This window comes from Rhizobium sp. TRM96647 (assembly GCF_025780115.1).
Lineage (GTDB): Bacteria > Pseudomonadota > Alphaproteobacteria > Rhizobiales > Rhizobiaceae > Mycoplana.
Genome location: NZ_JAOXHF010000016.1, coordinates 1 through 109,485 on the forward strand (window position 1 = coordinate 1; position 109,485 = coordinate 109,485).

Consider the following 109,485-nt stretch of genomic DNA (forward strand, 5'->3'; position numbering starts at 1 on the left):
GATCGGGGGCTGATCATCCGTGCCAGTGTCGCGTTTCTAACTGGCCGACAGCGTCGCAGCCCTATTCAGCTTTGACATTACATGTAGCCCGGGTACATTCTATTTCCAAGTTTGAAGCGCGGCGGCTTCCGAACTTCGGCCTCCAGAAGGTCGAGCTCGATCCGCGAGGTCCCCTCGCGGATCGAGGCATCCTCCGTCAGGCCGCTTTGACGTTGACGGTGACCGGGATCTCGATGTCGACTTCGAGGGTGGTCACGTGTTCGCCGCGTTCCATCTTCACGCTCACGCGTTCGTCGTCGATCTCGACGTGCTTCGCGATGACGGCGAGGATTTCCTCGCGGAGGATCGCAACGAGGTCCGACTGGCCGACGGACGCCCGTTCGTGAGCCAGAAGCACCTGCAAGCGTTCCCGTGCCGTCGGCGCCGAGGTCTGCTTGCGGAAGAGGTTGAAAATGCTCATGCTGCCCTCCGTCCGAAAATCTTGCCGAGGAAACCGCGCTTCTCGCCCGGAATGGTCATCGGCACGGTCTCGCCGGCCAGGCGGCGGGCCGCGTCGAGATAGGCGAGCGCAGGCGCGCTGCGGTTATCGGCCAGCGTCACCGGCGCACCGATGTTGGAGGCCTTCAGCACGTCCATGCTTTCGGGAACGATGCCGAGCAGCGGGATCGACAGGATTTCCAGGACGTCGTCGACCTTCAGCATGTCGCCGCGTTCGGCCCGCAGGGCGTCGTAGCGGGTGAGCAGCAGGTGTTTCTCCATCCGCTCGCCGCGCTCGGCCTTTTCCGTCTTGGCGTCGAGCAGGCCGATGATACGGTCGGAATCGCGAACCGACGAGACCTCCGGATTGGTGACGACCACGGCGACGTCGGCGTGCCGCATGGCCAGCGTCGCGCCGCGTTCGATGCCGGCGGGGCTGTCGCAGATGATCCAGTCGAACTGTTCTTTCAGCTCGTTCATGACCTTCTCGACGCCCTCGGGCGTCAGGCTGTCCTTGTCGCGGGTCTGCGAGGCCGGCAGCAGAAAGAGCGTGTCGAGCCGCTTGTCGCGGATCACCGCCTGCGTCAGCTTCGCATCGCCTTGGATGACGTTGACCAGATCGTAGACGACCCGGCGCTCGGCGCCCATGACGAGATCCAGGTTGCGCAGACCGACGTCGAAATCCACGACGACGGTCTTCTCGTTGCGCTGGGCAAGAGCTGCCCCGAGCGCGGCGCTCGAAGTCGTCTTGCCGACGCCGCCCTTGCCCGATGTTACCACGACTACTTTCGCCATCTTCCCGCTCCTGTTGCTGGCCGGCAGCCGGCTCAGTTGAGTCTTTCCGCCTTGATCGAATCGCCCTCGAGCCAAAGCTGCACCGCCTGGCCGCGCAGATCCGGCGCCATGTCCTCGGCGGTCTTGTAGACGCCGTCGATCGCCAGCAGTTCCGCTTCCAGTCTTCGGCAGAAGATCCGCGCCCCGGTGTTGCCGACCGAGCCGGCGAGCGCCCTGCCCCGCAGCGTGCCGTAGATATGCACCGACCCGCCGGCGATGATTTCGGCGCCCGAGGCGACGGATCCGATCACCGTGACGTCGCCTTCCGGAAAGATCACCGACTGGCCGGAACGCACCGGATCCCTGACGATCATCGATGCGGGCGCCCTGGCGATCTGCACCTCCTGGCGGACGTCTGCCGGCTTTGCAGCCTCGACTGTTGCCGGCTCGACCGCCGGCACCTCGATGTCCGGGGCGGGTCGCCCGCCCCGCATCGCCGGGGGCATGCCGGGCTCGAACAGCGACGGCCGCCCGCCCTCGATGCCCATGACGCGCACGTTGCGTCCGGCAAGTTCGTCCAGCAAGGCCTTCAACTGGTGCCGGTCGATGTCGAGATCGGCGACGTCCAGAATGATCGGCCGCTCCAGGAAGAAGCCCGCCGAACGACTTGCGAGGTCGTCGAGGCGCGCCAGCCATTCGTTGAGCGGCAGCTCCGGCGAAAGCATGAGCGCCAGGAAGGAGCGGCCCTTGATACGGATCGAGCGAGCGTCTGTTAACACGTTGGAAATCTTCGTTAATTTTTCGTTCTCGATACCTACGCGATTCACGGTTAACAAAAGGTTAACATGGCCTCGTTCGCCACCGGTCGCGTTAGGAAAATTTGGCCGTCGGGGACCATCCGGCCAGCGACGGTTGCGCGGTCGCCGGGCATGCGCGCGCAGCGTCAGGCGCTGCACCGTCAACCCTCTCCGAACCGCGAGCCAGGCCACTGCGTGGTACCGCGACGTTGTCGCAACCACAGGCATCGCCGGCTGAACAGAGCGTTCTGTTTTCCAAGGCTGTCGCCCTGTCGCGTCTTGTGTCATCAAGGGCCTGACACAAGGCAACACCGGACGAAAAGATCATGAAGAAAATCGGCTTCCTTTCCTTCGGCCACTGGGCCCCCTCTCCCCAGTCGCAGACCCGCTCGGCGGGCGATGCGCTCCTGCAGTCCATCGATCTCGCGGTTGCGGCGGAAGAGCTCGGCGCCGACGGCGCCTATTTCCGCGTCCATCATTTTGCCCGGCAGCTCGCCTCCCCCTTCCCGCTTCTGGCTGCCGTCGGCGCGAAGACGAAGACGATCGAGATCGGCACCGCGGTCATCGACATGCGCTACGAGAACCCGCTCTACATGGCCGAGGATGCCGGTGCTGCCGACCTGATCGCCGGCGGCCGGCTGCAGCTCGGCATCAGCCGCGGCTCGCCCGAGCAGGTGATCGACGGCTGGAAATACTTCGGCTACCAGCCGCAGGAGGGCGCGACCGACGCCGATATGGGCCGCAATCACGCCGAGGTGCTGCTCGAAGCGCTGAAGGGCAACGGCTTCGCAAAGCCCAACCCGCGCCCGATGTTCCCCAACCCGCCGGGCCTTCTGCGCCTGGAACCCTATTCGGAGGGCCTGCGCGAGCGGATCTGGTGGGGTGCGGGCTCGAACGCCACGGCCGTGTGGGCGGCAAAGCTCGGCATGAACCTGCAGAGCTCGACCCTGAAGGACGACGAGACGGGCGAACCGTTCCATGTGCAGCAGGCGGCCCAGATCCGCGCCTATCGCGAGGCGTGGAAGGAAGCCGGCCATGCCCGCACGCCGCGTGTCTCCGTCAGCCGCAGCATCTTCGCGCTCGTCGACGATCGTGACCGCGCCTATTTCGGGCAGAGCGGCAAGGAGCAGGATTCGATCGGTTTCATCGACGAGAACACGCGGGCGATCTTCGGCCGCTCCTACGCGGCGGAGCCGGGCCGGCTGGTGGAGCAGCTTGCCGCGGACGAGGCCGTCGCCGAAGCCGATACGCTGCTCCTGACCGTCCCCAACCAGCTGGGCGTCGACTACAACGCCCATGTCATCGAGGCGATCCTGAAGCACGTCGCCCCGGCCCTCGGCTGGCGATAGCGGCCGGCATCAGTCGGGCGGACCGCAGCGGACGATCGTTCAGACGGCGCCGGCGCGGCCGATGATCGCCGTGAGCTTCGGGAAGTCGCCGTCGTAGCCGGCCGTCCGGGCAAGCTCGATGAAGGCGACGATCCGGCGCTGGACCTTCTGGGCATGGCTCTGGGCGATGTCCGAAAGCTTGTGGTCGAGGAAGGGATTGGCAAACCGCTCCAGCGTGGTCGCAAGATAGGCCGCCGCCTCGTCGCGGCGACCAAGGGCGCCGAACGCCGGCAGGACCTCGCTGCGGTAGATCTCCCCAAGCTCGGTCTCGACCTCGGGCACGGTGATGAACTCACGAACGATCGCCTGCGCCGGCGCGCCGCGCCGGGCCCACAGGTCCACCAGAGCGGTATGGCCGAGATTGAGGATGTGCAGTTTCAGCGTCTCGATCTCCCGGAGATCGTCGACGAGCCGGATCGCAGGGTGCGCGCACGGCACGACCAGGCCCGGCGTCCGCTCGATCGCCCATAGCGCATAAGGCTCGGCCACCGCACCCGCCGGCTCGATCGGCGCTGATACGATGCGGTCGACGAGGCTCGAGGCCCAGATCGTCTCCTCCCCGATATAGCGCAACAGGTCGGCGGAGGCGTTGTTGGCCGCGGCGATCGCCAGGACCAACCCCTGAAGCACCTTGCCATTGTCGGCAATCAGTTCCATCGGCAGGATGGTCAGGGGACGTCCGCCCTCGGCGTGGCGAGCGGCCAGGAGATGGTAAAGCTTGGCGGGAAAGCTCATCGCCGGCGAGAAGGCGGAGAGTGCGTCCTCCGCCTTGCTTTCGTATCCGGAATCGCCGGTGTTGGAGAGGACGTAGCCCGCCTCTTCCACGAACACGCGCCGGACATCCTCATAGTCCTCCGTCATCGACAGGCAGCGTCTGACCGAGGTGACGCGATGCTCCTCATCGACCACCTGGCCGTCCTGCCGGCCGCGGATCCGGACCGGATAGCCTTCCGGCGCGGCGAGCGCGGCAAGCCGCCCTGCCCTTGCCGGATCGCCCGAGGTCTGCACGACCGTGATCGTCCGTGCCGGCGTTCCCTCCGACAGGAACAGGTCGGCATGGGCCTGCAGGAACCGGCTGGTGCCGAACTGGATGACGGGGGTCTTCATGGTCTGCCTTTCGTTGCGCTCAGAGCGCCAGTTCGCGGCGAAGTGTCTCCAGCCGTTCCATCGCCACGACGCCGTCATGGATGGTGGGGGCAGCGGTCTCCGCACCGCCGAGTGCGGGAATGACGTCGGCCAGCAGCGAGAAATAGCCCTTCGGGTCCTCGTTGGCGGCCGCGGTGAAGTTCGGTTTCCATGTCAGGCTATCGACCGTATCGGAAAGCGTCGCCAGCGGATCGTCCACCTTGAACGGCGGATTGCGGTTCCAGCGAACCTCGATGACGTTATCGACCTCGATGCGCTGGTGATCGCCCATGATCTCGATGCGCTCGACAGGTGCACCGCGTGACTGGATCGTGCCCATGGCGACGGTGCCGATCGCGCCGCATTCGAAATCGAAGTTGATATGGAACAGCACCTTGCCGGGATCCTTCTCCACCTTGCGGGCCGAAAGCTTCTTCACCGGGGAGACGAGGAAGGAGACGAGGTCCATGTAGTGGACGCAATGGTGCAGGAAGAAGCCGGTATAGTCCACGTTCCCCGCGAAGTAACCGGGCGCGGTCATGTAGTAGCCGGTGAGGCCCAGCACGTCGCCGAAGCGGCCCGAGCGCAGGATGTTGGCGGCGATCTTGTTGCCGGCCGAATAGCGCTTCATGAAGCCGACGAGAAGCGGCTTGCCGGATCTCTCCGATGCCGCAAGCAACTCGCGGGCGCCGGCGGCGCTGCCTGACGGCGGCTTTTCCATGAACACCGGCAGCCCGCGCTCCAGCGCCATCTTGCCGAAGGCGAGATGCTGGTCGGGGCCGACCGCCATGCCGACCGCGTCGATGCCGCGGGTGCCGATCAGTTCCTCCGCATCGCTCGTCAGCCTCGAGACGCCGAACTGCCGGCCGGCGGAGGCAAGGCGCTTGCCGTCGATGTCGCAGAGTGCGACCAGCTCGACGTCGTGGCGGACGAGCTGGGGCAAAAGCATCTGGGTGGCATGGATGCCGCACCCGATCCAACCAATCTTCAGTGTCATCGGCGATATTCCGTCAGTGTGATGTGGGACTTGATGAATTCGGCAGAGGCCGCAAGCCGCGCGCTCTCGTCCTCGTGCGGCGGGCGCCACTGCGCAAAGGGAACGCCGAAGCGGTCGTCGTTGCGGCGGAAGGGCTCGAGCGAGACCGGCCCTTCATAGCCGATCTCGTGCAGCGCCCGGAACACCTCGACCCAGTCGGTCGCGCCCGTGCCGGGAAAGCCGCGATGGTTCTCGTTGGCCTGGAAATGGACGACACGCTTGCCGCCGAGCCGGATCGCCTCGGCGATCGAAGCTTCCTCCATGTGCATGTGGAAGGTGTCGAGCATCAGCTGGACGGCAGGATGATCGACGGCATCCAGAAGCTCGATCGCCTGCTGCGTCGTGCAGAGCACGTCGCTCTCGAAGCGGTTCAGCGGCTCGACCGCAAGGATCACGCCGAGCTTTTTGGCATGATCGCCTGCTTCCTTCAGGCCGGCGACGCAGCGCGCCTTGCGGGCAAGCCGTTCCTCCTCGGAAACCGGCTGCGGCGGACGGCCGGCGAAGACCAGCGGATTGCCGGTGAGCGGACCGCCGACGATGGAGCAGCCAAGTGCGGCCGCGCAGTCAGCCGCATATTTCAGGTAGTCGATGCCGGCGCGATGGGCGACGGGGTCGTCGGAAGAGAGGTTGCGCTGCAGGTTGACGCGAGCGGCCAGTACGACGGAGAGGCCGGCATCGGCCAGCGCCCTCTTCGTGTCCTCGAGGTTCAGCTCGCCCGGCTCGGGCACCAGCAGTTCCACGAAGTCGTAGCCGAGTTCGCGCATCTGCGAAAACAGCGGGAAATGCTCGGCCGTGAAAGGCCGCGCATATTGCATGGAGATCAACCCGACGGGGTTCATGGTCAGTCCTCTTCTTTGAAGTTCAGCCCTTCACCGCACCCTGCGTGAGCCCGCCGATCAGGCGGCGCTGGACGAGAAGGAAAAGGATGGTTGCGGGCATGGCGCCGACGACCGCGCCGGCGGCGAGCAGTCCCCACTCGATCTGGTACTCGCCGATCAGCGTCTGGATCGCGACGGTGACCGGGCGGACGTTGCGGCCGCCGAGCGTCAGCGCGTAGAGATATTCGTTCCAGGCGGTGATGAAGATGTAGATCCCGGTGGAGATGATGCCGGGCATCGTCAGCGGCAGCACCACCCGGCGCAGCGCCGTCAGCCGCGAGCAGCCGTCGATCATCGCCGCCTCGTCCAGGCTCCTGGGGATCGCCCCGACATAGCTCGTCAGCATCCATACGGCGAAGGGAATCGCGACCGTGGCATTGGCGAGGACCAGCCCGAAATGCGTATCCAGGATGCCGACGTTCTTCATCAGCACGAACAGCGGCAGGATCAGGAGCACTACCGGGAACATGTTGATCAGCAGGAACTGCAGCATCAGGAGCTTGCGGCCGGCGAAGCGGAAGCGCGAGAAGGCGTAGGCTGCGGTGACCGCCACCGCGAGCCCGAGGATCACAGTGCCGCCGGCGATGATGAGGCTGTCCATCATGTTGCCGAGGAAGGACGTCTGGCGCAGCAGCCGGACGTAGTTGTCGAGGCTCCAGCCGGCGGGCGAAAGCGACACGCCGGTCGCGTTCAGCGCCGCCGTCGGCGTCAGCGAGGTCAGGACCATCCAGGCGAACGGCGCCATGGCGAAGAGCACGATGACCAGAACCGGAAGGTCCGTCGTCAGGATGCGGCGTGCGGTGCCCGGCTTGTTCATCGCTCAACCTCGCGCATGGTGCGGACCAGATAGACGGCGACGATCGCGCCGAGAAGGATGGTGAAGGTGACGGCGATCGCGGTGCCATAGCCGAAGTCCAGGTTCTGCCGTGCCCGCACAAACGCATAGAGCGGCAGCGTATGGGTCGAATAGCCGGGGCCGCCGCCCGTCATGACGAAGATCACGTCCATGGAATTGGCGACCCAGATCACCCTGAGCAGCCCGGCCGTCGCCAGCACCGGCGCGATGCCGGGAAGCGTGATGTGCAGGAACTGCCGCCAGGCGCTCGCGCCGTCGATCGAAGCTGCCTCGTACTGGCTCTTCGGAATGCCCTGCAGTCCGGCCAGGATCATCACGGCGAAGAAGGGAAAGCCCTGCCAGGTCAAGGTGGCGATGATCGCGTAGAGCGCGAGGTTGGGATCGGCGAGCCAGGGAACGGCACTCTGCACGATCGAGAGATAGAGGAGGATGTCGTTCAGCACGCCCGTGTTCGGATCGTAGATCCAGCGCCACATCAGCGCGATTACGACGCTCGGCAGCGCCCAGGGAATGATGATCAGCGCGCGTGCGAGACCGCGCCAGGGAAACTCGCGGTTCAGAAGCAGCGCGGTGACCAGGCCGAGGCCCATCTGCAACGGCACCGTCAGTCCGATCCAGATCGCGGTGTTCCAGAGCGCCGTCCAGAAGACCGGATCGGCGAACAGCTTGACGTAGTTGCCGAAGCCGACGAAGCGGCTGGCGTTGGGCTTCCACAGGACGAGGTCGTAGAAGCTGGTTACGACCGCCTGCACCATCGGCATGAAGACGATGAATACCGTCACCAGCACCGCCGGCGCCAGGAGCATGTAGGGCATCAGCCGCGTGCTCCAGGGGGACGGGATCGCTTTGTCGGCAACGGTGGTGGTGATCGCGGTCATCGGATTTCGGTTCCTTGCCCTTCGAGGCTGGGATCGATCCCCCACCCGCCCTGACGCTGCAGGTGGGGGATGTGCTGGAGGCTGCGGCGTTTTACTGCGCGAAGAGCCCTTCCAACTGCTCCATCATCTGCTGGGACGTGATCTGTCCTGTCAGCGCCTGCTGCATGGCGACCTGCCATGCGGTGTTGACGAACTCCGACGTCGCCGGCGTCTGCGGCAGCACATGCGCAAACGGCAGCGACCGCACGGTGGCATCGACGAAGCGGCGCTCATGCAGGTTCCAGTTTTCCGAGCCGCTCTTGGTCACGGTCATCTGGCCGGTCGCCTTGTTGAAGGCGACGTTGTTCTCGCCCTCGGCGAGGAACGAGATCCACTTCCAGGCCGCATCCTTCACCTCCGACGAGGAGAAGATCGCCAGCGACTCGTCGCCGTAGGACGTCCAGCGGTTGCCGCTGCACTCCGGCACCGGCACGGCCGAGACCTTGTCGCCCAGCGCCTTCACCATGTCGTTGGACGAGCCGATATGATGGATGGTCATCGCCGTGGTGCCAGCCTTGAAGGCGCCGGTGATTTCCTGGAAGCCGTCGTTCGGGGCCGATGGCGGAATGACCTTGTCCTTCTGGAAGAGGTCGATCAGCCACTGGTTGGCTGCCACCGCCTTCTCGTTGGTCAGGCCGCCGGGCTTCAGCTCGCCGCCCTGCGAAAGCACGAAGGCGCCCCACTGGTCCCAGCCGCCCTTGCCGCCGCGCAGGCCGAAGCCATAGGTCGTCGGCGCCTTGGTCAGCTTGATCGCCGCGTCGCGGAACTCTTCGCAGGTCTTCGGCGGCTGCAGGCCGGCCTGCTCGAAGAGGTCGGCGCGGTAGTAGAGATAGAGGACGACGTACTGGATCGGCAGGTAGTATTGCTGGCCGTCCGGCCCCTTGTTGAGCTCCAGCAGGTTGTCGAGCAGGTCGGCCTTGCCGGCCCACGCATCGATCTTGTCGCCGAGCGGCTCCAGCGCGCCCATCTCCGCCAGCCGCGGCTGGGCGAACAGCTTCACCATGGCCGCGTCCGGCGCGTTACCGCCGACGAGCGAGGTGTAGAGCGTGTCGTAGTAGCTGTTCCACGGCACGTTCTCGGCCTCGATCGTGATGCCGGGATTGGCCGCCTCGAACTTGGCGACGAGATCGGCCATCGGGTTTTCCGGATTGTCGAAGTGGTACCAGAAGCGCACCGTCTCGGCGGATGCCGTGGACGCCAACAGCGTTGCCGCGAGTGCAACGCCCATGCTGATTTTCCTGAAGTTCATTGTCGTCTCCTCCGTTGAATTCTTGGCCGGCTAGACCGTTGCGGCAGCCATCTTCCGTGCTGCGATCCCGGCAGCGGCAAGTGCCTCCCGTGCCGCTGCGAGATCGATCGTGTTCTGCAGGAACCCGTGCACCACGCCCGGAACGACCGTGACGGTCTCCTTCCTCCCGAGCGCCTGCAGACGTTGGTGTAGCCTCAGCGTGTCGGACAGGAGCGGGTCGACCCCTCCCGCCATCAGGTGCAGTGGCGGCAGCGCGGCAAGCGCCTCGTCGCCGGCTGTGAGTGGACAGGCGAGCGGATCGCCGGATATGTCGGCACCGGCCGGCGCATACCAGGCCCAGTAGCGCTGCATCCTGGCGCGCGTCAGGCCCGGGCCGTTCTCGAACGCCTCGTAGGAAGGCGTGGCAAAGTCCATCGCGTAGTTGCCGTAGAAGAGCAGTGCGCCGGCAACCGGGGTTGGCGCGGCCTCGCGTTGCTCATGAAGCAAGGCTGCCAGAGCAAGATTGGCGCCGGCGGAATCGCCGGCGACGATCAGCGGGCCCGGGAGGACGCCGGCATCCTCCGTTGCCGCAAAGGCCGCCCGCAGGCAGGCCACCACGTCCCGCAAGCCGGACGGATAGGGATTTTCCGGCGCGAGCCTGTAGTCGGGCAGAAGCACCGGCATGCCTGCTGCGACGGCGAGCACACGGGCACAGCGCTCGTGCGTCTCGGGGCTGCAGAACGCGAAACCGCCGCCATGGACATAGAGGATCGCACCGGCAGACCTCCCCTCTGGCACGAGCACGCGCATCCGGCAGCCGGGCGAGCCCAGCGCGGCATTGGCCTCGACCCGGCAGTCCGTCGCCGAGGCCATCGCCGGCAGGTCGATGTTCCAGCGGCGATTGCCCTCCTCCGACAGCGCGCGCCCTTCCGCCGGCGGCAACAGCGTCGGGTCCTGCTGGGGGCCGGCCGCCGCCAGCCGCTCCAACAGGGCGGCCGTTTCCGACGAGAGCGTCGCGTCGAAAGTGCCCGCGCCGGTCATTGGACGAGATCCGGGAAGACGCTGGGACCGAGATCGACGATGGTGGCGATATGGTGACGCAATGCCTCGTCGGCGCGCGCCGGATCGCGGCTCTCGATCGCCTCGATGATGACGGCGTGGCGCTGGGCGGTCGCAAACAGGTCGCGCGGCAACGTGCTGCGGGAAATCTTGAAACGGTGATTGTGGACGAGGCAGCGGTGGAGGATCGGATCGAGCGCCGGCAGGCGCGCATCCTGGAAGATGCGGCGGTGGAAATCGCGGTCCGCGGAGGCAAGCTCCAGTTCGTCGTCGCGCCGGGCCGCGTCCAGCATCTCCGAAAACAGCGCCTTGAGGTCGGCGATCAGCGTGCGGCTCGGCGCCTGGACCACGCGCAGGATGCCGTTGCACTCGATCTGGCGGCGCACGCGGAACATCTCCACGGCCTCGTCCTCCGTGCATTCGGAGACCTGCGTGCCCCTATGCCCCTGGCGCAGTACGAGCCCCTCCTCCTGCAACTGCAGCAGCGCCTCGCGAACGGTTCCCTGGCTGCAGCCGAAATGGGCGGCCAGCTCGAGTTCGGTCAGCGCAGCTCCCGCCGGCAGCACGCCGAGCATGATGTCGCGCTTCAGCGCATTGAAGGCCGCCGCCGATTTGGCGGGCTTTGCAGCGCTTATCCGGACACTCGGCCTTGTCGAAAAATAGGACATCGCAGCTTCCACGGAGTTGCCAATCGACGTTTGTATCATTATTGATATTGATATCGATAGTGTTGGTCAAGAGCCAACATGGACTGCCGGAGGAGAAAACCGTGACCGCCATCGCCTTGAGAAAGATCCGCAAGACATACGGTTCGCTCGCCGTCATCCATAACATCGACATCGACATAGAGAGCGGCGAATTCCTTGTTCTTGTCGGCCCTTCCGGCTGCGGAAAATCGACGTTGCTGCGCATGGTCGCCGGGCTGGAGGAGATTTCCGGCGGCATGCTCGACATCGGCGGCAAGGTGGTGAACGCGCTGCCGCCTTCCGAGCGCGACATCGCCATGGTCTTCCAGGACTACGCGCTCTATCCGCACATGAGCGTGCGCGAGAACATGGCCTTCGGCCTGAAGATGCGCGGAACCGGCGAGAAGGCGATCGACGAACGGGTCTCGACGGCAGCCGACATCCTCAAGATCACCCCCCTCCTCGACCGCAGGCCAGCCCAGCTTTCCGGCGGGCAGCGCCAGCGCGTGGCGATGGGACGCGCGATCGTGCGCGAGCCCTCCGCCTTCCTCTTCGACGAGCCGCTTTCCAACCTCGATGCCGCCCTGCGCGTCGAGATGCGCCTCGAGATCGCCAAGCTGCACAACCGGATGAAGGCGACGACCGTCTACGTCACCCACGACCAGGTCGAGGCGATGACCCTTGCCGACCGGATCGTCGTCCTCAATGCGGGCCGGATCGAGCAGATCGGCAAGCCGCTGGAGCTCTATCACAGGCCGGAAAGCCTCTTCGTTGCCCGCTTCATCGGCAGCCCGACGATGAACACGCTGTCCGCGCAGGTCACGGGCACCGACGGCGTCGAGACAAGACTGACCGTCGCCGGCAGGCAGATCGCCTTGCCGGCAACGACCCGGCCCCAGGCGGCCTCGTCTGGCATGACGCTCGGCATCCGGCCGGAAGACCTCGTTCGCTGTTCGCCGGAGGACGCCTGGTTCACCGGCGATCTCGCCGTCGTCGAACGGCTGGGGAGCCAGACCTACGGCTATGTCGAGATTGGCGAGAGCCGGATGCTGACCGTGGAATTTCCGCGCGAAGCCGAGATCAGGGTCGGCGAGCGGATCCACGTCCGCGGCAATGCGACTGGCACGCATCTCTTTGACGGCGCCAGCGGGTTGCGCCTCAACTGAGGACCGAGCCCGCTGCCAGACGGCGCAACACATTGCATATTTTTCGACCTTCCTGCCCAAATTGGATCAATTTTGCATGCTCACGCGAAAGGCAAATGCTATCTGATCGACCAAATTCCAGCCGCATATGCATTTCCTGCGAGTCTTCATGTCCAAGGCCAGTGCTTTTCTGAAGCGCCTGATCCCCGATATTGCCCCGACCAGCCGGCACGAACGCTTTCGATCGTCCGTGGGCGCGTTCGTGGGCGTTCTCCTGACCGGCCTCGTCAGCACGATGGCCGTGGGGTCCGGCGATGTGAGCCTGCCGCTGCTGATCGCACCCATGGGGGCGTCCGCGGTCCTGCTCTTCGCCGCGCCCACGAGCCCGCTCGCCCAGCCCTGGTCGATCCTCGGCGGAAACACGATCGCCGCCTTCATCGGCGTGAGCTGCGCGCTCGTGATCGGTGACCCGGTCGCCGCCGCAGCGGTCGCCGTGGCACTTGCCATTGCAACCATGATGATGATGGGCTGCCTGCACCCGCCGAGCGGCGCGGTCGCCTTGACGGCCGTTCTCGGCGGCCCGGCGGTTCACGAGGCGGGGTACTGGTTCGTCCTGACGCCCGTCGGCATCAACTCCGCTCTCATCCTGCTCGTGGCCTTCGCCTTCAACAACGCGACCGGGCGGCGCTATCCGCATCTTGCGCCATCAGCCGCCGCCAATCCGCACAACACCGCCGATCCGGTCCCCACGCAGCGGCTGGGCGTCGTGCCGGAGGACCTCCAGGCCGTGCTCGCGCAGTATGACGAGGTGGTCAACATCAGTTCCGACGTGCTTGACGAGCTTCTGCACCAGGCGCAGATCAGGGCCTATCATCGCCGGTCCGGCGAGATCACCTGCAGCGAGGTCATGTCCCGCGACGTGGCGACGGTTTCGCCGCAGACCTCGTTGCGGGAGGCTTGGCGCCTGTTGCTCGAGCACCGGATCAAGGCGCTGCCGGTGGTGACGGAAGCGGACGGGCTGGTCGGCATCGTCACCCAGACCGATTTCATGCACAATTCTGCGCTTGGACGAAACGGACAGTTGCGGTTCGGATTCGGCGACAAGGTCCGCCTCGTCCTCGGAGGCCGTTCGAAGACGCCGCGCACTGTCGCCGACATCATGACGCGGCGCGTCCAGTCGGCGCTTCCCGGGACGATGATCGCCAAGCTGGTGCCGCCCATGGCCGACATGGGCCTCCATCACATGCCGGTCGTGAACGAGCACAACCGCGTCGTCGGCATCGTCACCCAGTCCGATCTGATCGCCGCCCTGTTCCAGCGCCGCACCGAGCAGGCGTCTGCCGACGAGGAAGAAGGCCCCCGGGCCAACGTCGCCTGACCTGCCGCGGCAGGACCGTGGCAGGCCTGTTCGTCAAAGCGGCGATGCCGACGCGCAAGCGCGGCATCGCCGGCGCCACGATCAGCGGGCGTTGTACTTCGCGTCGACGGCGTTGATCGCCTCGACGTTGCCGGCCGAGCGTCCCTTCTCGTCGAAGGTCTGGGCGAGGTAGGCATCGGCGATGGCCTTGGCCAGTTCGGGGCCGATTACCCGGGAACCCATGGTGATGATCTGGGCATTGTTGGAGAGCGCCGCCCGTTCCGCCGAATAGGTGTCGTGGGTCAGCGCCGCACGAATGCCCGGCACCTTGTTGGCGGAGATGCAGACGCCGATTCCGGTGCCGCAGACGAGGATGGCCCTGTCATAGGTGCCATCGATCACGCCCGAGGCCACGCGGTCGGAAAGGTTGGCATAGAAGGCATCGGGACCGGCATCCGTGCGCGAGACCTCGTGCACGTCGAAGCGTTCCTTCAGGTGATCGGCAAGGACCTTGGCGAGGCCTTCGCCCGCGCTGTCTCCGGCTACTGCAAGTTTCATGGCATATCCTCCTTAGAGTTTGGCGGCGCACTTGCCGAGGATGTCGAGGTAGCCTTCGACATTCCAGGCGGAGCGCCCGATGAAGAGCCCGTCGATATGGGGGCAGGTGATCAGTTCCTCGCAGTTACCCGGATTGACCGAGCCGCCGTAGAGGCAGGGGATCCTGCGGCCCAGCACTTCTTCGGCAACGGCGATGATTTCGGCATGGCGCGCGTCGGCATAGTCGGACGTCGCCGGAATGCCCTTTTCGCCAATGGCCCAGACGGGCTCGTAGGCGAGAAGAATCTCGGCCTTCTTCTGCTCCGGCGACAGTTTCGAAAGCGCGCCTCGCACCTGCTGTGCGAGAACCTCGGCGGCGCGGCCGCCTTCGCGCTCCTCCAGCGTCTCGCCGATGCAGATCAGCGGGATGAGACCGTGGCGGACGGCGGCCTCGGTCTTGAGCCCTACCGTCTCGTCGGTCTCGCCGAAATGCTCGCGGCGCTCGGAATGGCCGAGTTCGACGATGTCGAGATTGCAGTCCCTGAGCATCACCGGCGAGACCTCGCCGGTCCACGCACCCTGGTCCGCCCAATGCATGTTCTGCGCACCGACCTTGACCGAAGTATCGGCCAGCATAGCCTTGACTTCGCGCACCGCGGTGAACGGGGGAATGACGAAACGCTGGATCCGCTGGTCACGCGCCCCGTCGGCGGCGCGCAGGCCCTCGGCGAAGACGCGGGCTTCGGCGAGCGTCTTGTTCATTTTCCAGCTGGTGCCGATCCAGAATTGCGGTGCAGTCGTCATGTTTCACGTCCCATGTTGAGGCAGCGCCCGGCGCCGCCCGATGTGTGGTTCATTCCGTTTCGAGAAGCGCGCGGGCCGTGCGCTCGTCCGTGATCAGGCCATGCAGGCGGCGGCTGTTGAGCACAGCCCTGATCGCATTGACCTTGACCAGTCCGCCGGCGAGCGCCACCAGCCGGTCCGTCTTCGATTGCGGGAAAGAGGCGGCGAGCGTGCGGGCGGTCAGCGTCGTGTCGAGGATACGCCCGCGCCCGTCGAAGAAGTAGCCGAGGATTTCGCCGACGCCGCCGGCAGCGGCGATCTCCTCGATCTCCCGCGCCTCGATCATGCCCGACTGGACGAGCTGGGCCTCGGCATCGACCGTTCCCATGCCGACGAACTTCAGGTCGGTATTGTTGGCCATCTCGAACACCTCGCGCACGCCGCGCTGCGCCAGCAGCACCTCGCGGTCGTCAGCGGTGTTGGCGAAGAACGGCACCGGCATGACATAGGCCTGCGTTCCGGTCTTCTCGGCGATGCGGTGCATCACGTCATAGGGGTTGGCGGTGTAGTTCCGCGTCAGGCCGCCCAGCAGCGAGACGAAATGCAGGTCCTTGGCATGAAGGCGTTGCATGTGGTGCACCGCGGCCGAGAGCGTGCGCCCGTGGCCGAGCCCGATCACCCTGTGCTCGCCCCGTTCGATCTCGCGCTTGAGGAAACCGGCGCCGGCCTGGCCGAGCGCCCGAAACGGAACGCCCTCCTCGCCGAGATCGGGCGCCACTTCGCAATAGGCCAGCCCGAACCGTTCGGCGAGCTTCATCTCCAGGTCGACGCACTCGACGATGTCGCCGTCGATCGTCACCTTCACGACGCCGTCCGCCACCGCGCGGGCGATCATGCGGTGTGTCTTCACCGACGGCAGCCCGAGCCGGCGGGCGACCTCGGCCTGGGTCATCCCGGCCACGTAGTGGAGCCAGGCCGCGCGCACGGCAAGTGATTCGTCTGCTTCCGTCATCGGTCGCTACCGGCTTCCTTCTCCATGGCGCTCTTCGCCCGGCATGCCTGCCTCCCGCTTCGTCGAAGCGGTTGATAGAACTGTTCGGTCCCGGACGTCGACCGAAAATGACGATGCACCCGAAAAATCGAGGCCCCGCCAGCGCGTTGCGTGTCGGCTAGACCTTCAGGTCGGCAGCGCCGGTGTCGATATGCGGCGCCCAGAACGCCACGCTCTCGGCGATCTGCCCGATGACCTGCCGGTCGTTCGGCTCCCGCTCCTTGAAGGACAGCTCCAGGCAGATCTCGTTGTCGACGGCACCGCCCTCGGCAAAGGCGGCCAGCAACGGTTCCGGCTGGATGCGGCCCCTGGCATTGAAGTCCGCCGTGAACGGACGATGTCCGCCCTTGTCCATCAGGCTCTGCTTGATGTGGATGATCGGCGACACCTTCGGTACGGCGCGCGCCCAGGCATAGGGGTCGTAGTCGTCGGGGTTGTCCGAGGTGACGTCGCCATGGTCGATGTCGGCCATCATCCACATCGGGATCGCCATGTCCGCCGCCGTCAGCCGTTCCTGCAGGCCGAGGCAGGCGGCAATGGTCTCGCCGAACTCCCGACCGATGCTCATCGGCTCCCAGAAGACATAGTCGAGCCCGGCGGCCTTGCCGTGCTCGGCCACTTCCGCCCAGCAGTCGATCGCGATCTCGATCAGTTCCTCGCGGCGGGCCGGATCGTCGTAGTCCTTGTAGGTGAAGATCGCGAACTGGGTGCCGACCGACGTGCCGCCGAGATCGGCGGTGATGTCGGCGAAGGTCTTGAACCAGTCGACATAATAGCGCCGCACGTCGCGGTCCGGATGGCCGAAATGGTTCAGCCGGCCATAGGGGCCGGTCATGCCCGAGGTCACGCGCACGCCGGTGCGCTGCAGGGCCGCATCCATCTGTCGCGTCAGGCGGCGGATCACCGGCGCCGGCCAGCTCGGATTGATGAACTCATGCGTCAGTTGCAGGTCGCGGATCTTCAGGTCGCGCGCCACCGTGTCGATCAGGCCGTCGGGATCGGCGAACCGGTTCACCAGCGGGTTGGTGTTGAGGGATAGCGTCAAGGCCATGTCGTTCTCCTGTCGGTCCGGCTTCACGCGGCCTGCGCGATCTCGGTTTCGAACCAGGCCCTGAAATCGGCCTTCTGCTGTTCGTTCATGTGCAGGCCCTGCTTGGTGCGACGGACCAGGATGTCGTCCGCACGGCGGGCCCACTCGTTCTCGACCAGGTAGCGGACCTCGGCCTCGTAGAGGGAAGCGCCGAAATGACGGCCGAGACCCGCGACCGACGTCGCGCCGCCGACCACCTTTCCGGTGCGCGCGCCGTAGAGGCGGCCATAGTGGTTGACGAGATCGCGCGGCATCCAGGGATAGCGCTGGCGCAACGTCTCGGAGAAGGCGATGTAGTCCGCATTCGGGATCTCGCCGCCGGGAAGGCTCGCGGCCGCCGTCCAGTCTCCGCCCATCTGCGGGAAGAACTTCGCCAGTCGCTGCAGGGCATGCTCGGAAAGCTTGCGGAAGGTGGTGATCTTGCCGCCGAACACGTTGAGCAGCGGCGCGCCGCCGGTCTCGTCGAGGTCGAAGACATAGTCGCGGGTGACGGCGGACGGGTTGCCCTTGCCGTCGTCGAAGAGCGGGCGAACGCCGGAGAAGCTCTCGATGACGTCGGCGCGGCGCAGCTTTTCCTTGAAGTAGCGGTTGACGGCGGCGAGCAGGTATTCGATCTCGCTCTCGTCCGCCGTCACCTCTTCCGGCTGGCCGTCATAGGGGATGTCGGTCGTGCCGATCAGCGCCTTGTCGCCCTCGTAGGGATTGATGAAGATCACCCGCTTGTCGTGGTTCTGGACGAGATAGGCCTGCTGGCCGCTCCAGAATTTCGGCACGATGATGTGGCTGCCCTTGACGAGGCGGACGTTGCGCCGGCTGTTGGAGCCGGCCACGCGCCCGACGATGTCGTTGACCCAAGGGCCGGCGGCGTTGACGACCGCCTTCGCCCGGACGGTGCGGACCTCGCCGGTCGTCTGGTCGCGCATTTGCACGATCCAGGCGCCCTGGTCGCGCTTGGCGCTGAAACAGGCCGTGCGGGTGAGTACCGTGGCACCCTTTTCGGCGGCGTCGACCGCATTCAGGACGACGAGGCGCGCGTCGTCCACCCAGCAGTCCGAATATTCGAAGCCCCTAGTATATTCGTCGAGGATCGGCGCACCTTCCGGATCGCGCCTCAGGTCGAGTGTGCGCGTGCCCGGCAGGCGCTTGCGGCCGCCGAGATGATCGTAGAGGAACAGGCCGAGGCGAACCAGCCAGGCCGGCCGGTCGTTCGGGCTGTGCGGCAGGACGAAACGCATCGGCCAGATGATGTGGCTGGCGGAATTCAGCAGCACCTCGCGCTCGATGAGGGCTTCGCGGACGAGACGGAACTCGTAGTATTCGAGATAGCGCAAGCCCCCGTGGACCAGCTTGCCGGAACGCGAAGACGTGCCCTCCGCCAGATCGTCCTTCTCGCAGAGGATGACCGACAGACCGCGACCAGCCGCGTCGCGGGCGATCCCGGCACCGTTGATGCCGCCGCCGATGACAACCAGGTCGTAGATGGTGTTCTCTGTCATTTCCTGCTCCTTCGGATGCGCGTCCGGCATCCCGTGTCGTTCCGTTCCGCCGGTCGCGACGGTTCGCCGATGCTGCTAGCGTCCGGCGAGCGCGTCCCATACGGGCACAAGCCCCAGCCGCGCCTGCCGATAGGCGCCGTAGAGGCGGTCCATGCGGTCTGCCTGCTCGGCATCAGGCGGCTCTGGGCGGCCGAGAAGCGGCGTCACCCATTCGGCAATGCAATCGTCCATCGTGGGGTAGGCGCCGATCGCGACGGCCGCCATCATCGCAACGCCCGCAGCCCCCGCCTCCTCGCGCCCGGAGACGCGCAGCGGCGCCCTGACCGCGGCCGACAGCACGCCGCGCAGGGCCGACGAGCGCGAAGCCCCTCCGGTCAGGCGCAGCTCGGCCGGTGTGTCGCCCATCGCCGCGTAGCAATCGCGCGTCGCAAGGCCGAGCCCTTCGACCACGGCGCGCACCAGGTCCGGGAACCGGTGCCGCGAGGACAGGCCGATGAAGCCGGCCCGGGCATCGGCATTGACGAAGGGACCGCGTTCGCCGGCCTCGGAGATATAGGGGTGATAGAGCACGGCCCCCGGCGCGCTGGCCGCAAACCAGCCGTCGATGCGGGGAATGAGATCGGACAGGTTCGTCTCGCGGCCGCCCTCCGCCATCAGGTCGGCGGCAAGCTGCAGCACCCAGTCGATATTGATGGTGGCGCTCATGTTGGTCTGGACTTGCGTGACGATCCCCGGCAGCGGCAGGGCGATGACATAGCCGGTGCCTTCCGCATTGAGCTGCACGTCGGGAACCGCCTTTGCGCGCATGTGCACGCCGGTCGAACCGACCGTCGAACAGGCGGCGTTCTCGCCGCCGGAGCGCACGCCGGCGCCGAGCGCCGTCATCACCATGTCGACATAGCCGAGACACACCGGCGTTCCGGCCAGCAGGCCCGATGCCGCTGCCGCGGCGGGCGTCAGCGGATGCGTCGTCTCGGTCCCCTCGATGATCTCGGGCAGGAGCGCACGCCGGTGGGACAGGCCGAGCGCCTCGATGACGGTGTCGTCATAGCGGCGGCTGCGGAAGTTGCCGAAGGTGAAGCTCGCCTCGGAGGGATCGGTGGCACGCACGCCGGTGAGGTTGAGATAGAGCCAGTCCTTGCAGTGCAGGGCGACCTCCGCCCGGCCCAGAAGATCGGGCACATGGCGATCCATGTGCGCCATCTGCGTTCCCTGCTGGCAGGTATTGAGGCCGGTTCCCGTCGCCTCGAAGCGCGCCCGGTTCATGGCGCCGGCGGCAAGCTGCCGGACCGTTGGCGCCGCGCGGGCATCCAGCCACAGCCAGGCATCGCCCACCGGCTCGTTGCCGGCGCCGACGAGCCAGGTGCCGTCGCCCTGGCCGGTCACCGCGATCGCCGCCGTGCGCCGGGCAAGGCCAGGCAGCTTCTCCGAAAGTCCGCGAAGCGCCGTCAGGCAATCCTGCCAGGTCTGCGCCAGCGACTGCGTCGCCGCGCCGTCCTCCGCCATGGAATAATTGTTGCGCGCCGATGCCACGGCGAGCTGCCTGCCGCCGATCTCGAAGGCAACGGCCTTGATGACCGACGTCCCCGCATCGATGCCGATGATCACCCGGCTGTCGTCAGCCATGAACAGCCCTCCCGCCGAGCGGGACGGACGAGGGCATGAAGGCGCCCGCCAGAAACATGTCAAATCCTCCCTGCCCGCTCAGGCCCGCCGGAGGCAGGCACCAGGCACGATCAGCTTCGATGCGCCCTTCCCGCGCACCCTCCCCGGCAAGAGCGGGGAGCCATACGAACAGACATTCGCCGTCCCGACTGTCTTATATCACAAACATATCACCATCAACGTAATATTTTTCTGGCGTCGTAATTTTTTTCATATAAGATAGCCGACACCAAATGAGAAACCCATGCAGCACAGCTTGACGGGATCTCGGCACGTCCGCCGGCAAGGCGGCATCAAAGGGAGAGGGACAACAGACAGTCGGGCGGATCATAATCCCTGTATTTCAATGCTTTATATCATCGTCCGACATTTCGATTTCTTGCGGGATCAGTAGTTGCCGGACGGCGTTGCAGCAAAAATCTTCGGTTGCGCAGCCGCGTCATCGGGCGCCGGGGCAGCAGGAAGCGCAGGCGGAAGCGAGACGCAGGAATGATCGCCCGGTTGAAACGGGTCCGGTAATTATAACATCATTGGCGACATTGGTACCATTTTGATATCATATGTCGCCGACGTGGCGGGCAGAAATGCCCTTCGACAAACGGGCGAGTGGAGGAAACGGCGCGCCCGAACCACAGGAGGAGGCAATCCCAATGATCATCGCCGACGCACGGGCCCTCGCCCGCCGGGACACCCTGCGCACAGCGTCCGGACGCACATCCTGACAGGCTGAGCGGCCTGGCGCCGATGGCGGCCGGTTCCCGCACTGCCATGTCGGGCGTCGCCGGCCGCATCGCCGCATCGTCAGCATTTCCAGTGAAGGTCGATTGAAATGAGCACACCAACCGAAGTCACCATCCGCAAGCCGACCCGGTTTTCGCCTGCGTTGCTCACCAGCCTCGCCGCGGCCGTCGTCGTCCTCGGCGCCATCGCCATCGACACGACCGTGGTCCGGATCGGCTCGGAGAACGACGTCCGCCAGCAGGGCTTCTCGGCCGAGACCTACGGCGCGGAGGAATTTCCGAAGGTGAAGGTGAGCATCGAGGAGCGCGCCGCCCCGGCCGTGGAGGTCGCGACCGCGATCGCCGCCGACAAGGTCGCCGCCGGCGAGAAATACGGCGTAGCGACGAGCATCGGCCCCGTCATTCCCGTGACCTTCACCGCGACCGTGGGCGAGCGCAAGTCCAACTACCACACGATGACGATCGACGGCCTTCCGGGCGAACTGACGGTCCGCGTCCAGACGGGCCCGGCGGTCAACGGAACGGATCTGCGCGATGCGACCGGTACAATCGAATTCGGCCAGTTCAAGAACCAGATCGAGTATCAGGACGCCGGCTCGGCCCTGAACAACGAAATGAAGAAGGCCGTGCTGGCCGGCGTCGACGTCGAGAACCTCACCGGCAAGACCGTGGATATCACGGGCGTCTTCAAGCTCGTCAACCCGAAGAGCTGGCTGGTCACGCCGGTGAAGCTGGAAGTGAAGTGAGCATGAGCCAGGTTCCCTCCTCCCTCGACGATCCGCGCGAGGTCGTTCTCGCCGCCCGCAACATCGCCAAGTCCTACGGCAACGTCCATGCGCTGAAGGGCGTCAACTTCGACGTCCATCGCGGCCAGGTCACCACGCTGTTCGGCGAGAACGGCGCCGGCAAGTCGACGCTGATGAAGATCCTCTCCGGCGTCGTGCAACCGTCTTCCGGCGAGATCCTCCTCGACGGCCAGCCGGTCAGCTTCTCCTCGTCCTCGGATGCGCGCGACCGCGGCATCTCGATCATCCACCAGGAGCTCAGCCTCGCGCCGAACATGAACGTGCGCGACAACATCTTCATGGGCCGCGAGATCACCACCTCCACCGGCGTCGACTTTGCCGAGGAGGAGCGCCAGACCCGCGCGCTGATGGAAGAACTCGAGGAAGACATCGATCCGCTGACGCTGGTGGAAGACCTCCGCCTCGGCCAGCAGCAGATCGTCGAGATCGCTCGCGCGTTGTCGGTCAACTCCCGTATCCTGATCATGGACGAGCCGACCTCGGCGCTGAGCGCCACGGAAGTCGAGGTGCTGTTCAAGGTCATCCGCGACCTCAACAGCAAGGGCGTGTCGATCGTCTACATCTCCCACCATCTGGAAGAAGCGCTGCAGATCACCAACCATGCGGTGGTGCTGCGCGACGGCAACATGACGGCCTTTGCCAAGCGAAAGGACATCGACCTCGAATGGATCGTCCGCAACATGGTGGGCGAAAACTTCGATCTCGGCTCCCCGCCGGAGGGCCACGAGATGGGCAAGGTGGCGCTGGCGGTCGAGGGGCTGACGGTTCCCGATCCCGCAGGCGCGGACTATTCGGTCGTCGACAGGCTGTCGCTGAACGTCAAGGCTGGCGAGATCGTCTGCATCTACGGGCTGATGGGTGCCGGTCGCACGGAACTTCTCGAATGCGTCGCCGGTCGCCTCAAGGCTTCGAGCGGCCGGGTGCTGCTCGAGGGCGAGGATGTCTCCCACCTCAGCATCGCCGACCGTATCGAGCTCGGCCTGGTGCTGGTCCCCGAAGACCGCCAGCGCGACGGCCTGGTCCAGACGATGACGGTCGGTCGCAACCTCTCGCTCGCCAGCATCGGCGCCTTCACCAAGGGCCTGTTCACCTCGCGCAGCAGCGAAGGCGCCCTCATCGACGAGTCGATCCGCAAGGTGCACATCAAGACCGATGGCGGCGGGGCGGCGATCGGATCCCTGTCCGGCGGCAACCAGCAGAAGGTGGTCATCGGCAAGATGCTCGCCACCAATCCGAAGGTGATCCTTCTCGACGAGCCCAGCCGCGGCATCGACATCGGCGCAAAGGGCGAGGTGTTCAAGCTTCTGGCGGAGCGGGCCAGGCAGGGCCTCGCCGTCCTCTATTCCACCTCCGAGGTCGGCGAATGCCTCAGCATCGCCCACCGCATCATCGTCATGCACCGCGGAAAGATTTCCGCCGAGTTCGGATCGAATGTCACGAAAGAGAAGATCATGGCCGCTTCGGGCGAGGCCGTGGTCGCTCACTAGACGGAAATCATGGAGCACTGACATGTCAGTCACAAGCACAACCGACAAGAAATCCGTCGCGAACGGCACCAAGCGCAAGACCAGCCTCGTCCAGCTGCTTCTGGAAGGCCGCGCCTTCTTCGCGCTGATTGCCATCATCGTCGTCTTCTCGATCCTTTCGCCCTACTACCTGACGGTCGAGAACTTCCTCATCATGTCCTCGCACGTGGCGATCTTCGGGCTGCTGGCGATCGGCATGCTGCTGGTCATCCTCAACGGCGGCATCGACCTGTCGGTCGGCTCGACGCTCGGGCTCTCGGGCGTCATCGCCGGCTTCCTGATGCAGGGTGTGCAGCTTGAGCAGCTCGGCGTCATCCTCTATCCGCCGGTCTGGGCCGTCGTCGTGCTGACTTGCGCGCTCGGCGCCTTCGTCGGCGCCGTCAACGGCGTGCTGATCGCCTACCTCCGGGTGCCGGCCTTCGTCGCGACGCTCGGCGTGCTCTACTGCGCCCGCGGCGTGGCGCTGCTGATGACCAATGGCCTGACCTACAACAACCTCAGCGGCCGCCCCGAACTCGGCAACACCGGCTTCGACTGGCTGGGCTTCAACCGCCTGTTCGGCATCCCGATCGGCGTGCTGGTGCTTGCAGCACTCGCGATCATCTGCGCGGTGGTGCTGAACCGCACCTCCTTCGGACGCTGGCTCTATGCCTCGGGCGGCAACGAACGCGCCGCCGAGCTTTCCGGCGTTCCCGTCAAGCGCGTCAAGATCACCGTCTACGTGCTGTCCGGCATCTGCGCCGCCATCGCCGGCCTGGTGCTGTCCTCGCAGCTGACCTCGGCGGGACCGACCGCGGGCACGACCTACGAGCTGACGGCGATCGCCGCCGTCGTGATCGGCGGCGCAGCACTCACCGGCGGCCGCGGCACGATCCAGGGCACCATGCTCGGCGCCTTCGTCATCGGCTTCCTCTCGGACGGCCTCGTCATCATCGGCGTATCCTCCTACTGGCAGACCGTCTTCACCGGCGCCGTCATCGTGCTCGCCGTCCTGCTCAACAGCATCCAGTACAGCCGCCGTTAGCCGCGGCCGGAGGGATCAAGAGACCTTGTCCGCAACGGCCAGTGAGGGTCCAGAGGGCCAGCCGATTGCGGAAAGCAACGCCGGGCGACCGGCACCACCATCCTGATTGAAAGGGAGAGAGACATGTTCAAGAAGGGAATGCGCATCCTGTTCGCCGCCGTCGCAGCGGCTCCGCTGCTGGTCAGCACCGCCTGGGCGGAAGGGCTGATGACGATCATCGTCAACGACCCGTCCAACCCCTACTGGTACACCGAGGGCGAAGTCGCCAAGGCGACGGCCGAGAAGCTGGGCTACACGGCCACCGTCGGCGCCCACAAGGGTGACACCAACACCGAGAGCAACCTGATCGACACCGCGATCACCAACAAGTCGGTCGCGATCATCCTCGATCCGGCAAACGCCGACGGCTCCGTCGGTGCGGTGAAGAAGGCCGTCGCCGCCGGCATCCCGGTCTTCCTCGTCAATGCCGAGATCAACCAGGAAGGCCTCGCCAAGGCGCAGCTCGTCTCCAACAACGCCCAGGGTGCCGCCCTCGGCGCCACCCAGTGGGTCGAGAGCGTCGGCCAGGAAGGCAACTATGTCGAGCTGTTCGGCGCGCCTTCGGACAACAACGCCGCCACCCGCTCCAACGGCTACGAGACCGTGCTGACGCAGTATCCGGACCTCGTCAAGGCCGCCCGCGAAGTGGCCGACTGGGACCGCACCAAGGGCCATGCCAAGATGCAGTCCATGCTGCAGGCCAACCCGGATATCATCGGCGTCATCAGCGGCAACGACGAAATGGCGCTGGGCGCCATCGCAGCCCTGAAGGAAGCCGGCAAGCTTTCCGGCATCAAGGTCGGCGGCTTCGACGGTTCGCCGGATGCGGTCGCAGCGATCAAGGCCGGTGACCTCCAGTACACGGTCCTGCAGCCGGTCGCCATCTTCTCGGAGGAAGCGGTCAAGCAGGCCGACAACTTCATCAAGACGGGCGAAACCGGCGCCAAGAGCGAGAAGCAGCTGTTCGATTGCCTCCTGATCACCAAGGACAACGTCGACAAGTACACCGCTCCCTTCGTCCTGTCGGAGTGACATCCATGAGGAGGGGCGCCGCCCGGCGCCCCTCTTCCGCTACCTGCGAGATGGCCATGCCTGTCGAAAGGCCGGCATGGGTCGCCGGCAAGCAGAATTTCCCATCGGACAACGTCTGGCTGACAGCGTGCACGCCCAGGCGAATGGCGGAGCGATCGTGACCAGGAAAGCGAATGTCGAGCAGCTTCTTTCGGAACCGATGCCGAGCGACAGTCGGCACGCCCGCCAGCTGGTGCGCCGGCAACTGATCGCCGAAACGGTCATGGCCGAGGGATCGCTGCGCATCGAGGACCTCACCGGACGCTTCGGCATCAGCCTGATGACGGCGCACCGGGATGTCGACGACCTCGTCAGCCGCGGCATCTTCCGCAAGTCCCGCGGCATCGTCTCGGCCGCCCCCACCAGCCTGATCGAAGCCAGCGACGTCTATCGCGCCAACCGTCAGGCGGCGCAGAAGAAGAACCTCGCCGAGGCGGCCATGCGCTACGTGGAACCCGGTCAATCGATCTTCCTCGACGATTCGACGACGGTCCTCCAGATGACCGCCCACCTGCCGGCCAAGGTGCCGCTGACGGCGATCACCAATTCGCTCAATGTCATGAACGCGCTGAGGGGCGTGCGCGACCTGACGCTTCTCGGCCTCGGCGGGCAGTTCTACACCTGGTGCAACGCCTTCATGGGCCACATGACGGTCCGCGAGATCCGCCGGTTGCGGGCCGACATCGCGTTCATGTCGATGTCGGCCATCACCGACGACTTCGTGTTCCACCAGTCGGCGGAAATGGTGGAGACCAAGCGGGCCATGTTCGATTGCGCCGCCCGGCGGATCCTGGTGGCAGACCACACCAAGTTCGAGCGGCGCGCCTTGCACAGTTTCGCCGCCCTTTCGGAATTCGACGTCGTCATCGTCGACGAGGATACGCCGGTCGAGCACCTCGACCGGCTGCAATCGAAGGGCATCAACGTGGTGGTTGCCGGATCCGGCGCCGCCCGCCCCTGACGGAAGCCCGACTCCACAGGGCGCCGCCGCACGTCAAGAATGGTCCTCGCGTTTCGCCGCAGGACGGGAAAAGAGCGGTCCCCCGCGTCCGCCTGGAGTTTACCATGCCAAGCATCCTCGGCATCGACAGCGGCCTGACCGTCACCAAGGCCGCCATCTTCGACATCGACGGCACGCCCGTCGCCGTCGCCCGTCGCCGGGTCTCGCAATCAATTCTCCAGCCCCGCCATGTCGAGCGCGATATGGATGAACTGTGGACCGCAACCGCCGAGGCCATCGCAGAGGCGATCCGTGCGAGCGGCCGGCCGGCATCGGATATCCAGGCCATCGCCGCCACCGCGCATGGCGACGGCGTCTACCTCCTCGACGCCGATGCAAGGCCGCTCGGTCCGGCGATGCTGTCGCTCGACAGCCGGGCGGGCGCGATCGTCGAGCGCTGGCAGGAGGACGGCACCGCCCGGCAGGCGATCGAGCTGACGGGACAGGGTCCGCACGTCTCCGCGCCGGCAGCCCTGCTCGCCTGGGTTCGCGACAACGAGCCTGAGCGATTTGCCAGGATCGCCCACGTCCTGAGTTGCAAGGACTGGCTGCGCTACTGCCTGACAGGCACGATCGGCGCGGACCGGACGGAGGCCAGCACGTCCTTCACCGATGTCCGGACCCAGGACTATTCGCAGGATGCGCTTCGGCTCTTCGGGCTGGAGGCGCTGCGCAATGCGCTGCCGCCCGCCGCCCGTTCCGACGAGGTGGTCGGCCGGGTGACGGCGGAAGTCGCCCGCCGCACCGGGCTTGCCGAGGGCACCCCTGTTGTCGCCGGATTGCACGACGTCACCGCGTCTGCGCTCGGGATCGGCGGACACAAGCCCGGCATCGTCGCGGTGATCGCCGGAACCTATTCGATCAACGAGACGGTGTCCTTCGAGCCCCGCGTCGACGACCGGTGGTTCTGCCGCAACGCGATCGTTCCGGGCCAGTGGCACAACATGTCGATCTCGCCGGCCTCGACCGCCAACTACGACTGGTTCCTCGACAGGCTCTGCGCGGCCGAAGTCGCGCAGGCCGAGGCGACCGGCCGCTCGGTCCACGCCCTGCTCGCGCCCGAGATCGAGGCGGCCTTCGCGCGGCCCTCGACGGCCTTGTTCCATCCCTATCTGTTCGGCTCGCCCTACGGCGCGGCCGCCAGTGCCGGCTTTGCCGGCCTCGGCGGCTGGCATGGCCGGGGCGACATGCTGCGCGCGGTGCTCGAAGGCATCGCCATGAATCACCGCATCCATGTCGATGCCCTGCGCGCCGGCTTCTCCTTCGAGGAGGCGCGCCTCACCGGCGGCATCTCCCGCAACCCGGCCATTGCCCAGATGTTCGCTGACGTGCTCGACATGCCCGTCACCGTCACCGATACGGACGAAGCCGCGGCCTGGGGTGCGGCCCTTTGCGCGGGCGCCGGCGTCGGCATCTTCCCCGACCATCAGAGCGATCCGCGCGATCTCGCAGGCCTGTCCCGAACCTGCCGGCCCGATCCCGTCCGCAGCCGTCACTACGAGGAGCGCTACCGACTGTTCTGCGATATCGCGCAGGCAATGACGCCGCTCTGGCCGCGCATCTCGCAACTCACCGCCTCCGACGGCCCGCCGCGCGGCTGATCGCCCGACGACACCTGCTTCTCCCCCTCCCCCGTCCCATGCCTGAAGACCTGGAATATCCGAAATGACCGAGACCGCCGCCGACATGGACCTGCGCCTTTCGAAACTGGCCGAGGACGGCGTCGACGTCGTCATCCTGGGCGCCGGCGTCAACGGCGCGGGGCTCTTCCGCGACCTCAGCCTGCAGGGCGTCAGCTGCCTGATCGTCGACAAGGCCGACTTCGGCTCCGGCACGAGCGCGGCACCATCGCGCCTCATCCATGGCGGCCTGAAGTATCTGGAGACCGGCGAGTTCGGGCTGGTGGCTCAGTCGACGCTGGAGCGCAACCTGCTCCTGAAGAACGCGCCGCACTGCGTCACACCGCTGCCGACCTTCATCCCGGTGTTCTCCTGGACGCGCGGGATCTGGGCCGCCCTTCGCACGCTTTTCGGCTCGACCACCGCGCCGCGCAGCCGCGGCGCCGTGCTCGTCAAGATCGGGCTGGCGCTCTACGATTTCTATGGCTCGCGCAACCAGGTGATGCCGCGCCACCGGCTGCTCCTGCGCCGGCGCGCGCTGGCCGAAATGCCGAAGGTCACACCCGACATCGTCGCCGGCGGCATCTACTACGATGCGAAGATCAGTCGGCCGGAGCGGCTTGTCTACGAACTGGTCGCCGACGGAATTGGCGCGAACCCGAACGCGGCGGCGCTGAATTTCACGACGCTCCTGTCGTCGAAGGACGGCAGCCTGGATTTCCGGCGCCCCGATGGCAGCACGCTATCCGTCCGTCCCAGGCTCGTCGTGAACGCCGCCGGTCCCTGGATCGACCGGGTAAACGAGGCGCTCGGCGCGCCCTCTCACCTGATCGGCGGAACCAAGGGATCCCACATCCTGCTCGACCATCCGGAACTGGTGAAAAGCCTCAACGGCCACATGATCTATTTCGAGGCCGACGACGGACGCATCTGCCTCGTCTACGACTATCTCGGCCTGGCGCTGGTGGGCTCGACCGACATTCCCAGCGACGATCCCGACGATGTCCGTTGCGAGGAAACCGAGACGGCCTATTTCCTGGAAAGCCTCGCTTCGCTGCTGCCCGCCCTTTCCTTCAGCCGTGACCAGGTCGTCTACAGCTACAGCGGCATAAGACCCCTGCCCGCCTCCGACGCCTCCGCGCCCGGACTCATCAGCCGGGACCATTCGGCGCCGATGCTGGAGCCGGAGGCGGACCGGCCCTTCGCCATCGTCTCGCTCGTCGGCGGCAAGTGGACGACGTTCCGCGGCTTTGCGGAGGAGGTGGCCGACACGATCCTCAAGCGACTGCAGCGCCCGCGCGGCAGGTCGACCCGCGACCTCGCGATCGGCGGGGGCAAGGACTTTCCCCCCGGTCCGGCGGAACGGGCCGAATGGGCAAGAGAGGTCGCGTCCAAGACGGGTCGCCCGCAGGAAAGGGTGGAAGAACTGCTGTCGCGCTACGGAACCACGGCGCGCTCCATCCTGTCGCATCGATCGCCGTATTCCGATCTGGAACGGTTGCCGGACGCGACGGGCTACAGCCTTGCCGAGATCGACTGGATCGCACGCAACGAGTTCGTCGAGCATCTGGGCGATATCGTGCTGCGGAGGACGACGCTGGCGATCCAGGGGGCCCTGACCGCGGCCGACCTAGCAGCGATCGCCACGGTCGCCGGTGCTGCGCTCGGGTGGGACACGGAACGCAAGGCCGAAGAACGCGCAGACGTCGTCCGGACGCTCGAACGCTATCACGGCCTGAAGCTGCAACTGGAACCGGCGACTTGATCGCCTACACCTTCGCCGCCCGCCGCCGACCTACCGGATATCAACGCCCCGCATCACGTCTTCCGCGGCAAGCGCTGCGGAAAGCAGACGCAGGTCTTCATGGGCCAGCGCCGCGACCTGGAACCCGACCGGCATGCCGGCATCGCCGACACCGCACGGGATCGAGACGGCACACCAGTCGAGGAAATTGCCGATCGACGGATTGCGCAGGGTCTGCCCGTTCGTCCTGAAGAACAGCGCATCGTCCTCGATCAGCGGCGCGATCGGCGGGGCGACGTGCGGCACCGTCGGCGACACGATCAGTTCGCCGGGGCCGAGGCCGGCTGCGAACTCGGCCATCAGCCGTTCCCGCGTCCGCAGGATCTCGATGTAGCCGGCCACGGTGATCTTCTCGCCCAGCCGCGTGCGAACGACGACGCGCGGATCCATGCCTGCAGCCTCGGGTCCGGCAAGGCGCGCCGCATGGACGGCAAAGGCTTCGGCCGTGACAAGGGCGCCGTTTTTTGCGGTCAGTTGGAAGATCTCCGGAAAGACGGGAAAGGCCTGACGGCGGATCTTCGCCCCCGCCCGGGACAGCCGTTCCAGCGCCTGCTCGAACGCGGACGCGACCCCGTCCTCGATATCGTCGAACACCACGGTTTCCGGCACCACCAGTGACAGTCCGCGAACGCTCCCCCGCGCCACCTCGGAAGCGGTCCGTCCCCGCATCGCCGCATCGATCCAGATCGCGTCCTGCACGGTCCGGCAGAGCGGCCCCAGCGAATCGAGGCTGCCGGCCAGCGGAAACACGCCCCGCATGTCGTAGCGCCCGCGCGTCGCCTTGTAGCCGACGATGCCGTTGAAGGCGGCCGGGATGCGCACGGAGCCGCCGGTGTCCGTGCCGATCGAGACCGGGACGAGGCCGGCTGCGACGGCGACGCCCGACCCGGACGACGAGCCCCCGGGCAGGCGGGCCGTATCCTTCGAGACCGGATTGCGCGGCGTGCCGTAGTGCGGATTGATGCCGAGGCCCGAAAAGGCGAACTCGCTCATGTTGACCCGACCGACCGCCACCATGCCCGCAGCCTTCAGTGCGCCGACGATGGCCGCGTCGCCGGTGGCGGGTTCGGCGGAAGCCAGCACCTTCGAGCCTGCCGTCGTCGCAAGACCTGCAAGGTCGAACAGGTCCTTCCAGGCAACGGGGATGCCGTCGAGAAGGCCGAGCGACCGGCCGTCGCGAACACGCCGCGAGGCCGCCCTGGCCTCCTCCAGCGCCCGCTCCCGCGTCAGCGCAACGAAGACCGATCCGTCCCCGTAGCCGGCGATGGCGTCGAGCGTCTCCTCGGCCAGGGCGACGGGATCCAGCGCCCCCGACTGGATGCGGGCCGAAAGCGTCGCAATCGACTGGCCGATGTTCCTGGTCATCTCCGCGTCCTTTCCTGACCGCCACCGGGCAGCCGGCGGCGCAGATGGCAATTCCTGTTCGCCGGCGCGGCGCTCCGCATGCCCTATCCGGCCGCGGCACCGCGTTGCGAACACAAGCAGCGTTCAACAGTCTGAGGCCGGATTCGTCAACCGCAAACACGGAGGACAAGCATTGCAGCGGCGTGTCGTTGCCGGACGAGGCATAGCATCAGTCCTCTTCCTGGAAGACCTCCTCGCGCTTTGCCTTCACCGAAGGCAGGAACACCACCACGAGCACGGCCAGCGCGATCAGGAGCAGGATGGCGCTGATCGGGCGGGTGACGAAGGTGGTCGGGTCGCCGCGCGACAGGATCATGGCGCGGCGCAGGTTCTCCTCGAGCAGCGGCCCGAGCACGAAGCCCAGGAGCAACGGCGCCGGCTCGCAGCGCAGCTTGACCAGCACGTAGCCGACGAAACCGAAGAACGCGACCGCGTAGAGGTCGTAGACGTTGGAATTGACGCTGTAGACCCCGATCGAGCAGAAGGCCATGATGATCGGAAACAGCACGTAGTAGGGGATGGTGAGCAGCTTCACCCAGAGGCCGATCAGCGGCAGGTTGAGAACCACGAGCATCAGGTTGCCGATCCACATCGAGGCGATGATGCCCCAGAAGAGGGCGGGCTGCTCGGCGGCGACGTTCGGACCCGGCACGATCCCCTGGATGATCATCGCGCCGACCATCAGCGCCATGACCGGGTTGGCCGGGATGCCCAGCGTCAGAAGCGGAATGAACGAGGTCTGGGCGCCGGCATTGTTGGCCGATTCCGGCCCTGCCACGCCTGCGATCGCGCCCTGCCCGAACTCCTGCGGCGTGTCCGAAATGCGCTTCTCCACCGTGTAGGAGGCAAACGCCGCGAGGATGGCGCCGCCGCCCGGAAGGATGCCGAGCGCCGAGCCGATCGCCGTGCCGCGCAAAACGGGGCCGAACATGCGCCTGAAGTCGTCGCGCGTCGGCCACAGGCCGCTGACCTTCGCCATCAGCACCGTGCGGGTCTTCTCGCCTTCCAGGTTGCGCAGGATCTCCGCCACGCCGAAGACGCCGACGGCGACGGCGACGAAATTCAGCCCGTCGGCATATTCGCGGATGCCGAGGGTGAAGCGGGGCGTGCCGGTATAGATGTCGGTGCCGACGAGGCCGAGCAGCAGCCCGAGGGTGACCATCGCCAGCGCCTTGACGATCGAGCCGTGCGCGAGTGCCACGGAGGACACGAGGCCGACGACCATCAGCGAGAAGTACTCGGCCGCACCGAATTTCAGCGCGATCACCGTCAGCGGGATGGCGAAGATCGCCACCAGGAAGGTGGAGACCGTGCCGGCGAAGAATGAGCCGAGCGCCGCGATCGAAAGGGCGGCACCCGCCCTGCCCTTCCGGGCCATCTGGTAGCCGTCGATGGCGGTGACGGCGGAGGACGATTCGCCCGGCATGTTGATGAGGATCGCCGTGGTCGAGCCGCCGTATTGCGCGCCGTAGTAGATGCCGGCCAGCATGATCAGCGAGGAGACGGGCTCGAGCTGGAAGGTGATCGGCAGGAGCATGGCGATCGTCGCCGTCGCGCCGATCCCCGGCAGCACGCCGATCAGCGTTCCGAGCAGCACGCCAATCAGGCAGAAGAGAAGGTTTTCAGGTGAGGCGGCCGTGTAGAAGCCCAGCGCGAGATTGCTGAAGAGATCCATGTGCGTCTCCTAGAACCGGACCCAGGGGCCGAAGCGCTGGAAGGGCAGGCCGAGCGCATAGCTGAAGACGACCACGGAAAAGAGGGTGATCGAGATCGCGAGAACGACCGCCATCGGCGCTTTCATTCTCGCCGAGGCGAAGGCGGCGATCAGGGCGATGAGGAACAGAGAGGGAACAAAGCCCAAGCCCCGCACTGTCAGCCCGAAAAAGATCGGCGCGGGCAGGATGAAGGCTATGCCGCGCAGCGCGATCGGCCCGAAGGGCTCGCCCTCGACCCGCGTCGACTGCACGAGAATGACCGCGCCGAGAAGGGTGAGGATGACGGCCAGCACCAGCGGGAAATAGCCGGGACCCATCCGCAGCGCGGTGCCGATCTCGAGGTCCAGGCTCTGATAGATGAAGAAGCCGCCCAGCCCGATGAAGAGCGCGCCGCAGAGCGCGTTGGCGCTGTCGAATGTCAATGATCTCATGTTTCCCCCTGGGCGCGGCCGCGACCGCCATGTGCCGCCGGTTTCGGACAGTCCGACGCGGCGGCCTGCAGAATTCTCCATCGCGCCCGCAGCCTCACTAAGGTGATCGGTTCATGCCGGCGCCGGATGCGGCATGGCCGCCCGCAGGTCTCGCGGGCGGCCATGTACGTTCAACGTCAGTCGGCGTACTGGCCGGCGGCCTCGATCACCGGCTTCCAGCGGGCGATCTCGCTCTCTAGCTTGGCCTTGAGGGCTGCCGGCGTCGCATCGGCTTCCGGCGAGGGAACCGTGCCGAGTTCGCCGAAACGGGCGACGACGTTCGGATCCTTCAGTGCCACCTGCAGCGACTTCGACAGGCGTTCGCCGATCTCCGCAGGCGTGCCCTTCGGGACGTAGACGCCATGCCAGATGCCGACCTGGAAATCGGCCAGCCCGCCTTCGGCTGCGGTCGGGATCTCCGGCAGGACTTCCAGGCGCTCCGGCGAGGTCACTGCATAGGCCTTGATCGTTCCGCCCTGGATCTGCTTCGTCGTATTGGTGGTCTGGTCGCACATGATGTCGACCTGGCCGCCGAGCAGGTCGGTCATGGCCGGACCCGTGCCCTTGTAGGGAACCGTGGTGAGCGGCGTGTCGATCGCGCTCATCAGCAACATCCCGCACAGGTGCGAGGCGGCGCCGATGCCGGCATTGGCAACGGTGACGGTGTCCTTGTTGGCCTTGACGTATTCGACGAGGCCCTTGAGGTCGGTCGGTTCGAAGTCCTTGCGGGCGACGATCGTCATCGGCACGTCGGTAACGAGGCCGACATATTCGAAGGCGTTCAGCGTATCGTAGGCGAGCTTGCGGTAGAGCGTGGCGCTCGTTGCCATGCCGATATGGTGCAGCAGCATGGTATAGCCGTCCGGATCGGCCTGTGCGACGCGGCCGGCACCGAGCGTGCCGCCGGCGCCGCCGACATTCTCGACGACGATCTGCTGGCCGAGGTCCTTGGACATGGATTCGGCGACGAGGCGCGCCACGGTGTCGGTCGGACCGCCGGCGGAGAAGGGAACGACCATGGTGATCGTCCGGTCCGGATAGGTCTGCGCGGATGCCGACGTGGAAATGAGGGCGATGGCGGCGGCTGCCGTCATGCCGAATACGGTGTTCAATACCTTCATTGCGATCCTCCCCGATATTGGCCTGCCGGCGCGGCTCCCTCCGCCCCGGTCATGGATGCGGAAACTGTGGGACAGCCGCCCCATGGAACAACCGACCAGCCCGTTCCGGCATGCGAAAATCTTACGGCATGTATCGCTTCATGTGTGGGACCGGGGACAAACGGGCCCTGCAATGGGTGGATTTCCACCCATTGCAGGGCGCTCAGGCGTGGACGCCATCAGGCATAGTCGCCTCCATCGGAGCGAATGTTCTTGTCGAGGCCGTGCTTCTGCATCTTCTCGTAGAGCGTCTTGCGCGAGATCCCCAGCATTTCATAGACCGGGCGCAGGCTGCCGCCATGGGCAGAAAGCGCGCTGGCGATGAGGCTCCGTTCATAGGCGGCGACCTTGTCCGACAGCCTCTGGCTCTGTTCGACGCCGTCCTCTCGCTGCGGCTCGAGGCCGAGCACCAGCCGGTCGGCAGCGTTGCGCAACTCGCGCACGTTGCCGGGCCAGCTGCGCCCGGCGATCTCCGTCACCGTCTCCGGCGGCACCTCGATGTCGCTGCGGCCGTAGCGGGCGGCCGCCTCGCGGACAAGCTGGAGGAAGAGAAGGGGGACGTCGGCCCGGCGCTGGGCGAGCGACGGCACGTGCAGGGTCGCGACATTGAGCCGGTAGAGGAGATCGGCGCGGAAGCGGCCTGCCGCCACCTCGCCTTCCAGGTTCACCTTGCTCGTCGCGATGAAGCGCACGTCGAGCGGCACCGGCTCGTTCGAGCCGAGCCGCGTGATCACCCGCTCCTGCAGCACCCGCAGGAATTTCGCCTGCAGTTCGATCGGCATCGAGCCGATCTCGTCGAGCAGGATGGTTCCGCCGCGCCCGTGCTCGAACTTGCCGTAGCGCGGACGCAACGCCCCCGGGAAGGCGCCGGCCTCGTGGCCGAACAGCTCGCTCTCGATCAGGTTTTCAGGCAAGGCCGCGCAATTGATGGCGATCAGCGGCCTGTCGGCGCGAGCGCTGATGTCGTGCAAAGCCCGCGCCACGACTTCCTTGCCGACGCCGGTATCGCCGATGATCAGCGTATCGGCGTCGGTCGCGCCGATCGCGCGCAGGCGATAGCGCAGGTCCACCATCACCTGGGTGCGTCCCGGCAGCCGTGCCTCGACGTCGTCGCGCTTGCCGGCGACCGCGCGCAGCCGGCGGTTTTCCAGAACGAGGCTGCGCCTGTCCAGCGCGCGCCGGATGATGGCCGCGAGTTGCTGGGCGGTGAACGGCTTTTCGACGAAGTCGTAGACGCCGGCGCGCATGGCGGTGACGGCGAGCTGCACGTCCGCATGCCCGCTGACGAGGATCACCGGGAGTTCGGCATCCATTTCGCGGATCCGCTGCAGCAGCGTCATGCCGTCCATTCCCGGCATGCGGATATCGCTGACCACTACGCCGTCAAACCCGTAGCCCACGCGCTCGAGCACCGGCTCAGCATTGGCGAAGGTCACCACCTCCAGCCCGAACAGGCCCAGCGCCTGCGCCGAGGAACGGCGCATTTCCTCTTCGTCGTCGATGAGGAGGATGCGGCTTGCGCTCATTCGGCGGCCTCGCTGAGGGCCGGAGCGGCGTCGAGCACGATGCAGAATTCGGCGCCCCCGTCAGGCGGATTGGACACCGAGAGGCTGCCGCCGAAATCCTTGACGATGTTGTAGGAGATCGAAAGGCCGAGCCCAAGGCCACGGCCGACACCCTTGGTGGTGAAGAAGGGATCGAAGATGCGTTCCACGATCGCCGCGGGCACGCCCGGCCCGTGATCGCGGATGGTGATCGCCACCCTGCTGCCACTGCGCACGGCATCGATGTGGATGCGGCGGTCCGCCAATCCTTCGACCGCGTCGGCGGCATTCGTGATGATGTTGACGAGCACCTGCTGCAGCCGCACCGAGCCGGCATGGACCACGGCGGGCGTCTCTCCGAGATCGATCAGAAGGGTCGCATCGGCGGACTTCAGGCGGGCGGCGACGATCTCCAGCGTATCCGTCATCACGGCCGAGAGCGCGACCGGGCCGAGCTTTTCGTTGGGCTTGCGGGCAAAGTTCCGCAGGTGCCGGCTGATCGAGGCCATGCGGTCGATCAGCCCGGAGATGCGCCGGACATTGTCGCGGGCTTCGTCGACACGGTCGCGGTCAATCAGCATCGCCGCGCTGTCGGCATAGGTCTTGGCCGCCGCCAGCGGCTGGTTCAGTTCGTGCGACAGCGCCGCCGACATTTGGCCGAGACCGGCGAGCTTGCCTGCCTGGATGAGGTCGGCCTGGGTCTCGCGCAGCTTCTGCTCGGTCATTCGGCGCTCGGCGATTTCCAGTTCGATGCGCCGGTTGACGCGCGCCAGATCGGCGGTGCGCTGCTCCACCCGATGCTCCAGCTCGTTGCGCGCCTCGATCTGCATGCGCATGCGCTCCTGCGCCCGGGCGCGCCGCTGGATCACGATCGCGACCGCAAGCCCCGCCAGGCCCAGAAACAGGAGCACCGCGATCAGCATCGTGCGCGTCTGGGTGCGCACCGAACTCGTGTCCATCAGGACGCTGACGGTCCAGTCGGCCTCGGGCATGTACTGGGACAGCGCCAGGTATTCGCGCGCAGCACCGCCGTCGGCAAGCGTGATCAGCCGGTGCCCCGTCGTCTCGTTTGCGTGAAAGGGCAGCGGCTTCAGCACCGCCTCGGCATAGCGGCGCGAGGCCTGGGTCCGTTCGAGCCGCTCCGGCGTCAGCGGCAGGATGGCCGAATAGAGCCATTCAGGGCTGCCGGTCATGAAGATGATGCCTTCCGGGTCGGAGACGAAGATCTTGTACTCGCCGCCCTGCCAGCTGGCCTCGATGGTATCGATGTCGACCTTGAAGACGATGACGCCGCGGATCTCTCCGTCCACGCGGATCGGCGAGGCAAAATAGTAGCCGCGCTTCAGCGACGTCGTGCCGAGCGCGTAGAAGCGCGACTGCCCGCCCCTGGCCGCGTCCTGGAAATAGGGCCGGTAGCTGAAGTTTTGCCCGACGAAGCTCTTCGGCCCGTCGAAATTGCTGGCGGCGATCGTGTCCCCGTCCATCTTCATCACATAGATGTCCGAGGATTCCAGCAGGCCGTTGATATCCTTGAGATAGGCGTTCGCCGCCTGGCGCAGCGTCCTGTCGTCGGGGTCGCTGATCAGGTGCTTGATATCCTCGTGATCGGCGATCAGCGCCGGCAGCGGCTCGTAACGGCTCAGGTGCCCCCGCAGCGCCGAAGCGGCAAGGCGAAGCGCCGAACCCGCCTGCAGCGATGCTTCGTCCATGTAACTGCGGGTCGCGAGCGCTCCGCCCGGCACGATCACCGCAGAGAGGACGGCCGGCAGGAGCACGAGCCAGACAAGGATACGAAAACGCTGCTTCACGAAACGCGGGCTCCTCCCTCCCTCGCCGCGGCCTCCCGCCGCGGGCGAAGTCTAGAGAGCAATGCCGCATTTTCCAAGAGACGAGTAGGCCCGTCGTTGTGGGCGAAAGACCGAAGGGCGGCGAGGCGACAGCCTACCCTTAGTTGCCGAGAGTGGGACAATTAGTGTCGCGAGTTAAGCAAGCACTAACCTCCGCTGGAAATACTGTATGCAGAATGCAACACGGGAAGGGGTTTGTGCAGTGAAGACGGAAACGAAGGTCGCCCGACCGCTCTGGATGGTCGTCACGGGATGCGGTTTCGCCGCGGTCCTGTTTGCGAGCAGCGTGATCGGGGGCATCGGCTGGCATCGGCAGGTCAGCCTCATCGAGCAGGCGGTGAAGGACGAGTCGAAAAACGACCTCGGTGTCCTTCTTTCCAGTATCGACGCCCAGCAACGCGCCAATCTCGGCCTTGCGGTCGCCGTGGCCGGGCAGCCGACCATCATCGAGATGATGAAGACGCGCGACCGCGAAGGCATCGTCAGGACGCTCGAGACCGGCTTCGCGCAACTGAAGGCCCGCGGCGACGTCCAGTCCATCGGCTTCGCAGATGCCGGCAGCACGGTGATCGCGCGCGTCCACGATCCGGAAAAGGCCGGCGACAACAACAAGGGCCGGCGCAAGGGCATCGAGACGGCGGTCGCCGAGGCCAAGCCGACCTCCGGCATCGAGCCCGGCAAGGCCGGCATCGCCATCTTCGGAACGGCACCCGTCATGGACGGCACGACCGCCATCGGTTCGGCCGACGTCGGCACGCAGCTAACCGTCGACTATTTCAGCCGCCTCGCCGAGAGGATCAACGGCGCGTTCTCCGTCTACGTCGCCAAGGACGGTGCGCTCCAGCGGCAGGCTGCGACCTATGAGGGCGAGCCGCTCGTGGCGATCGAGGAACTGCAGGCCATGGCGCAGGGAACCGCGCCGGGCCGGTACGCCTATGCGGACGATCGCACCCTGTTCGTGACGGCGACGCCGCTGGTCAATTTCTCCGGCGAGACGATCGGCCTGATCGAGGCCGCATCGGACGTCACGGCAACGGTCGCCAGCGGCCGCTCCGCACTCACCATGTCGCTGCTCGCGGCAGCCGTGACCGCGCTCCTGGCGCTGGCCGCCTTCTTCCTCTTCGCCCGCAGGCTGGGGAATGTCATCCGCCGCCTGAACGGGACGATGACGGAACTCGCAGAAGGCAATCTCGACGCCGTCGTCGAAGGTCGCGACCGCCGCGACGAACTGGGCGCGATGGCGAACACCGTCCAGGTCTTCAAGGACAACGCCGTCCGGACGCGCGAGCTGGAGCGGGATGCGCAGGAGCAGCGCGAACGCACCGACGACGAGCGCCGGATGACGGCAGCGAAGGAGCAGGACCGCTCCGCCGCGATGTCCCAGGCGACGAACGGCCTCGCCACGGGGCTGAAGCACCTGGCGTCGGGCGACCTGAGCTTCCAGCTCGACGAGCCCTTCGCCGCCGATTTCGAAAGCCTGCGCGCCGACTACAATCGGGCCGTCGAACAGCTGCGGCAGACCTTGACGGCGGTGGCGAACGCCACGAACTCGATCGACAGCGGCTCGCGCGAGATCAGCCACAGCGCCGACGATCTCTCCCGGCGCACCGAGCAGCAGGCGGCCTCCCTCGAACAGACTGCGGCCGCGCTGGACGAGATCACCGCGAACGTCACCAGCTCCACCAAGCGCGCCGAGGAAGCCCGTGCCGTCGCGATCCACGCAAACGAAAGCGCGCGGCAATCGGGCACGGTCGTTGCCAATGCCGTCGATGCGATGAGCCGCATCGAGCAATCGTCGAACCAGATCTCCAACATCATCGGGGTCATCGACGAGATCGCCTTCCAGACCAACCTGCTGGCACTCAATGCCGGCGTCGAGGCGGCACGCGCGGGCGAGGCCGGCAAGGGCTTCGCGGTCGTCGCGCAGGAGGTCCGCGAACTCGCCCAGCGTTCCGCCCAGGCGGCCAAAGAGATCAAGGACCTCATCCGGCACTCCTCCGGCGAGGTGGAGAACGGCGTGCAGCTCGTCAGCGAGACCGGCGAGGCGTTGAAGACGATCGAAGGTTATATCGTCACGATCAACCAGCACATGGACGCCATCGCCACCTCGGCGCGCGAACAGTCCGTAGGGCTCAGCGAGGTGAACACCGCCGTCAACCAGATGGACCAGGTCACCCAGCAGAACGCGGCGATGGTGGAGGAAAGCAACGCCGCCGGCGCGACGCTTGCCATGGAAGCGGCGCGCCTGAAGGAACACGTCGAGCAGTTCCGCCTCAGCGGGAATGCCGCCTCCCCGTCCGGACAGCGCGAAGCATCCGGGCGCCGGGCGGCATAGGCGGTCGGCGGGGCCGATCGGCTCCACCGACCATCACAAGGCTCTTTGTGCCAAGGCTCGCCGCGCTGCGGTGAGCCCTTCGTCGTTCCGGTGCCGTCGCCCTTCCCGGATCGCCGCCCGTCAGAGACGGTCGCGCATATGGCTTTCGACGCTGCGCAGATGCCGGCGCATGGCGTCGGCGGCGCCCGCGCCGTCGCGGTCGGCGATCGCAGCCACGATGCGGGCGTGTTCCTCGAAGCTGTGGTGGTCGGCCGGCGGGCGCAGCGGTGTGTCGCGCAACCGCCCCCAGGTCACGGCCCGGCGGACGGCGTTCAGCGTATCGAGCAGGCCGAGCAGCAGCGAATTCTGCGACGCCTCGCCTATCGTCCGGTGCAGCTTGTTGTCCCATTGCTCGTACTGGCGCCAGGTCGGCGCCTGCTGCGCTTTCAGCATGCAGTTGCGCATCTCCGCGACCTGGCCCGCCGTCGCATAGAGGGCGGCGCAGCGGGCCACCTCCGGCTCGAAGGCGATGCGCGCGCCCATGACCTCGAGCGGATTGGTCCGCTGGACCATGGCGTTGACGTCGGCGACCGTGTCGATCGGCCGTTCGCCGGTGAAGGTACCCTTGCCGACATGCCGCCAGACGACGCCCTCCGACTGGAGGGTCGCCAGCGCCTTTCGCAAGGCGCCCCGCCCAACCTCGAGCGACTGCGCCAGCTCCCGCTCGGGCGGAAGCCGCCCGTCGTCGGGCAGGTCCGTCGTGGCCAGGAAATCGCGCAATCTCGTCAGAACTGCCGCATCGGTGATTTCGATCATGTTTTCGCCAAACCAATCTTGAATTGGTTTTGGTTATAAGAAACTTCGCCGTACCTGTCAACGCAATCGGCAGCGCTGAAATTGAATTTTATTTCAATTATTAAATTCATATACTTACGAGACATTCAGGCCGCCCAGGACACCATGATGCTGCCGTGCAGCAACACTTCCCCGTTGACACAATTCGATATTAATGAAGAATTGGTTCCAGATTGGGTCGAGGAGCCCGATTTCTGGGAGGAACGAATATGAACATGTTTGCCAGACGAATGAGGGCGTCGGCGGCTGCCGCCGCTTTCTGCCTTGCCACCGCAATCCCGGGATGGGCGCTTGCCGATCCCATGCGCGTCGCCTTCGGCGATATCGCCACCGTCGAATCCCTGCACCTTCTCGCCGCGCTCGAGCGGGCGAAGGAAAAGGGCGTCGACGTCCAGGTCACCTTCCTGAAGAGCGAGGACATCGCCGCCCAGGCCGTCGTCAGCGGCCAGGCCGACATCGGCGTCGGCGGCCCCTATGCGCTGCTGCAGAAGGTCAAGGCGCCGATCCGTATCTTCATGCAGCTCTCCAAGCTGCAGTTCTACCCGGTCGTCAATTCCGAGGCCTACAAGGAGTGGAAGGACCTGGACGGCCAGGAGGTCGCCGTTCACTCCCGCGGCTCCGGCACGGAGGCGATCATGAGGCTGATGGCCGACAAGAACGGCATCACCTATTCCAACATCTCCTACGTGCCGGGCGCCGAAGTGCGGACCGGTGCGCTGCTGCAGGGCAACGTCAAGGCGACGATCGTGGACTCGTCCGGCAAGCGCATTCTGGAAAAGGAGGCCCCCGGCAAGTTCATCTTCCTGCCGCTGGGAGAGGTCAGCGCGACGGACGAGGCGCTCTTTGCCAACACCGACTATCTGGAAAAGAACAAAAAGGACGTCGAGATCCTCGTCGAGAGCATCCTCACCACCTGGCGCGAGGTCGCGGCGGACCCCAAGGCGGCCATCGCGCTCCGTGACAAGTACAAGCTCCTGCCCGACGCCACGCCGGAAATGGTTGCCGACATCGAGCCCTATTTCACGGAGGTCGCCACGACGCTTCCGCTCAACGGCGGCGGCACCGACGCAGCCCGCGACGACTTCGACTTCTACACCATCTCGGGCGCGCTGGAAGGCAAGGCCGAGGACCTGAAGGTCGAGGACTTCTGGGATCTCACCGCGCTGGACGCGGTGCTCGCCAAGACTGGAACCAAGTAGATGCACATGGCCGCTTCACCGCAAAAGGTGAGCGCGACGGGAGGAGCCGGCAGCGGCTCCTCCAGCATCGTCGAAGCGCTCGCCGACTTCGCCCGGCGCCGGAAATCCTTCTGGGTCGCCGTGTCGCTCGCAATCCTGTTCACCGCATGGGAAATCGCCGGCCGGGTGCCGATCAGCTTCGCCTTTCCGACGTTCTTCGAGACGCTGTCGGCCCTGATCGAGATGGCGCTCGACGGCACGCTGCTGCCCGCCTATTTCATCACCTTCCAGCCGCTTCTTCTCGGCGTCGCCATCTCGGCTGTCCTCGGGATCGGCCTCGGCATCATCATGGGGCTTTCCGACAAGGCAGAATGGCTGCTGGCCCCCGTCTTCATCGTGCTCCAGGCGGCCCCCATGGCCGCGCTCGTGCCGCTCGTCACCTTCGTCTACGGCATCGGCCTCGTCGCCAAGACGCTGGCGGTGATCATGCTGGCACTGCCCGTGATCGTGCTCAATTCGTACAAGGCCGTCCGCCACGTCAATCCGTCGCTGGTCGACATGTGCCGCTCGTTCCAGGGCACGCGCATGCAGCAGATCTTCAAGATCGTCATTCCGGATGCGACGCCGGTGCTTTTTGCCGGCCTTCGGCTCGGCATCGCCGCCGGCTTCATCGGCGTCATGCTCGCCGAACTGCTGATCACCCCCACCGGCATCGGCGACCTCATCACCTATCACCGCTCGGTCGCCAACTACGCCCACATGTATGCGGCCGTGGCATCCATTATCGCCGTGTCGACGCTGACGCTCGCAGCCCTGCAATATGTCGAACTGCGCTTCCTGCGTCCCGAAAAGAGGAGAAAGTGACATGGCCAACCCCATCCCCCTGCGGACGGCCGACAACGCCACGCCGGACGCCATCGTCGAAGTGCGCGACATCTGCAAGCGCTACGGCGACATCGAGGCCCTTCGCGGCATCAACCTCGATTTCGAGCGCGGTAAGCTGACGACCCTGCTCGGCCCGTCGGGCTGCGGCAAGACCACGCTTCTGAAGATCATCGCGGGCCTCGTGCCGGCGACCTCCGGCCAGATCCGCATCAACGGCAGGGTCGTCACCGGACCCGGGCCGGAGCGCGCCTTCGTCTTCCAGGATTTCGCGCTGATGCCCTGGGCGACCGTGCTGCGCAACGTCGCCTTCGGCCTCGAGTTGAAGGGCATGCCGCAGGCCGAGCGGCACAGGATCGCAAGGCACTATATCAACGAGGTCGGCCTGTCCGGCTTCGAGGAGAAGTATCCGCACGAACTGTCCGGCGGCATGCGCCAGCGCGTCGGCATCGCCCGGGCATTCTCGGTGAACGCCGACGTGCTGCTGCTGGACGAGCCGTTCTCGGCTGTCGACGAGCAGAACCGGCGCAAGTTCCAGGAAGACCTGCTCCGCCTGGTCGACAAGGAGCGCAAGACCTTCCTGTTCGTCACCCATTCCATCGAGGAAGCCGTCTACGTCTCCGACCGGATCGTGCTTCTGTCGCCGCGCCCAGGCCGCGTCTCCCAGATCATCGAGCCCGCCATCGACCGCTCCGCCGCACCGGACGTGATCCGGCGTGACAAGGGCTATCTCGATGTGGTCGAGGAGATCTGGCAGGGCCTCAGGCAATATGCGGAGTGAGGCGCCATGAAACTCTTCGGCATCAAAATTCCGATGATGACCTCGCTGATCTTCTGGGCGCTGGTCTGGGAAATCGTTGGCAGGATGGACGTCATCTTCCTGATCCCGCCGATGACCTCGGTGATCGCCGCCGGCTTCGGGCTGGTGCAGACGGGCTCGTGGCAGAACGCCACACAGATCACGCTCCGCTCGTTTGCCCTCGGCATGACGCTGGCGATCGCCGTCGGCGTGCCGCTCGGGGTGGCCATGGGACGGTTCAAGGTCGTCGACAACATCTTCGGCCTGTGGGTGAACATGTTCGTCAGCGCGCCGCTGTCGGCCCTGGTTCCGATCCTGATGATCCTGTTCGGGCTCGGCGAGACGACGGTGTTCGTCACCGTCTTCCTGTTCGCCGTCTGGATCATCGTGCTCGACGCCCGCGCCGGCGTCATGCAGGTGCCGCCCTCGCTGATCGAGATGGGACGCTGCTACGGCGCCTCGCGCTTCACGATCTTCACCAAGATCATCCTGCTCTCCGCCCTTCCCGAGATCCTCGCGGGCATCCGCATCGGGCTGATCCGCGGGGTCAAGGGCGTGGTCATCGGCCAGATCCTCGTCTCCATCATAGGTTACGGCGAACTCTTCGAGCTCTATTCCCGCAGCTTCGACATGGAGCGGTTCTGGGCTCTGACAATCATCCTCTTCGCGGCAGCCATGCTTCTGTCCGCGGCCGTGGAACACTTTGAAAAACGCATCGAATATTACGCAGGAGCGCGATAATGAACGACATGACCTCCATCAACGCCGCATACGTCTTCAAGCCGGCGCCCGTTCCCACCCTGCCGGTCGCAGGCAGCCAGGCGCTCTTCCCGGTGCACCGCATCTACTGCGTCGGCCGGAACTTCGCCGACCACGCGATCGAGATGGGCCACGACCCGAACAAGGAGCCGCCGTTCTTCTTCCAGAAGAACCCCGACACCCTGGTCCGGCCCGGCAACGATTTCCCCTACCCCTCGGAGAGCAACGACGTCCATCACGAGGCCGAACTCGTCGTAGCGCTGAAGAGCGGCGGCGACAACATCCCCCTCGATAAGGCGCTCGATTGCGTCTATGGCTATGCCGTCGGCCTCGACATGACCCGGCGCGACCTGCAGGGCGAGGCCAAGAAGCTCGGCCGCCCCTGGGAAACCGGCAAGGCCTTCGAAGGCTCCGCCCCTTGCGGCCCGCTGCACCCTGTCGAGAAGATCGGCCATCCGACAGAGGGCGCGCTCTGGTGCAAGGTCAACGGCGAGCTTCGCCAGAGCGGCGACCTCAACCAGATGATCTGGAAGGTGCCGGAGATGATTTCCTACCTGTCGAGGCTGTTCACCCTTCAGGCCGGCGACCTGATCTTCGCCGGCACGCCCGCCGGCGTCGGCGGCATCGTCCGCGGCGACGTGATGGTCGCCCATGTGGACGGCGTCGACGAGATCACCTTCAAGGTTGCCTGAATGCTTCGGGCGCGCTCCGGCGCGCCCGTCCCCCTTCTGCCGTGGCCCAACGGCCCGCCGCATCTTGCCGAAATTCCCCTGAGGCCGCCCGCATGCGCGGAAATCGCAGCGGCCCCAGCTTGCCGGCTCCGCTTCGCGAACTATCTGCTTGCGGACGGGAGGACAGGATGGCCGAGCGAAGCGACGAGTTCCGAGACCTTGACGTGCCGTCGCTGCAGGGCGCACGGCCGAACATGCCCACCCTCCTGACCTTCGTCGGCGCGGTCGCGATGCTCTATCTGGCGCGCGACGTGTTCCTGCCGATCGCGATCGCGCTCCTGCTCACCTTCGCGCTCGCACCGGTCGTGACCATGCTGCGCAGGGTCGGCTTTTCGCGGGTGCTGGCGGTCATCTCGACGGCCCTGTTCGCCTTTTCGCTGATCGCCGTCGTCAGCCTCGTCATCGCGCTGCAGGTGACCCATCTGGCCCGCAGCATCCCGACCTACCAGGCAAACGTCGTCAGCAAGATCGAGGCCATGCGCGAGGCCGGCTCCGGAACCGGCGTGTTCAGCCAGATCTCGTCCGTGCTGGAGCGCATCAGCAAGGAGATCAGCGAGACGAACAGCGAAGCACCGAACGAGGACGACACCCCCACAAGGCCCGTGCTCGTCGAGATCTACGCGCCGGATCATCCGATCCAGGTGCTGACCAACCTGATCGTGCCGATGCTGGCGCCGGTGGCGATGGCGGGCCTCGTGATCGTCGTCGTCATCTTCATGCTGCTGGAACGGGAAGACCTGCGCGACCGCTTCATCCGCCTCGTCGGCTATGGCGACCTGCATCGAACCACCGAGGCGCTGGAGGACGCCGGAACCCGCGTCGGGCACTACCTCCTGATGCAGCTCGTGGTGAACATCCTCTATGGCGTGCCGGTGGCGATCGGGCTTTGGCTGATCGGCATTCCCAACGCGATCCTGTGGGGGCTGCTCGCGATCGTCTTCCGCTTCGTGCCCTATATCGGCCCGATCATCGCGATGATCCTGCCGCTGTTCCTCGCCGTGGCCGTCGCCCCGGGCTGGACGATGCTGATCTGGACGGCGGCGCTCTTCATCGTCATGGAACTCGTGATCAACAACGTGGTGGAGCCGACGCTCTATGGCTCCAAGACCGGCCTGTCGCCGCTTGCGATCATCGTATCGGCGATCTTCTGGGCCTGGATCTGGGGACCGGTCGGGCTGGTTCTGTCGACGCCGCTGACAGTGTGCCTGGTGGTGCTGGGCAAGCACGTTCCGCAGTTCGGCTTCCTCCAGGTCCTCTTCGGCAGCGACCCGGTGCTCGCCCCGCATGCAAGGCTCTATCAGCGCCTCCTCGCCGGAGACCCGGACGAGGCCACGGACCAGGCCGAGGAACGGCTGGAGGAGGACTACCTGATCGACTACTACGCGACCGTGGCGATCCCGGCACTGGCCCTGGCCGAGCACGATCGCGCCCGGGGCGTGATGAGCGAGACGCAGCGGCTGCGGGTGGCCGAAAGCGGGATGACGCTCGTCGCCAACATGGACGACATCGCCCTCGAAGAGGCGCAGGAGGACGACGGCGACGACGCGCTCGTCGATCCGGACGAAACGAAGGAGGCGGCAACGGAGGCCGGCGACCGCCTGCGCATCCTCTGTATCGGCGGTCGCGGCGAGCTGGACGACGTGACCGCGGCGATGCTGGCCCAGGTCCTTCGCGTGGAGGGCGCACAGGCGGTCGCAGAGAACCATCGCCTGATGGAGCCGGCGCGCATCCGCCAGATCCCGGTAGCCGATCTCGATACGATCGTCATCTGCTATCTCAACCAGGATTCTCTGAAGCATGCCCGCTTCGCCGTCCGTCGCCTGAAGCGGATCAACGCGGCGCTGCGGGTAGGCGTGGCGCTGTGGAAGCCGGAGGTGAACGAAGACGAGGAACCCGATCTCGAGGCCGCGGTCGAGGCCGGTGCGTCACTGAACGCCGACTTCCTGTGCGCCGACATGACCACCGCTGCCGTCGCAACACTGACGGTAGCGCCCGTGGTACCGCTCGCCGTGCCGGACAAGGTCAGGCCCAGGCGACGCCTCGTCCCCGAACGGGCGAAGGTCGTCAACCTGAGTTGACGGCGACCGGAGCGTTCCGTGCGGGCCGCGGCGAAACAACGGCTTGACCTTGACATGATGGGAAGGTGCATGATGCTTCCAACATAAGGAATCCGCATCATGCTCACAGTCAAGGAACCCCAGGCCGCAGCCCCCCTTCCCGCCCAGACGGTCAAGCTCGCCATCGAGGACATGACCTGCGCCTCCTGCGTGCGCCGCGTCGAGAAGGCGATCTCTGCCGTTCCCGGTGTCGCAAGCGCCCGGGTCAATCTCGCCACCGCAAGGGCGGACATCGGCTTCGACGGCAAGGCCGATATCGCCGGCGTCGCGCAGGCTGTCCGGGCGGCCGGCTACGGCGTCGGCGAGGAGACGCTCGAATTCCCCGTCGAGGGCATGACCTGCGCCTCCTGCATCGCGCGGGTGGAAAAGGCGCTGAAGGCCGTGCCGGGCGTTCTGGACGCCACCGCCAACCTCGCCAGCGAACACGCTCGCGTCCGCTTCCTGCGCGGCACCGTCGATTTCGACGATCTCGCCGCCGCCATCGAACGGACCGGCTATCACGCCCTGCGCGCCGCCGCCGCCGAGACGCCGTCGGATGAGGACCGGCGCGCGGCCGAGGTCGCGAGCCTCCGCCGCTCGCTCATCCTCGCCGCCCTGCTGACCGCTCCCCTCTTCGTCATGGAGATGGGCTCGCATGCCGTGCCGGCGTTCGGGCACTACATTCACGAGACGATCGGCATGCAGGCGAGCCGTGTCATTCAGTTCGTGCTGGCGACGATCGTGCTCGCTGGACCCGGCGCGCGCTTCTTCCGCAAGGGCGTGCCGAGCCTCCTGCGCGGGGCGCCGGACATGAACGCGCTGGTCGTGATCGGCACGGCCGCCGCATGGGGCTTCTCGACCGTCGCGACGTTTGCGCCGGGCTGGCTGCCGGGCGGCACCGCCAACGTCTACTTCGAGGCGGCTGCCGTCATCGTCACCTTGATCCTCGCCGGCCGCTTCCTCGAAGCCCGCGCCAAGGGCCGGACGGGCGAAGCGATCCGCCACCTGGCCGGGCTGCGGGCGACGTCGGCCCGCATCCTGAAGGATGGCCAGCCGGTCGATGTCACGCTCGAAGCGGTCATGCCGGGCGACATCGTGCTGGTGCGGCCCGGTGAAAAGGTCCCGGTGGACGGCGACGTCACCGAGGGGCGCTCCTTCGTCGACGAATCCATGATCACCGGCGAACCGATGCCGGTCGAGCGCAAGACCGGCGATCCCGTCACCGGCGGCACCCTGAACACGACCGGCTCGTTTTCCTTTCGTGCCACGCATGTCGGCACCGATACGGTGCTGTCGCAGATCATCCGCATGGTCGAGGACGCGCAGTCCGCCAAGCTGCCGATCCAGGCGCTGGTCGACCGCGTGACCCAGTGGTTCGTGCCGGCGATCATCGCCACGGCGCTCGTCACCTTCGGCCTCTGGTACGCACTCGGCCCCGACCCGGCGCTGGCGCACGCGCTGGTGGCGTCCGTCGCCGTCCTCATCATCGCCTGCCCCTGCGCCATGGGCCTTGCAACGCCCACCTCGATCATCACCGGCACCGGGCGGGCGGCGGAACTCGGCGTGCTGTTCAGGCAGGGCACCGCCCTGCAGACGCTCGAGACGACCGACATCGTCGCCGTCGACAAGACCGGCACGCTGACGCTCGGCCGGCCGACCCTGACGGAGATCGTCCCGGCCGAAGGCTTCGACCGGCAGGAGGTCCTGGCACTCGCGGCTGCGGCCGAGGTCCGCTCGGAGCACCCGATCGCGCTCGCCATCCACGAGGCGGCGAAGGCGGAAGGACTGGATCTTCCGCTCGCCGATGCCTTCGAGGCGACATCCGGCCGCGGCATTTCGGCAAGCGTCGCCGGGCGCCGGATCGAGATCGGCTCGACCGGCCACATGGCCGCACTCGGCCTTGATACATCACCCTTCGCCGGGGATGCGCAACGGCTGTCAGGCCAGGGCGCCTCGCCCCTCTATGCCGCGATCGACGGCCGGCTCGCCGCCCTCTTCGCGGTGACCGATCCGGTGAAGCCCACCACCCGGGAAGCGATCGCGCAGTTGAAGGCGCTCGGCATCGAGGTCGCGATGATTACCGGCGACAATCGCGGTACTGCAGACGCCGTGGCGGCCGACCTCGGCATCGACCAGGTGATGGCCGAGGTCCTGCCGGACGGCAAGGTCGCAGCTGTCAAGGCGCTGTCGCAAGGCGGCAGCCGGAAGGTGGCCTTCGTCGGCGACGGCATCAACGATGCCCCTGCCCTTGCCGCCGCGGATACCGGCATCGCCATCGGCACGGGAACCGATGTCGCCATCGAGAGCGCCGATATCGTACTGATGGCCGGAGACCTGCGCGGCGTCGCGACCGGGATCGCCCTCTCCCGGGCGACCATGCGCAACATCCGCCAGAACCTGTTCTGGGCCTTCGGCTACAACGTGGCGCTGATCCCGGTTGCCGCAGGCGTGCTCTACCCGGCCTTCGCCATCCTGCTGTCGCCTGCGATCGCGGCGGGCGCGATGGCGCTCTCCAGCGTCTTCGTCGTCAGCAACGCCCTCAGGCTGAAGCGGTTCCGGCCCGCCGGCACGCACCACGCAAGCAGGGAGGACAGGACATGAATATCGGCGAGGCTGCGGCCGCCAGCGGCGTCACCGCCAAGATGATCCGCCACTACGAAGCGATCGGCCTGATCCAGCAGGCCGATCGCACCGGGGCCGGCTATCGCACCTACGGGCCGAAGGACCTCGCCACCCTCTCCTTCATCCGCCGCTCGCGCGATCTCGGCTTTTCCATCGCCCAGATCCGCGATCTCCTGGCGCTCTGGCAGGACCGCAGCCGCGCCTCCGCGGACGTCAAGCGCATCGCCGGCGAGCACATCGAGGAACTGACGGCGAAGATGCACCAGTTGCAGGAGATGGTGATGACCCTGCAGCACCTTTCCTCCCATTGCCACGGCGACGACCGCCCGGACTGCCCCATCCTCGAACGGCTGGCGACGGGGCTGGACGACGACTGCTGTGCACCCGGCACGGTGGCGAACGGCCGGTCGTAGCGCGCCCGGCGTCCGGCCGCGGCGATCGATCGCGATCAAATTCTGTTGAGTTCCTGTCGCTCCCGCCTGCCCCTAAAGTGCAGGCAGCGCCATGGAACGGGAGGGAAACGTTGCGTCTGCACCTGCTTTTGATCGTCCTTGCGGCCGCGTTTTCGACCTCGCCGGCGCAGGCGTTCGCGCAAGCGGCGCCGCCGGTAGCAGAAAGCCAGAGTTCGGGGCTGCTGGATCTTTTGCCGGCGGACGCCGTCACCCGGCATGTCCTCAAGCGCCCCGACGGCGATCTCCCCTACACTGCCACAGCCGGAACGATCGACCTGCGCGGGCAGGACGGAAAGATCAATGCCGGGCTGTTCTACACCGCCTACGTCGCCGACGACGGCGGTCCCGACCGGCCCGTCACCTTTGCCTTCAACGGCGGGCCGGGGGCGGCCTCCGCCTACCTGCACCTCGGGCTCGTCGGCCCGCGGATCCTCGAGTTTCAAGGCGCCAACGGGGATGGAACGCAGCCGGCCCTTTCCGACAATCCGGACAGCTGGCTCGACTTCACCGACCTCGTCCTGATCGATCCGGCCGGGACCGGCTGGAGCCGGGTCGCCGACAAGGCGGCGGAACCAGCGTTCTACGGCGTGCAGAGCGATGCGGAAAGCATCGCGAAATTCATCGCCCTCTATGCCCAGAAACAGGGCCGCCTCGCCTCGCCGAAATTTCTCCTGGGCGAGAGCTATGGCGGCCTGCGCGCCGCAAAGGTCGCAAGCGCGCTGAAGGACAGCCAGGGCATCCTCGTCTCCGGGATTGTCATGATATCGCCCCTGATCGAGGGCAGCTTCATCTTCCGCCCCGGCAACGATCCCCTCGCCGCCGCGCTGCAACTGCCCTCGCTCGCCGCAGCCGAGCTGGAGCGCAAGGGCAGCTTCACCGAGGAACAGGTGGCCACGGCCGAGCGATGGGCCATGCGCGACTATCTGGTCTCGCTGGCCGGCCCCGCACCTGCCGGCGAGGAGGCCGAACAGCTCTACGGCCGCATTGCCGACATGACCGGCATCGCCAGGGAGGATGTCGCCCGCGCCCGCGGCTTCGTCGGCGATCTCTACCGGAAGAGCCCCGGCGGCGCGACCGGCAAGGTCGCCAGCCCCTATGACGCGGCGTTCCTGTCGGACGACCCCTACCCCGAAAGCCGTTCCGGCCGCGGCGACGACGCCATCCTGGACGGCTATACGCGGGCCTATGGCGCGGCCTTTGCCGCCTATGCCCGCGACGAGTTGCGATACGTCACAGAGATGACCTATCGCCTGCTCGATACCGGCGTGAACCGCCAATGGGACTGGGACGGATCGCGATCCACCACCGGCGCGACAGACGAGTTGCGCACGCTCTTCTCGGTGATCCCCTCCTTCCGCCTCCTCGTCGCCCACGGCTACAGCGATGCGCTCACCCCCTATGGCGTGAGCCGCTACATCATCGAGCACATGCCCGCCTCCCTCGTCGAGGACCGCGCGGAGCTGAAAGTCTATCGGGGCGGCCACATGTTCTATACCGATGCCGAGGAGCGGCGGCGGTTCAGCGCCGCTGCCCGCGATTTCTACCAAAGACCGCCCGGCGGATAATGCCGTCGTTCTTGCAAATCGGCCCGGCACCCGGCTATTGTCCGGCAGGGCTGAGGCGGCCCGCTGTCCGCGCCCATCGATCCGGGCATGGCGAACGCCTCCCTGATCTCTCCTGACCGTTTCACCGTCGGGCGAAGACGTCGGCAACGCGGACACTGACGAAGGCTTTGCCCTGACAGGGGAACGTTCATGCGCGACTATCGCGACGCGAAGGCAATGGCGAAAGCCTTGCGAGAAGCACTTGCCCGCCGCAGCCTCGAAATCACCCACAGCGAAGCGCTGGAAATTGTCGCCCGCCAGTTCGGTCTGGCGAACTGGAATCTGATGTCCTCCCGCATCGAGGCTGCTGCGGACGAGGCGATCGCCTTCGAGCGGGCGGTGCCGATCATCCGGATCTTCGACGTTGCCAAGGCGCACGAGTTCTATCTCGGCTTCCTCGGCTTCACGGTCGACTGGGAACATCGCTACGGTCAGAACTTCCCGCTCTACACCCAGATCTCGCGGGCCGGCCTTCATCTTCATCTGTCCGAACATGCAGGCGATGCGACGCCAGGCGGAAACATGGTCGTCTACATGAAGGGCGTGCGCGACCTGCAGCAGGAACTGGCCGCAAAGGACTATCGCTACATGAAGCCCGGCCTGCAGGATACGGACGGAAGGCTGGAAGTCGAGGTGACCGACCCCTTCGGCAACCGTATCCGCTTCATGCAGATCAAGGCCGGCTGACGCGGCCTGTGCCGTCGCAGCCACTTGCGCTTTTGCCGGCAGGGGACCATCCTCCGCCAGGCCTGTCAGTCGACAATGGCAGGGGACAGCGAAAAGAAGTTGGAATGGGAGAGTAGCATGCTCGACAAGCGCAAATTCTACATCGACGGCAAGTGGGTCGACCCGATCCGGCCGAACGACCTCGAGGTCATCAATCCGGCCACCGAGAAGCCAGTCGCCTGGATCTCCATGGGCACCGCCGCCGACATCGACCGCGCCGTCGCTGCCGCGAAGAAGGCGTTTTCCAGCTACAGCCAGACGAGCGTCGACGAGCGCATCGCGCTTCTGGAAAAGCTGCTGTCGATCTACAAGCGCCGCTACGACGAGATGGCCCGCACGATCACGCTCGAACTCGGCGCTCCGATCACCATGAGCACGGAGCAGCAGGCCGACGTCGGCGTCGGCCACCTGCAAGGCTTCATCGACGCGCTGAAGCGGCTGAAAGGCCGCGAGGTGCTGCCGAACGGCGACGTCGTCCGCCGCGAGCCGATCGGCGTCTGCGGCCTGATCACGCCCTGGAACTGGCCGATCAACCAGATCGCGCTGAAGGTCGTACCGGCGCTCGCGACCGGCTGCACCTGTGTGCTGAAGCCGTCCGAGTTCACCCCGCTCAACGCGCTGCTCTATGCCGAGATGGTCGACGAGGCCGGCTTCCCCGCCGGCACGTTCAACCTCGTCAACGGCGACGGCATCGAATGCGGCGCGGCCCTTTCCAAGCACAAGGACATCGACATGATGTCGTTTACGGGCTCGACCCGCGCCGGCATCGCCGTCAGCAAGGACGCGGCCGATACGGTCAAGCGCGTCACGCTCGAACTCGGCGGCAAGTCACCGAACATCGTCTTCGAGGATGCCGACCTCGAGGACAGGGTCGCCGCAAGCGTCGCCGAATGCTTCAACAATTCCGGCCAGTCCTGCGATGCGCCCACCCGCATGCTGGTGCAGCGCTCGGTCTACGACAAGGCGGTCGAGATCGCCCGCAAGGCCGGCGAAGAGGCCCGCGTCGGCAATCCGGAAGACGAAGGCGGCCATATCGGTCCGCTGGTCTCGCACATCCAGTTCGGCCGGGTCCAGGCGCTGATCGAGGCCGGCGTCGCCGAGGGCGCGCGCGTGCTCATCGGTGGCCCCGGCAAGCCGCAGGGCTTCGAACAGGGCTATTTCGTCAAACCGACGATCTTTGCCGACGTCAGCAACGACATGCGCATCGCCCGCGAGGAGGTGTTCGGCCCGGTGCTCGCGATCATTCCCTTCGACACCGAGGAAGAAGCGATCGCGATCGCCAACGACACCAATTACGGCCTTGCCGCCTATGTCCAGACCGGCAATGCCGAGCGCGCCGAACGCGTCGCCGCCAGGCTCCGGGCCGGCATGGTCCACATCAATGGCGGCCCGCACCGCTACGGCAGCCCCTTCGGCGGCTTCAAGCAGTCCGGCAACGGCCGCGAAGGCGGCATCTTCGGGCTGGAGGATTTCCTCGAGGTCAAGACGGTCCACCGCCCGGACGCCGCCTGAGGCGAAAAATCGCTCCCAGGCCACATCTGGTACACACTTCGGGCGCATCGCAGGATGCGCCCGAATTTGCATAGGAGCGCGTTCACGCGTCGCCGCACGATGAAAACCCGCCCATTCAGCCTAAAAATTATGCATGTCAAAAAAATGCTTGATTTTTAGTCCTTCATCGCGCATTCAAGGACGACGGCTCTGGAGCGGACTGCGCCGGGGGTAACAGGACGACACTGCGGGCATGTCACCTTTCCAAATCCCCCCTGCGGTGCGAGCATGGTCCGGCGCTCTCGACACGAATGACCGGCAGTAGTTCCGTGACCAGCCGAACTCCGAAGCCCGCGAGCCTCAGCGTCCTCGTCATCGATGAGAACAGCATCCGTGCCTCGATCATCGAGGTGGGCCTGCGCGAGGCCGGCTACGACAACGTCACCATCATCGACGACATGAACGGGCTTGCGCGCCGGATCATGGAGATCAATCCCGACGTCATCGTCATCGATATCGAGAATCCGAACCGCGACATGCTGGAAAGCATCTTCCAGATTTCCCGGGCGGTGAAGCGCCCGATCGCGATGTTCGTCGACAAGTCGGACGAGGATTCGATCGTGGCCGCGGTCGATGCCGGGGTTTCGGCCTATGTCGTCGACGGCCTGAAGAAGGAGCGCGTGAAGCCCATCCTCGAGATGGCGGTCAGCCGCTTCAACGCCTTCAGCCGCCTGCAGCGCGAACTGGCCGAAGCCCGGTCCGCCCTGGAAGAGCGCAAGATCATCGATCGCGCCAAGGGCATCCTGATGAAGATGCGTGGCCTGTCCGAGGAAGAGGCCTTTGCCCTCCTGCGCCAGACCGCGATGAACGAGAAGAAGAAGATCGCCGAGATTGCCCAGAGCGTGGTGACGGCAGCGGGACTGCTGATGTGACGGCGGACGGCGTGCCGCCCGGCAGCGGGCGCCCCGGGCGGAGGAAAGCGAAATGGTGATGACGATGAACGACAGCAACACGGACGACCTGGCTGCACCGCCCCGCGCCGCGACCGAGGGATCCCGGATCGTGCGGGCAGGCTTCATCCCGCTGGTCGATGCCTCGGTCCTGATCGCCACGGCGGAATTCGGCTTTGCCGAGAAGGAGGGCATCAAGCTCGACCTCGTCAAGGACGTGTCCTGGGCGAACGTGCGCGACCGCCTGGCCTTTCGCCAGTTCGACGTCGCCCACATGCTCTCCCCGATGCCCGTGGCCTCCATGCTCGGCCTCGGCTCCAATCCCTCTCCGACGATCACCCCCTTTTCGCTCGGGCGCGGCGGCAACGCGATAACCCTCTCGACACGATTGTTCGATCGGATGACGGCCACCGCCGGCCTGCCGGAAACGGCCGGCGCGCTCGAGAATGCGCGGGCGCTGGCGATGGTCATCAGGGATATGAAGGCGCGTGAAGAAACCCTGCCGACGCTCGCCATGACCTATCCCTTCTCGTCCCACAATTACGAGTTCCGCTACTGGCTGGCGGCCGGTGGCATCGATCCGGATTGCGACGTCAAGCTCGTGGTCGTGCCGCCGCCGCTGACCTCCGACGCCCTTGCAGCCGGCGCGATCGACGGTTTCTGCGTCGGCGCGCCGTGGAACATGGTCGCCTCCGAGCGCGGCGTCGGCCGCATCGTCGCCGCCAAGCAGGATATATGGCCCTCCGCCCCGGAGAAGGTGCTGGGCATGCGGCCGGACTGGGCCGAAAGTCACCCGGAAACCGTCTCCCGGCTGATCGTGGCGCTCGATGCCGCCGCGCGCTGGTGCGATCGGGTGGAGAACCACGACGCGCTTGCCGCAGCACTCGCCGACCAGCGCTACATCGCCGCTCCCGTCCAGATCATCCGCCACGTCCTTGCCGGAGAATTCAATCTCGACGCCAAGGGGAACCGGCGCGTCATCAACGACTACTTCCTGTTCCACGGCGGCTCCGCCAACTATCCGCGCCCCAGCCAGGCCCTATGGATCTACAGCCAGATGGTCCGCTGGGGGCAGGCTGAAATGAGCGCCGCCAACGCGCGCACCGCCGCATCCGCCTATCGCCCCGACCTCTATCGCACGGCACTGGGAGAGGCGAGCGGACCGCCGGACGCCGATTTCCGCATCGAGGGCGACAAGGACGGCGACAGCTTCATGGACGGCCACGTCTTCGATCCCGTCCACCTCGCCGACTACGTTTCCGGCTTTGCCGTGCGCACCGTCCGGCCCGTCGACCGGGGAACGGAAGAGACCTGACGCCTCCACCGCAATGCACAATTTGCTTGCAGGGGCGAAAGGCCCACCGGCAGCATTCGCACAAAACATCGGCACAAATCGCAATCGCACCAGAAACAGGCATTCGCCCGGCTGCAACGATTTCCCTTTTCGTTTCAGCGCCCTAGAAGCCGCCCGCAAAACTGGCACACCGCTTGCAGAGCCTATTTCGCACCGGTCAACGGCGATCGGAGCGAGATGAGCGCGCGATAGGCGCTCACAAAAGACATCGACGTCGCAAGGTTTTTGCAGTCCGGGATCCTCCCTCCCGAAGACGCATCAACCGAGCGGCGTTTTTTTATTCCCAAGATCCGGCACAAGCAGAGGGAACTCGGTATGCAGAAGACTTTCACGACCGGCATCACCCGTCGCAGCATCCTGAAGACGACGGCAACCGCGGCCTTGATCACCGCAGTACGGACAGCATTCCCGTCCGGCGCCTTCGCCGCAACCGCCACGCCGGAAGTGACCGGCGCCAAGCTCGGCTTCATCGCCCTGACCGATGCGGCCCCGCTGATCGTCGCGAAGGAGAAGGGCCTGTTCGAGAAACACGGCATGCCGGACGTGGAGGTGCTGAAGCAGGCCTCCTGGGGCGCCACCCGCGACAACCTCGTGCTCGGCGGCGCGTCCAACGGCATCGACGGCGCCCATATCCTCACGCCGATGCCCTACCTCATGCACACCGGCAAGGTGACGCAGAACAACCAGCCCGTGCCGATGGCGATCCTCGCCCGGCTGAACTACGACAGCCAGGGCATTTCCGTCGCCAAGGAATATGCGGAAACGGGCGTGCAACTGGACGCCTCCAGGCTCAAGGCCGCCTTCGAGAAGAAGAAGGCCGAGGGCGGCGAGATCAAGGCTGCGATGACCTTCCCCGGCGGCACGCATGACCTCTGGCTCCGCTACTGGCTCGCCGCCGGCGGCATCGATCCCGACAAGGACGTTTCGACCATCGTCGTTCCGCCGCCGCAGATGGTGGCGAACATGAAGGTCGGCAACATGGATGTCTTCTGTGTCGGCGACCCCTGGAACGAGCAGCTGGTGAACCAGGGGATCGGCTTCACCGCCGCAACGACCGGCGAACTGTGGAAAGGGCATCCGGAGAAGGCGCTCGGCATGCGCGCTGCGTGGATCGATGCCAATCCCAATGCCGCCAAGGCCCTGCTGATGGCCGTGATGGAAGCCCAGCAATGGTGCGACAGCATGGACAACAAGGAGGAGATGTCGACCATCCTCGGCAAGCGTCAATGGTTCAACGTGCCGCCGAAGGACGTTCTCGGCCGCCTCAAGGGCGACATCAACTACGGCAACGGCCGGGTGGCCAACGGTACCGACCTGCAGATGAAGTTCTGGGCAGGCGGCGTCTCCTATCCCTTCAAGAGCCACGACACCTGGTTTTTGGCGGAGAACATCCGCTGGGGCAAGTTCACCCCCGACACCGACATCAAGGGGTTGGTCGACACGGTCAACCGCGAAGACATCTGGCGCGAGGCCGCCAGGGACCTCGGCGTCGCCGCGGCCGATATCCCGGCGACGAGCTCGCGCGGTAAGGAAACCTTCTTCGACGGCAAGGTCTTCGATCCGGAAAACCCGTCCGCCTACCTCGACAGCCTTGCGATCAAGGCAGCGTCCTGATCCCACCGCCGGCGCGCACGGGGCGCGCCGGTCTCCCAGATCTCATGAGGAGCGCTCCATGTCCGCCCTGGCCAAGAAAGAAATGATCGCGACGGCCGCTGCCGCGCCCAAGACCGCCACTATCCTGCCGCTCGCCAAGCGCCCGGTCGCCAAGTTCGACGCAGCCAAGATTGCCGCGTCCGTCGGCCGTAACGTGCTGCCGCCGCTGGTGGTGCTCGCCATCCTGCTTGCCGTCTGGCAGGTGCTCTGTTCGTCGCCCACCGCCTCGCTGCCGTCGCCGCTGCAGGTCTGGCAGGAGAGCTACGACCTGATCGCCTATCCCTTCTTCGAATACGGCTCACAGGATATCGGCCTCGGCTGGCGTGTGATCGTGTCGCTGCAGCGCGTCGCCTATGGTTTCGGCCTCGCGGCCGTCGCGGGCGTGATCGTCGGCGCCGTCATCGGCCAGTCCGTCTGGGCCATGCGCGGCCTCGACCCGATCTTCCAGGTCCTCCGGACGGTCCCGCCGCTCGCCTGGCTGCCGCTGTCGCTCGCAGCCTTCCAGGACTCGAACCCCTCGGCGATCTTCGTGATCTTCATCACCTCGATCTGGCCGGTCATCATCAACACCGCCGTCGGCGTGCGCAACATCCCGCAGGACTATCGCAACGTCGCCCAGGTGCTGCGGCTGAACCAGCTGGAATTCTTTTGGAAGATCATGCTGCCGTCGGCAGCCCCCTACATCTTCACCGGTCTTCGCATCGGCGTCGGCCTGTCCTGGCTCGCGATCGTCGCCGCCGAAATGCTGACCGGCGGCGTCGGCATTGGCTTCTTCATCTGGGACGCGTGGAACTCCTCGCGCCTGCCCGACATCATCGTCGCCCTCGCCTATATCGGCGTCGTCGGCTTCGCCCTCGACAAGCTCGTGGCAGCGGCAGGACGGCTGATCACCCGCGGCGCTTCGGCCAACTGAGAGGAACGATCATGACCGCCTATCTCAAGCTCGACCATATCGACAAGCACTTCGACCGCGGTGGCGTTCGCGCCGAGGTCCTGAAGGGCATCAACCTCTCGATCTCCAAGGGCGAATTCGTCTCGATCATCGGCCACTCCGGCTGCGGGAAATCAACGCTGCTGAACCTGATCGCCGGGCTGACGCCGGTGTCCGCGGGCGCCGTGCTCCTGGAAAACCGCGAGGTCAACGAGCCCGGTCCGGAGCGCGCCGTCGTCTTCCAGAACCATAGCCTGCTCCCCTGGCTTTCGGTCTACGAGAACGTCAACCTCGCCGTCTCCAAGGTCTTCAGCAGCACGAAATCCAGGGCCGAGCGCCACGACTGGGTCATGCACAACCTCGATCTCGTGCAGATGGCCCATGCGAAGGACAAGCGCCCCTCGGAGATCTCCGGCGGCATGAAGCAGCGTGTCGGCATCGCCCGCGCACTCGCCATGGAGCCGAAGATCCTGCTGCTCGACGAGCCCTTCGGCGCGCTCGATGCGTTGACCCGCGCCCACCTGCAGGACGCGGTGATGGAGATCCATGCCCGGCTCGGCAACACGATGGTGATGATCACCCACGACGTCGACGAGGCGGTGCTGCTCTCCGACCGCATCGTAATGATGACCAATGGCCCTGCGGCCCGGATCGGCGAAGTGCTCGACGTGACCATGCCGCGCCCCCGCCATCGCATCGAGCTTGCCTCCGACCGCACCTACCTGAAGTGCCGCGAGGCCGTGCTGAAATTCCTCTACGAACGCCACCGCTTCGTCGAAGCCGCGGAGTAAGACAATGGCTGAAAAACTCGTCATCATCGGCAACGGCATGGCACCCGGGCGCATGCTGGAACACCTCTTCGAGAAGGCGCCCGGCCAGTATCAGGTCACGATCTTCAACGCCGAACCGCGGGTGAACTACGATCGCATCATGCTGTCGCCGGTGCTCTCCGGGGAGAAGACCTACGAGCAGATCGTCATCCACGGCGACGGCTGGTACATCGAGCACGGCATCACCCTCTACAAGGGCCACAGGATCGTTGCGATCGACCGCGCGGCCAAGACGGTGACCTCTGATCACGGCGTGACGGAAAGCTACGACAAGCTCGTCATCGCCACCGGCTCCGTCCCCTTCATCATCCCCGTTCCGGGCAAGGACCTGCCGGGCGTCATCACCTATCGCGACCTCGACGACGTCGAGGCCATGCTGCTCGCCGCCCAGTCGCGCGAGAAGGCGGTCGTCATCGGCGGCGGTCTCCTCGGCCTCGAGGCAGCCGCGGGTCTTGCAAACCGCGGCATGGACGTGACCGTTCTGCACGTGATGCCGACGCTGATGGAACGCCAGCTCGACCCCGCCGCCGGCTACCTGCTGCAGAAGGCGGTGGAGGAGCGTGGCATCAAGGTGATCTGCAAGGCCAACACCAAACAGATCGTCGGCAACGGCAAGGTCGAGGGCATCGAGCTCGACGACGGCCGCATCATCCCGGCGACGCTGGTGGTGATGGCCGTCGGCATCCGCCCGAATGTCGGCCTGGCCACGGAAGCCGGCCTCGCCGTCAACCGCGGCATCGTCGTCGACGACGGCATGCAGACCTCTGACGGCAGCATCCTGTCGGTCGGCGAATGCGCCGAGGTCGGCGGCATGGTCTACGGTCTCGTCGCCCCGCTCTACGAGATGGCGCGCGTCGCCGCCTCGCATCTTTCCGGCGACACCGCCGCCGCCTTCGTCCACTCCGACACGCCCACCAAGCTCAAGGTCACCGGCATCGAGCTCTATTCGCTGGGCGACTTCGCCGACGGCGACGACCGCGAGGAGATCGTGCTGCGCGATGCCAGCGCCGGCGTCTACAAGCGCCTCGTGCTGAAGGAGAACCGGATCATCGGCACGGTGCTCTACGGCGAGACCGCCGACGGCGCCTGGTTCAACGACCTGAAGAAGAAGCAGACCGACATCTCCGAGATGCGCGAAACACTGATCTTCGGACAGGCCTACCAGGGAGGGTCGCCGCTGGACCCTATGGCGGCCGTTGCAGCCTTGCCGGATGATGCGGAAATCTGCGGCTGCAACGGCGTCTGCAAGGGCAAGATCACCGCGACGATCACCGCCAAGGGCCTGACGACGCTGGACGACGTGCGCGCCCATACCAAGGCGTCCGCCTCCTGCGGCTCCTGCACCGGCCTCGTCGAGCAACTGATGACGCTGACGCTCGGCGACAGCTACAATCCTGCCGCCGTCCAGCCGATGTGCACCTGCACCGAACTCGGCCATGACGACGTCCGCCGCCTGATCAAGGCCAAGGGCCTGAAGAGCATTCCGGCGGTGATGCAGGAACTGGAGTGGAAGACCTCCTGCGGCTGCGCCAAGTGCCGCCCGGCGCTGAACTACTACCTCGTCTGCGACTGGCCGGACGAATATGCCGACGACTACCAGTCGCGCTACATCAACGAGCGCGTCCACGCCAACATCCAGAAGGACGGCACCTATTCGGTCGTGCCGCGCATGTGGGGCGGCGTGACGAACGCCAAGGAACTGCGCGCCATCGCCGACGTGGTGGACAAATACGACGTGCCGCTGGTCAAGGTCACCGGCGGCCAGCGCATCGACCTGCTCGGCATCGAGAAGGAAGATCTGCCGGCGGTCTGGGCCGATCTCGGCAAGGCCGGTTTCGTGTCCGGTCAGGCCTATGCCAAGGGGCTTCGAACCGTGAAGACCTGCGTCGGCTCCGACTGGTGCCGCTTCGGCACGCAGGATTCCACCGGGCTCGGCATCCGCATCGAGAAATTCATGTGGGGCTCGTGGACGCCGGCGAAGCTGAAGATGGCCGTCTCCGGATGTCCGCGCAACTGCGCCGAGGCGACCTGCAAGGATATCGGCGTGATCTGCGTGGATTCCGGCTTCGAGATCCATTTCGCCGGGGCCGCCGGCCTCGACATCAAGGGCACCGAGGTGCTCGGCCTGGTGAAGACCGAGGACGAGGCGCTGGAGCACATCGTGGCCCTGACGCAGATGTACCGCGAGCAGGCCCGCTACCTGGAGCGCATCTACAAGTGGGCCAAGCGTATCGGCCTCGATGAGATCCGCCGCCAGATCATGGGCGATGCGGACAAGCGCAAGGCCTTCTATGAGCGCTTCGTCTTCTCCCAGAAATTCGCCCAGGTGGATCCCTGGTCGGAGCGCGTCTCCGGCAAGGACAAGCACGAGTTCCGACCGATGGCCTCGGTCGGGTTCAACGAGGCCGCGGAGTAGTTTCCCTCTTCCCCCCTCGTGGGAGGGGAAGAGCAATGCCATCGACAAGGAGCGCATCAGATGAACTGGCACCCAATCGGCGACATCTCCGACATCCCCCTGCGCGGCGCGCGCTGCGTGAAGACGCCGCAAGGCAAGATCGGCGTCTTTCGCACGGCCGAGAACGAGGTCTTCGCCATCGAGGATCACTGCCCGCACAAGGGCGGCCCCCTCAGCCAGGGCATCGTGCACGGCAATTCGGTGACCTGCCCGCTGCACAACTGGGTGATTTCGCTGGAGACCGGCAAGGCGCTCGGCGCCGACGAAGGCGCGGTGCGGACCATCCCGCTCAGAAACGAGGACGGAAAGCTCTTCATCGCGCTCGAAAGCCTGATGATCGCGGCGGAGTGATGGCCTGATGCCGGCAATATCACCCCCCTCTGTCCTGCCGGACATCTCCCCCTCAAGGGGGGAGATCGACCGGTGGCGGGCGCCTCGCCTGAAAGCGACTTCGGAACATGCGGATGCAACAGCCGGATGGAAAGTGATGTGGGCGCTCCATCCGATCTCCCCCCTCGAGGGGGAGATCGGATGGACAGAGGAGGACATCCCGGCATCTCCGGATTCCGCGGGAGGGTCGAATGCCCATTGAAACGAAAACCACCTGCCCCTATTGCGGCGTCGGCTGCGGCGTGATCGCCCGCGTCGACGATGATGGCAGCGTCTCCGTCAGGGGCGATCCCGAGCATCCGGCAAACCTGGGGCGCCTGTGCTCAAAGGGCTCGGCGCTGGCCGAGACGCTCGACCTCGACGGACGCCTGCTCCATCCCGAAATCGGCGGCCGACGGGCCGGATGGAACGAGGCCCTCGATCTCGTGTCAGCACGCTTTGCTGACGCCATCGCCGAGCACGGTCCGGATTCGGTCGCCTTCTACGTCTCCGGCCAGTTGCTGACCGAGGACTACTACGTCGCCAACAAGCTGATGAAGGGCTTCATCGGCTCGGCCAATATCGACACCAATTCCAGGCTCTGCATGTCGTCCTCTGTCGCCGGCCACCGTCGCGCCTTTGGCGCCGACACCGTGCCGGGGACCTACGAGGACATCGAGCTTGCCGATCTCGTCATCCTGACCGGCTCCAACCTCGCCTGGTGCCATCCGGTGATCTACCAGCGGTTGGCCGCGGCCAAGGCGGCGCGGCCGGGCATGAAGGTGGTCGTCATCGATCCGCGGCGGACCATGACGAGCGACATCGCCGACCTGCACCTTGCGATCCGCCCCGACGGCGATGTGGCCCTGTTCAACGGCCTGCTGGCGCATCTGGCAAAGGGCACGGCGATCGACGAGAACTATGTCGCAGCCCACACGGCCGGCTTCGCGGAGGCCTTTGCCACTGCGAGCATGATGACGTTCCCCGCGCTGATGGATCGAACCGGGCTCGGCGCCAGCGAGCTCCGCCGGTTCTTCGGCCTGTTCGAGCGGACCGAGAAGGTCGTCACCTGCTACAGCCAGGGCGTCAACCAGTCGTCTTCCGGCACCGACAAGGTCAACGCCATCATCAACTGCCACCTCGCCACCGGCCGCATCGGCCGTCCCGGCATGGGGCCGTTCTCGCTGACCGGCCAGCCGAACGCCATGGGTGGCCGCGAGGTCGGCGGGCTTGCCAACATGCTGGCCGCGCACATGGCGATCGAGAATCCGGAAGACCGCGACCGGGTGCAGCGCTTCTGGAGCTCGCCGACCATCGCCACCCGCCCCGGGCTGAAGGCGGTGGACCTGTTCCAGGCCGTGGCCGACGGCCGCGTCAAGGCGCTGTGGATCATGGCGACCAACCCGGTCGTCTCGATGCCGGATGCCGGCGCAGTCGAGGCGGCCATCAAGGCCTGCCCCTTCGTCGTCGTTTCGGACATGCTGACGACGACCGACACCGCCCGCCACGCGCACGTGCTCCTGCCGTCCGCCGGCTGGGGCGAGAAGGACGGCACCGTCACCAATTCCGAACGCCGCATCTCGCGCCAGCGCCCGTTCCTCGTCGCGCCCGGCGAGGCCCGCGCCGACTGGTGGCAATTGTCAGAAGTGGCTCGCCGCATGGGCTTTTCCGGCTTCGCCTACGCCTCGCCGGCCGACATCTTTGCCGAGCATGCGCGGCTGTCGGCCTTTGAGAACGACGGCAGCCGCGACTTCGACATCGGCGCCCATGCCGGGATCGCGCCGGCGGGCTATGACGCCATGGTTCCCTTCCAGTGGCCGCAGCCGGCCGGCAAGATGAATGCGACGACGCGCTTCTTCGCCAAGGGCGGCTTCTATCATCCGGATGGCAAGGCGCGCTTCGTCGCCGTCGTGCCCTCCGAGACGGACCGCACCAGCGCGGCCTACCCGTTCACGCTCAACACCGGCCGTATCCGCGACCAGTGGCACACGATGACGCGGACGGGAAAGAGCGCCCGCCTCTCCGCCCATATCGCCGAGCCCTTCGCCGAGATCCATCCGCGCGACGCCGTGGACGCCGGCATCGGCAATGCCGGCCTTGTCGAGATCGAGAGCCCGTGGGGCAAGGCGATTGTCCGTGCCCTCGTCACCGAACGCCAGGCGCGCGGCAGCGTCTTCGTGCCGATGCACTGGAACGACCAGTTTGCGGCGAAGGCCCGCATCGACGCGCTCGTGCCGCCCCTAACCGACAGGGTTTCCGGCCAACCGGCCTCGAAGAACGTCGCCGTCGCCATGCGCCCCTTCCCCGCCTCGGCCTACGGCTTCGCTGTTGCCACCAGCAGGCCTGCGGTACCCGCGGCGGACTACTGGGCGATGGCCAAGGCCGAGGGCGGCTGGCGGATCGAGCTTGCCTTTGCAACGCCGGCCGAGGACTGGACGGCATGGTGCCGCGCCACCTTCGCCCTTCCGGACGACGTCGAGCCCCTCGGCTATGCCGACCGCCGCACCGGAGACCTCCGGCTCGCCTTCTTCGACGGCGACCGGCTGCTTGCCGCCCTGTTCCTCGCCCCCGAGCCGGTGGCCGTGGCCCGCGCCTGGGCGGTGTCGCAGCTGAGCGCGGCGCATGGCGACCTGCGCAAGCGCTTCACCCTCGTCGCCGGGCGCCCCGGCGCCGGGCGGCCCGATCCGGGCGCGACCGTCTGCTCCTGCTTTTCCGTCGGCGTCAACCAGATCGTCGCTGCCGTTCGCGGCGGCTGCCACACCGTCGAAGGTATTGGCAAGGAACTCAATGCCGGAACCAATTGCGGCTCGTGCCGCGCCGAGATCAGGGGGATCATCGATGGATGTCGTGCAGCCGCCGCGGAATGACAGCCCTGCCCGCATGGAGCCGCTTGCGAAGCTCCCGGTCTTCTGGGGGCTTCAGGGCAAGCGGGTCATCGTTGCCGGCGGTTCCGAGGCCGCTGCCTGGAAGGCCGAACTCCTGGCGGCCTGCGGCGCCGAGGTGCATGTCTATGCCGAAGACCTCGCCGAGGGCTTCGGGGCCCTGATCGTGACGAACGCAAATGCCGGCACGGAGCTGAATGGCGGCAAGGGAGATCGACCCGGCCACTACGTCCATCATCCGCACGCCTGGCACGCTGCCATTTTCGCCGACGCCGCGCTGGCGATCGCCGACTGCGAGGACGAGGGCGAGGCCGAAAACTTCTTCGACGCGGCAAGGGCGGCCGGCGTCCCCGTCAACGTCATTGACAGGCCGGCCTATTGCCAGTTCCAGTTCGGCTCCATCGTCAACCGCTCTCCCGTCGTCGTCGCCATTTCCACGGACGGTGCAGCCCCGATCCTGGCGCAGGCGATCCGGCGCCGGATCGAGACGCTCCTGCCGCAAAGCCTGAAGTCCTGGGCCGAGCTCGCCCGGTCCTTGCGGGAGCGCGTCAACGAAAGATTGCTGCCCGGCCCCCGGCGTCGCGCCTTCTGGGAGCGCTTCGTCGACCGGGCCTTCGCCACCATGGCTACGCCGGAGGAGGGCGCAGGCGGGGTGCTTCTGGCCGATGCCGAAAGGCTCGCGGAAGCCCCCGCCACCGGTCGCGTGACGCTGGTCGGCGCAGGCCCGGGCGATGCGGAACTGCTGACGCTCAAGGCCGTTCGCGCCCTGCAGGCGGCCGACGTCATCCTTTTCGACGATCTGGTATCCGACGACGTACTCGAACTCGCCCGCCGCGAAGCCAAGCGCATGCTGGTCGGCAAGCGCGGCGGCCGCGAAAGCTGCCGGCAGGAGGACATCAACGCGACGATGGTCAGGCTGACCAAGGCCGGCAAGCGGGTGGTGCGGCTGAAATCCGGCGATCCGATGATCTTCGGCCGCGCCGGCGAGGAGATCGCCCATCTCAATCGCGAGAACATCGCCGTCGACGTCATCCCCGGCATCACGGCTGCGAGCGCGATGGCCTCGCGCCTCGGCATCTCGCTGACGCACCGCGACCATGCCCAGTCGCTCCGCTTCATCACCGGCCACTCGCGTCACGGCGGGCTGCCGGCGGACGTGGACTGGCGCTCCGTCGCCGATCCGCGCACGACGACGGTGTTCTACATGGGCGGCCGCACCGCGTCCCTGATCGCCGACCGGCTGATCGCCGAGGGCCTGCCGCCTGCGACGGCGACGATCGTCATCAGCGACGTCAGCCGGCCGGGCGAGCGCAAATGGATAGGCACGCTCGCAAGCCTGCCGGACGGCATCGCCGAAATCGGCTACGACAATCCGGTCCTGATCGCCATCGGCAGCGCGCTGGCAGCCCGCGCAACCGACCGCGACAGCCGGATCGAACCGCTGGCGCAGGCCCGGGCGGCCGGCTGACGACTGCCCGCGAGAATACGCTTCCGTTCTGCCCGCCTCCCTGCCGGTCGGCTCGCCCCCGCCTCAGTGGTTGTGGCGCGGCGGCGTCCCGGCGATCTTGCGGAAATCCGCCGCTCCCTCGATCACCGCACCGTCGGAAAGCTGGGTGACCGTCTTCCGGTAGAGCCGCTGCCAGGGCGTCGCGTCGGCGGGCACGGGCGGAATGCCGTCGCTGCGGCGCCGCTCGATTTCCGCCGCCTCCACCAGCATGTCGCAGCGGCCCTCCGTCAGGTCGATGCGGATCGTGTCGCCGGTTCGCAGCCAGGCGAGCCCGCCGCCGGCCGCACTTTCCGGCGAGGCATTGAGGATGGAGGGGCTGTCGGCCGTCCCCGATTGCCGGCCGTCGCCGATCGTCGGCAGGCTGGTGATGCCGCGCTTCAGAAGATGATCCGGCGGCTGCATGTTGACCACCTCCGCCGACCCCGGCCAGCCGAGCGGACCGGCGCCGCGGATGACGAGAATGCAACGGTCGTCGATGTCGAGCGCGGGATCGTTGATGCGTCGGTGATAATCTTCCGAACCGTCGAACACGATCGCCCGGCCCTCGAACACGCCTTCCCGGCCCGGTTCGCTCAGGTAGCGCTGGCGGAATTCCTCCGAGATCACGCTGGTCTTCATGATGGCGAAATCGAACAGGTTGCCCTTCAGCACCAGGAACCCCGCCCGCTCCTTCAGCGGCCGGTCGAACGGCCGGATCACCTCGCGATCGGCCGCATGCCGGCCTTCGAGGTTCTCGCCGATGCTCTTGCCCGTCACCGTGCGACAGCTGCCGTCGAGCCTGCCGGCGTCGAGCAGTTCGCGCATGATCGCCGGCACGCCGCCGGCGCGGTGGAAACGCTCGCCCAGGAAGCGGCCGGCCGGCTGCACGTCGGCCAGCAGCGGAATATCGTAACCGTGCTCCTGCCAGTCCGCGGGGAAAAGTTCGACGCCGGCGTGCTTCGCCATGGCTGCCAGATGCGGTTGAGCATTGGTGGAGCCGCCGATCGCGGAATTGACGCGGACGGCATTCAGGAAGGCTTCGCGGGTGAGGATATCGGACGGGCGGATGTCCTCGAGCACCAGTTCGACGGCCCGCCGGCCCGTCCGGTAGGCCATCTGGCCGCGCTCGCGATAGGCCGCGGGAATGGCCGCGCAGCCCGTCAGCGACAGCCCGAGCGCTTCGGCGAGCGCGTTCATGGTCGAGGCCGTGCCCATGGTGTTGCAGTGGCCGATCGACGGTGCGGAATCCATCACCGCATCCACGAACTCCACCGCGTCGATCTCGCCTGCCGCATATTTCCGGCGCGAGCGCCACAGCACGGTGCCCGAGCCGACGAGGTCGCCCTCGTGCCAGCCGTCCAGCATCGGCCCGCCGGACAGAACGATCGCCGGGATGTCGACCGTGGAGGCCGCCATGATCGCCGACGGCGTGGTCTTGTCGCATCCCGTCGTCAGCACGACGCCGTCGAGCGGGTAGCCGTACAGGATCTCGACGAGGCCGAGATAGGCGAGGTTACGGTCGAGTGCGGCCGTCGGCCGCTTGCAGTTCTCGAAGATCGGATGAGTCGGAAACTCGATCGGGATCCCGCCGGCATCGCGAATGCCGTCGCGCACGCGCCTGGCGAGATCGACATGGTGGCGGTTGCACGGCGTCAGGTCGCTGCCGCTCTGGGCGATGCCGATGACCGGCTTGCCGGAGCGAAGTTCCTCCGGCGTGATGCCCTGGTTCATGAAGCGCTCGAGATAGAGCGCCGTCATGTCGATATGATCGGGATTGTCGAACCAATCCTGCGAGCGCAACCGGTGACCGGCCCCGTTGTTTCCTGTCATTGCCTCTTCCCTGACCTTTTTCCTGTCATCCGGCGCATGATGCGGTTTGCGCCTCGTCCTCGAAGCCGACCATTTCATTGCTTTGCGACCGGATCAACGGCGCAAGCCATTCTTTTCAACATTGGCGGCCATGCTTCATGCACCGCCCTTATGAAGTCATCAGATATGCTGACTGGATTGCCGCGTCGAAATGTGAGAGAGGCGATAATCTCACTCTCGCTGCGGGCAGGTCCATGCCGGCGTGGCGCCCAACCTGCCGGACCTTGACCATGACGGACATCGCAGCCCCCTCCCCGTCCCTCGCTGGCGGAACGCGCCTGGGCGTAGCCCTGATGCTGCTCGGCATGGTGATGTTCACCCTGAACGACGTGCTCGGCAAATGGCTTGTCGCGACCTATTCGGCCCAGCAGGTCATGCTGGTCCGCAGCCTTGCGGCTCTCATCGTGCTGCTGCCCTTCTTCTGGCGCCATGGCTGGCTGCGGATCGTCCGGGTCGAGCGGCCGCGCCTGCAGGCGCTTCGCGCCCTGCTCGCCGCCGTCGAGGCGACCGCCTTCTACTTCGCCGTCGCCTACATGCCGCTGGCCGATGCCATGACCTACTGGCTCGCAGCCCCGATCTATATCGCAGCGCTTTCGCCGCTGATGCTCGGCGAGCATGTCGGCTGGCGGCGCTGGACGGCGATCCTGATCGGCTTTGCCGGTGTGGTCATAGCGCTGGAGCCGTCGGCCGCGAGCTTTGCCCTGCCCGCCCTGATCGCGCTCAGTGGCAGCGTCGCCTATTCCTTCGCCATCATCTTCAGCCGCTCGCTGAGGGCGACGCCGGATACGACGCTGGTCTTCTGGCAGATGGCGGCCGCCGTGATCGTCTCGCTCATCGGCATTGCCGTCCATCCGGCGAACTGGACACCGGTGCCGCCGCTCGACCTCGGCCTGCTCGGCCTGCTCGGCGTCGTCGCGATGAGCGCGCACATGCTGGTGAACCGATCGCTCAAGCTTGCCGACGCCGCGACCGTGGTACCGCTGCAATATACGCTGCTGATATGGGCTGTGCTGTTCGGCTGGCTGTTCTTCGGCGACGTGCCGCGCCCGGCGATGATGGTAGGCGCCGGCTGCATCGTTGCCTCCGGCCTGTTCATCTTCTTCCGCGAACAGAAACTCGCCCGCGCTGCGCGGCGCTGATATCCGACGCTGCCGCAGCAGCATCGCGTGTCCGGCTCATTGACCAATGAGATCACAACTCAATATAAGTGATCACATTGAGATGGCTGGACCGCAGCGATGCACAACCGGCCGGGGAACGAGCCAGGCGGGGGAAGCATCATGTCGGCGAAGGGTCCGGAAACGGCGACGACGGAACTCGAGGCCCGCGCGGTCGTCATGCTGCAGACGGAGCGCGCCCTGTTCGAAAGCCGGCGGCCGCTGGCTGCGGCAGTTCATGCCGCGGCAGGCCCAGGCTTCTTCGATGGCGTTCCGCAGCACTGGATGCTCGACTGGCCCACGCCGTTTCCGCCCGTCATCGAGGCCGCCACCGGCGTCACGCTCACCGATATCGACGGCAACAGCGTCATCGATCTCTGCCTTGGCGATACCGGGGCGATGTTCGGGCACGGACCGGAGCCCGTCCTGCGCGCGCTTGCCGGAGCCGGCACGCACGGGCTGACCACCATGCTCCCCTCATCGGACGCGCCGGCCGTCGGCCGCCTGCTCGCCGAGCGCTTCGGCCTGCCGCGCTGGCAACTGGCCGCGACGGCGAGCGACGCCAACCGTTTTGCCATCCGCATCGCGCGCGCCGTGACCGGCCGGGCCCGGCTTCTGGTCTTCGACGGCTGCTACCACGGCGCGGTCGACGACACGCTCGTCGATCTCGTCGACGGGCGGACGGTGTCGCGCCGCAACCTGCTGGGCCAGGTGCGCGATCCCGGCGACCTGACCGTCTCCATTCCCTTCAACGACGAGGACGCCCTTGCTGCGGCGCTGGCGAAAGGCGACGTCGCCTGCGTCCTCGCCGAGCCGGTGATGACCAATTGCGGCATGATCCTGCCCGACCCGGGCTTCCACGCAACGCTACGGCGGCTGACGCGGGAGGCCGGCGCCTTGCTGCTGATCGACGAGACGCACACGATCTCCAGCGGCCCCGGCGGCTATACCCGCCTGCACGGGCTGGAGCCGGACCTGATGGTGATGGGCAAGCCGATCGGGGGCGGCATTCCCGTCAGCGTCTGGGGCATGACCGAGGCGGTCTCCGATCGCCTGCGCGCCGTCCGCAGCCGGCAGAGCGGCCACGGCCACTCCGGCATCGGCACGACGCTGTCGGGCAGCGCCATCCAGCTCGCCTGCCTGCGTGCCTGCCTCGAGGAGGTGATGACCGACGAGGCCTATCGGCTCATGAACGCCCGGGCCGACCGGATCGAGGCCGGGTTCAAGGCCGCGATCGCCGAAAACGGCCTGGGCTGGACGGTCTCGCGCGTCGGCGCGCGCCTCGAGATCGTCTTCTCGCCGCGACCGGTGCGCAATGCCCGGGAGGCCCGCGAGGCAGCGTCCGACACGCTCGAGCAGGCGTTGCATCTTTCCATGCTCAATCTCGGCTATCTCCTGACCCCGTTCCACAATATGGTCCTCGTCAGCCCGGCCCTTTCGACCGGACAGGCCGATGGGCTGGTCGATGTGTTCGGCACCGTGCTTGCGCGGATGACCGGGAGGGAAGGCGCATGACGAGGGATACCGCCGCCCGTCCGCAAGGCGCAGCCGACATCGCAGAGGCCGAGGCCTTCCTGGCAGCCCACCCGGAGATCGGCGCCTTCGATCTGGTCCTGATCGACATCAACGGCATTGCCCGCGGCAAGATCATCCGCCGCCACGAGTTGCTGCCGATCTTTCGCTCCGGGCGCCACCTGCCGGGATCGATCCTCGGCCTGGACGTGTCCGGCGAGGACGTGGAGGAGACGGGCCTCGTCTGGTCTGACGGCGATGCCGACCGGCGCGCATGGCCGGTATCGGGCTCGCTGGTGCCCCTGCCCTGGACGGATCCGCCGCGTGGCGAGGTGCGGCTCTCCCTCTACGAACTCGACGGCACGCCGATGGCCGCCGACCCGCGGCATGCGCTGGCCCGGAGAGGCGCCATGCTGGAGGCCGGGGGCTTCCATCCGGTGCTCGCCTACGAGCTCGAATTCTACCTGCTTGACCGGGAGCGCGAGGCGGCCGGCAACTTCCAGCCGCTGCGGCTGCCGCTCACCGGCGAACGGCCCGAGGGCATCCAGGTCTACGGGGTCAGCGAACTCGATCGCCTGGAGCCGTTCATCGACGCCGTCTATGCCGCCGCCGAAGGGCAGAAACTGCCCGTCGAGACGATGATCTCGGAATATGCGCAAGGGCAGTTCGAACTGACACTGCGCCACGGCAAGGCGTTGCGCGCGGCCGACGACCTCGTCATGCTCAAGCGCCTCCTGCGCGGCATCGCGGTCCGTCACGGCATGATGGCCTGCTTCATGGCCAAGCCCTTCGCCGGCCGCGCCGGCTCGGGGATGCATGTGCATGCGAGCCTTGCGGACGAGACCGGCGAAAACCTCTTTGCGGATCGCGGGGACGCGTTGTCGCCCCTCTTGAGGCAGGCGGTGGCCGGGCTGCTCGAGACGATGGAGGAATCCATGCTGGTCTTTGCGCCGCACCTCAACTCATGGCGCCGGTTCTCGGCGCAGAGCTATGCACCGACCACCCCGACCTGGGGCGCCAACAACCGCTCGGTCGCCGTGCGCATTCCGGCGGGATCCGGTTCCGGCCGCCATCTGGAGCAACGCGCCGCCGGCATCGACGCCAATCCTTATCTCGTCGGCGCCACCGTGCTTGCGGCCATGCAGCGGGGTATGGCCGCAAACGCCGACCCCGGCCCGCAGACGACCGCCTATGCCGAGGGCCGGGACGACCAGCTTCCGCCCGATTGGCGCAGCGCCATCGAGAAGGCGGCGGGATCCGCCTTTCTCAAGGACGCGCTCGGCGAGCGGCTGCATTTCGTTCTGCTTGCATTGAAGCGCGCGGAATACCGCCGCTTCGCCGCCGAGATCACCGCGCTCGAGCGCGCGCTCTACGGCGAAGTCGTCTGAACCGCCACCAGGGCAGCGGGCGACGGCCCGCCGCCTGTCAGGCGCTGGGCCGCTCTTCCGCGAGCGGATCGACCGGCATCGCCGAAACGCCGGTCCAGATGCCGGACGGCTTGACGAAGCCGACCATTTCGGCCGCCATCAGCGTATCCACGAATTCGGTGTACTCGATGATGCGGCCATCCTCGAAGGTCAGCTTGTCCAGCATTTCGGTATCGATGAAGACATCCTTCGGGATGAAGCGGACGGGCCCGCTACGGTGAACCAGCACCGTGTCCCCGTCGACATGGACGCTCTCGACCTCCATGTCCGACAGATCCCAGGTCGCGATCAGGTCGCTGAACCGGGCGCGGATTTCCGTCTCGCCTTCCACCATATGGGTCAGGGGGCCGAGCCTGTAGCTGCCGGTGATCCGAAAGCTGGCTCTTGGGTCGACGCAATTCATGATCGCGTCGATGTCGTTGTCGTTTCGCGCCCTGTAGAACGCGCGGACAGTCCTTTCGAGTTCTCTGCGATCCGTCATGGATGCTTCCCTCCGTTAGAACGGAGGGAGTGTGCGCCGCTTTCGCCGCCCGGGCAATTCGGAATGCCCCATCCAAAAGTATTAGCTTAACCTAATATGAATCGATGGAGCGATTCCGGACGGACGGCGCGCGTTCGTCCGGCGCCGGTCAGATTTCCTGATGCAGGTTGCGGCGCGACAGATTGCGCACGTCCCGTTCGCCGCAAAGCGCCATCGTGATGTCGAGTTCCTTGCGGATGATCTCCAGCGCTTGCGTCACCCCGGATTTGCCGCCGGCGCCGAGACCGTAGAGGAACGGCCGGCCGATATAGGTACCCTTGGCGCCGTAGCACAGCGCCTTCAGCACATCCTGCCCCGACCGGATGCCGCCGTCGAGATGAACCTCCATGTGCCCGCCGACGGCATCGACGATGCGCGGCAGCATGCTGATCGAGGACGGGGCGCCGTCGAGCTGCCGGCCGCCATGGTTGGAGACGATGATCGCGTCCGCCCCCGTCGATACTGCCATCCGCGCATCCTCCTCGTCGAGGATGCCCTTCAGGATCAGCTTTCCGCCCCAGCGTTCCTTGATCCAGGCGACGTCCTTCCAGGACAGTTGCGGGTCGAACTGTTCCGACGTCCAGACCGACAGCGAGGACAGGTCGGTGACGCTCTTGGCATGGCCGACGATATTGCCGAACGTGCGCCGCTTCGTACCCAGCATCTGCATGCACCACATCGGCCGCGTCGCCATCTGCCAGATGTGCCTGGGCGTGAACTTCGGCGGCGCCGACAGGCCGTTGCGGATGTCCTTGTGGCGCTGGCCGAGGATCTGCAGGTCGAGCGTCAGCACGAGCGCCGAGCATTTGGCCGCCTTGGCGCGGTCGATCAGGTTCAGCACGAAGTCGCGGTCCTGCATCACGTAGAGCTGGAACCAGAACGGCTTGGTGGTGACCGAGGCGACATCCTCGATCGAGCAGATGCTCATGGTGGAGAGCGTGAACGGGACCCCGAACGCCTCGGCCGCCTGTGCCGCCAGCATCTCGCCGTTCGCGTGCTGCATTCCGGTCAGCCCGGTGGGAGCCAGAGCCACGGGCATCGACACTGTCTCGCCGATCATCGTCGATTCCAGCGACCGGTTCGTCATGTCGACGAGCACGCGCTGGCGCAGCTTGATCTTGCGGAAGTCTTCCTCGTTCGCCTGATAGGTGCCCTCGGTATAGGCGCCCGAATCGGCATAGTCGAAGAACATCTTCGGCACGCGCCGCTGCGCGCGCGCCTTGAGGTCGTTAATCGTCAGGATCTGGCTCAACTCTTCCCCCTACATGCGGAAGGGCGGCACACCGGTCGGTGCCGCCCCGAATGCGACGATCATCTTTTAGGGTCGGAACGTGAATTCGGCAATCGATTCCGGCTTCATTTCGATCGAGAAACCGGGGCGCGACGGCGGCATGTAGGCGGCGTCGCGAATGACGCAGGGATCGACGAAATGTTCGTGCAGGTGATCGACATACTCGATCACCCTGCCCTCCTTCGTGCCGGAGACGGCGACATAGTCGATCATCGACAGGTGCTGGACATATTCGCAAAGCCCGACGCCGCCGGCATGCGGCCAGACCGGCAGGCCGAACTTCGCTGCAACCAGCAGAACAGACAGCACCTCGTTCAGCCCGCCCATGCGGCAGCTGTCGATCTGGACGATGTCGATCGCACCCTCGGCGATGAACTGCTTGAACATGATGCGGTTCTGGCACATCTCGCCGGTCGCGACCTTCACCGGGCCGATCGCCTGGCGGATCTTGCGGTGGCCGGCAATATCGTCCGGGCTGGTGGGCTCCTCGATGAAATAGGGATTGGCGAAGGCGAGCCTGTTCACCCAGTCGATCGCCTGGTCGACCTCCCAGACCTGGTTGGCATCGATCATCAGATAACGGTCCGGACCGATGACCTCGCGCGCGATCGTCAGCCGGCGGATGTCGTCGTCAAGGTCGCGGCCGACCTTCATCTTGACGTGGTCGAACCCCGCATCGACCGCTTCCTGGCAGAGTCGCCGGAGCTTCTCCTCCGGATAGCCGAGCCAGCCGGCCGACGTGGTGTAGCAGGCGTAGCCTTCACGCTTCAGGGTTTCGATCCGCTCCGCCTTGCCCGCCTCCGCCTTCTTCAGGATGGCGATCGCCTCGTCGCGGGTCAGAACGTCGGTCAGGTAGCGGAAATCGACGATGTCGGCGATCTCTTCGGCGGACAGTTCGCTGACCAGTTGCCAGACCGGCTTGTCCGCCTGCCGGGCCAGCAGGTCCCAGACGGCGTTGACGACGGCGCCCGTCGCCAGATGCATCGCGCCCTTGTCGGGACCGATCCAGCGCAACTGGCTGTCGCCGGTCAGGTGACGCCAGTACTTGCCCGGCGCCTTGCGGACCTCGTCCAGATCCGCGCCGACGACGAGATGCTCCATCGCCCTGATCGCCATGCAGCAGATATCGTTGCCGCGGCCGATGGTGAAGGTCAGGCCGTGGCCGCTGACGCCGGGGTCGTCGGTATCGAGGATGACATAGGCGGCCGAATAGTCCGGATCCGGGTTCATCGCATCCGAGCCGTCCAAACTCTTGGACGTCGGAAACCGCAGGTCGAACACGCGCATGCCGGTGATGCGGGTCATCATTTCCTCCCATGACGCGCCGGCCGCGATATCAGGCTTCCCGTCGCGGCCAACGCTTGAATTCTCCAAACTGTACTTTATACATAAAGGACATATTTTGCCGCTGTCAACAAACGATACGGGGGATCGGGCGGCGGCTTGCCGGGCATCGGCAGCGTGTGACAGCATGCCGGCCGAGGGCGGCAATTCGAGGGAGGACGCCATGTTCATCGACACCCACCTGCACCTGATCGACCAGTCGCGCCTCGCCTATCCGTGGCTGTCCGGCGCCGGCGACCTGAACCGCGATTTCACCTATCCGGAATATGCGCAGGAGGCGAAGCGCCTCGGCATCGAGGCGGCCCTGCACATGGAAGTGGACGTTGCGACCGCGGACATCGAGGTCGAGACCGAGATGGTGCGCAGCCTCGCCGCCACGCAAGGGGATCTGATCGCCGGCGTCATCGCCGCCTGCCGCCCGGAGGAGATCGGCTTTGCGGCCTATCTGGAAAAATGCGAGGCCGATCCTTTCGTGAAGGGCTTCCGGCGCGTCCTCCACGTCGTGCCCGACGACATATCCGAACAGGCGCTCTTTCGCGACAATCTCAAGCGGATGGTCGGCAGCCGGCTGACCTTCGACATCTGCATGCTGGCCCGCCAGCAGCCGCAAGCGCTGGCGCTGATCGACAGCGCCCCGGGCGTCCGTTTCGTCCTCGACCATTGCGGCGTGCCAGACATCGTCTCCGGTGCGCTCGACACGTGGAAGCGCGGGATCGACGAGATCGCGCGGCGGCCGAACGTCACCGCCAAGGTCTCCGGCGTCGTCGCCTATGCGGATCCGCACAGCTGGACGGTCGAGACCATCCGCCCCTATGTCGAGCACATTGTCGCAAGCTTCGGCTGGGACCGCGTGGTCTGGGGAAGCGACTGGCCGGTCTGCACGAAGGGCGGCGGGCTTTCCACCTGGGTGGCGGCGACGCAGGCCATCTTCGGCCCGTGCGCGCAGGATGAACGGGAAAAGCTCTACCGCGCGAACGCCAGGAGGATCTGGAATCTCTGAGGTCAGGCCACAGTCGGCGCCTGCGGCTGTGAGATGGGCGGAAGCGCGTTGAAAACGATCAGTGGCCGATCAGCCCGACGACCAGCGCTACGACGAATAGGAAGGCTGCACCTGCGACCACATTGCAGACGATGCCGTCGAGGGCCCGACGCCGGGAGGGCTCCGCACGTGGGGCACGCGGTTCGCGATTGTGGCCGAAGTCCGCCTTGCCGAAAGCATCCACGTTGCTCATCGTCATCATCCTTCCTCTGGATGTCCGGCAGCGCCATCGGCGCACACCAGCCATCGAGCCGGGCCGTCTATGCCCGCGAGGGATCATTATAGAGAATGTCTATAAGAAGGATAGGGTTTATTTTTCTCTTTTCCGCCACAATTATGAACGGGCATTTTCTGCGTTTCGACGACCGCAAAAAAGGCTTGTCGCATCAAGGCGATCCGTAGAGCGCCCCCGATGTTTCCGCTTATCGAACTCTGGGAAATACGTCGAAGCGTCGAAATAGCGCGAAGATCTTGGCGCAGCCCGCGGCATCAGGAACGTCGACCCTGCGCTCAATCGGCTTTCGCAAGAAGGCCGGACGCCAGGTGGCGGAATGCCTCGAGCGCCTTCGCCAGAACGTCCTGAGGTTCGGCGCTGGCCGCGATCCACAGCGCGGCATTCAGGGCGGCGCCGTTCAGGAGCCGTGCCGCCGCCTCGGGATCGACGGGCTTCAGGCGCCCCTCCTCGACCAGGCGCCGGACCTTGACGAGCGTCGCCTGCAGGCAACTGTTTTGGCTCGGCCACTGCGACGGATCGCCGAGAACCGCCGGCCCGTCGAGAAGCACGATACGCTGCACCTCGGGCTCCAGCGCCATCTCGATATAGGCCCTACCTTCTTCCAGAAGACCCTGCCAGTCGTCTCCGGTCGCATTCCCGATCGCCTGCGCCCGCGCCGCCATCTCGCCGTCGATGCGATCCACCACGGCCTGCAGCAGCCCGCGCTTGTCGCCGAAATTGTGGTAGAGCGCGCCGCGCGTCAGCCCCACGGCGGCGGTCAGGTCATCCATCGAGGCGTTGGCGTAGCCCTTCTCGGCGAACGCCTTGCGCGCCGCCTGGATCAGCTTGGCCCGCGTCTCCTCCATCATTTCCAAACGTCGGTTCGTTGCCAATTCGGACTCCTGCCTTTCACATACATCGCGTATATGCATTGACATACGTATCGTATGCCAATATTTCTACATACGCGACGTATATCAACGTGCCTCGTCCAAGGGAAGCCCCGGTCAGGGACACCGGCAGACGGGACGCACTTCGAAACGACCACCGGCAACTCAAGGAAGAGAACCAATGCAACGCGAACTGATCTTTCCGGAAAATCGTCACAGCCTCTATGAGAAGCACCGCTATTCGGCGGCCATCCGCTCCGGCGACCTGTTGTTCGTCTCCGGTCAGGTCGGCAGCCGTCAGGACGGCTCGCCGGAACCCGACTTCGAACGCCAGGTCAAACTTGCATATGACAACCTGAGCGCAGTCCTCGCCGCCGCCGGCGGCACGCTCGACGATGTCGTGGACGTCACGACGTTCCACACCGACCCGGCCAACCAGCTGGATACGATCATGAAGGTTCGCGAAGAGGTGCTTGGCGGCGCCCCCTATCCGAACTGGACGGCGATCGGCGTCAACTGGCTGTCCGGCTTCGACTTCGAGATCAAGGCAATCGCCCGCATTCCCGAAAGGAGCTAGAAGCGGGCGCCACACCATCCGGCCCGACGGGGGCTGGTGCTGCAGGGTCCGCTGATGTATCTCGCAGCCTTTCCAATGGTGCTTTGAAGGATCGCGGCTTCGCGATCCGTGACATGACGGCGCCGCAACAGACGGAACCCGCCGCCAGATGATCCGCATCGAGAACGTCAGCAAGCAGAACAGCCATCGCCTCCTCTTCATCGAGGCGTCCGCCGCCCTCAACAAGGGCGAGAAGATCGGGCTCGTCGGGCCGAACGGCGCCGGCAAGACCACGCTGTTCCGGATGATCACCCAGCAGGAGGTCCCCGACGAGGGGCAGGTCTCCACCGAGAAGGGCGTCACCGTCGGCTATTTCGACCAGGACGTGGGCGAGATGGGCGGCCACAGCGCCGTTGCCGAGGTCATGAACGGGGCGGGGCCGGTCAGCGAAGTCGCGGCCGAGCTGCGCGCGCTGGAAGCCGAAATGGTCGATCCGGACAAACTGGATGAAATGGACCGGATCATCGAGCGCTATGGCGAGGTGCAGGCGCGCTACGAGGAACTGGACGGCTACGCCCTGGAGGGCCGCGCCCGCGAAGTGCTCGCCGGCCTGAGCTTCAGCCAGGAGATGATGGACGGCGACGTCGGCAAGCTCTCCGGCGGCTGGAAGATGCGCGTGGCGCTGGCGCGTATCCTTCTGATGCGCCCGGACGTGATGCTGCTCGACGAGCCGAGCAACCACCTGGACCTCGAAAGCCTGATCTGGCTGGAAGAGTTCCTCAAGACCTATGACGGCGCGCTCTTGATGACGTCGCACGACCGCGAGTTCATGAACCGGATCGTCGGCAAGATCATCGAGATCGACGGCGGATCGCTCACCACCTATTCCGGCGACTACGCCTTCTACGAACAGCAGCGGGCGCAGAACGAGAAGCAGCAGCAGGCCCAGTTCGAGCGCCAGCAGGCGATGCTCGCGAAGGAGATCAAGTTCATCGAGCGCTTCAAGGCGCGCGCCTCGCATGCGGCTCAGGTGCAGAGCCGGGTGAAGAAGCTCGACAAGATCGATCGCGTCGAGCCGCCCCGCCGCCGCCACACCGTCGCCTTCGACTTCCTGCCGGCGCCGCGCTCGGGCGAGGACGTGATCAACATCAAGGGCGTTCACAAGGCATATGGCAGCCGCACCATATACGAAGGCCTCGATTTCATGGTCCGCCGGCGCGAGCGCTGGTGCATCATGGGGATCAACGGCGCCGGCAAGTCGACGCTATTGAAACTGGTGGCAGGCTCGGCCGAGCCGGACAAGGGCAGCGTCACGATCGGCGCCGGCGTCAAGCTCGGCTATTTCGCCCAGCACGCCATGGACCTGCTCGATGGCGACAGCACCATCCTCCAGTGGCTCGAGGAGGCCTTTCCCAAGGCCGGCCAGGCGCCGCTGCGGGCCCTTTCAGGCTGCTTCGGCTTTTCCGGCGATGACGTGGAGAAGAAGTGCCGGGTCCTTTCCGGCGGCGAAAAGGCACGACTGGTGATGGCGCGGATGCTGTTCGACCCGCCGAACCTGCTCGTGCTCGACGAGCCGACCAACCATCTCGACCTCGATACCAAGGAAATGCTGATCAAGGCGCTTTCGCAATATGAAGGCACGATGCTGTTCGTCTCGCACGACCGCCACTTCCTCGCCGCCCTGTCGAACCGGGTGCTGGAACTGACGCCGGACGGCATCCATCAGTATGGCGGCGGCTATACGGAATATGTCGAACGCACCGGCCAGGAGGCGCCGGGCCTGCGGGGCTGATCGTCGACCGCGCAGGAATGCAAGAGACGGAAGAGCCGGCAGTCGCGTTGAAAACGACGCCGGCTTCCGGCAGACCCTACTCCGTCGCCAGCAGCGACGGCAGTTCCTGGAACAGGGCGTCGCGGACGCGGGCGCCGGCCGATCCCTTCAGCCGCTTCTCTTCCTGCACCAGGCGGGCGAACACGATCGTACGCTCGCCCTTCGTGGCCCAGCCGACATACCAGCCCCAGGGGTGTTCGTAGTCGAACCTGCCATCCGGCTTGCGGGGATAGGCCATGCCGGTCTTGCCCTGGGCGACCCAGCCATCCTGCAATGCGGTCTTCTCCACGATCTGCATCGTCATATCGTAGGCGTGTTCGGAAACCGGCAGGTCGCGGTTGACCAGCCTGCGGAGGAACGCGACCTGCTCGCGCGGGGAGATCTTCAGGGAGGAGGAGATCCAGGCGCGCTCCAACCCGTTGTCCTTGCCCGGATCGCCGGCGAAATCGGCATTGCCATAGTCGAACTTCACCGCATAACGGTGAAGCTTCTGCTCTCCCAGTGACTGCGCCATCACCTGCGAGAACCAGACGACGGAGTATTTCATCCACCGCGTCGGATCGGTCGCCTGCGTCCAGTTCTCGCCGCCCCAGTCCGCATAGCCCTCGCGGAAGGGAAGTTTCGGCGCGGTGGCGTCCTCCAGGAAACCGGAATCGTAGCCCATCAGCGCCAGCGGCACCTTGAAGGTCGAGGCAGGGGTGTAGCGCTCGTTGCAATTGCCCTGCTCCACCAGCGTCGTGCCGGTCGCGGCATCGGCGGCGACCGTACAAATTGTCTTGGCTTGCGCCGGCATGGCCAGGCCGACGGCTGCGAGAATGCCGAGATACGTAAAACAGGTCCTCATCGAATTCCTCCGTTCGCAATGTCTTGGGCAGAGTGCTACCAGTGGTTTGACGGCCGGGCAAAGGACGAATACTGGGATATGGCATTAGGAAAATTGGGGCATAGCCATGGTTCGGCCACATCTGCCACTGAACGCCTTTCGCGCCTTCGAGGCGTCCGCGCGGCACCTGAGCTTCACCCGGGCGGCGATCGAGCTGAACGTGACGCAGGCGGCCGTGAGCCATCAGGTGAAAGGGCTGGAGGAACAACTCGGCACCGTGCTGTTCAAGCGCCTGCCGCGCGGGCTGATGATCACGCCGGAAGGCGAGAGCCTGCTTCCGGTCCTGCGCGACAGTTTCGATCGCATGGCCTCGGCGGTCGAGCGCCTTCGCGGCGAGAAGATCCGCGAGATCCTGGCGGTCGGTGCGGTCGGAACCTTCGCGGTCGGCTGGCTCCTGCCGCGGCTCGCAGACTTCGCCGAACGCCATCCCTTCATCGACCTCCGGCTGTCGACCAACAACAACCGCGTGGACCTGGCCGCGGAAGGGCTGGATTTCGCGATCCGCTTCGGCGACGGCGCCTGGCACGGGACGGAGGCCGCAAGGCTGTTCGGCGCTCCGCTTTCGGCCCTGTGCGTTCCGCAGATCGCGCGTGAACTGCGCCAGCCGTCCGACCTGTTCGGCCGCACGCTGCTGCGCTCCTACCGGCCCGACGAGTGGACCCGCTGGTTCGAAGCGGCGAAGCTGCCGCGCGCCGTCCAGCGACACAGCAGCATCGTCTTCGACACCTCGCTTGCCATGATGGAGGCCATTTTACAGGGTGCCGGCGTGGGGCTGGCGCCGCCCTTGATGTTCGAACGGCAGCTGACGTCAGGGGCGATCGTGCAGCCGTTCGACATCTGCGTGCCGGTCGGAAGCTACTGGCTGACCCGGCTGCAGTCCCGCCCGATGACGCCGGCGATGACTGCCTTCCGCAACTGGCTCGTTGCGGAAGCGGAGGCGGTGGACGCAGGTCGGGAACCGGAGCTGCGCGCCGGGCCGCCCGATCAATAGCAAGGCGGATAGGGGTAGTAGCCGCAGGGCGGTGGCGGCGCATAGTAGTATGGCCGGGCCGCGACGGCCGCAGCCCCGATCGCTGCACCTGCCGCCACTCCGGCGCCGTAATAGGCCGGATGCGCGTACCATCCGCCATGCCAGACCGGCGCGTGTCGCCATGCCCCGCCGGCGACGACGGCACCGCCATAGGGGCCACGGGCCGCGAACCAGTCGATGAACAGCGACGCAGGCCCGTCTGCGCCGGCAATCTCGCCCTCCAGCACGGAAACGTCGAAGGTCAGGGCATTGCCATCCAGCTTCGGCGCCTTCAGCACGACCACGGCATCCTGAACCGATTGTCCGTCACGGCCAAAGACCGAGAGGGTCGCATTGGGCGGATCCTTGGCAAAACTGTCCTTGCCCTCATCCCATTGCCCGATGAACTGGGCAGTGGGGACATGACCCGCCGCGCGGACGGGCCGGTCGGCAAAGACGATCGTGCTCGGGCCGAAGTCCGTCATCGTCAGCTTTCCGTCGGCAAGCCTGGCCCCTCCGGAATTGATGACCGCCAGCGATGGCACCATCTGCTGCGTATGCGCGCCGACGGTCTTCTGTGCCGGGGCGGAGATCGCGTCCTGGGCAACCGCGGAGCCGGCGACGGCGGGGCCGAACAGGATCGCGAGCGAAAGAATGTGCGTGCTGAATTTCATCGTCGAAAGCTCCCTGCTCGTCCGGCCGGGCATCTTTGGCTATGCCGTTCGATGCTGTCCGGACAAAATTCATGGCCATGATGCGGCGAGGGCGAGTCCGCGCGCACCCGGCCGCGCGTGGCGCGGCCGATCTCGTAAACGAAGATTTTCACTGCAATTTTCGGGATGCCCGGGGCCATTTACCCCGGCTGCGGCCCAAGTACCGGCGAACTCTACGCGAACGCATATAAGCTGTAAATAATATACTGGAGCCGCGATACGGCCCCTTCAAACTTGCCCTGCCAATCGTTCTGCGCCATAACTCGCCACCCATTCTGTCGAGGCCAACCGGAACATTTCGCCAACCGAAAACCGTGCGCGCGACGCTCACGCCGCGGTGGCGAGGACTGCTCCGGCAGCCGGTAGCACACCTGCCGCCGGCGGCCGAAGAAAGCACGAGGAGTACGAATATGGGTACGAACGGACAGCGCGATCTCGCCTGGCGCAACCGCGCCTATCACCGCGAGTGGCTGTGGAGCCAGGCGAACCGCCTCTTCGATTTCTTCCAGAACCGCACGTTCAATCCGAACGGCGGCTTTTACGAACTCGACGTCGAGGGCCGGCCGCTCAATGCCGGCAATCCAATCCGCGGCATTCATTCCACCGCACGCATGGTCCATTGCTTCGCCATCGGCAGCCTGCTCGGCCGCCCGGGCTCCGACGACATCGTCGACCACGGCATGAAGTATCTCTGGGAAAAACATCGCGACGCCGAGCGCGGCGGCTATCACTGGTCGCTCGACAATTCCGGCCTGCTCGACGCCACCAAGCAGGGCTACGGCCATGCCTTCGTGCTGCTCGCCGCCTCGAGCGCGAAGGTGGCCGGGCACCCGGACGCCGACCGGATGATCGCCGACGTCACCGACGTGCTCAACGACCGCTTCTGGGAAGAGAAGCACGGCGCGATCGCCGAGGAGTTTGCGGACGACTGGTCGCCCGTCCCCGGCTATCGCGGCCAGAACTCCAACATGCACCTGACCGAGGCCCTGATGGCCGCATTCGAGGCGACCGGCGACAGCGCCTACCTGAAGAAGGCCGAGAGCATCGCCGACCTCATCATCCGCCGCAAGGCGGGAGAAAACGGCTTCCGGGTGCCGGAGCATTTCGACGAGAACTGGACGGTGGACAAGGGCTACACCGGCAACGAGATGTTCCGCCCCTCCGGCACCACCCCCGGCCACTGGCTGGAATGGGCACGGCTGGTCCTGCAACTCTGGGCGCTTGGTGGCAGGACGCACGACTGGATGCCCGAGGCAGCCAAGGCGCTGTTCTCGCAGTCGGTCGAACTCGGCTGGGACAAGGACAAGGGCGGTTTTTTCTACACGCTCGACTGGAGCGACCAGCCGGCCAAGCGCGAGAAGCTCTGGTGGCCGATGGCGGAGGGCGCCGGTGCCGCCGCCTTCCTCGGCGAACACCTGCCGAGCGAATTCCACGAGACCTGGTATCGCCGCATCTGGGACGTCATTTCCCGCCACTTCATCGATCAGGATCGCGGCGGCTGGCACGAGGAACTGAACGAGGACCTCGTCCCGGCCTACACGCTCTTTGCCGGCAAGGGCGACATCTACCATGCCCTGCAGGCCTGCCTGATCCCGCTCTATCCGGCGATCGGCAGCCTGACGAAGGGCATCATCGAGGCGGGCGGCAAGTAGCCGCCCTCCCCGCGTCGAGGCATGGGCGTCCCTACAGGTCCGCCTTGCGGAAGAGTTCGATCGCCCAATCGAGAAACACGCGCAGCCGCGGGGCTGCGTGGCGGTTCTGCGGATAGAGCGCCGACAACGGCGTCGGCGACGGCCGGTGGTCCGGCAGGACTTCGACGAGACTGCCCCGCTCGAGATCCTGCCTCAACCGGTAGAGCGGCGCCTGGATCAGCCCGTGGCCGAGGCGCGCCAGGTCGGCCATGGTATCGGAATTGTTGACCGTGACGCGGGACGGCAGTCGGACCTGGCGGATTTCGGCGCCGTTCTGAAACTCCAGCGGCATGACTTGCCCCGTGCGGGACGAGACGAAGCCGATGGCGCGGTGGCCGGCGAGATCGGCCGGCGTCCGCGGCATCCCATGCTGCGCCAGATAGGCCGGGCTCGCGCAGGTGATTTCGGTGATCGTGCCGAGGCGTCGCACGATCATGTTGCTGTCGTGGAGCTCGCCGGCGCGAATGACGCAGTTCACGCCCTCGCGGACGAGATCGACCAGCCGGTCGCCCTGGCCGAGCTGCAGGTCGAGCAGGGGATAGCGATCCAGAAACGCGTTCAGATGCGGCAGGAGAAAGGTCTGCGTCAGGAGCGGGTGGGCATCGATCCGCAGGAGCCCGCGCGGTTCGGCCTCGTGAAACAGGCTCTCGGCCTCCTCCACCTCCGACAGGATCGCCACACAGCGCTCATAGAACGCCTGGCCGTCCAGCGTCGGACCGACATGGCGGGTGGTGCGCTCGAGCAGCCGAACACCGAGGCTTCGTTCCAGATTCTTGACGGCCTCCGTCACCGTCGACCGGGCGAGATCGAAGTCCGCCGCCGCCGCGGCAAAGCTGCGGCGCTCGACGATGCGGACGAAAAGCTGCATGCGGTCCAGTCGGTCCATGGGCAATTGTTCGCATTCCGCGAATTGTGATGTCAATAGATAGATGATTGTTCGCCTATGGCAACCGCCCTACTTCGCAGGCATCGAAGAAGGAGAAAGCCATGACAGACAATCCGCAACGAACAGCCATCGTCACCGGTGCCTCAAAGGGCATCGGCGCGGCGATCGCCCGCCGGCTGGCGGAGGACGGGATCGCCGTCGTCGTCAACTATGCCACGAACAGCCAGGCGGCGGACGCCGTGGTGGCCGGCATCGAAGCCGCCAACGGCCGCGCGGTCGCGGCAAGGGCCGACATCGGCAACCCCGCCGGGATCGCCGACCTGTTCGACATCGCCGAGAACACCTTCGGCGCGGTCGACATCCTGGTGAACAATGCCGGCATGATGGCGCTTTCGCCACTTGCCGACGTCGAAGACGACAGCTTCGAGCAACAGGTCCGGATCAATCTCGGCGGCGTGTTCCGCGGCATTCGGGAGGCGGGCAAGCGGTTGCGCGACGGCGGGCGCATCATCAGCTTCTCGTCGAGCGTCGTCGGCCTGTACCAGCCGACCTACGGCGTCTATTCGGCGACCAAGGCAGCGGTCGAGGCGATGACGCATGTCGCCGCCAAGGAACTCGGGTCCCGCGGCATCACCGTCAATGCCGTGGCCCCGGGTCCGGTTCAGACCGATCTCTTCATGACCGGCAAGAGCGAGGCCCAGGTGCAGGCGATCACGAAGATGAACCCGATGGGCCGTCTCGGCCAGCCGGACGACATCGCCTCCGTCGTCGCCTTCCTGGCGAGCCCGGCCGGCGCCTGGGTCAACGGCCAGACGATCCGCGCCAATGGCGGCGTCGTCTGACGCCCTCCAGCAACTCGACCCGAGAAAGGAAGCTCCCATGCCCTTCGTCAATATCAAGGTACCGGAAGCCGCACTCACCCGCGTACAGAAGGCCGAGATCGTCCATCGCGCGACGGATATGCTCGTCGACTACTTTTCCGAGGCGGCACGCCCGCACACGATGGTCCTCATCGAGGAGGTGAAGGACGGTGGCTACGCCCGCGCCGACGAGGTCTTCGTCATCCCGGACGCCTATCGCGCCCGGGACTGAGCCGTTCGCTCGATCGCGCCTCCGCCTTTGGCAGGGAGCGCGATCAGTCCTCGTCGTCGACCGTCTCGACGGCGACGGCGCTCTCGCGGTTTCCGTTCAGGATCTCGCGCTTGCCGACATGGTTGGCCGGGCCGACGAGGCCGTCGCGCTCCATCCGCTCCACCAGCGATGCGGCGCGGTTGTAGCCGATAGACAGCCGGCGCTGGATGTAGGAGGTCGAGCATTTGCGGTCGCGCATGACCACCTTGATCGCCTTCTCGTAGAGGTCGTTACCGTCCTCCTCGCCCATTGCCGACTTGTCGAAGACGGCGGTGTCTTCCGGCTCGTCCTGCTCCTCCTCGTCGGCATCCTCGGTGACGGTGCCGAGATATTCCGGGCGACCCTGCGCCTTCAGGTGGGCGACGACCTGCTCGACCTCGGCATCCGAGACGAACGGCCCATGGACACGGGCGATACGGCCGCCGCCGACCATGTGCAGCATGTCGCCCTGTCCCAGGAGATGTTCGGCCCCCTGCTCGCCGAGGATGGTGCGGCTGTCGATCTTGGAGGTGACCTGGAAGGAGATGCGGGTCGGGAAGTTCGCCTTGATCGTGCCGGTGATGACGTCGACCGAAGGGCGCTGGGTGGCCATGATCAGGTGGATGCCGGCCGCGCGCGCCATCTGCGCCAGCCGCTGGATCGCCCCTTCGATCTCCTTGCCCGCGACCATCATCAGGTCGGCCATCTCGTCGACGATGACGACGATGTAGGGCATCGGCGTGAGGTCCATCTCCTCCTGCTCGTAGGTAGGCTCGCCGGTGGAACGGTCGAAGCCTTTCGGCACGTCGCACATCACCGTCTCGCCATTGGCGCGGGCGGCTGCGGCGCGGGCGTTGAAGCCGTCGATGTTGCGCACGCCCAGCCGCGACATCTTGCGGTAGCGGTCCTCCATCTCGCGCACCGCCCACTTCAGCGCCATCACCGCCTTCTTCGGATCGGTGACGACGGGGGTCAGAAGGTGCGGGATGCCGTCATAGATCGACAGTTCCAGCATCTTCGGATCGACCATGATCAGGCGGCATTCCTCGGGCTTCAGCCGGTAGAGCAGCGACAGGATCATCGTGTTGATCGCCACCGACTTGCCAGAGCCGGTGGTGCCGGCAACGAGCAGGTGCGGCATCTTGGCGAGTTCGGCCACGACCGGCTCGCCACCGATCGTCTTGCCGAGGCAGAGCGCCAGCTTGAATTTCGTCTCCCAGTAGCTCTCGCACTCGATCAGTTCGCGGAAATAGACCGTCTCGCGCACGGCATTCGGCAGTTCGATGCCGATGACGTTTCGGCCGGGGACGACGGCGACGCGCGCCGACAGCGCCGACATGGAGCGGGCGATATCGTCGGCGAGACCGATCACGCGCGAGGATTTGACCCCTGGCGCCGGCTCGAATTCGTAGAGGGTGACGACCGGACCCGGCCGCACGTCGATGATCTCACCCTTGACGCCGAAGTCCTCGAGGATGCTCTCGAGCAGGCCGGCGCTCTGCTCCAGCGCCTCCTGCGTCATCGTGTGCGCCTGCTCGCCGGCAGGCTGCTGCAACAGGTCGACCGGAGGGAACTCGTAGTCCGGATTGGCGTCCGCCGCCGCAAAGAGGCCTGAGCGGGGAAGCGAGCGCGAGGCGGCCGGGGCGCGGACGGCGACAGGCGCCGGCGCGACCGGCACCATGGCAGCGGCTTGATCTTCCGCCTCGACAGAGTCGGTAGCGCTCGGCGGCTCGATCTCGATGGCTTCACCGACGGACGCCGGAGACAAGGGGCCGAGCGAGATCGTGGTGGTCGAGGATGCGGGCCAGACCGGGCCGAACTGGAACGCGGCAAGCGACGGCAGGGCCGAAAGCGGCGTATAGCCGGGCGCAGCGACATCCTTGCCCTGCGGGGGCCGCGCTGACGGCGTCGGCACGGGTGCAACCGCGATCCCTGTCGCCCCGGATGCATCTTGCGTGCCGGCTGCGGGCTTGTCCGCCACGGGTTTGGCCGGGACCGGCGCCACCAGGTGCGGCATCCGCGATGCGTCCCTTTGACCAATGGCGGCGACCGGTCTCGGGGCGGTGGGGAGCGCCCCCCGCCCGGGCAGCGTCCGGCCAGCCGGCGCGGCCGATTGCGGAGTGGAGAGGGTGCGCGCGGGCGTTGCCGTCGTGGCAGCCGCAATATTGCGGCCGCGAATGCTCACCTCGCGGTAGAGAGAGGCCGCTGTCTCCGCGCCGATCTGGAAACTCGGGATTGCGAGGCGGGGCGCCGGTGCGAAGCCTGCGAGATCGACATCGAGGCACATCGTGTCGAACAGGGCATGGTCGGAGATATGAAGGCCGAAGGGGCCTTGCCGGGCCGGAACGGACGGTCCGGCATCAGCGGCCATGGCACCGGCAACCGCCTTCGGATTTGTCGCGGCAGGAACGGTCGTCGCAACTGTCACAGCGGGCCGCTCCGGCTGGCGGCTCGCCTCGGCCATTTCCCGCTTCAGCCGCAAATAGAGCGCGAGTGCGCCGTGATTGTCCTGCGGGCCGACGACATTCGTGGACGGCAGCACAGGCTTGCCGGCCTCGGCCGGAGTATTGTGAGGAGCCGCTGCGGCGGACCGGGCCCGCCCCGCGCCCTCGATCTTGCGCATGGCATCACCGTCAAGATCGGCGCGCGACGGATCGTCTGCGGGGGCCGGAGCCTTCCCGGCCTCGACGGTCGTTGGTTGCAACGGCTCCGCCGCGGCAACGGCGACCGCCTCCGGCTTCTGTTCCTGAGCTTCGGCGTGCTTGCGCGCATAGGCGCTTTCCGGTGTCCGGGTGAAGCGGACGTTCGGGCCGAGGATGAAGGCGCTCTGCCAGGCGGGAAGGTCGGCATCCGCCTTGACTTCACCGGCCACCGTCATGCCGGGAAGCGTCACATGCGGCGTCGGCCGCGGCCCATCGCCACCCTCCTCGCTGCTTGCGGACTGATCGGTGACGTTCGGCGAGATCGTTCGGGAAAGACGCATGGAAACCTGCAACGCTGGAACTGGCGGAAGCCGTGAAAACCCCTGCGTCGGGAATAGAAAATAAAGGTTAACAGCCCCTTTCCGGCGGCCCCTCACAGATGAACGCCGAAAGCGGGAAAAGGGCGACGCCAACAGACTAAACATAGTCTTTTCAATTGGATAGCTGTTCCAGGAATTTATGTTGGCGCCGCCAGTCACGCAACATCCGGTCGATAACCGCCCCCGGGCTTCGGGGTCACAGCAAAAGCAGCTTCTTGACCAGCGACAGGACGTCCTCGAACGATATCTGGGTGAGCCCGACGACGGCGAACGGCAGGAGCGCCATCGCCGAGAGCGGGAGCACGGCGGTGCGCGAGAGGAGGCCGCCCTTCAGTTTCCTTGCGGCCTCGAAGAGCTTCGCCGGATCGGGGATGTCCGTATCGGCAGACGGCTCGGCCGTGCCATCGGCGGCGATGTTGCGCGACAGGATCTTGCGCTCATCCTGACGCTGGCGCTGCGTCGCCAGTGCCGCCGCCGCCAGCATCGTGTCCTCCCTGAGCCGCCGCAGCGGCCGGGCAAAGGCCGAGAGCGGATAGGCGAAGAAGCCGAGCACGAGGACGAGCCAGGCTCCCATGACGGTCGTCAGCATCTTGACCGACAGGGTCTCGGCGCTGATGTGCTGGCCGAAGCTCGCCGCGATCGCGCAGCTCAGGCCGAACATGAAGGTCATGTAGGCGTTTGGATAGTCGGCCAGGAAGGCAAGGCCGCCCTTGCCGTCCGGATGGCTTGCCACCAGCCTGAGCTCCAGCCTGGCGATGACGCGCAGCAATTGCGCCCAGACGAAGTGCCGCCAGAAGCCGCGCAGGACCAGGAACCAGAACAGCGGAAGGCTCACGAGCAGCGCCCACCACCCGGCAAGCGTGATGTGCCGGCCTGCCTCGCTGCTGGAGGCCGCCCAGAAATAGCTGTCGCCTTTCAGCTCGTATCGAAGCGCCCAGGCGGAGAGGGCGTAGGCGATGACGAGGCAGACGGCCTCGGCAATGCGCGAATTCCGCAATCTAAGAGCCCGGTTCACCGCGCGGGCAGCCGCGGGCATCGATTCCGGCGTGATCAGGGGCGCGGCCTTGAAGTGTTGCAGCTTCACCCTCAACCGCTCCTCCACCTGCTCCTCGGCGAGGACGACGGCGCCGATCGCCAGCACGAAACGCCCCCACAGGCCGACATCCGTGACATAGGTCATGCCGAACGGCCGCAGCCGGAGGCTGTCCGGCAATGCCAGCAGGAGCGGCACCAGCCAGGCGATCGCGACATAGATGAGCGCGCGTCGCCGGGCGTTCAGCGCGTCGCGGCGCAGGAGCCCCAACCGCTTCTGCAACTCGAAGAACGGCCCGCCCCGATAGGCCAGATAGTCGGCAATCTCGACGTTCTGCGTTTGCTGATCGGCCATCGCACGGCTCCCCCGGCACGCCTTCCGCCGGATGCGCGCACCCGCGGCAGGCGCGATGCTAACGCATCGCCCGGATTTTGCAGAGGAAATTCTTTTGGGCGATCGGCGCCCCGCTCGTCAGCCCCCGCCGACGAAGTTCAGGATCAACTGGTGCACGTTGCCGCCTTCGCTGAGTTCCGTCCGGTCGAAATCGCGGCTGCGCCGGCGCTGCTCCTGCGACAGTTCGCCGAGCCGGCTGGTCAGCACCTTGCGGATCTTCCGGCAATCCGGATCGTCGGCGACGGTCAGGCCGACCGAATAGTCCTCGATCTGCCGCACCATCTCGACGATGATCTCGCCATGTACCCGCTCGTGCGCGCGCACGCCGGCGATGAAGGTCTCCCAGCGCGCGCCGAGCGCCGCCGGCAGCTTGCCGGCGGGCCTGGGCAGCATGGTGGTGATGATGAGCTTCGGCCGGTTGGTGGTGATGACGCAGCCGCCGTCGCGCGGCTCGTAGCGGCGGGTCCAGGTCAGCTTGAAGTCGGTGAAGGCGATCGCCCGCCCGATGCCGACCTTGGGGCCGTTCTCGCCGATCGAGCGGTAGAGCTCAATTCCGGACGAACCGCTGACGGCATAAGTCTTGACCTGCTCCACCGGCTGCCACGCCGTCTCTGCCGCAGCCGGACCCGACAGCAACATTGCCACTAGGCCAAGCAGCGCTTTCAGGCTGGTTCTCATCGAACGCCGCAACTCACACCGACCGCGTCAGGCCGCCGTCGACGCGGATGTTCTGCCCGGTGATGTAGCCGGCACCCTCCGACACTAGGAAGGCGACCGTGGCGGCGATCTCGTCGCTGCTGCCATAGCGCTGCATCGGCACGCTGGCGCGCCGTTCCTCGGTGCCGGGAAGGCTGTCGATCCAGCCCGGCAGCACGTTGTTCATGCGGATGTTGTCGGCCGCATAGGTGTCGGCGAAGATCTTGGTGTAGGAGGCGAGGCCCGCGCGGAACACGGCGGAGGTGGGAAACATCGCCGCCGGCTCGAAGGCCCAGGCGGTGGAAATGTTGACGATGGCACCGGATTTCTGCGCCTGCATGACCGGGGCAACGAGGCGGACGGAGCGGATCACGTTCATCAGGTAGACGTCGAGCCCCTTGTGCCAGTCCTCGTCGGTGATGTCGAGGATCGCCGCCCGCGGTCCGTGACCGGCGCTGTTGACCAGCGCGTCGATGCGGCCCCAGCGCTCCATGGCAACGTCGACGAGCCGCTTGAGGTCGTCGTTGGACTGGTTGGAGCCGGTCACGCCGAGGCCGCCTAGTTCGCTGGCCAGCGCCTCGCCCTTGCCCGAGGACGAGAGGATCGCGACGCGATAGCCGTCCGCCGCCAGGCGCCTTGCGGCCGCAGCTCCCATGCCGCTGCCACCCGCCGTGATGAGAGCCACCTTCTCGTTTGCCATGGGATCATCCCTTCCTGCGATGTTTGTTCTCGGCACGATCCTAGGCGGCCCTTGGCGCAAGGTCGAGCCCGCCGGGCCAGCGCGATGTGGAAATCGTCAGATGCCGGCATCGGGCCTAAAGGATGCTCCAGGCCCTGAACCGCTCGCGCCCGGTGATCTCGCGCAATTGCAGCTCGGAGGCGAGGCCGAGCGCGCCCTGAATCGTGACGCCCAGCTCCCGGGCGATGATGCCCGCGGAAACGACCGGGCGGGCGATGACGAGGTCTACCAGCTGGGGAAGCCTTGAATTGGCACGCTTCTTCACCAGCCGCCGCTCGAGCTGCAATCTGGCGAGCACCAGGCGGTCGTGCGTCTTCAGCCCCTGCGTCGCGCCATTCTCGAACGCCTCGAGAATGGCCATGAGCCGCGAGAGCCGGTCGCGCGCATGGCGCCGCTCCCGTGGGACCGCCCGGAGACCGGCATTGACGGCCACGAGATGCGACGCCGCCGGCCCCTCCTGCCGAAGGAATGCCGAAACGAGCTGGCGGCCGAGCCAGGGAATGTGCTGAAGCACCTGGAGCGAATTCCAGGCGTCGAGAAGCAGCGCCGCCCGCAGGATCGCGGGCAGGCCCGCCGTGTCCTGCAGGACGAGACGCCACTCCGAAAGCCGCTCCTCTTCATCCCAGTCGGCATCGTAGACAAGCGGGTCGCGCTCGGGTGCGGCCTTTCGCTCGGGGGCCGGTCCGACACCCTCGAGGATCGCGCTGCTGCGGGCGATCAGGGCGTCGATCTCGGAAAAATCCATCCCCTCGCCGGCATCGGCCGCCTCGTCCGGCGGCTCGCCTGCACCGAGGGGCGCGGCATGACCGGGTGCGGCCGGCAGTTGCGCCGCTGCCGTCTCCTGCCCGCGTCCGCGCAGCCGTGCGAGCCCCGGCGCGCTGAGCGCCCATAACGGCGGCTGGTCGAAGATCTGCCGCCGCGCGCGCAGGACGGAATGGGCGATGGTCAGTTCGTGGGTCGGCGTGCGCACATCCATGCGCGCGTCGTGCAGGACGAGGTCCTCGACATGCACCAGTTCCCCGTCAACCCAGAGGGAAGCGGCCGCATCGTGAAAATCCTGCCGCTCCAGGAAGCCGGCGCGGATCGTCGAGCGCAGCACGCGCTCGTCCAGCCGCGCCAGCGCCTCCCCCGCCCGGCAGCAGGGAACGAGCAGTGCGGAAAGATCGAGCTTGCCGATTTCGTAGCGCATGGCGGAACGATGTCCGACTCGATCAGCGAAAGCAAACCCGCTTTTCGCTTTCGCTCCACGCGAGCGGCCGGTTCAGATCTCGTAGTCGACAGCCACGTTCAGCGAGGCGATGAAGCGCTTGGTGCGATCGCGCTCGGGATGGGAGAAGATCCTCGCCGGCGGCCCGCTTTCGACGATGGCGCCGCCGTCGAGGAAGACCACCTTGTCGGCGACGCGCGAGGCAAGCCGCAGGTCGTGCGTCGCCATCATCATCGTCGTGCCCTCGCGCGCCAGCCGGCCGAGCACGTCCACCACCTCTTCGGCGAGTTCCGGGTCGAGCGCCGACGTCGGCTCGTCGCACAGGAGCACACGCGGCGAGGGCGCAAGCGCGCGGGCGATGGCAACGCGCTGCTGCTGGCCGCCCGACAGCGTCGCCGGCCAGGCGTCTGCCTTGTGGGCCATGCCGACTTTCTCCAGAAGTTCGAGCGCGCGGGCACGGGCGCGGGCCTCCGGCCATTTCAGCACCGTCACCAGTCCTTCCATGACGTTTTCGATCGCGGTGCGATGGGGAAAGAGCTGGAAGTTCTGGAACACCATGCCCGTCTGCCGCCGCAGCCGCTGGATATCCGACCAGCCGACCCTGCCGCCCGGCGAAAAGGACAGCGCCTCCTCACCGATGCGCACCGAGCCGTTCGTCGGGATCTCGAGCAGGTTGACGCAGCGAAGCAGCGTGCTCTTGCCGCCGCCGGACGGGCCGACGAGGGCCGTGACCGATCCTTCCGCCATGTCGACGCTGACGTCCTTCAGCACGACATTGTCGCCGAAGCGCTTCTCGATGTGGCTGAGCTCGATCATGCGCGCGCCTCCAGGAAGCCGCCATAGCGGGCAAAGCGCTTCTCCAGCCGCACCTGCAGGGCCGAAAGCACCGAACTCATGGCGAGGTAGATCAGGGCGGCGAGGATATAGAGGATCAGCGGTTCGTAGGTGGTGGCGACGATCCGCTGCGCGGTCTGGAACAGCTCGGGCACCGTGATCGCGGCTGCGAGCGAGGTATCCTTGACGAGCGAGATGAAGGTGTTGGACAGAGGTGGGACCGCGGTGCGCCCGGCCTGCGGCAGGATCGTGCGCCGCATCGCCTGGCCCCAGCTCATGCCGATCGAATAGGACGCCTCCCACTGGCCGCGTGGAACCGATGCGATCACCGCGCGGATGATCTCGGACGTATAGGCGCCGATATTCAGCGTGAAACCGATCAGCGCCGCCGGAAAGGCATCGAGCAGGATGCCCATGCTCGGAAGGCCGTAGAAAATGACGAAGAGCTGGACGAGCAGCGGCGTGCCGCGGAAGATCCAGACGTAGAACCGGGCGATGGCAACCAGCGGCCCCGGCGCAAACAGCCGGGTGATCGCCACCAGCAGTCCCAGCGCCAGCCCGAAGGCGAAGGACAACAGCGTCAGCGGCACGGTGAACTTCAAACCGGCCCAAAGCAGCGGGCCGAGCGAATCGAGCATCAGTTGGAGCCAGTGCGGCAAGGGCGTTCCTACTCTTCGCGATGTAGCCGGATCCCTCCCGCAATACCGCTCCCTGCCCCCTTCCCACAAGAGGGGAACCGATATGCGGCGGTCCTTCCGATGTCAGACCGGCGGAGCGCGGCCTGTAGCCCCCGGAGGAAGCGGTGCGATCCCCCTCCCATGGCGGGAGGGGGATCCGGGAGGCGCTTACTTCGAGACGTCCTGGCCGAAATACTTGTCGGAGATCTTCTGGTAGGTGCCGTCGGCCTTGATGTCCGCCAACGCCTTGTTCAGGGCCTCGACCAGCTCCGGCTCGCCCTTGCGCACGATGATGCCGGAGTATTCGGCGTTTGCCTGCTCGGCTGCGATCTTCACGTTCGCGTCCGGCTTCTGCTTCTTGAAGTCGAGGAAGGACAGGCTGTCGTTGATCGTGGCGTCGGCGCGGCCGGTCAGGACCAACTGGATCGACTGGTCGAAGCCGTCGGTGCCGACGAGCTCGGCGCCGTTCGCCTCGGCCAGCTTGCCGAAGTTGGAGGTCAGCGACTGCGCCGCCTTCTTACCCTTCAGGTCCTCGAAGCCCTTGATACCGTCATCGTCGCCCCGCACGATCAGAACGGCCTTGGAGGCGATATAGGGCTCGGAGAAATCGTATTTCTGCTTGCGCGCATCGGTGATGCCGACCTGGTTGATCACCGCGTCGTAGCGGTTGGCGTCGAGGCCCGCGATCAGGCCGTCCCACTTGCCTTCCAGGAACTCCGCCTTCACGCCGAGCTTGGCTGCGACCGCCTCGCCGATCTCGACGTCGAAGCCGACGAGCTTGCCGCTCGTGTCGTGATAGGTGAACGGCGCATAGGTGCCCTCGGTGCCGATCTTGAGGACGCCCGCGGACTGGACGGCGGCAAGGTTCTCCCCGGCCGTGGCCGGAAGCAGGAGTGCGGCCTGCACGAGGGTGGCGGTGGCGATGGTCTTCAACCAGGACATGTCGGTCTCCGTATCTGGTCATGAAACTGATGGGAACTAGATCGCAGAATTCGACGCTCCGCGGAGCGCAGAAAACGGTGGCCGCAGGCGGCAATTGCAAAAAATTTTTCCGTTCCGGTCAAAATTTGCGCACTTGTCTGCCGGTCCCTGCGACAGATAGGGCGGCGGAAACAAAAATCAGGACCGGTCCCGGCTTGGAGCAAGGCGCCGCCGTCACCACTTTTCAAGCTGTTCCAGCGTACGGTTGTCCTCCTGCCCGCCATAGAAACGTGCGAGCGCCTTCCGGAACAGCGCGGGATCGTCGGCAACGGCGGCAAAGAGCGTCAGCGACGACCGCAGCTTCACGTCGTCCGGCGCACCCATGATCTCGCGCGCCGAGCGCCCGGGCACCGAAAGCAGCGCCTCCACGCACGCCCTCAACCGCGGCCCGAGCACCGGATCGGCAAGATAGGCGCGTGCCTCGCCGGCAGAGCGGATTGCATACCGCTGCGTCATGGGTGACATGCCGAGCCCCTCGACCTGCGGAAAGACGAACCACATCCAGTGGGTCTCCTTCCGGCCTCGCTTCAGCTCCGCCAGTGCCTGCGGATAGACCGCCTCCTGCGCCTCGTGGAAACGCGAAAGGTCATGGCTTGCCGCCGGTTTCGCAGGGTGTCCCATCGTCGTCGCTCCGCTCGGACAACAGCGGTCCGATTGCCTTCCGTCGACCGTGTATAGGCTCCGCCGGCCCGCCGGGAAGGCTCCGTACACCCCGCCATCCCGGAACCGGTCCCTGCCGGGGACGGCTCTCGGCCGCTATTGCCCGGTCAGGCGGCGCAATTGCTGCTGCGCCTCCCTGGCCAGCGGATGGTCGGGGTGGCGGGCGATGAAAAGCTCCCAGGCCTTCACCGTATCGGCGCGGCGGGCTGCGTCGAATTCCTCCTGCACGGCGATGTCGGGATCGCGCGCGGGAGCCGCCGTGGGCGGCTCGCCCTCGCCTGACCGGGCCATGGCCGGCGGGGTGGCGCAGCCTGCAATCGCACCCGCAAGTGCCAGCCGCATCGACAGGGTTCCGGATCGCTTTGTCATTCTGACTGCATAGCCCCCATCCGCGGCATCACCAAGGCGGTATCGCCCTCTCAGCGTGGCGGCCGATGGTGGCGCTCGCAGGCGCCGCATTGCGCCAGCGCCTCGATCACCTTGCATTCGGCAATCGTCCCGTGGCTGCAGCTCGAAAGCGTGCGTTCCAGTTCCGCCTCCAGAAGCTTCAGCCGGGCGATCCTCTGGCGCACATCGCCCAGCTGGCGCCGCGCAATCTCGTCCGCGTCCCGGCAGGGCATGTCGGGATGCTGAGACAGATCGATCAGCTGTCGCACGGCCTCGGTGGAAAGGCCGAGATCGCGTGCGTGCAGGATGAAGGTAAGCCGGTCGTAGTGGCGCGCCGTATAGCGACGCTGGTTGCCCGCGTTGCGCTCCGGCTCCGGCAGCAGCCCGATCGATTCATAGTAGCGGATGGTCTCGACCTTCGAACCGCTGGCTGCGGCGAGCTTGCCGATCGAAAAGACGCGTTCCATGGATATTTCCGCTTGAACCTATAGTGACTACAGGAATTATAGGTGGTGCAAATCAGGGAGATTTGCAATGGACAAGCGCCTTCCGCCCCCGACCGATGGCAGCGCCGTACAGGATCACCGCTCCGCCAGCCCGGCGGCCGGGTCCGGCCATGAACACGCATGCTGCACCGGGCATGCGCACGAGCACGGCCACGCCCATGGCGAAGACGATGGCCATGCACACGCCGAAGGTCACCACCACGGCGGCATTGGCTGCAAGGCCGGTGAGCCTGCGGCTGTGGCGGATGAAGCCGTCGTCGGAGACGGCTACCGGCGCTTCCGCATATCGGGCATGGACTGCGCAAGCTGCGCCAGCACCATCAGCACCGCCATCGGCGGCATGCCCGGCGTCAGCGACGTCCGCGTCTCGGTCCCGCGCGAGATGATGTTCATCGCCGTCGACGAGGCGAAGACGCCGCTCGACAGGGTCGGCGAGCGGGTCAGAAGCCTCGGCTACGGCGCCGAGCTGCTGGCGACGGATGCGCCCGCCCCGCGGCCTGTCGCCGTCGCCTGGTGGCGGACGCCCAAGGGCCTGCATGCCATCGTCGGCGGGATCGTGACGGCAGCAGCCTTCGTCATCGGTCATTTCTGGCCCGTCGCCGGCCACTATTTGTTCATTGCCGCGGCGGTACTGCTGGCCCTGCCCATCGCGCGCCGTGCCATCGCAGCAGCGTCGGCGGGCGCTCCCTTCACCATCGAGATGCTGATGACGGTCGCTGTCATCGGCGCGGTCATCATCGGCGAACCGGCCGAGGCGACGGTGGTCGTCTTCCTGTTTGCGACCGGCGAAGTGCTCGAAGGCTACGCCGCCGGCCGGGCGCGGGCCGGTATCGAGGCGCTCGCGTCGCTCGTGCCAGACCGGGCCTTCATCGAGGAAGACGGGGTCGTGCGCGAGGTCGCGGCCGCAAGCATCCGACCCGGCCACGTCGTGCTGGCCCGTCCGGGCGACCACGTGGCGGCCGACGGTACGGTCATCGAAGGCCGTGCGCATCTGGACGAGGCGGCGATCACCGGCGAGAGCATCCCGGTATCGCGCGGCCCCGGCGAGAAGGTCTTTGCCGGTTCGGTCGCGATCGACGCGGCCCTGAAGATCCGCGCGGAGAAGGCGGCAGCCGACAACACCATCGCCCGCATGGTCGCGCTCGTCGAGGAGGCGCAGGATGCGAAGGCACCCGCGCAGCGCTTCATCGACAGCTTCTCGCGGATCTATACCCCGCTGATCGCGGCTCTCGCCCTGCTGGTCGCCATCGTCCCGCCGCTCGTTCTGGGTGGCGAGTGGCACACCTGGATCTATCGCGGACTGGCGCTGCTCCTGATCGGCTGCCCCTGCGCGCTGGTCATTTCCGTTCCCGCCGCCGTTGCCTCCGCGCTCGCATCGGCGGCGCGCGCCGGCATCCTCGCCAAGGGCGGCGTCATCCTGGAGACGCTTGCCAAGGCCGAAGTCGTCGCCTTCGACAAGACCGGCACGCTGACCCGCGGCCGGCCGGCGGTTACCGACGTGCATGCCGCGGAAGGCACGGTTGAAGACCTGCTGGCGCTGGCGGCGGCGATCGAGGCCGGCTCGAGCCATCCTTTGGCGGAAGCCGTCGTCGCCGAGGCGCAGGCCCGCAATCTGACGCCGGCTCCGGCATCGGGAATCAAGGCGCTCGCCGGGCGCGGCGTCAGCGGCTCGGTCGCCGGACGGTCGATCTTCATCGGCGCCCCGCGCTTTGCTGTCGAGGAAGGCACGATCGACACGGCACTCGCCGGGAAGATCGAGGCCTTCGAACAGGCCGGCAACACCGTCGCCGTCGTCGTCGCCGACAGGGTCGGCATCGGCGCGATCGCGCTGCGCGACGAACCGCGCGAGGATGCCCGCGCGGGCATCGCGGCCCTGAAGGCGCTCGGGGTCCAGACGCTGATGCTTTCCGGCGACAATCCCGCGACCGCTGCCGCCATCGGCCGGTCCCTGTCGATCGACGACGCCCGCGGTGGCCTGCTGCCGGCCGACAAGGTCGAGGCGATCCGGACGTTGTCCGAAAAGCGCGGCACGGTGATGGTCGGCGACGGCATCAACGACGCGGCAGCGCTCGCCGCGGCCAGCGTAGGCATGGCGATGGGATCGGGCACCGGGCTTGCCCGGGAGACGGCCGGCGTGGCGCTGATGGGCAACCGCCTGGTCGACGTCGCCCGCGCGATCGCGCTCGGACGGGCGACCATAGCCAATATCCGCCAGAACGTCGCCATCGCGCTGGGGCTGAAGGCCATCTTCCTGGTGACCACCGTCCTCGGCGTCACGGGCCTGTGGATCGCAGTCTTCGCCGACACCGGCGCCACCGTGCTGGTGACGCTGAACGCGATGCGCCTGCTCCTGCCGCCGGCAGGCGCCGCCGCCGGGCGAGGTGCCTCGACGTGACTGAGGCGGCCGGGGATTGATCCAAAGGGTCGGCTTCCCGCTCTCAGGGGACTTGCTGTGCCCCTGGGAACTGCCAGCTGCCGTCCAGGATCGCCGCTTGCGGCTGGTAGAGGCGGACCATGTAGTTCCAGCCTTCGGGCGTCGGTAGGCAGTTCACGCTCTGGGCGTCGCAGCCGCCGAACTGGATCCTGACGGTCCCGTCGTCCTCCTTGGCGGCCGTCAGGTTGTTGAGGGAATAGGCATTGAGCGCGTTCGGCACGAAGAAGCCCTGCGCGTTGTAGACGCTGATCGACCAGAAGCCGTCGACCGGCACGTCCCTGACGCTCAACCGGTAGACGGTGCGGCCATCATTGTGCTTCGGCGTGACGTTCAGATAGATGGCCTCCTTGTCCGGGTTGCCGCCCCACGCGGCCGCCGTCCCGATCAGGTGGCGGATCGGGTCGACCTCGCCCCTGCTGCCGAAAGTATGGCGGAGGTCCGGCAGGGTCGTGTTCAGCACCAGCAGGGCATCGCGGATCGTCTTCTGGCTCGCCTTGTCCCAGTCCGGGATCTCGAACTGTCCCGGCCCCGCCTGCTCCACCGCAATGGCATCCTGCAGCGCATGCACGGCCCGCAGGTCGGCCGGGTCCTCGGAATTGACGAGCGTACGCACGCCGACAAGCATGTAGCGCGTGCCGATCTGCTCCCTGGTAAAGGTATGACTGCCCTTGCCGTGGGCGATGAAGGGCACGTAGTGGTCCTCGTCGATCACCACCAGCGACATGAAGCGTGTTCCGGCATCCGGCATCGAGACAGTCACCGGGCCGGCGTCGAGATCGAAGACGGCGGACGAGTACAGCGTGTCGCGATTGCTGCGGATCACCGTCTGCCGGTCGATCGGCATCATCTCGCGCCGGTTCTGCAACTTGCCGAGCGCACTGCCGGCAACCTCGACGGCGAAGTACATATCCGACTCCGCCCGGATGAAGTTGTCGGGCGTCACCGGCACGGCCTCGGCGGCCTGCCCCGCGCTCGGAAGACATCCGAAGGTGAATGCGATGGTGAATGCGAATGCTGGCAGCCTGTGCGTCATTGCGAGCCCCCTCGACGATCGCTCTATGTTTGGCAAATCTGGCGTGTAAACTAGGGCTCGCTGCCACGATTTCGAGTAGGCCCGGGATCAGAACGTCGGTGGCGTGTTGATCCAGATCAGCACCGTCTCGCCGTCATGGCGATTGCGCCAGGAATGGTGGCGACGGCTGTCGAAATAGATGGAGTCACCCGGCCCGAGGTCATGGAATTCGTCGCGGTCGAGAACCATCTCGAACCGGCCGGCGAGCACATGGATGAACTCCTCGCCCTCGTGACGGTAGGCGCCGTCGCTGGAGGCCCCCGGGGACAGAAGGAAGCGGTGGCAGTCCATCATGTTGCGGCCGTCGGCCAACACCTGCACGACGACGCCCGGCGAGGTTTCCGGCCAGAAATTCCACTCGCCGGCCCGAACGACGCTGCGCTGCTCCATGTCGTCCTCGCCGGAAAGCTTCGACACCGTCGTGCCGTAGTATTCGGCCAGGTCGTGCATCACCCGAAACGTCACCCCTTGCGAGGTTCGCTCAAAGGTGGACAGGACCGACGTTGCAATGCCGATGTCGCCTGCGACCTGCTCGAGCGTCTTGCCGGCGGCGTGGCGCAAGGCCCGGAACTTGCGCCCGACCCCTTGCGCCGCATCGCCCTCGACGGAGGGCGGGGCTGTGGTGTCCGACGCCGCGTCCTCCGCCTCCAGCGCCTCGCGGATCGCGGCCGGGTTCAGCCCCCGCTCGGCGCGATACCAGGAGATCTTCTTCAACCGCGCCACGTCGTCGGCGCTGTATTGCCGATGGCCGGTCTCCGACCGTCCCGGCACCACCAGGCCCTGGCTTTCCCAAAGCCGCAACGTCGAAGCGGAGACGCCGGCAAGCCGCGCGGCTTCCGCCACCTTGTAGTGAACCGTTTCCGGATCGCTCATGCCAATGAACCCTGATTCTTGTGTTATTCTCGCCGTTATAGCAGCTTGCGGGCCTCCGGCGCGCCCTGCCTGTTTCGTAAGGCCGCAGACCCTCGCCCGCCCGAAAATTCCCGTTGCAATCCTACAGAAAAAATGTAGGCATTGCTTATGTTCTTGCAGAAAAAATGCAAGATATAAAGCCCTCGAGCCTCAGGACTCCGCAAGATGACCGCGACATCCCTCACCGACCGCAAGAATGCAGCCATCTCCCGCGGGGTCGGCATGACCACGCAGATCTATGCCGATCGTGCGGAGAACGCGGAGATCTGGGACAAGGAAGGCAATCGCTACATCGATTTTGCCGCCGGCATCGCCGTCGTCAACACCGGCCACCGGCATCCGCGCGTCATCGAGGCGGTCAAGGCGCAGCTCGACCGCTTCACCCACACCTGCCACCAAGTCGTTCCCTACGAGAACTACGTCGAGCTCGCCGAGCGGCTGAACGAGATCGTTCCCGGCAATTTCGCCAAGAAGACGATCTTCGTCACCACCGGCGCCGAGGCGGTGGAGAACGCGGTGAAGATCGCCCGCGCCGCCACCGGCCGCCAGGCCGTCGTCGCCTTCGGCGGCGCCTTTCACGGCCGCACCTTCATGGGCATGGCGCTGACCGGCAAGGTCGTCCCCTACAAGGTTGGCTTCGGCGCGATGCCGGCCGACGTCTTCCACGTGCCCTTCCCCGTCGAACTGCAGGGCACCACGGCCGACCAGTCGATCGCCGCGCTGAAGAAGCTGTTCGCCGCAGACGTCGATCCGAACCGGGTCGCCGCGATCATCATCGAACCGGTGCAGGGCGAAGGCGGCTTCTACCCGGCGACCACCGCCTTCCTGAAGCAGATCCGCGAGATCTGCGACCAGCACGGCATCCTCCTGATCGCCGACGAGGTCCAGACCGGCTTTGCCCGCACGGGCAAGCTGTTCGCCATGGAGCACCACGGCGTCGTCGCCGATCTGACCACGATGGCCAAGGGCCTTGGCGGCGGCTTCCCTATCGCGGCCGTCACCGGCCGTGCCGAGATCATGGACGCACCCGGCCCCGGCGGCCTCGGCGGCACCTATGCCGGCAATCCGCTGGGCGTCGCCGCGGCGCATGCCGTTCTCGACGTCATCAAGGACGAGGATCTCTGCAACCGCGCCACAAGCCTCGGCAACCGCCTCAAACAGCGCCTGGAATCGCTGCGCGAGAAAGTCCCGGAGATCGTCGACATCCGCGGCCCCGGCTTCATGAATGCCGTCGAGTTCAACGACGCCGAAACCAAATTGCCGAGTGCCGATTTCGCCAACAAGGTCCGGCTGAAGGCGCTGGAGAAGGGACTGATCCTTTTGACCTGCGGCGTGCACGGCAACGTCATCCGCTTCCTCGCCCCGCTGACGGTGCAGGACGAGGTCTTCGCCGAAGCGCTCGACATCCTCGAGGCTTCGATCATCGCGGCGCGCTCCGCCTAAGCGGCGAAGCGCAACCGATCCAATCTGCAAGTGGCGGCAACGCCCGGACGGTCTCGTCCGGGCGACCGCTCTTTCACGCCCGAAGGAAATGATGAAATGGCCTTCTACGACGCATTGACCAGGCACCTGAAGTCCACCGCGTTCCTGCGCGATTCCGGTTATGTCGACGGCAACTGGACCGGCGGAACTGGAACGGCGACATTCGACGTCCTCAACCCGGCGACCGGCGAAAAGCTGGCAACGCTGCCGGAGATGGGCGCGGCCGAAACCGCGGCCGCCATCGACGCCGCCTACAAGGCGCAGGGCTCATGGGCCGCGCGTCCGGCCAAGGAGCGCAGCGCGCTGCTGCGCAAGTGGCATGACCTGATGATCGACAATGCCGACGAGCTGGCGGCGATCCTGACGGCGGAAATGGGCAAGCCGCTGGCAGATGCGAAGGGCGAGATCCTCTATGCCGCATCCTATGTCGAATGGTACGCGGAAGAGGCCAAGCGCATCAACGGCGAGACGATCCCCGCGCCGTCCGCCGACAAGCGCATGCTCGTCATCAGGCAGCCGGTCGGCGTCGTCGGCACGATCACGCCGTGGAACTTTCCCGCCGCCATGATCGCGCGGAAGGTGGCGCCGGCTCTTGCCGTCGGCTGCACGGTGGTCTCCAAGCCCGCCGAGCAGACGCCGCTGTCGGCGATCGCGCTCGCGGTCCTGGCGGAGAAGGCGGGCATTCCCGCCGGCGTCTTCAACCTCGTCATCGGCACGGACGGCCCGGCGATCGGCAAGGAGCTCTGCTTCAACCCGAAGGTCCGCAAGATCTCGTTCACCGGCTCCACCGAAGTCGGCCGCATCCTGATGCGCCAGTGCGCCGACCAGATCAAGAAGGTCAGCCTCGAGCTTGGCGGCAACGCGCCCTTCATCGTCTTCGACGACGCCGATATCGACGCCGCGGTCGAGGGCGCTCTCGCTTCGAAATATCGCAATGCCGGCCAGACCTGCGTCTGCGCCAACCGGATCTATGTCCAGTCGAACGTCTACGACGCCTTCGCCGAAAAGCTGGCCGCCAAGATCAAGCAGCTTTCGGTCGGCAACGGCTTCGACAAGGGCGTCTCGATCGGCCCGCTGATCGAGGAAGCGGCGATCGAGAAGGTCGAGACGCATATCGCCGATGCCGTCTCCAAGGGTGCGAAGGTCGTATCCGGGGGTAAGCGCTTTGCCGGGGAAGGAACCTTCTTCCAGCCGACGATCCTGACCGGCGTCGACCGCACCATGAAGGTTGCGCGCGAGGAGACCTTCGGCCCGGTCGCGCCGCTCTTCCGCTTCGACACCGTCGACGACGTGATCGCGCAGGCCAACGACACCGAGTTCGGGCTCGCGGCCTATTTCTTCGCCGGGGATCTGAAGAAGGTCTGGAAGGTGGCGGAGGCGCTGGAATACGGCATGGTCGGCATCAACACCGGCCTGATCTCCTCGGAGGCCGCCCCCTTCGGCGGCATCAAGCAATCGGGGCTGGGGCGCGAAGGCTCAAGCCATGGCGCCGACGACTATCTGGAGATGAAGTATCTCTGCATGGGCAACCTCGCCTGAAGCATCGACGAGGCCTGCAATTTCCGGCGCCCGGGTCCCAGGATCCGGGCGCCTTCGCATCCGCCCTTTCGATCGGCAGCCGGAGAATGCCGCGCTGGCGGACGTTATTCCTCGGCGATGAACGGCTCGTCGCTCTTCAGGAGGGCCATGTCGTTCAGGAGATCGATCAGGTGCTCGACGCGCTCCTTGCCGTAGCGCGCCTCGATATGGTCGTAGATCGCGCAACTGTCGGGGGTCACCGTATTGATGATCTCCAGTCCGGCCGGCGCAATCTTCAGCAGAACCCGGCGGCCGTCGCCCTGGTCCTTGTGGCGGGTGATGAAGCCGCGCTCCTCCAGCGACTTGATCATTCGCGTCAGGCTGGGGGCCAGGATGAACGTCTTCTCCGCCACTTCCGATGCGTCGAGCACGTCGGCTTCGGCAAGCACGCGGATCACCCGCCATTGCTGCTCGGTCACGTCGTACTTCACCAGCATCGGCCTGAAATGGCTCATCACCGCCTCGCGCGCCCTCAGGAGCGCAATCGGCAGAGAGCGATGGGTGTTGCGCGGCAACAGATGATCGTCTGCAACGGGGTATTTGTAGGCCTGGTTCGTTTCGCTCATAGGTCGTCTATCCAGGATTTTGCGCCAAAGGACAATCATTTCGCCCCAATGCGCGACACACGGCGCGCCATAGCGTCCGGCGCGTTGTCATCGGGCCACCAGGGTCACGTCTCGCTCCCGACTGAACGTCGCTTCACGAGACGAGCACGACCGGTGTCGAGTACACGTGGGGAAAAACGACGCCGAATTCGACGTCCGCACTGTCTGCGAAATTGTATGATTGCGCGGAAATCACGCGCTCTGCCCCAACACAAGGAAGACGGGCCTAGCAGTGGCTCTATTCGAGCCGGTTGACATTTTTGTGAACATATTCATTTCCGACCGCCGGGTTACCGGGAACAACCTGCGCATGCTATTGCGGTTTCACCCGGTCGGGATGCGCCGCCTGGAACGCAGGCAGGGCGTTGCAGGCGGCGGCGATGCCGCGGATGCGCGAGAAACCGGAGAGGTCCACGCCCCAGCGCTCCGCATTATAGACCTGCGGGACGAGGCAGAAGTCTGCCAGGGACGGTGTGGCGCCGTGGCAGAACGTCCCTGTGCGCGGATCGTCCAGCATGCGCTCGACCGCCGACAGACCCTCGCCAATGAACTTCCCCATCCAGTCCCTGCGCGCGGCCTCCCCCTGCCCGGTCAGTTCCATGACGTGGCCGACCACGCCGAGATTGCAGACCGGATGGATATCCATGGCGATCGCATAGGCGAGCGCTCTCGTCCGCTGGCGACCGGACGGATCGGCCGGCAGGAAGATCCTCGCATCCCGGGTCTCCGCAAGATACTCGATGATCGAGAGCGACTGGGTCAGTATCAGCCCGTCGATCTCGAGCGCCGGCACGAGGCCCTGCGGATTGCGCACCAGATGCCCGGACGCCTTGTGTTCGCCCGCCAGCAGGTCGACGGGAACCGTGCGGTACTCGACGCCGAGGCTGTTCAGGGCGATGCGGACGCGGTAGCTCGCTGACGATCGCCAGTAGTCGTAGAGTACGATCTCATCCATCTGCATCTTTCCGCAATTGTCGCCGCAAACCGCTCCGCCCGCGCCAGCGGTACCCGGAGCAGTCGCCGGGCGGGAGGTCATGCCCGTTCGGAGCGCTGCACCGTCTGTTCGATGGCGCCGAAGACCGAATGCCCGGCCTTGTCCCTCATCTCGATGCGGACCGTGTCTCCGAACTTCATGAACGGGGTCTTGGGCGCTCCGGTTTCGATCGTCTCGATCGTGCGCAGCTCGGCGATGCAGGAATATCCCTTGCCCCCATCCGAGACCGGCTTGCCGGGTCCGCCATCCAGCTTGTTGGAGACGGTTCCCGAACCGATGATGGAGCCGGCAACAAGCGGGCGCGTCCGCGCCGCATGCGCCACGAGCTGGCCGAAGTCGAAGGTCATGTCGACGCCGGTGTCGGCGCGGCCGAACGGCTTGCCGTTGAGCGACACCAGCAGCGGCAGATGCACCTTGCCATCCGCCCAGGCCTCGCTCAGTTCGTCGGGCGTCACCGCCACCGGCGAAAAGGCCGACGATGGCTTCGACTGAAAGAAGCCGAAGCCCTTGGCGAGTTCGGCCGGGATGAGGCCGCGCAGCGAGACGTCGTTGACCAGCATGACGAGCCGGATCGCCGCGCGGGCCTCCTCGGCACCGGCGCCCATGGGCACGTCGTCGACGATGACGGCGATCTCGCCTTCCATGTCGATGCCAAAGGCCTCGTCGGCCATCACGATCGGATCGCGCGGGCCGAGGAAGCTGTCCGAGCCTCCCTGGTACATCAGCGGGTCGGTCCAGAAGCTCGCCGGCATCTCGGCGTTGCGCGCCTTGCGCACCAGTTCGACGTGATTGACATAGGCCGAGCCGTCCGCCCACTGATAGGCGCGCGGCAGCGGCGAGGCCGCTTCGTGCTCGTGAAAGCGCATGGTGGGCTGCGATCCGGTCTCGATCCCCTCGGCGACGCGGGCGAGTCTCGGGCCGGCATGGGCCCAGTCGTCCAGTGCCGACTGCAGCGTGCGGGCGATATGGCCGACCTCCGAGCAACGCGTCAGGTCCCTGGAGACGACGACAAGCCTGCCATCGCGGGTGCTGTCCTTCAATGTCGCGAGTTTCATGCTTCCTCCCTTGATCTTGTCTTTGCCGGCGTCGTCGTGGCATCGTCGCGCCGATACGATTCTGTGTCCTTCACCGCATCCCGAGCCAGCCAGGAAGACCACTCGCTTGAACCGGACCCTCCTCAAGTCGGTCGCCATCGCCGCGGCGGCCATCGCAGCAACGGCTGTGATCCTGCATTTGATGGGACGCATCTGGATCTGTAAATGCGGTTATGTAAAGCTCTGGCACGGCGTCGTCGTTTCCTCGGAGAATTCGCAGCACCTTTCGGACTGGTACACGCCGAGCCACATCATCCACGGCATCCTGTTCTATGCGCTGTTCACCTGGCTGATGCCGCGCGCGAGCATCGCCACGCGCCTGACCTTCGCGCTTGTCGTCGAATGCGCCTGGGAAATCTTCGAGAACACCAACTTCATCATCAACCGCTACCGGGAAGCGACGATCTCGCTCGACTATTTCGGCGACAGCATCGTCAATTCGGCGGCCGACATCGTGGCCATGGTGATCGGCTTCTTCCTTGCGGCCCGCCTGCCGGTCTGGGCCAGCGTCGCGATCATCGTCTTTTTCGAGGCGCTGACGACCTATCTCATCCGCGACGGCCTGGCGCTCAACATCCTGATGCTGGTCTGGCCGCTCGAAGCGGTCAAGGCGTGGCAGGGCGGCTAATACCAACCTGCAGTGATATTGACCGATTGCGTGGGACCGCCTGCGGTCATCCGGCGAGGAGCATACCGCAGAGCGA

At 66.2% G+C, this 109,485-nt stretch carries 94 protein-coding genes; 45 read left to right on the forward strand and 49 right to left on the reverse strand.

Features of this window, described 5'->3' with window-relative positions; all coding sequences use genetic code 11:
- Positions 1-196: 196 nt before the first annotated feature.
- The 3 genes from minE to minC are packed head-to-tail and all read right to left on the reverse strand — an operon-like array spanning position 197 to position 2,039.
- The gene (gene minE / locus OCK02_RS22590; protein ID WP_230807742.1) at positions 197-460 is read right to left on the reverse strand and encodes a cell division topological specificity factor MinE; all 264 of its coding nucleotides are present in this window, start codon (positions 458-460) and stop codon (positions 197-199) included.
- Complete coding sequence (gene minD / locus OCK02_RS22595; RefSeq protein ID WP_230807741.1) at positions 457-1,272, reverse strand: septum site-determining protein MinD; 816 nt, start codon at positions 1,270-1,272, stop codon at positions 457-459. The genes minE and minD overlap by 4 nt, the downstream gene beginning before the upstream one ends.
- 32 nt (positions 1,273-1,304) lie before the next feature.
- Complete coding sequence (gene minC / locus OCK02_RS22600; RefSeq protein WP_263815046.1) at positions 1,305-2,039, reverse strand: septum site-determining protein MinC; 735 nt, start codon at positions 2,037-2,039, stop codon at positions 1,305-1,307.
- Positions 2,040-2,374: 335 nt separating this feature from the next.
- On the opposite strand from minC, the gene OCK02_RS22605 reads away from it, so the two are divergent.
- A complete protein-coding gene (locus tag OCK02_RS22605) occupies positions 2,375-3,397 on the forward strand; it encodes an LLM class flavin-dependent oxidoreductase (RefSeq protein ID WP_263814966.1) in 1,023 nt (340 codons plus the stop codon).
- Between the two features lie 39 nt (positions 3,398-3,436).
- On the opposite strand, the gene OCK02_RS22610 is transcribed toward OCK02_RS22605, so the two are convergent.
- From OCK02_RS22610 to OCK02_RS22645, 8 genes are all read right to left on the reverse strand, one after another.
- Complete coding sequence (locus OCK02_RS22610; RefSeq protein WP_263814967.1) at positions 3,437-4,543, reverse strand: mannitol dehydrogenase family protein; 1,107 nt, start codon at positions 4,541-4,543, stop codon at positions 3,437-3,439.
- A gap of 19 nt (positions 4,544-4,562) precedes the next feature.
- A complete protein-coding gene (locus tag OCK02_RS22615) occupies positions 4,563-5,558 on the reverse strand; it encodes a Gfo/Idh/MocA family protein (RefSeq protein ID WP_263814968.1) in 996 nt (331 codons plus the stop codon).
- On the reverse strand, positions 5,555-6,436 hold the full coding sequence (locus OCK02_RS22620) for a sugar phosphate isomerase/epimerase family protein (protein WP_263814969.1): 882 nt from the start codon (positions 6,434-6,436) through the stop codon (positions 5,555-5,557). Before OCK02_RS22620 ends, OCK02_RS22615 begins: the two co-directional genes overlap by 4 nt.
- Before the next feature lie 22 nt (positions 6,437-6,458).
- Positions 6,459-7,292: a carbohydrate ABC transporter permease gene (locus tag OCK02_RS22625; RefSeq protein ID WP_230807736.1), complete on the reverse strand. Its 834-nt coding sequence runs from the start codon at positions 7,290-7,292 to the stop codon at positions 6,459-6,461.
- Positions 7,289-8,209 (reverse strand): carbohydrate ABC transporter permease, encoded by a 921-nt coding sequence (locus OCK02_RS22630; RefSeq protein WP_263814970.1) that lies wholly within the window; start codon positions 8,207-8,209, stop codon positions 7,289-7,291. The genes OCK02_RS22625 and OCK02_RS22630 overlap by 4 nt, the downstream gene beginning before the upstream one ends.
- A 91-nt stretch (positions 8,210-8,300) precedes the next feature.
- Positions 8,301-9,497, reverse strand: coding sequence for an ABC transporter substrate-binding protein (locus OCK02_RS22635; RefSeq protein ID WP_263814971.1), 1,197 nt, complete (start codon positions 9,495-9,497; stop codon positions 8,301-8,303).
- Between the two features lie 30 nt (positions 9,498-9,527).
- Positions 9,528-10,517 carry an alpha/beta hydrolase gene (locus OCK02_RS22640; RefSeq protein ID WP_263814972.1) on the reverse strand — a complete coding sequence of 330 codons (990 nt, stop codon included), beginning with the start codon at positions 10,515-10,517 and terminating at the stop codon, positions 9,528-9,530.
- Positions 10,514-11,203 carry a GntR family transcriptional regulator gene (locus OCK02_RS22645; protein ID WP_263814973.1) on the reverse strand — a complete coding sequence of 230 codons (690 nt, stop codon included), beginning with the start codon at positions 11,201-11,203 and terminating at the stop codon, positions 10,514-10,516. The genes OCK02_RS22640 and OCK02_RS22645 overlap by 4 nt, the downstream gene beginning before the upstream one ends.
- 101 nt (positions 11,204-11,304) lie before the next feature.
- On the opposite strand from OCK02_RS22645, the gene OCK02_RS22650 reads away from it, so the two are divergent.
- Together OCK02_RS22650 and OCK02_RS22655 are read left to right on the forward strand one after the other, a co-directional pair.
- Positions 11,305-12,387 carry an ABC transporter ATP-binding protein gene (locus OCK02_RS22650; protein WP_263814974.1) on the forward strand — a complete coding sequence of 361 codons (1,083 nt, stop codon included), beginning with the start codon at positions 11,305-11,307 and terminating at the stop codon, positions 12,385-12,387.
- A 148-nt stretch (positions 12,388-12,535) separates the two neighbouring features.
- On the forward strand, positions 12,536-13,744 hold the full coding sequence (locus tag OCK02_RS22655) for an HPP family protein (RefSeq protein ID WP_263814975.1): 1,209 nt from the start codon (positions 12,536-12,538) through the stop codon (positions 13,742-13,744).
- A gap of 81 nt (positions 13,745-13,825) precedes the next feature.
- On the opposite strand, the gene OCK02_RS22660 is transcribed toward OCK02_RS22655, so the two are convergent.
- From OCK02_RS22660 to OCK02_RS22685, 6 genes are all read right to left on the reverse strand, one after another.
- Positions 13,826-14,281, reverse strand: a complete 456-nt coding sequence (locus OCK02_RS22660; protein WP_263814976.1) for an RpiB/LacA/LacB family sugar-phosphate isomerase — start codon at positions 14,279-14,281, stop codon at positions 13,826-13,828.
- 12 nt (positions 14,282-14,293) lie between these two features.
- A complete protein-coding gene (locus OCK02_RS22665; RefSeq protein WP_263814977.1) occupies positions 14,294-15,064 on the reverse strand; it encodes a triose-phosphate isomerase in 771 nt (256 codons plus the stop codon).
- Positions 15,065-15,113: 49 nt separating this feature from the next.
- Positions 15,114-16,055, reverse strand: a complete 942-nt coding sequence (locus OCK02_RS22670) for a sugar-binding transcriptional regulator (RefSeq protein ID WP_263814978.1) — start codon at positions 16,053-16,055, stop codon at positions 15,114-15,116.
- A gap of 157 nt (positions 16,056-16,212) precedes the next feature.
- Positions 16,213-17,145, reverse strand: a complete 933-nt coding sequence (locus OCK02_RS22675; RefSeq protein ID WP_263814979.1) for a sugar phosphate isomerase/epimerase family protein — start codon at positions 17,143-17,145, stop codon at positions 16,213-16,215.
- A 23-nt stretch (positions 17,146-17,168) separates the two neighbouring features.
- Complete coding sequence (locus OCK02_RS22680; protein WP_263814981.1) at positions 17,169-18,680, reverse strand: glycerol-3-phosphate dehydrogenase; 1,512 nt, start codon at positions 18,678-18,680, stop codon at positions 17,169-17,171.
- A gap of 75 nt (positions 18,681-18,755) precedes the next feature.
- Entirely contained in the window at positions 18,756-20,306 is a 1,551-nt protein-coding gene (locus OCK02_RS22685; RefSeq protein WP_263814982.1) for an FGGY-family carbohydrate kinase, read from the reverse strand.
- 868 nt (positions 20,307-21,174) lie between these two features.
- On the opposite strand from OCK02_RS22685, the gene OCK02_RS22690 reads away from it, so the two are divergent.
- The 7 genes from OCK02_RS22690 to OCK02_RS22720 all read left to right on the forward strand — a co-directional run bounded on the left by OCK02_RS22690 (position 21,175) and on the right by OCK02_RS22720 (position 29,935).
- A complete protein-coding gene (locus tag OCK02_RS22690) occupies positions 21,175-21,831 on the forward strand; it encodes a DUF2291 family protein (protein WP_263814983.1) in 657 nt (218 codons plus the stop codon).
- 2 nt (positions 21,832-21,833) lie between these two features.
- Positions 21,834-23,378, forward strand: a complete 1,545-nt coding sequence (locus OCK02_RS22695) for a sugar ABC transporter ATP-binding protein (protein ID WP_263814984.1) — start codon at positions 21,834-21,836, stop codon at positions 23,376-23,378.
- A 22-nt stretch (positions 23,379-23,400) separates the two neighbouring features.
- Positions 23,401-24,441 carry an ABC transporter permease gene (locus tag OCK02_RS22700; RefSeq protein ID WP_263814985.1) on the forward strand — a complete coding sequence of 347 codons (1,041 nt, stop codon included), beginning with the start codon at positions 23,401-23,403 and terminating at the stop codon, positions 24,439-24,441.
- A 123-nt stretch (positions 24,442-24,564) separates the two neighbouring features.
- Positions 24,565-25,512, forward strand: a complete 948-nt coding sequence (locus OCK02_RS22705; protein WP_230807720.1) for a D-ribose ABC transporter substrate-binding protein — start codon at positions 24,565-24,567, stop codon at positions 25,510-25,512.
- Between the two features lie 76 nt (positions 25,513-25,588).
- The gene (locus OCK02_RS22710) at positions 25,589-26,512 is read left to right on the forward strand and encodes a DeoR/GlpR family DNA-binding transcription regulator (protein ID WP_412178900.1); all 924 of its coding nucleotides are present in this window, start codon (positions 25,589-25,591) and stop codon (positions 26,510-26,512) included.
- A gap of 104 nt (positions 26,513-26,616) precedes the next feature.
- On the forward strand, positions 26,617-28,152 hold the full coding sequence (locus OCK02_RS22715) for an FGGY-family carbohydrate kinase (protein ID WP_263814986.1): 1,536 nt from the start codon (positions 26,617-26,619) through the stop codon (positions 28,150-28,152).
- A gap of 64 nt (positions 28,153-28,216) precedes the next feature.
- Complete coding sequence (locus OCK02_RS22720) at positions 28,217-29,935, forward strand: glycerol-3-phosphate dehydrogenase/oxidase (RefSeq protein WP_263814987.1); 1,719 nt, start codon at positions 28,217-28,219, stop codon at positions 29,933-29,935.
- 30 nt (positions 29,936-29,965) lie between these two features.
- Here the strand turns inward: OCK02_RS22720 and OCK02_RS22725 are convergent, their stop codons facing one another.
- The 6 genes from OCK02_RS22725 to OCK02_RS22750 form a co-directional block, all read right to left on the reverse strand.
- On the reverse strand, positions 29,966-31,339 hold the full coding sequence (locus OCK02_RS22725; protein WP_263814988.1) for an amidase: 1,374 nt from the start codon (positions 31,337-31,339) through the stop codon (positions 29,966-29,968).
- Positions 31,340-31,547: 208 nt separating this feature from the next.
- Positions 31,548-33,053, reverse strand: a complete 1,506-nt coding sequence (locus OCK02_RS22730) for a tripartite tricarboxylate transporter permease (protein WP_263814989.1) — start codon at positions 33,051-33,053, stop codon at positions 31,548-31,550.
- A gap of 9 nt (positions 33,054-33,062) precedes the next feature.
- The gene (locus OCK02_RS22735) at positions 33,063-33,524 is read right to left on the reverse strand and encodes a tripartite tricarboxylate transporter TctB family protein (protein WP_230807715.1); all 462 of its coding nucleotides are present in this window, start codon (positions 33,522-33,524) and stop codon (positions 33,063-33,065) included.
- Positions 33,525-33,700: 176 nt separating this feature from the next.
- Positions 33,701-34,684, reverse strand: coding sequence for a tripartite tricarboxylate transporter substrate-binding protein (locus tag OCK02_RS22740; RefSeq protein WP_230807714.1), 984 nt, complete (start codon positions 34,682-34,684; stop codon positions 33,701-33,703).
- A gap of 218 nt (positions 34,685-34,902) precedes the next feature.
- Positions 34,903-36,249, reverse strand: a complete 1,347-nt coding sequence (locus tag OCK02_RS22745; RefSeq protein WP_263814990.1) for a sigma-54-dependent transcriptional regulator — start codon at positions 36,247-36,249, stop codon at positions 34,903-34,905.
- Positions 36,246-38,075, reverse strand: a complete 1,830-nt coding sequence (locus tag OCK02_RS22750) for a sensor histidine kinase (RefSeq protein ID WP_263814991.1) — start codon at positions 38,073-38,075, stop codon at positions 36,246-36,248. The genes OCK02_RS22745 and OCK02_RS22750 overlap by 4 nt, the downstream gene beginning before the upstream one ends.
- A 241-nt stretch (positions 38,076-38,316) precedes the next feature.
- Between OCK02_RS22750 and OCK02_RS22755 the strand changes: the two genes are divergently transcribed.
- The gene (locus OCK02_RS22755; protein WP_263814992.1) at positions 38,317-40,449 is read left to right on the forward strand and encodes a methyl-accepting chemotaxis protein; all 2,133 of its coding nucleotides are present in this window, start codon (positions 38,317-38,319) and stop codon (positions 40,447-40,449) included.
- 120 nt (positions 40,450-40,569) lie between these two features.
- Here the strand turns inward: OCK02_RS22755 and OCK02_RS22760 are convergent, their stop codons facing one another.
- A complete protein-coding gene (locus tag OCK02_RS22760) occupies positions 40,570-41,244 on the reverse strand; it encodes a FadR/GntR family transcriptional regulator (RefSeq protein ID WP_230807710.1) in 675 nt (224 codons plus the stop codon).
- Between the two features lie 248 nt (positions 41,245-41,492).
- Between OCK02_RS22760 and OCK02_RS22765 the strand changes: the two genes are divergently transcribed.
- The 20 genes from OCK02_RS22765 (at position 41,493) to cysG (ending at position 67,515) form a co-directional block, all read left to right on the forward strand.
- Entirely contained in the window at positions 41,493-42,482 is a 990-nt protein-coding gene (locus OCK02_RS22765; protein ID WP_263814993.1) for an ABC transporter substrate-binding protein, read from the forward strand.
- Positions 42,483-43,325 (forward strand): ABC transporter permease, encoded by an 843-nt coding sequence (locus OCK02_RS22770; protein ID WP_263814994.1) that lies wholly within the window; start codon positions 42,483-42,485, stop codon positions 43,323-43,325.
- Position 43,326: 1 nt separating this feature from the next.
- Positions 43,327-44,124, forward strand: a complete 798-nt coding sequence (locus OCK02_RS22775) for an ABC transporter ATP-binding protein (RefSeq protein WP_230807707.1) — start codon at positions 43,327-43,329, stop codon at positions 44,122-44,124.
- A 6-nt stretch (positions 44,125-44,130) separates the two neighbouring features.
- On the forward strand, positions 44,131-44,883 hold the full coding sequence (locus tag OCK02_RS22780) for an ABC transporter permease (protein ID WP_263814995.1): 753 nt from the start codon (positions 44,131-44,133) through the stop codon (positions 44,881-44,883).
- Positions 44,883-45,593, forward strand: coding sequence for a fumarylacetoacetate hydrolase family protein (locus tag OCK02_RS22785; protein ID WP_263814996.1), 711 nt, complete (start codon positions 44,883-44,885; stop codon positions 45,591-45,593). The genes OCK02_RS22780 and OCK02_RS22785 overlap by 1 nt, the downstream gene beginning before the upstream one ends.
- Positions 45,594-45,760: 167 nt before the next feature.
- Positions 45,761-47,710, forward strand: a complete 1,950-nt coding sequence (locus OCK02_RS22790; RefSeq protein ID WP_263814997.1) for an AI-2E family transporter — start codon at positions 45,761-45,763, stop codon at positions 47,708-47,710.
- Between the two features lie 99 nt (positions 47,711-47,809).
- Positions 47,810-50,329 (forward strand): heavy metal translocating P-type ATPase, encoded by a 2,520-nt coding sequence (locus OCK02_RS22795; RefSeq protein ID WP_263814998.1) that lies wholly within the window; start codon positions 47,810-47,812, stop codon positions 50,327-50,329.
- Positions 50,326-50,763: a Cu(I)-responsive transcriptional regulator gene (cueR, locus tag OCK02_RS22800; RefSeq protein ID WP_263814999.1), complete on the forward strand. Its 438-nt coding sequence runs from the start codon at positions 50,326-50,328 to the stop codon at positions 50,761-50,763. The genes OCK02_RS22795 and cueR overlap by 4 nt, the downstream gene beginning before the upstream one ends.
- 110 nt (positions 50,764-50,873) lie before the next feature.
- Entirely contained in the window at positions 50,874-52,367 is a 1,494-nt protein-coding gene (locus OCK02_RS22805) for a S10 family peptidase (protein WP_263815000.1), read from the forward strand.
- Between the two features lie 189 nt (positions 52,368-52,556).
- Positions 52,557-53,093, forward strand: a complete 537-nt coding sequence (locus OCK02_RS22810; protein ID WP_263815001.1) for a glyoxalase superfamily protein — start codon at positions 52,557-52,559, stop codon at positions 53,091-53,093.
- Between the two features lie 117 nt (positions 53,094-53,210).
- Positions 53,211-54,644 (forward strand): aldehyde dehydrogenase family protein, encoded by a 1,434-nt coding sequence (locus tag OCK02_RS22815; protein WP_263815002.1) that lies wholly within the window; start codon positions 53,211-53,213, stop codon positions 54,642-54,644.
- Between the two features lie 308 nt (positions 54,645-54,952).
- Positions 54,953-55,555 carry an ANTAR domain-containing response regulator gene (locus tag OCK02_RS22820; RefSeq protein WP_263815003.1) on the forward strand — a complete coding sequence of 201 codons (603 nt, stop codon included), beginning with the start codon at positions 54,953-54,955 and terminating at the stop codon, positions 55,553-55,555.
- A 52-nt stretch (positions 55,556-55,607) separates the two neighbouring features.
- Complete coding sequence (locus tag OCK02_RS22825; protein WP_263815004.1) at positions 55,608-56,888, forward strand: CmpA/NrtA family ABC transporter substrate-binding protein; 1,281 nt, start codon at positions 55,608-55,610, stop codon at positions 56,886-56,888.
- 354 nt (positions 56,889-57,242) lie between these two features.
- Entirely contained in the window at positions 57,243-58,541 is a 1,299-nt protein-coding gene (locus tag OCK02_RS22830; RefSeq protein WP_263815005.1) for a CmpA/NrtA family ABC transporter substrate-binding protein, read from the forward strand.
- A gap of 58 nt (positions 58,542-58,599) precedes the next feature.
- Complete coding sequence (ntrB, locus tag OCK02_RS22835; protein WP_263815007.1) at positions 58,600-59,493, forward strand: nitrate ABC transporter permease; 894 nt, start codon at positions 58,600-58,602, stop codon at positions 59,491-59,493.
- 11 nt (positions 59,494-59,504) lie between these two features.
- Entirely contained in the window at positions 59,505-60,302 is a 798-nt protein-coding gene (locus tag OCK02_RS22840) for an ABC transporter ATP-binding protein (RefSeq protein WP_263815008.1), read from the forward strand.
- Between the two features lie 4 nt (positions 60,303-60,306).
- Positions 60,307-62,757, forward strand: a complete 2,451-nt coding sequence (nirB, locus tag OCK02_RS22845) for a nitrite reductase large subunit NirB (protein WP_263815009.1) — start codon at positions 60,307-60,309, stop codon at positions 62,755-62,757.
- Positions 62,758-62,817: 60 nt separating this feature from the next.
- Complete coding sequence (gene nirD / locus OCK02_RS22850; protein ID WP_230807694.1) at positions 62,818-63,147, forward strand: nitrite reductase small subunit NirD; 330 nt, start codon at positions 62,818-62,820, stop codon at positions 63,145-63,147.
- 230 nt (positions 63,148-63,377) lie between these two features.
- Positions 63,378-66,032 (forward strand): nitrate reductase, encoded by a 2,655-nt coding sequence (locus OCK02_RS22855; RefSeq protein ID WP_263815010.1) that lies wholly within the window; start codon positions 63,378-63,380, stop codon positions 66,030-66,032.
- Entirely contained in the window at positions 66,004-67,515 is a 1,512-nt protein-coding gene (cysG, locus tag OCK02_RS22860; RefSeq protein WP_263815011.1) for a siroheme synthase CysG, read from the forward strand. Before OCK02_RS22855 ends, cysG begins: the two co-directional genes overlap by 29 nt.
- A 63-nt stretch (positions 67,516-67,578) precedes the next feature.
- Here cysG and OCK02_RS22865 read toward each other — a convergent pair whose 3' ends face one another.
- The gene (locus OCK02_RS22865) at positions 67,579-69,363 is read right to left on the reverse strand and encodes an IlvD/Edd family dehydratase (protein WP_263815012.1); all 1,785 of its coding nucleotides are present in this window, start codon (positions 69,361-69,363) and stop codon (positions 67,579-67,581) included.
- A 269-nt stretch (positions 69,364-69,632) separates the two neighbouring features.
- Here OCK02_RS22865 and OCK02_RS22870 point away from each other — a divergent pair, with 269 nt between their 5' ends.
- The 3 genes from OCK02_RS22870 to OCK02_RS22880 all read left to right on the forward strand — a co-directional run bounded on the left by OCK02_RS22870 (position 69,633) and on the right by OCK02_RS22880 (position 73,459).
- A complete protein-coding gene (locus OCK02_RS22870; RefSeq protein WP_263815013.1) occupies positions 69,633-70,541 on the forward strand; it encodes a DMT family transporter in 909 nt (302 codons plus the stop codon).
- Between the two features lie 141 nt (positions 70,542-70,682).
- The gene (locus OCK02_RS22875; RefSeq protein ID WP_263815014.1) at positions 70,683-72,074 is read left to right on the forward strand and encodes an aspartate aminotransferase family protein; all 1,392 of its coding nucleotides are present in this window, start codon (positions 70,683-70,685) and stop codon (positions 72,072-72,074) included.
- A complete protein-coding gene (locus OCK02_RS22880) occupies positions 72,071-73,459 on the forward strand; it encodes a glutamine synthetase family protein (protein ID WP_263815015.1) in 1,389 nt (462 codons plus the stop codon). The genes OCK02_RS22875 and OCK02_RS22880 overlap by 4 nt, the downstream gene beginning before the upstream one ends.
- Before the next feature lie 37 nt (positions 73,460-73,496).
- Here OCK02_RS22880 and OCK02_RS22885 read toward each other — a convergent pair whose 3' ends face one another.
- The 3 genes from OCK02_RS22885 to OCK02_RS22895 form a co-directional block, all read right to left on the reverse strand.
- Positions 73,497-73,979 (reverse strand): nuclear transport factor 2 family protein, encoded by a 483-nt coding sequence (locus OCK02_RS22885; RefSeq protein WP_263815016.1) that lies wholly within the window; start codon positions 73,977-73,979, stop codon positions 73,497-73,499.
- A 148-nt stretch (positions 73,980-74,127) separates the two neighbouring features.
- A complete protein-coding gene (locus tag OCK02_RS22890) occupies positions 74,128-75,270 on the reverse strand; it encodes an alpha-hydroxy acid oxidase (protein ID WP_263815017.1) in 1,143 nt (380 codons plus the stop codon).
- 66 nt (positions 75,271-75,336) lie between these two features.
- Entirely contained in the window at positions 75,337-76,614 is a 1,278-nt protein-coding gene (locus OCK02_RS22895) for an L-fuconate dehydratase (protein ID WP_263815018.1), read from the reverse strand.
- A gap of 202 nt (positions 76,615-76,816) precedes the next feature.
- Here OCK02_RS22895 and OCK02_RS22900 point away from each other — a divergent pair, with 202 nt between their 5' ends.
- The gene (locus OCK02_RS22900; protein ID WP_263815019.1) at positions 76,817-77,653 is read left to right on the forward strand and encodes an amidohydrolase family protein; all 837 of its coding nucleotides are present in this window, start codon (positions 76,817-76,819) and stop codon (positions 77,651-77,653) included.
- Between the two features lie 58 nt (positions 77,654-77,711).
- Here the strand turns inward: OCK02_RS22900 and OCK02_RS22905 are convergent, their stop codons facing one another.
- Both OCK02_RS22905 and OCK02_RS22910 read right to left on the reverse strand, forming a co-directional pair.
- On the reverse strand, positions 77,712-77,891 hold the full coding sequence (locus tag OCK02_RS22905; RefSeq protein ID WP_230807679.1) for a hypothetical protein: 180 nt from the start codon (positions 77,889-77,891) through the stop codon (positions 77,712-77,714).
- Positions 77,892-78,202: 311 nt separating this feature from the next.
- Entirely contained in the window at positions 78,203-78,775 is a 573-nt protein-coding gene (locus OCK02_RS22910) for a TetR/AcrR family transcriptional regulator (protein WP_263815048.1), read from the reverse strand.
- 202 nt (positions 78,776-78,977) lie between these two features.
- Between OCK02_RS22910 and OCK02_RS22915 the strand changes: the two genes are divergently transcribed.
- Both OCK02_RS22915 and OCK02_RS22920 read left to right on the forward strand, forming a co-directional pair.
- Positions 78,978-79,373: a RidA family protein gene (locus tag OCK02_RS22915; RefSeq protein WP_263815020.1), complete on the forward strand. Its 396-nt coding sequence runs from the start codon at positions 78,978-78,980 to the stop codon at positions 79,371-79,373.
- Between the two features lie 148 nt (positions 79,374-79,521).
- Entirely contained in the window at positions 79,522-81,144 is a 1,623-nt protein-coding gene (locus tag OCK02_RS22920) for an ABC-F family ATP-binding cassette domain-containing protein (protein ID WP_263815021.1), read from the forward strand.
- Positions 81,145-81,220: 76 nt separating this feature from the next.
- Here the strand turns inward: OCK02_RS22920 and blaOXA are convergent, their stop codons facing one another.
- Positions 81,221-82,027 (reverse strand): class D beta-lactamase, encoded by an 807-nt coding sequence (gene blaOXA / locus OCK02_RS22925; RefSeq protein ID WP_263815022.1) that lies wholly within the window; start codon positions 82,025-82,027, stop codon positions 81,221-81,223.
- A 106-nt stretch (positions 82,028-82,133) separates the two neighbouring features.
- Here blaOXA and OCK02_RS22930 point away from each other — a divergent pair, with 106 nt between their 5' ends.
- Entirely contained in the window at positions 82,134-83,057 is a 924-nt protein-coding gene (locus OCK02_RS22930) for a LysR family transcriptional regulator (protein ID WP_263815023.1), read from the forward strand.
- Here OCK02_RS22930 and OCK02_RS22935 read toward each other — a convergent pair.
- Positions 83,051-83,749, reverse strand: coding sequence for a hypothetical protein (locus OCK02_RS22935; protein WP_263815024.1), 699 nt, complete (start codon positions 83,747-83,749; stop codon positions 83,051-83,053). The genes OCK02_RS22930 and OCK02_RS22935 overlap by 7 nt on opposite strands.
- 449 nt (positions 83,750-84,198) lie before the next feature.
- On the opposite strand from OCK02_RS22935, the gene OCK02_RS22940 reads away from it, so the two are divergent.
- Positions 84,199-85,440, forward strand: coding sequence for an AGE family epimerase/isomerase (locus OCK02_RS22940; protein ID WP_263815025.1), 1,242 nt, complete (start codon positions 84,199-84,201; stop codon positions 85,438-85,440).
- 31 nt (positions 85,441-85,471) lie between these two features.
- Here OCK02_RS22940 and OCK02_RS22945 read toward each other — a convergent pair whose 3' ends face one another.
- The gene (locus tag OCK02_RS22945) at positions 85,472-86,365 is read right to left on the reverse strand and encodes a LysR family transcriptional regulator (protein WP_263815026.1); all 894 of its coding nucleotides are present in this window, start codon (positions 86,363-86,365) and stop codon (positions 85,472-85,474) included.
- A 101-nt stretch (positions 86,366-86,466) separates the two neighbouring features.
- Here OCK02_RS22945 and OCK02_RS22950 point away from each other — a divergent pair, with 101 nt between their 5' ends.
- Together OCK02_RS22950 and OCK02_RS22955 are read left to right on the forward strand one after the other, a co-directional pair.
- Entirely contained in the window at positions 86,467-87,207 is a 741-nt protein-coding gene (locus OCK02_RS22950; RefSeq protein WP_263815027.1) for an SDR family oxidoreductase, read from the forward strand.
- A gap of 37 nt (positions 87,208-87,244) precedes the next feature.
- Positions 87,245-87,457: a tautomerase family protein gene (locus OCK02_RS22955; protein WP_263815028.1), complete on the forward strand. Its 213-nt coding sequence runs from the start codon at positions 87,245-87,247 to the stop codon at positions 87,455-87,457.
- 43 nt (positions 87,458-87,500) lie between these two features.
- Here OCK02_RS22955 and OCK02_RS22960 read toward each other — a convergent pair whose 3' ends face one another.
- The 11 genes from OCK02_RS22960 to OCK02_RS23010 all read right to left on the reverse strand — a co-directional run bounded on the left by OCK02_RS22960 (position 87,501) and on the right by OCK02_RS23010 (position 98,571).
- On the reverse strand, positions 87,501-90,458 hold the full coding sequence (locus OCK02_RS22960) for a DNA translocase FtsK (RefSeq protein ID WP_263815029.1): 2,958 nt from the start codon (positions 90,456-90,458) through the stop codon (positions 87,501-87,503).
- Positions 90,459-90,693: 235 nt separating this feature from the next.
- Positions 90,694-91,884, reverse strand: a complete 1,191-nt coding sequence (locus OCK02_RS22965; RefSeq protein WP_263815030.1) for a hypothetical protein — start codon at positions 91,882-91,884, stop codon at positions 90,694-90,696.
- A gap of 117 nt (positions 91,885-92,001) precedes the next feature.
- Positions 92,002-92,601: a DUF922 domain-containing Zn-dependent protease gene (locus OCK02_RS22970; RefSeq protein ID WP_263815031.1), complete on the reverse strand. Its 600-nt coding sequence runs from the start codon at positions 92,599-92,601 to the stop codon at positions 92,002-92,004.
- Between the two features lie 13 nt (positions 92,602-92,614).
- On the reverse strand, positions 92,615-93,319 hold the full coding sequence (locus tag OCK02_RS22975; RefSeq protein ID WP_263815032.1) for an SDR family oxidoreductase: 705 nt from the start codon (positions 93,317-93,319) through the stop codon (positions 92,615-92,617).
- 115 nt (positions 93,320-93,434) lie between these two features.
- Positions 93,435-94,547, reverse strand: coding sequence for an RHE_PE00001 family protein (locus tag OCK02_RS22980; protein WP_263815033.1), 1,113 nt, complete (start codon positions 94,545-94,547; stop codon positions 93,435-93,437).
- A 72-nt stretch (positions 94,548-94,619) separates the two neighbouring features.
- Positions 94,620-95,381 (reverse strand): amino acid ABC transporter ATP-binding protein, encoded by a 762-nt coding sequence (locus OCK02_RS22985; protein WP_263815034.1) that lies wholly within the window; start codon positions 95,379-95,381, stop codon positions 94,620-94,622.
- A complete protein-coding gene (locus tag OCK02_RS22990; RefSeq protein WP_263815035.1) occupies positions 95,378-96,058 on the reverse strand; it encodes an amino acid ABC transporter permease in 681 nt (226 codons plus the stop codon). The genes OCK02_RS22985 and OCK02_RS22990 overlap by 4 nt, the downstream gene beginning before the upstream one ends.
- A 186-nt stretch (positions 96,059-96,244) precedes the next feature.
- Positions 96,245-97,018, reverse strand: coding sequence for an amino acid ABC transporter substrate-binding protein (locus tag OCK02_RS22995; protein WP_230807661.1), 774 nt, complete (start codon positions 97,016-97,018; stop codon positions 96,245-96,247).
- A 213-nt stretch (positions 97,019-97,231) separates the two neighbouring features.
- A complete protein-coding gene (locus OCK02_RS23000) occupies positions 97,232-97,678 on the reverse strand; it encodes a DUF1810 domain-containing protein (protein WP_263815036.1) in 447 nt (148 codons plus the stop codon).
- Between the two features lie 135 nt (positions 97,679-97,813).
- Complete coding sequence (locus OCK02_RS23005; RefSeq protein WP_263815037.1) at positions 97,814-98,086, reverse strand: hypothetical protein; 273 nt, start codon at positions 98,084-98,086, stop codon at positions 97,814-97,816.
- Between the two features lie 50 nt (positions 98,087-98,136).
- Complete coding sequence (locus OCK02_RS23010; protein ID WP_263815038.1) at positions 98,137-98,571, reverse strand: MerR family transcriptional regulator; 435 nt, start codon at positions 98,569-98,571, stop codon at positions 98,137-98,139.
- 67 nt (positions 98,572-98,638) lie between these two features.
- Here OCK02_RS23010 and OCK02_RS23015 point away from each other — a divergent pair, with 67 nt between their 5' ends.
- A complete protein-coding gene (locus OCK02_RS23015) occupies positions 98,639-101,005 on the forward strand; it encodes a heavy metal translocating P-type ATPase (RefSeq protein WP_263815039.1) in 2,367 nt (788 codons plus the stop codon).
- A 43-nt stretch (positions 101,006-101,048) separates the two neighbouring features.
- Here OCK02_RS23015 and OCK02_RS23020 read toward each other — a convergent pair whose 3' ends face one another.
- Complete coding sequence (locus OCK02_RS23020) at positions 101,049-102,077, reverse strand: DUF1214 domain-containing protein (RefSeq protein WP_263815040.1); 1,029 nt, start codon at positions 102,075-102,077, stop codon at positions 101,049-101,051.
- Between the two features lie 87 nt (positions 102,078-102,164).
- A complete protein-coding gene (locus tag OCK02_RS23025; protein ID WP_263815041.1) occupies positions 102,165-102,989 on the reverse strand; it encodes a MerR family transcriptional regulator in 825 nt (274 codons plus the stop codon).
- 204 nt (positions 102,990-103,193) lie between these two features.
- Between OCK02_RS23025 and OCK02_RS23030 the strand changes: the two genes are divergently transcribed.
- Positions 103,194-104,471, forward strand: a complete 1,278-nt coding sequence (locus tag OCK02_RS23030) for a 4-aminobutyrate--2-oxoglutarate transaminase (RefSeq protein WP_263815042.1) — start codon at positions 103,194-103,196, stop codon at positions 104,469-104,471.
- Between the two features lie 96 nt (positions 104,472-104,567).
- The gene (locus tag OCK02_RS23035) at positions 104,568-106,049 is read left to right on the forward strand and encodes an NAD-dependent succinate-semialdehyde dehydrogenase (protein WP_263815043.1); all 1,482 of its coding nucleotides are present in this window, start codon (positions 104,568-104,570) and stop codon (positions 106,047-106,049) included.
- 104 nt (positions 106,050-106,153) lie between these two features.
- Here OCK02_RS23035 and hpaR read toward each other — a convergent pair whose 3' ends face one another.
- The 3 genes from hpaR to OCK02_RS23050 all read right to left on the reverse strand — a co-directional run bounded on the left by hpaR (position 106,154) and on the right by OCK02_RS23050 (position 108,742).
- Positions 106,154-106,654 (reverse strand): homoprotocatechuate degradation operon regulator HpaR, encoded by a 501-nt coding sequence (gene hpaR, locus OCK02_RS23040; RefSeq protein ID WP_230807652.1) that lies wholly within the window; start codon positions 106,652-106,654, stop codon positions 106,154-106,156.
- A 352-nt stretch (positions 106,655-107,006) separates the two neighbouring features.
- Positions 107,007-107,648 (reverse strand): maleylacetoacetate isomerase, encoded by a 642-nt coding sequence (gene maiA / locus OCK02_RS23045; protein ID WP_412178903.1) that lies wholly within the window; start codon positions 107,646-107,648, stop codon positions 107,007-107,009.
- A 77-nt stretch (positions 107,649-107,725) separates the two neighbouring features.
- Positions 107,726-108,742 carry a fumarylacetoacetate hydrolase family protein gene (locus OCK02_RS23050; RefSeq protein WP_263815045.1) on the reverse strand — a complete coding sequence of 339 codons (1,017 nt, stop codon included), beginning with the start codon at positions 108,740-108,742 and terminating at the stop codon, positions 107,726-107,728.
- 106 nt (positions 108,743-108,848) lie between these two features.
- Here OCK02_RS23050 and OCK02_RS23055 point away from each other — a divergent pair, with 106 nt between their 5' ends.
- Positions 108,849-109,409 carry a DUF2585 domain-containing protein gene (locus tag OCK02_RS23055; protein ID WP_230807649.1) on the forward strand — a complete coding sequence of 187 codons (561 nt, stop codon included), beginning with the start codon at positions 108,849-108,851 and terminating at the stop codon, positions 109,407-109,409.
- The last annotated feature ends 76 nt before the right edge of the window (positions 109,410-109,485 follow it).

Excerpts from the sequence above, each read along its gene's own strand:
- minE (WP_230807742.1), bottom strand. The coding sequence starts at position 460 with ATGAGCATTTTCAACCTCTTCCGCAAGCAGACCTCGGCGCCGACGGCA.
- minD (WP_230807741.1), bottom strand. The coding sequence starts at position 1,272 with ATGGCGAAAGTAGTCGTGGTAACATCGGGCAAGGGCGGCGTCGGCAAG.
- OCK02_RS22605 (WP_263814966.1), top strand. The coding sequence starts at position 2,375 with ATGAAGAAAATCGGCTTCCTTTCCTTCGGCCACTGGGCCCCCTCTCCC.
- OCK02_RS22610 (WP_263814967.1), bottom strand. The coding sequence starts at position 4,543 with ATGAAGACCCCCGTCATCCAGTTCGGCACCAGCCGGTTCCTGCAGGCC.
- OCK02_RS22615 (WP_263814968.1), bottom strand. The coding sequence starts at position 5,558 with ATGACACTGAAGATTGGTTGGATCGGGTGCGGCATCCATGCCACCCAG.
- OCK02_RS22620 (WP_263814969.1), bottom strand. The coding sequence starts at position 6,436 with ATGAACCCCGTCGGGTTGATCTCCATGCAATATGCGCGGCCTTTCACG.
- OCK02_RS22625 (WP_230807736.1), bottom strand. The coding sequence starts at position 7,292 with ATGAACAAGCCGGGCACCGCACGCCGCATCCTGACGACGGACCTTCCG.
- OCK02_RS22630 (WP_263814970.1), bottom strand. The coding sequence starts at position 8,209 with ATGACCGCGATCACCACCACCGTTGCCGACAAAGCGATCCCGTCCCCC.
- OCK02_RS22635 (WP_263814971.1), bottom strand. The coding sequence starts at position 9,497 with ATGAACTTCAGGAAAATCAGCATGGGCGTTGCACTCGCGGCAACGCTG.
- OCK02_RS22640 (WP_263814972.1), bottom strand. The coding sequence starts at position 10,517 with ATGACCGGCGCGGGCACTTTCGACGCGACGCTCTCGTCGGAAACGGCC.
- OCK02_RS22645 (WP_263814973.1), bottom strand. The coding sequence starts at position 11,203 with ATGTCCTATTTTTCGACAAGGCCGAGTGTCCGGATAAGCGCTGCAAAG.
- OCK02_RS22655 (WP_263814975.1), top strand. The coding sequence starts at position 12,536 with ATGTCCAAGGCCAGTGCTTTTCTGAAGCGCCTGATCCCCGATATTGCC.
- OCK02_RS22660 (WP_263814976.1), bottom strand. The coding sequence starts at position 14,281 with ATGAAACTTGCAGTAGCCGGAGACAGCGCGGGCGAAGGCCTCGCCAAG.
- OCK02_RS22665 (WP_263814977.1), bottom strand. The coding sequence starts at position 15,064 with ATGACGACTGCACCGCAATTCTGGATCGGCACCAGCTGGAAAATGAAC.
- OCK02_RS22670 (WP_263814978.1), bottom strand. The coding sequence starts at position 16,055 with ATGACGGAAGCAGACGAATCACTTGCCGTGCGCGCGGCCTGGCTCCAC.
- OCK02_RS22675 (WP_263814979.1), bottom strand. The coding sequence starts at position 17,145 with ATGGCCTTGACGCTATCCCTCAACACCAACCCGCTGGTGAACCGGTTC.
- OCK02_RS22680 (WP_263814981.1), bottom strand. The coding sequence starts at position 18,680 with ATGACAGAGAACACCATCTACGACCTGGTTGTCATCGGCGGCGGCATC.
- OCK02_RS22685 (WP_263814982.1), bottom strand. The coding sequence starts at position 20,306 with ATGGCTGACGACAGCCGGGTGATCATCGGCATCGATGCGGGGACGTCG.
- OCK02_RS22690 (WP_263814983.1), top strand. The coding sequence starts at position 21,175 with ATGAGCACACCAACCGAAGTCACCATCCGCAAGCCGACCCGGTTTTCG.
- OCK02_RS22695 (WP_263814984.1), top strand. The coding sequence starts at position 21,834 with ATGAGCCAGGTTCCCTCCTCCCTCGACGATCCGCGCGAGGTCGTTCTC.
- OCK02_RS22700 (WP_263814985.1), top strand. The coding sequence starts at position 23,401 with ATGTCAGTCACAAGCACAACCGACAAGAAATCCGTCGCGAACGGCACC.
- OCK02_RS22705 (WP_230807720.1), top strand. The coding sequence starts at position 24,565 with ATGTTCAAGAAGGGAATGCGCATCCTGTTCGCCGCCGTCGCAGCGGCT.
- OCK02_RS22710 (WP_412178900.1), top strand. The coding sequence starts at position 25,589 with ATGGGTCGCCGGCAAGCAGAATTTCCCATCGGACAACGTCTGGCTGAC.
- OCK02_RS22715 (WP_263814986.1), top strand. The coding sequence starts at position 26,617 with ATGCCAAGCATCCTCGGCATCGACAGCGGCCTGACCGTCACCAAGGCC.
- OCK02_RS22720 (WP_263814987.1), top strand. The coding sequence starts at position 28,217 with ATGACCGAGACCGCCGCCGACATGGACCTGCGCCTTTCGAAACTGGCC.
- OCK02_RS22725 (WP_263814988.1), bottom strand. The coding sequence starts at position 31,339 with ATGACCAGGAACATCGGCCAGTCGATTGCGACGCTTTCGGCCCGCATC.
- OCK02_RS22730 (WP_263814989.1), bottom strand. The coding sequence starts at position 33,053 with ATGGATCTCTTCAGCAATCTCGCGCTGGGCTTCTACACGGCCGCCTCA.
- OCK02_RS22735 (WP_230807715.1), bottom strand. The coding sequence starts at position 33,524 with ATGAGATCATTGACATTCGACAGCGCCAACGCGCTCTGCGGCGCGCTC.
- OCK02_RS22740 (WP_230807714.1), bottom strand. The coding sequence starts at position 34,684 with ATGAAGGTATTGAACACCGTATTCGGCATGACGGCAGCCGCCGCCATC.
- OCK02_RS22745 (WP_263814990.1), bottom strand. The coding sequence starts at position 36,249 with ATGAGCGCAAGCCGCATCCTCCTCATCGACGACGAAGAGGAAATGCGC.
- OCK02_RS22760 (WP_230807710.1), bottom strand. The coding sequence starts at position 41,244 with ATGATCGAAATCACCGATGCGGCAGTTCTGACGAGATTGCGCGATTTC.
- OCK02_RS22765 (WP_263814993.1), top strand. The coding sequence starts at position 41,493 with ATGAACATGTTTGCCAGACGAATGAGGGCGTCGGCGGCTGCCGCCGCT.
- OCK02_RS22770 (WP_263814994.1), top strand. The coding sequence starts at position 42,483 with ATGCACATGGCCGCTTCACCGCAAAAGGTGAGCGCGACGGGAGGAGCC.
- OCK02_RS22775 (WP_230807707.1), top strand. The coding sequence starts at position 43,327 with ATGGCCAACCCCATCCCCCTGCGGACGGCCGACAACGCCACGCCGGAC.
- OCK02_RS22780 (WP_263814995.1), top strand. The coding sequence starts at position 44,131 with ATGAAACTCTTCGGCATCAAAATTCCGATGATGACCTCGCTGATCTTC.
- OCK02_RS22785 (WP_263814996.1), top strand. The coding sequence starts at position 44,883 with ATGAACGACATGACCTCCATCAACGCCGCATACGTCTTCAAGCCGGCG.
- OCK02_RS22790 (WP_263814997.1), top strand. The coding sequence starts at position 45,761 with ATGGCCGAGCGAAGCGACGAGTTCCGAGACCTTGACGTGCCGTCGCTG.
- OCK02_RS22795 (WP_263814998.1), top strand. The coding sequence starts at position 47,810 with ATGCTCACAGTCAAGGAACCCCAGGCCGCAGCCCCCCTTCCCGCCCAG.
- cueR (WP_263814999.1), top strand. The coding sequence starts at position 50,326 with ATGAATATCGGCGAGGCTGCGGCCGCCAGCGGCGTCACCGCCAAGATG.
- OCK02_RS22810 (WP_263815001.1), top strand. The coding sequence starts at position 52,557 with ATGCGCGACTATCGCGACGCGAAGGCAATGGCGAAAGCCTTGCGAGAA.
- OCK02_RS22815 (WP_263815002.1), top strand. The coding sequence starts at position 53,211 with ATGCTCGACAAGCGCAAATTCTACATCGACGGCAAGTGGGTCGACCCG.
- OCK02_RS22825 (WP_263815004.1), top strand. The coding sequence starts at position 55,608 with ATGGTGATGACGATGAACGACAGCAACACGGACGACCTGGCTGCACCG.
- OCK02_RS22830 (WP_263815005.1), top strand. The coding sequence starts at position 57,243 with ATGCAGAAGACTTTCACGACCGGCATCACCCGTCGCAGCATCCTGAAG.
- ntrB (WP_263815007.1), top strand. The coding sequence starts at position 58,600 with ATGTCCGCCCTGGCCAAGAAAGAAATGATCGCGACGGCCGCTGCCGCG.
- OCK02_RS22840 (WP_263815008.1), top strand. The coding sequence starts at position 59,505 with ATGACCGCCTATCTCAAGCTCGACCATATCGACAAGCACTTCGACCGC.
- nirB (WP_263815009.1), top strand. The coding sequence starts at position 60,307 with ATGGCTGAAAAACTCGTCATCATCGGCAACGGCATGGCACCCGGGCGC.
- nirD (WP_230807694.1), top strand. The coding sequence starts at position 62,818 with ATGAACTGGCACCCAATCGGCGACATCTCCGACATCCCCCTGCGCGGC.
- OCK02_RS22855 (WP_263815010.1), top strand. The coding sequence starts at position 63,378 with ATGCCCATTGAAACGAAAACCACCTGCCCCTATTGCGGCGTCGGCTGC.
- cysG (WP_263815011.1), top strand. The coding sequence starts at position 66,004 with ATGGATGTCGTGCAGCCGCCGCGGAATGACAGCCCTGCCCGCATGGAG.
- OCK02_RS22865 (WP_263815012.1), bottom strand. The coding sequence starts at position 69,363 with ATGACAGGAAACAACGGGGCCGGTCACCGGTTGCGCTCGCAGGATTGG.
- OCK02_RS22870 (WP_263815013.1), top strand. The coding sequence starts at position 69,633 with ATGACGGACATCGCAGCCCCCTCCCCGTCCCTCGCTGGCGGAACGCGC.
- OCK02_RS22875 (WP_263815014.1), top strand. The coding sequence starts at position 70,683 with ATGTCGGCGAAGGGTCCGGAAACGGCGACGACGGAACTCGAGGCCCGC.
- OCK02_RS22880 (WP_263815015.1), top strand. The coding sequence starts at position 72,071 with ATGACGAGGGATACCGCCGCCCGTCCGCAAGGCGCAGCCGACATCGCA.
- OCK02_RS22885 (WP_263815016.1), bottom strand. The coding sequence starts at position 73,979 with ATGACGGATCGCAGAGAACTCGAAAGGACTGTCCGCGCGTTCTACAGG.
- OCK02_RS22895 (WP_263815018.1), bottom strand. The coding sequence starts at position 76,614 with ATGACCCGCATCACCGGCATGCGCGTGTTCGACCTGCGGTTTCCGACG.
- OCK02_RS22900 (WP_263815019.1), top strand. The coding sequence starts at position 76,817 with ATGTTCATCGACACCCACCTGCACCTGATCGACCAGTCGCGCCTCGCC.
- OCK02_RS22905 (WP_230807679.1), bottom strand. The coding sequence starts at position 77,891 with ATGACGATGAGCAACGTGGATGCTTTCGGCAAGGCGGACTTCGGCCAC.
- OCK02_RS22910 (WP_263815048.1), bottom strand. The coding sequence starts at position 78,775 with ATGATGGAGGAGACGCGGGCCAAGCTGATCCAGGCGGCGCGCAAGGCG.
- OCK02_RS22915 (WP_263815020.1), top strand. The coding sequence starts at position 78,978 with ATGCAACGCGAACTGATCTTTCCGGAAAATCGTCACAGCCTCTATGAG.
- OCK02_RS22920 (WP_263815021.1), top strand. The coding sequence starts at position 79,522 with ATGATCCGCATCGAGAACGTCAGCAAGCAGAACAGCCATCGCCTCCTC.
- blaOXA (WP_263815022.1), bottom strand. The coding sequence starts at position 82,027 with ATGAGGACCTGTTTTACGTATCTCGGCATTCTCGCAGCCGTCGGCCTG.
- OCK02_RS22930 (WP_263815023.1), top strand. The coding sequence starts at position 82,134 with ATGGTTCGGCCACATCTGCCACTGAACGCCTTTCGCGCCTTCGAGGCG.
- OCK02_RS22935 (WP_263815024.1), bottom strand. The coding sequence starts at position 83,749 with ATGAAATTCAGCACGCACATTCTTTCGCTCGCGATCCTGTTCGGCCCC.
- OCK02_RS22940 (WP_263815025.1), top strand. The coding sequence starts at position 84,199 with ATGGGTACGAACGGACAGCGCGATCTCGCCTGGCGCAACCGCGCCTAT.
- OCK02_RS22945 (WP_263815026.1), bottom strand. The coding sequence starts at position 86,365 with ATGGACCGACTGGACCGCATGCAGCTTTTCGTCCGCATCGTCGAGCGC.
- OCK02_RS22950 (WP_263815027.1), top strand. The coding sequence starts at position 86,467 with ATGACAGACAATCCGCAACGAACAGCCATCGTCACCGGTGCCTCAAAG.
- OCK02_RS22955 (WP_263815028.1), top strand. The coding sequence starts at position 87,245 with ATGCCCTTCGTCAATATCAAGGTACCGGAAGCCGCACTCACCCGCGTA.
- OCK02_RS22960 (WP_263815029.1), bottom strand. The coding sequence starts at position 90,458 with ATGCGTCTTTCCCGAACGATCTCGCCGAACGTCACCGATCAGTCCGCA.
- OCK02_RS22965 (WP_263815030.1), bottom strand. The coding sequence starts at position 91,884 with ATGGCCGATCAGCAAACGCAGAACGTCGAGATTGCCGACTATCTGGCC.
- OCK02_RS22970 (WP_263815031.1), bottom strand. The coding sequence starts at position 92,601 with ATGAGAACCAGCCTGAAAGCGCTGCTTGGCCTAGTGGCAATGTTGCTG.
- OCK02_RS22975 (WP_263815032.1), bottom strand. The coding sequence starts at position 93,319 with ATGGCAAACGAGAAGGTGGCTCTCATCACGGCGGGTGGCAGCGGCATG.
- OCK02_RS22980 (WP_263815033.1), bottom strand. The coding sequence starts at position 94,547 with ATGCGCTACGAAATCGGCAAGCTCGATCTTTCCGCACTGCTCGTTCCC.
- OCK02_RS22985 (WP_263815034.1), bottom strand. The coding sequence starts at position 95,381 with ATGATCGAGCTCAGCCACATCGAGAAGCGCTTCGGCGACAATGTCGTG.
- OCK02_RS22995 (WP_230807661.1), bottom strand. The coding sequence starts at position 97,018 with ATGTCCTGGTTGAAGACCATCGCCACCGCCACCCTCGTGCAGGCCGCA.
- OCK02_RS23000 (WP_263815036.1), bottom strand. The coding sequence starts at position 97,678 with ATGGGACACCCTGCGAAACCGGCGGCAAGCCATGACCTTTCGCGTTTC.
- OCK02_RS23005 (WP_263815037.1), bottom strand. The coding sequence starts at position 98,086 with ATGACAAAGCGATCCGGAACCCTGTCGATGCGGCTGGCACTTGCGGGT.
- OCK02_RS23010 (WP_263815038.1), bottom strand. The coding sequence starts at position 98,571 with ATGGAACGCGTCTTTTCGATCGGCAAGCTCGCCGCAGCCAGCGGTTCG.
- OCK02_RS23015 (WP_263815039.1), top strand. The coding sequence starts at position 98,639 with ATGGACAAGCGCCTTCCGCCCCCGACCGATGGCAGCGCCGTACAGGAT.
- OCK02_RS23020 (WP_263815040.1), bottom strand. The coding sequence starts at position 102,077 with ATGACGCACAGGCTGCCAGCATTCGCATTCACCATCGCATTCACCTTC.
- OCK02_RS23025 (WP_263815041.1), bottom strand. The coding sequence starts at position 102,989 with ATGAGCGATCCGGAAACGGTTCACTACAAGGTGGCGGAAGCCGCGCGG.
- OCK02_RS23030 (WP_263815042.1), top strand. The coding sequence starts at position 103,194 with ATGACCGCGACATCCCTCACCGACCGCAAGAATGCAGCCATCTCCCGC.
- OCK02_RS23035 (WP_263815043.1), top strand. The coding sequence starts at position 104,568 with ATGGCCTTCTACGACGCATTGACCAGGCACCTGAAGTCCACCGCGTTC.
- hpaR (WP_230807652.1), bottom strand. The coding sequence starts at position 106,654 with ATGAGCGAAACGAACCAGGCCTACAAATACCCCGTTGCAGACGATCAT.
- maiA (WP_412178903.1), bottom strand. The coding sequence starts at position 107,648 with ATGGATGAGATCGTACTCTACGACTACTGGCGATCGTCAGCGAGCTAC.
- OCK02_RS23050 (WP_263815045.1), bottom strand. The coding sequence starts at position 108,742 with ATGAAACTCGCGACATTGAAGGACAGCACCCGCGATGGCAGGCTTGTC.